The following is a 113442-nucleotide window of genomic DNA, read 5'->3' on the forward strand; positions in this document are numbered from 1 at the left end:
TACGAATCACGCCTGAAGGGAAAGCTGCACGTTATCAGCAGGCGTTACACTCAGCGCATTGAGCGACATAACCTGAATCTGAGACAACATCTGGCAAGGCTGGGACGGAAGTCACTGTCGTTCTCGAAATCGGTGAAGCTGCATGACAAGGTCATCGGGCATTATCTGAACATAAAACACTATCAGTAAGTTAGGAGCATTACCAGGCTGCGCTTCTAAATATTGCAGTGAGGGCAAAGGCTACACTTTTAGCCGGAATACATCAGCATTTAAGCTGACGACTTTAAAAAAATATTATGAAAGCAGCAACCTGCATCTGTCGCTATGAAACCAGCACTTTCACATTGAGCAGTGAAGCCTGTTAGGTTCGCAGAATATGCCGCGTAAGGGCGGACACCAGTTTTATGATTCAGCAGGTTGCTGGTTTCATGGCGTGTTGCAGTGAGCTAACGAAAAAGCCGCGTAATCCTTTACGCGGCCAATCGGTATTTTCATTTTATTTTTTTATCGGACATACACTCACATACCTGGGTCAGCACAAATACTCCTGCATCATTCAGGTATAGCTTATGTTGTATCAAACAGCCATATGCCTGACCGGGCGAACGCAGCTTTTGAATTCCACGACCGGCTTATTTTCTTTTGAAATTTTAGCTGCGATATTGACTGCACGCCTTACCTTTGTAGCAGGCTTTGCTTTAACTTCGGGCTTTGCCACGCAGTGCGGGCAGGGCTTTACCCCTTTAAAATTGGCTGCTGCCACTGTTCTGGCCTGATTCAGCGAGTAGCAGCTTCCGATAAAGACACGGGCCGCCTGATCGGGCAGGTGTGCGCAGTCAGCACGGTGAAGCAGTAGGCCTTCAGGATTGTTATCGCTTACGTAATATTTTAAAGCCGTATACATGGTAAATCCTTTGCTGTTTATCATCTGATGTTAAATGATATTGATTATTATTAAGTTCACCTGATGGGATTTCATGTGTCACAAAAGTTCCGGTGACAAAAACAGTTACGGAATATTCTTATAAGCGGATTAACACAAATAACGTGATCCTTATCAACTACTATTTTTAGGACAAATTTAATTTTTGGCCTGCAATTAACTTATTGAAGTTAATTTTCTAGATTAAAAAACTTTCAAGCATATGATTTATATGTACTCTTCGCTTTTAATAATTTTATGGGTAGTTCAGACCATATGATCAAAAAAGCATTTCAGTACCATGGCACTCATTTAAAAATTTTGATAAATCACAGTAAGAAATTAACGTGTTCAAATAAAATGAATTAAAGTTATCTGGTACTTCAGTTTTTTGGAAAAAAATTAACAGATGTTTTAGGCCGCATACCGCACACGGTAGGAACAGAAACTCAGTCCGGACTATTGGGCAGCTTTTTCGATACATCTGCTATCAGCGTGTCAGACAGAGCCCGGGCTTTTATGCTGCCCCCAGTCAGGCTGAGCCACTTCCGGTTGGAATCACCACTTTCCTGCACCATCAGCCTGAGACCGTTTAGGCGAATACAGGACGCACGGAAGCTATTGGGATAGATATCGTCTGATCGCTCATAAATTATGTGCAGGATCGTTCGCTGCGGCACCGTCTGGCGCCGATTAAGGGAAAACTGATACAGAATGAGCAAGGTCTGTTTCTGAACAACTGACAAGCGCATACTTGCCTCAGCGCGGCGCGTGCTGCCGGTAATGCACCTGCACGGCATAAAGATGTACAAATTGCCCTCACGTGGCGGGCGTAAAGCAGACTTGTATGATTAAGCGATAAGGACAGGTATTTTCACTATGAGCGTGCCCTTCTCAATCATTTCCTGCAGCAGCGTATCGCGCCAGACTTTCCAATCCAGAGAACGGTGGCAAACGTTTAATCCTGCAGATTAAGATGAACTGTCTGGCCGGTTGCTTCAACACGGGTTTTGATAAAGTACAGGACGGCGCTCTGATCACACGTAAGATTGTCCTTATGGGCGCTGGCAGGCATATGGCCAACATAATCGGTAGTCGCCTGCTTTTATTGCACCTTTGATTCGCTGACGCAGTTTGCGTATCTTGAGACTGCATTTGCCTTTGCCAGCTTCAAGTGGGAACTCCCGATCTTCTTCGGAAATAAACGTAGAAATCGGTTTGCCCTTACTGACTGCACTTCAGCCATACAATTAAGCTAGGTCTACTTCGTTTTCGTGGCTTCGATAAGGCATCGTACAGGTATGTTTTGAACGCCAATTCATTCTAAAAGTAAATAAATTGCTGTTTAAGCACATTCACAATATTTTTAGATTTGGGGTCTCATCACATAGCTAGTCTTTGTAATTCTGCTGCAATCATCGCCCTATCAGCTTCTCCCGTAGCTGCGCTGACGGTCAACTCTTCCAGAGCATTACCTTCCGGGTTCAAATCTATACCGTTACGGCGCAGGAAAAGCATCATTGCGAAAAATGCGGTTCGCTTATTATAGTCAGCGAACACATGGCCACGCGCTACGGCTTCAAGATGCGCTGCTGCAATGTGCCATACGTCAGGCAGTTCGCCATATAGGTAGAGTGTGGTAACACGGTCTATCACTGCTTTAGCTTTACTGCGGTCTGCTATACCAGGTAATCCCGGCGCAGTGCTTTCCAGCCTGTCATGAAGCATGATCAGTTCGTCTGCTGTGACAGAACGGTATTCTAACTCCAGCTTCATCGGTCGGCTAAAGCCTTAAACGTATTGGCATGGCGATCCAGAATGTAGTCCATATCCTTTTCAAGCTGGATGCGCTTTAACGACTCAAACTCGCTCTTAGATAGCATTACAACGCTTTCTTTGCCACCATTGCGGGTAACTTCGATTGGCTCAACCAGTGCCGCATCGAGCGTAGCAGCCCAAGTATCGCGTGCTGCCCTGCTGTTAACTGTATTCATGATGACCTCTTAAATATGGTACTCATTTGTGTACGCAAATTATGGTACGCATTTGCGTACGCACTCGCAAATGTTATCAGCAAAATATTGCTGGTTTCATGGCAACGTTAGTCTATTCATGGTAGCCCACTAAGTTAGCAGGCAAATGTTCGTCTATTCATGGTAAACAGGCTCAATCTGTACATATTGCGAACACATTTGGTGGCTGCGCCTTCCTCCACCATGAAATGTAGTGGTCAACTAAAACTGGCCACCGATTTAGAGTTTTCCAGTATCGCTTTTCCGATTCGTTTGAGGGCAACCCACCGTTTTAATCATGCGGCCTTAGCGAGCTGTAATACCCGACGATATAGTCTGTGATCGCATGAGCAGCTTCGCTAAAGTTTATATAACCTGTCACTGGCACCCACTCGTTTTTCAGACTCCGGAAGAAGCGTTCCATCGGGCTGTTGTCCCAACAGTTTCCACGTCGGCTCATACTTTGCCTGATCCGGCAACGCCACAGTAGTTGCCGGAACTGCCTGCTTGTATAGTAGCTACCCTGGTCACTGTGGAACATCACTCCGGCTGGTTTACCGCGAGCTTCCCACGCCATTTCCAGCGCTTTGATGGTCAGTTTGCTGTCCGGTGAGAATGACATTGCCCAACCTACCGGTTTCCTTGCGAACAGATCGAGAACAACAGCAAGGTAAGCCCAACGCTTGCCTGTCCAGATATACGTCACATCGCCGCACCACACCTGATTCGGTTCTGTCACTGCGAACTGTCGCTCAAGGCGATTCGGGATAACGATGTGTTCAGGACCACCACGTTTATATCGGTGGGTAGGCTGCTGACAACTCACCAGACCCAGTTCTTTCATGAGCCTTCCGGCAAGCCAGCGTCCCATTTTGAAGCCTCTCAGGGTTGCCATAATCGCGATACTTCTTGCGCCAGCAGAACCATGGCTGATGTTATGCAGCTCCAGAACCTGACTGCGTAACACAGCTCGCCTGCCGTCTGGCTTTTCGGGGCTTTTTTCCCAGTATTTGTAGCTGCTGCGATGAACCCCGAACACGTGGCAAAGTGTGACCACAGGATACTGCGCTCTGAGTTTCCCGATTAACGAGAACTGTTCAGGGAGTCTGACATCAAGAGCGCGGTAGCCTTTTTTAATATGTCGTTTTCCATTTCAATGCGTTGTAGCTTTTTCTTCAGCTCACGTATTTCAATCTGTTCCGGGGTTACAGGGGAAACTTTAGGTATTTTGCCCTGTCGTTCATCCCGCAACTGCTTTACCCATCGCGTCATGGTAGAAAGACCCACATCCATAGCACTGGCCGCAGCTGCAACGGTGTAGTTCTGATCAAGGACCAGTTGAGCGGATTCGCGTTTAAACTCTGCGCTGAAATTTCTTTTTTTCATTGAGGCACCTGTAATGTTCTGAGGTGAGCATATCACCTCTGTTCAGGTGGCCAAATTCAGTAAACCACTACAAGAATTAATATTGGTTAAGTTCAGGCAGCGATGGATATAGGGGGCGGTGATATTCTGCTGCTGGCTCTGCGATAATAAAGACGCGTTACGGATAACGATATGACGAACAGGGAAGCACGGACCGGATGTGCCTGACTCCCCGGCTGGGGCGGCCAGAGGCGACACCGCGTTCCACAGCGCATCGCGCTGATGCTGATCCTGCTGTAAACGTTGCTGCTGCTGATTCTGGATATAATCACGGTCGCCCGGATTCAACGGTGCCGCTGCTGCTGAAGCAGTTAATAAGCTGACGCTCAGCGCCAGTACCATCCCTGTATGTGCCATTATAAAGACTTAAGTTAAAGTGATTGTCTGTTTCCTGTCAGTTTGCCTGCACAGAATATCACCTTAACAATCAGAAAGTTCCTGATGGCGCTATAAAACGAGAATGCAATCGTAATATTACTTAAAGCATCGTTCCGGGCTGGCCTAACTCAAATATAAAGAGAGATATTTGCGAGTGCTGATGCAATCGGGAGTATTTTCCAGATATATCGTCTTTTTCTCATTAGCGTTTGCACTGTGATTAAACGTAAACCCGCTCTGATTGGTTAATAAAACCGTATCAGGAGCCCGCTTAAAGAGAGCAGATATAGCTTATTTTTCCCGGTGCAAGGTGGAATGCGTAATTACCATTGCAAATCTAATGCTATCGCATTCTCTCACTGGCAGGATGATACACATCGCTGCGTTCGCGCTTTCCGACTGCGATGATCAGCTGATCGTCGATCACCTGATAAACCAGCCGGAACCCCGACGTTTGCAGTTTGATTTTATCCCGCGCAGTCTGGCAGATGCGATATGGGGGTTATCGCAACACTTCTTCAGCTTTTTCGCAAACTGTTGCCTCTGCTCCGATCACAAGCGCCGCTATGCGTGACGCAGCCGGAGTGTGGCCGGCAGCACTCTGCGGTTACTGGCAGGCTCATCGCCAGCAATCAGCGCGCTCAGCAACGCAAAGCACTCCTGCGCCAGTCGCGGTACATCCTGTTCGACGGTATCAATCGCTACCGACAGTGAATCATAGAGATAGTGGTCATCAAAACTGGCGATGCGGATGTTGCTGTTGAGCAGATGATGCTGGCTCATGTAACGCAGCACCCCTTCCATCAAGCCGCAGGCGGCGGTGAAGATCGCCTGTGGCGGACGACCGAGTCGGGCGCAGAGCGCGGCAAACATCTCATAACCGCTGCTGGGGTGATAGTTACCATGAATAATCCACTCCGGTCGGGGCGTGACGCCCGCCAGCTCCAGCCCCTGCAGAAAGCCGGCAAGGCGATCGCGCGTCGGAGAGAGGCGTGCCTGACCGCCAAGGAAATAGATCTCTTCCGGATTAGCGCGCGCCAGTTGCGCCACTAATTCGGCAGTAGGCGTAACCGCATCCGTGATCACCAGCGGCAGCTGCGTATCATTCATATAGCGGTCAAACAGTACGACCGGCAGCTGTTCGCTGAGTTTTACATAGTCGCTGTCGCCGGACATGCTGGAGGCGACAATCAGCCCGTCCACCTGGCGGGCGACCAGGTTATCCACGACAACCCGCTCCTGGCCGGCATTTTCATCCGTACAGGAGATCAGCAGCTGTAGTCCCGCTTCGCGGCAAAGGTTTTCCAGTGCGTCTGAGAATACGGCAAAACCGTGATTGGTGATCTCCGGCACCACCAGACCCAGCGTATGGCTGCGATTATCGCGCAACAGACGCGCATGAATACTGGCTTGATAATGATGCTCACGGGCCAGGGAGAGCACGCGCTCGCGCGTCTCTTTGGCGACGCGCAGCTCTTTACCCCGGCCGTTCAGCACCAGGCTGGCGGTCGCTTTCGAGACGCCAGCCAGCGCGGCGATATCGGTAATGGTTACGCGTTTGGTTTTTCTCACGTCATGGCATCAGTCAGGGAAACAATAACTTATTGTACCACGCAGCGTCGCAGCGGCCAGTAGCGCGCGGTAACTTCTGTGTCCCCGATCAGCCTGAGTTGCGCCTCCGCTGCTGGAAAATAGCGGCTGCTCATCACGCCCTCGCCTTCGTTGATAAAAATCTCTACGCTGGAGTGGTCGCATAAAATCTGCAGCTGCGTCACTGCTCCCTGCCAGTAGCGATAGTGCCACTCCCCGTTCGACAGGCTGCGACGCGCAAGACGCAGTCCGCTGCTATGCCACTCCAGCAGCAGCGTGTTGGCAAAATCAAGCGTGATACCGCCCGTACCGGTCAGCTCCAGCTCAAGCCGTCGCGCGGCAATAAAGGGGGCATCTGCAGCCAGACCCTGAAAAGCGTGCTCCTCACCGCGCAGCGCCTGCAGCTCAGCTACCGGCCGCTGGTAGAGTTTGCCGTCACGCGTTCCCAGCTCACGGATACAGGTCATCTGGTGGATCCAGCCGCGGGCGATAGTAGGCTGATATCTCTCTTCACCGTCCGGCACCCCCATCCATGCTACCAGCAGGCGACGGCCATCGGCGGTCAGTGTGGTCTGCGGTGCGTAGAACTCAAAGCCGGCATCCAGCTCATGAAAGTCGCCGTGCGTAAAGCGGGCGGTGTCATAGTCCAGATCGCCTGCCAGCCATGCACTGGGATGCGCATTGAGAAAACGCTGTTCTTCAGGCGTGATCCCCTGCGGACAGCAGATAAGAAACGTACTGTCGCCCAGCGTGAAGAGATCGGGGCACTCCCACATATATCCTGCCGCACCCAGCCCGTTAAGGCCGCTGCCGGCAATCTCCCCGAGCCTGTGCCACGTGTGCATATCGTCAGAGCGCAGCAGCAGAACTTTGCCCTGCAGCGCATTGTCCTGTGCCCCCAGCACCATGTACCAGCTCTCACCATGCCGCCACACTTTTGGATCGCGGACGTGTCCGGTATACCCTTCAGGCAGCGCAATAACGGGTCCCAGCTTATCGAAACCTCCTGCTTCATTCTGTACCGCCAGGCACTGCCACGCGGTACGGCTGCCATCGTCAAACTTCACATTACCGGTGTAAACCAGCGTGAGCGCACCGTGATTGTCCACGGCGCTGCCGGAGTAGCAGCCGCTGCGGTCATACTCTTCATCCGGCATCAGCGCGATCGGCTCATGCTGCCACTGCAGCAGGTCCGCTGAACTCCAGTGCCCCCAGCATTTATGCTGATGCTGGCAGCTCAGCGGGTTCCATTGGTAGAAGAGGTGATAGCGTCCGTTAATGTGGATAAAGCCGTTAGGGTCGTTCAGCAAACCCGTTACAGGCGCAAGATGCCAGCCGGGATAGTGCGCATCGTTTAGCGCGCGCGGCTGACCGCGCATGACCGCCTGCAGGATAGCGGGGAACAGGTTTAATGAGGCCATTATTCTGCGTCCGTTTTGTATTTAAGCAGGTAAGAGATAACAAAGGCTGCGCTGAAAGCGATCACCATACCAATGGCGTAATTGAGCAGCGAGCTGGCCTGCACAATCGCCATGCCCGGAATACCGGTCAGGCCTACAGCCGTCATATAAACATGCACCGAGACAACCCATGCACCTCCCAGCGCACCGCCAATCAGCCCCGCTACGAAAGGTTTCATAAAGCGCAGGTTGATACCAAAAATGGCTGCTTCGGTAATCCCCAGCAGCGCCGAGAAGCCGGAGGGAAGCGCGATAGCTTTAATCTTAATATCTTTTGATTTTAACCATACCGCCAGGCACGCCCCGCCCTGTGCGACGTTAGCCATCGCCCAGATCGGCAGCAGGAAATTCACGCCGATAGACGGGTTGCCCAGCAGCCCCGCTTCAATAGCGTGAAAGCTGTGGTGTACGCCGGTGATCACAATGACAGAGTAGAGACCACCAAACAGTAATCCCGCCAGCCAGCCGGCGTGGGCGATCAGCGTGCTCAGGACAAAGGAGATCCCGTCACCCAGCGCGCGCCCGGCCGGACCGATAATCAGCAGCGCTACAAAACCGGAGATAATCACCGTCAGGAATGGCGTCAGGATCAGATCCAGCGCGTCGGGGATCACCCGGCGTAGCTGTTTCTCCAGTACGCTCATGAACCATACCGCCAGCAGTACCGGGAACACCGTGCCCTGATAGCCAATCATCGCGACTTCGATACCAAAGAAGTTCATGGTATGGAAACCAGCCGCCACGCCCCAGGCGTTGGTCAGCGCCGGATGCGTCAGGATCCCGCCCAGCGTCGCCCCGAGAAACGGATTGCCGCCAAACTCACGTGCGGCAGTGAATCCGATCAGGATTGGCAGAATGATGAATGCCGCTGAGCTGCACATATCCAGCATGATATAGAGTGCATTTTCCGGATTAACCCAGCCGTAGGTTTTCACCATGCCGAGCAGCCCCATCAGCAGACCTGAGGCGACAATGGCCGGAATAATCGGAACAAAAATATTCGACAGCAGACGCGCAATACGCTGAAAAGGATTGAGTTTACGTGCAGCGATATCTGCTGCTTCTGACTTACTGGTTTCGCTGATGCCGGCTTCGCGGATAAAGGCAGCATACACCTTATTCACCACGCCGGTGCCAAAAATGACCTGCAGCTGTCCGGCATTGCGGAAGCACCCTTTTACGCCATCGAGTTTACCGATCGCGGCGGTATCTGCTTTGGCATCATCCACCAGTACCAGACGCAGACGGGTAGCGCAGTGCGCCGCGCTGGCAATATTTTCCCGGCCTCCCAGCAGCGGCAGCAGCGCGCGGGAGATCTGTACAACATCCATAGTAACCTCTGTTTTTCGTTGTTATGCCTGCCAGAATGTGGCCCCCGCAGGGGCCGGAGAATCAGAACCAGGTTTCCATCTGCACGCCAAAGTTCCACTCGCCGCCAGATTTAAAGCCGCTGCTGCCAAAGGCGTCATCGCCCGCATAGTTATCCAGACGGTGATCCCAGTCCATCCAGCTGGCAAACAGACGGATTTCAGGGCGCTTGAGGAAGTCGCCGACGTCGCTGGCTTTCAGCGTCGGCGCTACGGTGAGCTTGTAAAAATTGCCACTCACGGCATTGCGGCTGTTGTAGCCTTCAGGCCGCAGATCCATGTACTGATATGAGCCTTCATACTGCATCTCAAAGTTCTGCGTGAATTCCTGAATCAGGCGCAGGTTCGCGGTCGCCCATTCATAGCTGTCGCCTTTGACGTAGCGATCTTTGCTGCTCTGTGCCAGCAGTGCTGGCGCAATATGCCAGCCGCCGCCCAGCGGCGTAATGCCGTAGCTTGCGAGGCGCCAGGTATCGGCTTCCGGCAGCAGCGCACCGTCAGATCCCAGCGTTTTCACTTCCGCGCCCAGACCGTGGCCGTAGAGCAGGGCCGTTTTAGCCGCGCCTTCGCGCAGGCCGTAGAAAGTATCGTTATGGATGCCCGCTAATACGTGCACGCCGGTGTTAGCCGCGTCGCTTTTCACGCGATTTCCTTCGATATCGGTGCGCTGGTCATTATCTTTAGCGCGCATGCCGCTGAGCATCAGCTGCAGCGGTCCGGTGAAGTTATTCAGTGAAAGAATGTAGTTCTGCGCGGTGTTTTCATTATTTTCGATATCACCAAAGGTACGTCCGTAAAGTGACAGGTTACTGCGTGTGGTTTCGCCCCACTTCATGTCGTAGATCCCGGCACCGGTACCCGCAAGAAACACGACGTCGGAGTCGATCCAGTGAATATCAAAGTTGTCGCGATCGAAGCGTTTACCCGCCCAGACGGTAGAGTCTTTGAAAGCGCCGGAGAAAGTGGGCAGCTGCCCCAGCTCAACAAATGCCTGACGCAGGTTGAGATCGCTGCTGGCCGCTGTCCAGTCATTGTAAGTACGCTGCCCGTCCGCCAGCATCGCTTTAAAGCGGGTGGTGGCTCCGTTTGCCAGCGTCTCTTTGTGCTCCAGATTCAGTTCAACATAGGTGTCAGGCTCGTTGCCCAGCCGGCCCACATGTCCTCCGGTCTCGCCAGCCGGCGTAACGGTCGGACCACCCTGCGTTTTGGCCGCTGAACTGTTCATCAGCAGGCCGGAGCGGGCATAACCATGAAACTCAAATCCGCTATCCTCGCTGCCTGTCGTCGCGGGTGCGGCTTTTGCCGTACGCTGTTCAACCCGGGCAATCGCCGTCTGATTTTTCTGCTGGGCGGTGGCCAGCATTTGTGCCTGTTTTTCTGCTGCTTTTGCGCGGGTTTCTGCAAGGTCAGCACGCTGTTCTGCCGCCGCGAGACGTTTTTCCATTGCTGCAAGACGCGCTTCAATACTGCTCATATCGGTGGCGGAACACGCTGTTCCTGAACTTAATAAGGCGCTGAGGGTAAGGGCGAGGATGCTTTTTTTCATGGTATGGCGTCCCTGAGAGGTAGCTATTATCAGATATTGTTTTTTGCTAAACCGATTTAGTAGCTGAATCCTGATGAACTTTGTTACTGTGCGCAACTGATTTTGCTAAACCGTTTTAAGTGATGTGAAGTACATCGCAAAATAGTGCAGGAAAACGCAAAGGGACGTCTCAGGTGGGTAATACATGGGGGAGAGAGAAGCAGGAGAAAGAGGGAAAAAAGAGCAGAGCCAGGCTCTGCTCCATGCGGTTACTCTTTAGCAATCGGCGCCTGATCTACGGTGACTTTTTCATCGCCCTGAATCTGCCCGATACGCTGTTCCGTTTTGCTGACGGCGTCAGCATCTTTCAGCAGCGTGTAAGTCAGCTCAAACGTGGTGCTCTGGCCCGGCTGTAGCTGCTTAACCCTGCCCTGCTCTTTTTCAATGGTGACCGGATAGGCATAGCTGGTACCGGGTTCAATACCGGTAACGTAGCCCTGTTTAAGCGTGTCGGTGTTTTTCCACATGGTCAGCACCGGCAGCTGGCGGGTATCAAACTCGATTGATGCCCCTTTATCGCCTTTGCTGTTAACCACCGCCGCCAGCGTTTTTCCGTTGCTGTCCGCTTTCGGCACCAGGTTAAATACCATCTCATCAAAATCTCTGGCAGGCGCATCATAGACGTTCCAGCTATTCAGCCCTTTCTGCGCGTAATCGTTAAAAGGCGAGACAGATTTCAGCGGTGCGATAAAGCGGGCATCTTTCTCCAGAATCGGCGTGCCGAAATTGCTGTGATAGATGATCTGATAATCCTGCGGATAATCGCCGTGGTTGGTTAACACATCATGCAGTGTGAAGGCATCTGTACCCGGCACGTAACGGAGCTCTGTCCAGGTGGCGAGGTTCGATTTTTTGAACGTATGCTCTTTCAGCAGGCCGCGAATGCGGATTTCATGCGGGGCTTTATCATCCACGGTGACTTCAACCTGCGAAGCGGGTGTGTTGCCCGCTTTACCGTGCAGCGTATAGATGCGGCCATCTTTAGTGACCGGATGCCCGGTCCACTCATAGCCGCAGCGCACCATCATTTCATTAAAGCCATCAAGCCAGCCGAGACCGTTGCGGCTCTCCAGATTGATATAGGCCGGGTTGACCACTTCATCTACCGGCGAATCCCAGCCCAGACGCACGCCGTGTCCCCTGACGTACAGTAAATCCATCCCGCGCGTCGGGCTGAGCGCGATGGTCAGGCCCTCCGGACTGGTAATCGTAATGACTTTCGAACCTTCCTGTTTGCCGCCATGCAGCACTTTTTGTTCGATGCTGAACGGCTGGCCGCCCAGCTTCAGCGTTTTGCTGTCGATGTGCCAGTTTCCCTTCTCTGTACTTGCTTCAGCATCCGTCAGCACCCATGTCTGTGCTGCTGCCTGAACGCTGATCCCCGCCATGACCACACCGGCCAATAATGCTAATTTCATAATGATGCATCCTTTGCTGAATTGATTTAGCTAATGTCAGCTAAGCGTACAAACATGAGGAAAATGAAACCGTGAGGTGCTTCACTTCGGTCGGTTATACCGTCAGTAATCTCTGTAAATTTGGGTTAGATCACATTTTTAGAGGTTAAGACGGCGTTTTTAGACGCACAGAGAGAGAAATCAAGCTGAAATGGTGGTGTTTGGTTTAATCGTTTCAGCTTTAAAGGGGTAGGATAAATAAACGCGTGCTGCCTGATGCTCAGTTGCGAAAACAGCCGGGTTGCGGAATGGTGTCGTTTAAGAGGGTTTGAAGTCTGATGGAACGAAATAGTTTTAGCAACAACTCCGTCAGCATCCTGTCAGGCCGGTTATCACATCCGGTAAGCAGCGTTGCAACCACCACGACAACCACGTCTTTACTGAGGAATTTTAACTTCTTTCTCAGCAACGAAATTAAAGCGGGCCAGGGCATGCTCCCCGCCCGGCAGTTTCCGGGTTTCCATCAGCGAAATGCCCAGCATATCCTGCAGAGCGAGGAACACCGAAGAGGCAAGCGGATGGTACTCCAGCCTAACGTTCAGCCCGGTAACCGGGCTGTTGTTCTCATCCACGAACTGAAGCTCAAGCCAGTGCTTCCGCTGTTCGCCGCGACACTGAACGGTTTTGTATGTGCCTCTGAGACTTGTGACCAGAGTATTGTCACCGATGATTTCCACGCCAATTCCTTTTGAGCAGTAAGGTTAACCAGCGCGCATCATACCCTGGATAGTTTCCCTGCTAAATTATTAAGCTGAAAAACGGACCTGAAAATCGCGGATTCAGGGCGGGTATGCTTACCCATGAACTGTTAGCTATGAAAATATGAAGGCGGGTATTTATGGAGCTAATGCGACGGGTGTAAACTCACCTAAATCACCTTTTAGCGGCTTCACTGACTGGCGCGGATCTACCGAAGCAGCAATGCGTATGTTCATAAAATCCACTATCCGTCGCGCATTTTGCTTATCCATTTTACGCAACACTTTCAGTGCACGGTCAGAGTAATTAATCGTCCAGACCAAGTGACTTCCTCACGTCTTCGGACGAATGCATGGATTCCTCTCCACGCCTGATGCGCTCAACTGTTTCCGCTGCTAAGTAATAATCCTCAAGATCTTCAAGATGCGTAAGGATAGCTTCGCGTGCATAGAACGTCTTTGTTCTACCGGTTTTTTTCGCCAGCGAGTCCAGACGGGACTCAATATCATCAGATAAACGGATAGCAAGCATAACGGCCCCTGAATTTAAGTGCTGTACATGGATAGCAAAAATCATAACCCTGTCAGGATGAAAAAAAACCAATCACTGGTTGAAACAACAGCATTAAACATGACATGTCCCTGCTATGCTTTTCCTCGCTGTAATCTTACATCCTGCTTACCGGCCGGCCTGCTGCTCCCGGCACGGTGCTAATGGCCTTCAAGCCCCCTTTAATCAGGCAAGCTGCTGCTGCAGCTGATCAAGATAAGGCAGCGCGGTCATTGCGCCTTTCGCCGTGGTTGCCAGCCCGCCGCAGATCTGCGCGCGCTCCAGACACTCTCTGAGCTGCACGTCATCCTGCGGCAAACCCTGTCCGGCTAAATGCCACAGCAGCCCGGCAACAAAAGCGTCTCCGGCGCCGGTCGTATCCACACTGACAACCGGGCGCGTCGGATAGTGCTGCAGCGTGCCACGGGACCATGCCTGCACGCCCTGGCGGCCCTGGGTAACCAGAATAAGCCTGATAGCATATTGCTCAGCCAGCTGCTGCATACCTGCCGCGATATCGCTGGTGTTACAGATAAAGGTCAGCTCTTCTTCTGAAAGCTTTACTACGTCAGCAAGAGCCAGCGCACGGGCAAGCGCGTCGCGCAGCTCCGCTTCATCTGCCCATAAATCGTGCCGGATGTTGGGGTCAAAACTCACAAAGCCGCCCGATTCATGCAGTTGCTGCATCGCCGTCAGCGTGGTGTTTCGTGAGGGATCTCTGAGCAGTGCAATCGAACAGCAGTGCAGCCATTCGCCCGCCCGGAAAGCTGGCAGCTCGTGCGTTTCGATAAACAGATCTGCTGAAGGACGCACCATAAAAGTAAAGTTGCGCTCACCGTCTGCGTCCAGCGCCACCACGACAACCGAGGTGCGCTGCGTGTTATCTGGCTGCATAAACTCGGTGTTTACCTGCTCGGCATTAAGCGTATCAATCAGGAACGTGCCAAAGGGATCGCCGCCTACTTTACCAATAAAGCCGCTGTTGCCCTGAAGCCTGGCGATACCCACCGCCACATTGGCGGGCGCACCGCCGGGACACTGAATCAATCTGTTATCACACTCCGGCAGCAGATCCACAACTGCATCGCCCAGACACCATACCCGTTTGACCATTTCACTTCTCCTGATCGCAAGCTAAATCGGTTTAGCAATAACATATTATTATGCACAAACGGAGGGGGTTAGAAAGGTTCAGGCCACTTTTTTGCGAAAGTGTGCGGGTGATACCAGATTTTATGGGTGCAGAAGTTGATGGGCAGAGTGTTCAGAGGGTGGCTGAAGGCTAGCCGACAGGTACAATCCGGCAGCCAGCCGGGCTGTAAAACTTTATCAGGCTGCAGTCAGCAATGTGCGATCGGGGCCGCTTAGCATCACCGGTTTATCGTTGCGCAGTTTTTCACGATAGTTCCACTGCATCAGCTGCGAGATCCCTGCTCCACACCACATCATATGGTGATCGTGCCGATAAATTGAGGTGGCCGGCAACCCGGTCACGTTCTCGGAAATCTCGACCCGGCAGCCCTGCCCGGTCAGGCGAATAGCTTCCAGCCAGATTTCGGTTGCGTCTGTCACGCTGATAGCTTCCAGAAAAACAGGGACAGTTTTACGACGCTCCGATGCACGCATGATACAGCGTGCGTGAAAAACCACGGCATCATGAAAGCGTGATTGCTTTATAACCGAATCTGCGCTGTTATCACTGCGCAGCAGCAGGTTCAGCGGCTTCAGATAAGCGTTAACAAAATCATCACCGCTGTAGTCGCTGCCCATCTGTCGCATGCGCGCCTGCAGCGCTAAATCCGAGCTGTCGCGCAGCTGGTCCGTCATCTCTTCCTGCCGGCATTGCCAGCGATTTTGCGGCAGCGGTGACCTGCCCTGCAGAAAGGCGTAAATTTCAGGCAGCGTGCTGCCGGTAGCCGTCAGGTCCAGCACGCTATAGATACGCGTTAGCTGTCCGCTGGTGTATTCACCATTATGCTGTGGCTGGGTAATCAGGCCTGCGCGCTTCCAGTTGCGTAAGGTGGCGGGTAAAAGGCCGGTGAGGTCGCAGATGGCCTCGACAGAATATAAACTCATTACAGGTCCCCCGATATCGGGTGTGGGTCAGCAGCTCAGAACGCTGCCGACGAACCCCTATTGTGCGCTTAGTTATCCGCAATTGATACCGTATTGACATTGATTTGCATAAAACTTGCAGCGTTCTGACTGTAAACCGCAGCGGCAGGAAAAACGCTCTGCCGTACCTTATCGCAGAATACGTTTTTGCTTTGCTGCATCCAGCCAGTCACGAAACTCCACCAGCAGCCAGTCGTAAAGCTGCTCATCGCTGATATTTCTGACATCATCAACCGGAAAAAAATGTGTATTGTCGATCAGGCGATCGGTAAAGGTATCCAGACGCTCCAGCACGCCATAATTATTGCCGCCCAGGCCTAAGAATTTATAAAAAACTGGCAGTGTGGCGGACTCTCTGAGTTTCTCTTTGATAAGGCGTGTTTTATTGATGCCGCCATCGGTAATAAAGACCACATACACCGGTAGTGTGGCGTCGCGATAGGTATTGTTAATCGCTTCCAGTACCGGTGGCTCATTGTTCGTGCCGCCCAGACCCGGCAGGATTTCCCACATCGTCCGCCTGCCGTCGTTGCGAATACGATCGATGTAACCCTCAAGGTTATCCAGTGACACATCCTCGTACTGACGAAATTTTTCGCCAAACGCCCAGACCGGCATGCTGCCGTCATCATCAAACTGCACGGCCAGCGCCGCTACCCGCTCCAGCACCTTCTGCACATTACCGCGCTTAAACTGTGCCGTCATGGAGCCTGACGCATCCAGCACAAAGGCGACCTGCGCTTTAACTTCTGAGAGCCGGTGTTTCTCCAGACTGACGCGGATTGGTTTTGCCAGGCTGACCAGTTGCGGCAGTTTTTCAAGCTTCTTCTCCAGGCTAACCGCGGGTACTGATGCGATCACAGGTTCTGCTACATCCACGCCAAAATGCAGCGCCAGCGGATGAAGGCCTCCATCAAATCCCTGCCCGACCGCTCGCAGTTTCCACTGTTCGTTATGACGATAGAGATGGCAGACAATCAGGGCTTTCTCGCGTCGATCGCCGGGTGCGATATCGTAGCGATGTTCACCACACTGCAGAGTAAGCTGCTGTAAACCCCCTACTGTATCGCTGCCATCGATAACCAGCGTAACAGCAATACGCATGACGGCAGCGGGTAGCGCGTGAAGCTGAATCTGAAAACGCGCCTCTCCGGCATGGCTGTGCATGACAATACTGCGGTTTTCGTTATGCGGCTGGTTGAAAAAAATCATCGACGAATCACCGAGGACTTTTTCATTTGCGCCGAGCAAAAACGCTGAAGCATCAATGTCGCTGCTGAATCCAGGCCTGGTTTTCCAGGTCAGGCAGAGTTCAGGACACGTGCTATTAAGAGCAATATTCTGTCCGGTGGTCAGTTCCATATTTCACTCCCTGTGGGTGGTTAACAGACAAAAAAAAGCCCCTTCACGGGGAAGAGGCTCTTTTGCAGCAGTCCGTTACACGGATACGCCGTGCTGAGCTGCCAGCGCTTTCAGGCCGCCGGCAAAGCCCTGGCCCACCGCTTTAAATTTCCACTCACCGTTGTGACGATAGAGCTCGCCGAAGACCATGGCCGTTTCGGTGCTGGCATCTTCTGACAGATCGTAACGGGCGATTTCGCTGTTGTTGTCTTCGTTAACAATACGGATGTAGGCATTAGAGACCATACCGAAGTTCTGCTTACGCGCTTCCGCATCGTAGATGGTTACCGCAAAAACGGCTTTCTGCACGTCGGCGGGCACGGTAGCCAGCGAAATTTTTACCTGCTCATCGTCACCCTCGCCTTCACCGGTGCGGTTGTCGCCCTGATGCGCGACAGAGCCGTCCGGGCTGGTGGCGTTGTTGAAGAACACGAAGTGCTGATCGGATAACACTTTGCCATCTGCGCCGACCAGAAAGACCGATGCATCCAGGTCAAACGCCTGACCATCGGTGACGCGTGAGTCCCAGCCCAGACCAGCAATCGCTTTGGTCATGGTTGGGGCTTCTTTGGACAGGTTTACGTTACCGCCTTTTGTCAGATTAACTGCCATGGTGAAATCCTCTTTGCTTGTGGCTGATGCCCGGCCAGACCGGGCAGATAATGGGTATGTGACTGCGGATCAGGACGCGTTGATACCATACTGCGCGCAGACTGAGGCCAGGCCGCCTGCATAGCCCTGACCAACGGCGCGGAATTTCCACTCGCCCGCGTGGCGATAGAGCTCGCCAAACAGCATTGCGGTTTCCGTGCTGGCATCTTCAGACAGATCGTAACGCGCGGCTTCCACGTTGCTGTCGTTGTTGACCAGACGGATAAAGGCGTTTGCCACCTGCCCGAATGACTGGCGGCGGGTTGCGGCATCATGAATGGTGACCACAAAAACAATTTTGGTCACGTCCTGCGGTACGCGGTCCAGTTCAACGATCAGCGATTCGTCATCCCCGTCACCTTCACCGGTACGGTTGTCACCGGTATGGGTCACGGAACCATCAGCCGATTTCAGATTGTTGTAAAAAATGAAGTCGTGATCGCCACGCACCTTGCCTGCATCGGTGAGCAGAAAAGCGGAGGCGTCAAGGTCAAAATCCTGACCGTCAGTGGAGCGGGTATCCCAGCCCAGACCAATTTTCACATTTTTCAGTGAAGGGTCGACTTTTGCCAGGGAGACGTTGCCGCCTTTAGAGAGAGTCACTGCCATGTTATTTTCCTCACGTCGTGCATACGCTGTATGCGGTATTCAATAGCGCGGCCGGGCCGCGCCCTGACTTACTCTGCCTGCTCTTCTTTTTTACCCGGGAACAGCAGGCTCGCGATAATCCCCAGTGCCAGCACGCCCAGTACGACATAGAGGCTGGTGGTTGCGCCGATAGCGTAACCGTGATGGAAGAAGTGCTCGGTCGCGTTCAGGCCCAGCTTGAAGGCGATAAAGAACAGCAGCACGATCACCGCTTTTTCCAGATGCACCAGATACTGCTTCAGTCCTTCCAGCACGAAATAGAGTGTACGCAGACCAAGGATAGCGAACATCATGGCGCTGTACACAATCAGCGGCTCGCGGCTGACCGCGATCACGGCCGGCACCGAGTCGAACGCAAACATCACATCTGAAAGTTCAACCACAGCTAAACAGAGCAGCATCGGCGTAGCGTAGCGGGCCGCTTTGCTCACGCGACCTACCTGCACATCCGCGTTCTCCGGCTTAGCGAGTTCAGCATCGACCTCTTTCTGGCTCAGCACAAAGGCGCTGCCTTTGAGTTTTGGCCAGATTGGATAGAAACGTTTGACCATGCGGTAAGCAAAGTGCTGTGAGTAATCTTCGATCTCATCATCGTCATCGCCGCTTTTCAGCATCATCACAGCCGTCCAGCCTACGATAACGGCAAATACCACTTCCACCCACGGACCGAGCGCCAGCAGGCCTGTACCGATGGCAACAAAAACGCCGCGGAACACGATGGCACCGATAATGCCCCAGTAGAGCACGCGGTGACGGTAGTTATTAGGAATGGCAAACCAGGAGAAGATCGCCATCATGACAAACAGGTTGTCTACCGACAGGACTTTTTCCAGCGCATAGCCGGTCACAAACAGGCTGGCCACTTCCGCGCCGTGATGGACATACAGGAAGCCTGCAAAGGCCAGCGCCATCAGGATCCAGAATACTGACCAGCCCGCCGCGCTTTTCAGCGAAATAGGTTTGTCATGCCGGTGCATGAACAGGTCGATAAAAATAGCTCCGACAGAGAGCAGTAAAAACACCGCTACCGTTTCAATCGGAAACCCGATATGGGTCGATTCCATCTATTAGCTCCAGAAAAGTCAGTAACGGTTACAGGCCAAATTCAGCGGGCTGAAAGCCCAGCGCCTGAATAATTTCGCGGGCGTTAGCCTGCTCAGTGGCGTCAAAGTCACCGTCGCTTTTGGCCACGGCAATACCCACCCGGACCGCAAGCTGCGCCTGTTCCGGTTTATTTTTTAAGGCGAGGATATATTTCATTGTTTCACCCTTGCCCACTTCCATATCGAAAGAGAATGAGGTCACCAGCTTTTCAAAAAACTGGATCACCTCATTGGTGTCGAAAATACTCAGCTCCGGCGACGCCCGCAGGAACCCCATCATTTTCTGCTTCTCTTCGCTGCTGACGCCGTCGCTGGCAACAGCAATACGGGCACAGACGGCCACGGTGCCTTCGAGAAAGGCGCGGTTTTTGTAGCGGCTTACCTGTTTTGTCAGCTCGTCGCGGCCGGCGTTAAATTTGTCTTTAAGAGAGTTAAAAAAGCTCATAATTACTCCTGATTACTTGGAACCGGCGCGCCAGTTAAAGCCCCAGCCAAACGCCTGATCGAGTTCCTGATGGCCGCTGAAATAGCGGTTGATACGCTCTACGCGGATTGCGCCGTTGTCGTTAATCAGACGGGCAATCGCACACATGTTTTGCCGGTTGTTGCCTTCAGTAAGCGCGGTTTCCACCGGCGGCTGTCCCGGAACCTGAATGGTCACCATGCCGTCAGTGTTTTCCCAGCTCGGCACACCTTCATAGATAAAGGTAAAGATCAGGACTTCTTTGATCTGCTTCCATTCGCTGCCGTTGATATGGATCCACTCACCGTCGCTGACGGCGCCGGTACGGTCATCGCCCTTCAGCTCAACGAAGGGTTCGCTGCGGAAGCTGCCAAATTTGTTGCCCAGCGCCTGTACGATAGTGCGATAGCCATCTTTCAGCTCCACAAACGCAGCCAGATCAAGGTCAACACCTTTGTTATTGTTAAAGATGCCCTTCAGGAAACCGCCGCCGCTGTTGCCGGCAGCGCGCTGGTTCCAGTTCAGGTTGACGCGGATCTGACCATAGTCATCCTTTTTCGTCAGGCTGATGGAGGGCTTCTCTTTTGTCAGACTGACTTTGCTCAGATTTACGACGGGCTGTGGTGCTGGTGCCGGAGCCGGTGCGGGCGCAGCGCTGCTCTCATCCACTTCTATACCAAAGTGTTCAGCCAGCGGCTGCAGGCCGCCGTTAAAGCCCTGAGAGACAAAGCGGAACTTCCATTCGCCGTTACGACGATAAAGCTCGCCCAGGATCAGCGCAGCCTCACTGCGTCCGGTGGTATCAACATCACACTGCACCAGCACGCTTCCGCCGGCTTCGACCTGAATGGCGAGACGCGCCAGTGACGCAACGGTTTTGCCGGCATCACAGGTGGCGGTAAAGGCTATTTTCTGCACATCGCTTTTCAGCGTTGCCAGATTAACGGTAAACATGGTTTCGTTGCCGGACGCGGAAAGACGCACTGTACTGTCATCATTTTCGCGCTGGCCATAAAACACCATGTCCGAATCGCCGCGCACTTTGCCGTTGTCATAGAGACGAAACGCTGAGATATCGACCGGTACGCCAGAGGAGACACGCACCACCAGCGATTGATTAGGTACGGGGGCATTGCCCCCTGGCGTCAGGTTCATCAGTAGAGTACCGCCTGAATATCGGGGATCATGTCCTGAATGGTGCGGGCACGCGAAGCGTTGCCGTGCGCAGTAAAGTTCCACTCGCCGCCGCTGCGGCGCAGTGAAGCTATTACGACCGCCGTATGCGAGCCCTGCTCGGTCAGGGTAAATTTCGCCAGCTCTTTGCCCTGCTGATCAACAACGCGACAGAAGGCATTCGCTACATCGTTGAAGGTTTGCCCGGTAAAGCTGTTTACCGTCAGCACCAGGCTTTCAATGCTGGCTGGCAGACGCGACAGATCGGCTTTGATCACCTCATCATCGCCGTCGCCTTCGCCAGTACGGTTATCGCCGCTGTGGACTATTGAACCATCATTTGAACGAAGCTGGCGGAACCAGACGGTGTCCACCACGCCACCGTGCGCGTCAAGCAGCACGCAGCTGGCATCAAGATCAATGCTATCGCCCCCGCCGAGAAGTTTGCCAAAGAGTCCTTTCTTTTTGGCAGGATCCCAGCCGAGTCCGAACTGAATTTGAGAAATCGCACTGCTGGATTTCGCCAGCGAAATTGTCTGATTCTTACTTAAAGATACCATCACTTCTCCTTAATGAGTGGTTAGCTGCTGCAGTAAAAACGCCGATCAATTTAACAGCTCAGCAATCATAACATGAGTTTTATCCTGCGCAAGAAAACAATCATCATATGATTACTTTCAGTTGTGAATGTAATGTTTTATAAAGAATTATCTATTTTTATTGGTAAGGCGGTAACTGTCATTAATCTGTAAATGAAGCGAGGTGCTTTATTAGTTTATTCAATCATAATATGATTGCCTGAATGTTCTGGCGTTCACCTGACGGCGCCAGCAGGCCCTGCGCTGCAAAAATAAGGAATACAACACGATGAGTCAGCCGGATGCTATCTGGTTTATGGAAGGGGTTTCTTCCCAAAAAGATATTCTTGCGCTGGTGGCGCAGGCGCGACGTGCGGGCCGGCATGATTTCGTGCTGATTGCCTCTCACCGCTCCTCCCGCCCGGAAATTCTGGCGGAAGCAGATGTTGCTTATCTGGAACCTGAGGATGACGGTGCCCTATTCGCTTTTATCCGGCATGTCTGTCAGCAGCACCGGGTACGTGCCATCCACGCCGGCAAACGCGGAGCGTTGCTGGAGCAGCAGCGAACGGCTATTGAAGCGCTGGGTGTCAGGCTGGTAACAGGCGCTCGCGAGCGCGCCACCTTTACGCTCGCTGATAACAAAACCCGTTTTAGCGCGGAGATGAGCGCGCACGGTCTGCCTGCCGTACCTTCAATTGAAGTGCGCACGCCGGATGAGGTAGCGGCTGCGATAGCGCAGGTTGAGGCGCAGGGCCATCGACCCTGTATCAAACCGGTGCACGGCATCTATGGCATGGGGTTCTGGGTGCTGCGACGCGATGCGCATACCCTGAGCTTTTTTAACAACCCGGACAGCCGCCAGATCCATCCTGACGTGCTTATTGAGAGCCTGCGTCGTGCACAGCAGGCCGGTGAGTCGCTGCCGCTGCAGATTGTCATGCCCTGGCTTGCAGGTCCGGAACGCTCGGTAGATATGCTGGTGGAGAATGGCCGGGTCATTGCAGCCGTCGCCCGGCGCAAAGAGGGCTCAGTACAGGTTTTTGAACAGGAGACGCCCGCCTGGCGCCTGGCAGTTGCCTGTGCAGAGACGCTGCATGTGGATGGCCTGATTAATGTCCAGGCCCGCAACGATGCTGAAGGGCATCCGGTGCTGCTGGAGGCTAACCTGCGTCCTTCTGGCGGTATCGGTTATACCGCGTTCAGCGGGATTAACCTGCCCGGCCTGTTTGCACTGCGTCAGCTGGAACTGATTTCCGCAGCGGACGCCATTGCGCAGCGTGCCGCGTTTAATCCGGTGCAGGTCATCCCGACCAATGCCGTTCAGCCTCTGCCACAGTGTGACCCTGTCACATGGTCTGCCAGCCCGGATGAGGAGTGCCGCTGATGACCGCTGCCTTACAGATCTATCAGCGCGAGCTGCCTGGCGGCACGCTGCGTGTAGAAACGACGAGCGAGACGCCACTGGAGACGCTGTTTGATATTGCCGCACGCCGCAATCCCAAACGGGCATTCCTTTTTGTCAGCAAAATACTGGGACGTCATATCCCGGTCAGTCCGGCCATCATGCGCGCCAGTTATGAGACGCTGGCAGCAAAACTGCCACATGACCTTCCGGGGCCGGTGCTGTTTATCGGTATGGCCGAAACCGCCGTGGGTCTCGCCGCTGGCGTATTCCGCGCGGCCAGAGAGCAGATCGCTGAGCCGGTGTTCCTCACCAGCACCCGTCATCCGGTAGAAGGTGATTTGCTGTGTGAATTTAAAGAGGATCACAGTCACGCCACCGATCACCTTATCTATCTTCCGGCTGACGCTACGCTGCGCCGCCGTGCGCTGCAGGCGCGTACGCTGGTACTGATTGATGATGAAGCGACCACGGGCAATACGTTTCTGAATCTGCTGCAGGCGCTGCGCGAAGCGGGTCTGCAGGCGGTGACGCGTGTGGTCACCGTCACGCTCACCGACTGGAGCGGTGATGCCGTGCGTCATCACTGTCCGCTGCCGGTGGAGCCGGTTTCACTGGTTGCGGGCCGGTGGCACTGGACCCCACGCGCAGGGGCACCGGTACCGGTAATGCCTGCGGTAAACATGACGGCGCAGGGCGCAGTGGCCCTCTCCGCCCGTCAGGACTGGGGACGGCTGGGGATGGCGGACGCTCACTGCCGCTTTGCAGACGATATGCACTCTGAGCCGGGCGAACGTATTCTGGTACTGGGATCGGGAGAATTTATCTGGCCACCTTTTCTGCTGGCAGAGCGTCTGGAGCAGCAGGGTGCCTGCGTGCGCTTTGGTTCACTGACGCGCTCGCCGATCTCAGAAGGTCTGGCGATTAGCTCCATACTCGCTTTCAGCGATAACTACGGTCTTGGCATGCCAAATTTTGTCTATAACGTGGCGCATCAGCAGTTTGATCGGGTGATTATCTGTGTTGAAACGCCCGCGGAGGCTGTCTGTCCCACCCTGCTGGCAGGATTACAGCAGACGGCCCCCCGCATTGAGGTGATCGCTTATGAATAAGCCGGTTGTGCTGTGCGATCTGGATGACACGCTGTTCCAGACGAAAAGAAAAATGCTGACCGAAACCCTGCAGACCCCGGTTGAAGTGGGCGCCTACGATCGCGAGCTGCAGCCGCGCAGCTTTATGTCACAGGAGCAGTCGATGCTGGTCTCCTGGCTGCTGCAGAGCGCAGAGCTGATCCCGGTGACCGCGCGCGGTACGGAAGAGACGGCGCGCGTGGCGCTGCCTTTTACATCCTGGAAAGTCATGACGCACGGCGCGGTTATTGCGTCACCTGACGGCAGCCTTAACCGCGCCTGGCAGGATCGTATTACCAGCGAGCTGTCAGCCATGCGGGCACAGCTGGTTAGCTATCGCCAGCAGCTGAGCGATGCGCTGGATCGCGCTGGCCTTAATGCCTGGTGCCGCATGAACTACGAGTATGATGGTGTCCCGATCTATTTTGTGATGAAACATCGCGACAGCACGCAGATTGCCGAACTCTATGCGTTCAATGCGCAGATGCAGCAGCAGCTCGATACGCGGGGCTTTTATATCCATGCCAATGGCAACAATATCGCCTGGATCCCTGACTGCATTCAGAAGGGGCATGCGGTGGCGTGGCTGTTGCAGCAGCTGCGCGACACGCGTGGCCCATTCCCGGTAATGGGGCTGGGCGATAGCCTCAGCGATTTCAGCTTTATGCAGCACTGTGACTGGTTTGGCATGCCCGCCCGCAGCCAGTTTACTGACGCCATCCGCCGCCATATTTTTGACAAGGCCGACGCCCATGAAAAACCTTGAATTACAGCAGCTGCATGGCACCTATCTGCCCTCGGACGTGCAGTTTTTGCTGAATCCGGTTCAGCTTGAGATGACGCCGGTCGATGAGAAAGAGCGCCTGATCCAGTCCGGCCAGAAGCACTATTCCGAGATGCTGAGCCAGGAGCCGGCGCCGTCTGCGGCGCATCTGGAGATATTTAACTGCGCGCTGGAGATGGGCAGCGCCCGGCTTGCACGTGACGTTGTGACGCTGGCTAAAGGGCTGATAGCTCAGGCCGCCGGGCAACCTGTGATTCTGGTTAGCCTGGTACGGGCCGGCGTGCCACCTGGCGTGATGCTGCAGCGCGCGCTGCGCGATATGGGCGTGGTATCGTATCACTACGGTATCAGCATTATCCGCGATCGCGGCATTGATGAAACTGCGCTGAGCCTGATTGAGGCGAAGCACGGCACAGAGGGCATCGTATTTGTGGATGGCTGGACCGGTAAGGGTGCCATCACCGGCCAGCTGATTGAGAGCCTGCGCGACCGGCCCGGCTACCCGCCGTTGCCGCGACTGGCGGTGCTGGCCGATCCGGCGGGCTGCGCCTGGCTTGCCGCCTCCGATGACGACTGGCTGATCCCGTTTGGCATTATGGGCGCGCCGGTTTCCGGCATGGTGTCACGTTCCCTGTGGAGCGCCTCTGGCCTGCACGGCTGCGTGCTGTGCGATCATCTGCTGGCGTATGACTGCAGTTTGCGCATGGTGGACACTGTAGACCGGTTCCGGCAGCAGCTGGATACGGCACAGATTGCTGCAGCGGTGCCTTACGCCACCCACCTTCGCAACCAGCAGGCGATTGCTCAGGCAGTGATTAACCAGCTGGCGGCGCAGTATCATATTCTTAACCGCAACCGTATCAAACCCGGCATTGCCGAAGCCACGCGCGCGGTGCTGCGCCGCGTGCCCGATCACGTCCTGGTCCGCAGTAAAACCGATCCGGATGTCGCCCTGCTGATGCATCTGGCCGCGCAAAAAGATATTCAGGTAAAAGAGATGGGCGATACGTTGGGGCAGTATCGTGCCGTAACCATTATCAGGAAGGTGTCGTGATATGAGCCTGCCACTCTCCCCCTGGATGCTGGGTGCCACGCTCTATATGCCTGCCACCCGCGGCGATCTGGCTGACGTGATCCTGCATGGAAAGATCCCCCAGCTGCGTTCGCTGGTGATCTGCCTGGAGGACGCCGTCAGCGAGCGGGATGTGACTCTGGCGCGGGATAACCTGCAGACTTTACTGCGCCAGCTTCAGCAGCAAACCCCCACGCATACCCCGCCGCTGGTGTTTATCCGGCCGCGCGATGAAGCCATGGCTGCCGCATTGCTGCACGATAGCGAATTGTCTGGTATCGACGGGTTTGTTTTACCGAAGTTTAATCAGGCTAACGTACTCTCCTGGTGGCGTCTGCTGGCGCCAACGTCGCTGCTGCTGATGCCGACGCTGGAAACGCGCGATGTTTTTGACAGTACCGCGATGCAACAGCTGGCAAGCCTGCTGGAACAGCACCCGTGCCGCGAGCGTATCCTGGCTCTGCGCATTGGCGGCAACGACCTGATGTCGGTTCTGGGACTGCGGCGCTCGCGCCACCTTACGCTCTATGAGGGGCCGCTGGGTTACGTGGTGAAAATGCTGGTGGCGACCTTTGCGTCGCGCGGGTTTGCGCTAACGGCCCCGGTGTGTGAACGCATCGAAGATGTGGCGCTGCTGGAGCGTGAGCTGGCGCTGGATGTGGCGCACGGGCTGGTCGGGAAAACGGCTATCCATCCGGCGCAGCTGGAGATCATTCAGCGCGGTCTGATGGCGGAGCAGAGCGACTACGAAGATGCGCTGCGCATCATGAATTCAGAACAGGCAGTATTTAAATCGCAGGGCGCAATGTGCGAACCTGCCACGCATCGCAACTGGGCTGCTGCTATGCTGGAGCGGTCTGCACACTGCGGTATTGTCAGCGCGTATACCGGCGCGGTTTACGCCCAGCGTCAGTGATCGCTATCTTTACTCTTTTAACGGTGTGCTATGCCTCTGAGCGCAAAACAGTACAGACAGTATCAGCTGGTCGCCTTGCTGAGCACGGGTAAACCCGTAGAAAAGGCGCTTTTACTGCAGCAAATGGCGTGCTCTGAACCGACGTTTGTGCGCGATTTACGTGAAATCCGCACCAGCTATCAGGCAGAGATCAGGTTTAATAAATCCGCCGGTAACTATCAGATGACCGGCGCCGGATCGCTGACGCCTAAAATCGTTAAAATGATGCGTGAAAGTCTCGCGTTACATGACAGCGCGGGTGCAGGACAGAATCTCTCTGCGTCAGTGATACTCGACAAAGAGGCCAAAAAGTCGGTTTCTCTCTCCCTGCGCCTGTCGGTATTACGTAAAATTCAGCTTTACGCTAACCGCCATAATCTTAATCGCAGTCAGGTGATTGAGTGGCTGGTTGAACAGAATCTGGGTAAGGGAGGCAAGAAGTCTTAACGCACGGGAATCAGGCCATTTGCTGAACAGTCCGGCGTTTATCAGCCGGCCTGAATCAGCCTGAAAACAGGAAAAAGCGAACAGCAAGTTACCCGCCAGATTGATAACCACTTCTGAACAGATTGTGGCTGATGTATGATGCCTGCCTGATTTCTGCCGCCTGCTCAGAACCCGACTCTATGCGAAAAAACTCACTTAACGCTTCAGGCTCTTCACTGCTAAAAACTTCGCTGGGAAAAAGCATGATGCTGTTTCTGGTATTGATTAGCCTGTTTGTGGTGGCAATCAACGCCTGGTCGCTGTGGAACTCCTGGCAGCAGATCATAAGTGAGAAGAAAGATGATGCGCGCAATCTCTCTGTATCGCTGGCCAAACATGCTGAAGATTCGTTTCTGCAGGTTGAGATCACCTTAGCTGATGCGGTCAGGCAGTTGCGTCAGCGCGGCAATGAGTACGCGGCGACGCCGGCGTTTTTGCACCAGCTCAAAGAGCAGCAGAGTAAACTGCCGCAGCTGCATGGCCTGTTTGTCTATGATACTGACGGACACTGGATCGCCTCATCCGGTAACTTTGTGCCGACCAATGCCAGCAATGCCGATCGCGCCTACTTTTTATGGCACCGCAATCACAATGACACCAATCTGCTTATCAGCCGCGTTATCCGCAGCCGCTCTACCGGCGATCTGGTTATCCCGGTTTCAGTACGCCTGAACGACAGTCAGGGGAACTTTGCCGGTGTGGCGCTCGCCACGGTGCGCGTGGACTATTTCCGCCAGTATTACAGCTACTATGCGCTGGGCGATAAAGATACGCTGGGCCTCATTCTTGCTGACGCATCGGCCCTCTATATTCGCCCTTTCCCGGACGCCTATATTGGCAGAATGCTCTCCGCCAGCCCGCTGTTTAAAACTGAACTCAAATCTGCGTCCAGCGGCAACGCGACCTGGCGCTCCTCTCTTGATGGCATCGTGCGCGTTTACGGCTATGCGCGTCTGGAGCGCTATCCGCTGATTGTTACCGCCGGGTATGACCTTGCCGCAATCCGCAAAGCGTGGCTTACCGGTAACCTGATTAATCTGCTGCTCAACCTGACGCTTCTGTTTGCCATTGCCGGCATGGGGCTTCTGGTGCTTCGCCAGGTAGGAACTAACGTCAGAAATCAGATTGAGCTGACCTTTGTGCGGGATGAACTTACCAGCATTAACCATACGCTGCAGTCGCTGGCACTGGTGGATGGTCTGACCGGGCTGGCCAACCGGCGACAGTTTGACGCCCTGCTCGACCAGGTGCTGCTGAAGTCATATAAAAGCGGCGATCCGGTGGCGCTGATCATGATCGATGTCGACTGTTTCAAGCATTATAACGATACTTACGGTCACGTTGCCGGCGATGAATGCCTGCAGGATGTGGCGCAGGCCCTGAAGAGCTGCGTGCATTATCATGGCGACGTTGTGGCGCGCTACGGTGGCGAAGAGTTCGCCATCATTCTGCCGAACACCGACTTTTCAGAAGCGCAAATTGTCGCCGGACAGGCGGTTAAGGCCGTAAGAGAGCTGGGGATTGCCCATGAGAGCAGCCTGGTCGCCGCAGGCGTGGTAACCGTGAGCGCAGGCTACTATTCACTGGTCTCTGCCGGGGAAGCGTCAGAAGCGGAACAGCTCAGACGCGAAGCGGACCAGGCGCTTTACCAGGCGAAACGCAGCGGCCGCGATCGGGCGTGCGGGCCGGTCTGACAGCGCTGAGCCAGGTAAAGAACCGTCAGATTCTGGCAAGTGGTTAATGCTCAGTCCAGACTTAGCCTGTTATTGCCAAAAAGGGGCCGGCTTATGCCTTCTGCATCGCGATTACGCTTCACCCTCAACGTTGTGCTGTTTACCCTGGCGCTGAACGGTGCGGCGCAGGCTGCCCGCCAGCCAGAACCGCTGTTTCAGACGCTGCAGCCAGCGCAGAATTCGCTGGAGAATTATCGCTGGCATAAGCGGCTGCTTGTGATCTTCGCCCCTTCTGACCGCGATACGGATTTCATACGGCAAATGGCGCTGTTGCAACAGCAGCAGGATGCGCTCAGGGAGCGTGATATCGTGGTGCTGAGCGATGTCCGCCCGGCGGACGGCGGCGCGCTGCGTGCGCAGCTTAATCCTGCCGGATTTGAAATTGTGCTGGTGGGTAAAGATGGTGGCATGAAACTGCGCGAGACCCGGCCGGTAAGCGCGGAGGCCCTGCTCTCACTGATTGACCGTATGCCGATGCGTCAGGCAGGCCAGAATTAGCGTAATAAAAAAGCGGGGCACTCAGGCCCCGCTCTGTTTACCGCTGCATATGCAGGATCACTCTTCCGGAAGGGCGTAAACCACAACCTGATCGCCGACCTGATCTTTCAGAATCGTATTACCACCCGCCACAAAGGCGACATACTGACGCCCTTTATACTCATAGACAGACGGGTTAGCAACGGCAGGTGCTTCTACCTGATCGGCCCACAGCTCTTCACCTGTGTCCACGGAGTAGGCGCGGACTTTGGCATCCATTGAGGCACCGATAAAGATCACGCCGCCTGCGGTGACTGCCGGACCACCAATCGTCGGTGAGCCCCAGCTTTCCGGCATAAAGAAGCCGTACTGCTGCGAAGCACCGACCGGACGACGCCACTTCACGTCACCGGTATGCATATCGATCGCCACGATTTCGCCAAACGGCGGCTGCCAGCACGGCATGCCCAGCCAGTTGTTTGCGACCATCAGACGCAGACCATACGGGGCACCTTCCTGAGGTGCAAAACCGCTTTCATTGCCCGAGCCGTTATCCGCTTTCTCATAATCTTCACGGCTGTAGAGCTTGATATACTGCACAATGTGCGAGGTGTTGACGATAGCGATCTGCTTCTGCGGATCGAACGCCACGCCACCCCACTGTACGCCGCCAGCGCTGTCAGGATAGGTCAGCACACCTTCGCCTTTGGTTGTAGGCGGCGAATACATGCCATCGTAGCTCAGCTTGTCCCACAGGCGGGAACACTGACCTGCTCCTACGATGTCAGCCAGCTTCCAGATAGCCGGCTTTTTCGACTGATCCAGCAGCGGAGCGGGTTTGGTCGGGAAAGGCTGCGTAGGGGCCAGTTTTTCACCCTGTACTGAACCATCGCCCTGCGGCACCGGGCGCTCTTCAATTGGCCAGACATCTTCACCGGTCAGGCGATTTACCACAAACAGGAAGCCCTGCTTGGTGGCCTGAACCAGCGCCGGGATCTGCTTACCATTTACGGTAATGTCCATCAGCGTCGGCGCAGAGTTGATATCGTAATCCCACACATCGTGATGCACCCACTGGCGCGACCAGACAACTTTACCGGTTTTGATATCCAGCGCGGTCGTTGAGGTACTCAGCGGAATAGACTCCGTGCGGTTGCCGCCCCAGTAGTTAGGCGATGGGGATGAAACAGGCAGATAGACCAGACCGTTGGCCTCATCTGCTGACATGTGAGTCCAGACGTTGGCGGTACCGGTGCGGGCGCGAACGTTTTCCGGAATCGCTTCAAAGGTCCATTCCAGCTTGCCGGTCTGGGCGTTTACGGTAAAGACCGTGCCTGGAGGGGCTTCTGCATATGCCCAGTCTTTACCTGCCCAGCCAATCATTAAATGATCGCCCACAACCGTAGGCGGCTGCAGAATAGAGAGCGGATACTTCGCGTTAACGGTATTCCACTGATCAATGTCTAACACGCCTTTATTGGCAAAGTTTTCGCACGGTTTGCCGGAGTCGGCATCCAGCGCCCAGAGCTTAGCGTCAACGGTGCCCATATAAACAATCTTCTGACACGCTTCGCCTGCTACCGGATTTTTAGCCTGCCAGTATGACACGCCGCGGTTTTTCAGGACCGGTTGCGTCAGTGCTTTACGCGGTGATTTGGTATCGTAATGCCACTTCTCTTTACCGGTACCCGGATCGAGCGCAATTAACCGATCGAACGGCGTGCCGACGTAAATAGTCTCATTGGCAAAAATTGGCGTAGCGGACCAGACCGTGGCAGGCGTATCCCCTTTTCCGTCTGAGACATCACCGGTATGAAACTCCCAGATCTTCTTCAGTTTGCTGACGTTTTCCGTCGTGATCTGCTTCAGCGGGCTATATTTCTGTGCGTTCAGCTGACCGTGAAAGCTGTCCCAGGTTGCGCCTGCCGGCACCAGTGGTGTAGCCGGGTTAGCAGCGGATTCCACTTTCTGTCCATCAAGCTTGCCGGTGGATGCATCATCGGTGGTTTTTGTGGTTCCCGCTTCCTGCTGATCGGCAGCATCCACATCCAGTTTTTGACGCGCGCCCATCGACGCTTCGGTGGCTTTATCTTCTGCGTGCAGTGAAAATGAACTCACCAGCAGCGCAAGTGCCGTCATACTGACTTTCATCAGCGGCGAATAATTAGTGTTTTGCACAGGTGACTCCTCAGACTCTGACGCGTTGGGCATGGCGCCCTGTTTGTTTACTCAGCGCGATAAGCCCAATCAGGCCGACCACCATGGCTGCAGTAATGATGTACTGGTGCAGCAGCGCAGCGGAGAAGCCGATACCAAACAGCACCGCCAGCGTCACAACGATCCAGAAAACGCGCGCGCCGCCGGTGCTGCCGCGCAACAGCAGAGTCAGCAGCGCCAGTACCACGCTGGCAATAGCCACACCGAGTGCACCGATGGTGCCGGTTACGCCGGTCAGCGGCGTGAGCCAGGCCCAGAGCGCTACGCCAAAGCCAATAACGGCTGCGATGAGCAGCAATATGCTGCCCAGCCGTGAAGATTGAGAATGCAACATAGCAGGAGATCCCCCTGTTGAAAGACGTCATGTAAACCCACAGGCCGTGCGCAACGCTGAGCACAATAGCCTGCAAAAAAAGATAGCGCCGCTGCCGGATCGGGAGCCAGCAGCTGGTTTATCTAACGCAGTGAGTATAGATGAAGGAAAATAAAGTGCTCAGGTAAACAGGAGATAAATTAGCGCTGAGGCTTAGCTTAATTAATGCAAGATACACCATGCAGGATATTTTATTTTTTTTCTTACAAGCTGCGCGCCCTTAATTGCCCTGATTTGATTCAGGAGTAAATAAAGATAACCGGCCTGAAATTATGGCATGATAGCAGTCATTGTTTTTTATTAAATGGCTAACAGCATTGCTGTCGTGCATATCATAAGCTGTTGCTTATGGGGCAGCGTCAGGCACGCAATGACAGGTGCTATTTCCGCAGAAAAGGCTCTAAATTAGCGGCGTTAAATGATTGCAGGAGTATTTGGTGGCGGCTAAGGAAAAAGACAGATCGTCGATGTTTAAATAACTTTATTCCATAAAACACCTAAAATCAAAGACATAAATTTAACTTCATCTGAATGTTACTTGTTATTATTTGTCATGTAATGAGTTCACAACAATTTTATATCTTTACGCTTTATTTAATAACATATCACATAATATATGCGCGGTTTCACTTATTAAATATATTTATTCTAAATATCAGGGCTGGTGATAGCTATGCCTGCAGATGAAAAAATATTATTTATAAATTAATTATAATGTAAAGCATGAGCATAAAAATCTTTGTCAGAGATTTTATATGCTCATATCGTATGGCATTATTTTGGAAATTTATAGCCTGCCGGACGAGTTGTATCCGCTCTGGAGCGGTTCAGAAAAGCCCTGATTCTGCATTTATCCGCCGCTTCCGGTTTCACTTTCACAGGCACGGTACAGACGTGAAGCCTGTCGCGGCTATCTATCCTGACTTCAAACAGCATGCGATCGTTGTCGGGCACAGGCAAATAGATCACCCGTTCCTGCATTAACTTTGCCTTCAGTTCAGGGGTTAAATAGCCTGAATGCATCAGGGAATTGGCAAAAGACTCAAGTAACTCACCGCCATTAAATGCCGGTTCAGCCATAACAGACTCCTTCTTATCGCATCGGTGATTGTTTTTTCACTACGCCCTGAAGCACGTCGACAGGATAATTGTCAACGCAAAACAGAAGTGTCGCCTTCGGTGCGAAACAGAGATTTCATGCTTTGATTCAGAGAATGCGTTTGACCGCCTCGCTATATACTTCCGAGCGTTCTCTTTTCCCAACAGAAATCACGAAGACAACAACTTTCTCGTCTATAACCTGGTATACAAGGCGATAGCCTGAAGACCGGAGCTTAATCTTGTAACAGTCAGGCATACCACGGAGCTTGTTCGCTTCAATCTGGGGTGACTCAAGTACTTCAGCCAACTTCTTTTTCAACTGTTCACGTACCGTCGAGCCCAGCTTTCGCCATTCCTTTAGTGCCCGCTCGTCAAAATCCAGTAAATACGCCATCAGAGCTCATCCAGCGTCACGCGTACTGGCTTAGGATTGCGAAGACGCTCTTTCACTATCTCCACGAGTTCAGCGTCTTCATCACTAAGGAGTGTCTGTTTGAACGGCAAACGTTCATTTTCAGCGATATATTCAAGCATGAGGCGAAGCGCTTCAGAGGGAGTAATACCCATTTTTTCAAGCGCGGCGTAAGAACGCGCTTTAAGTTCATCGTCAATACGCAGGTTTATGCTACCCATGTCTTACATCTCTTGTAATTACAAATGTCATTACAATTATTGCACTACAACATGCTTAGGGCAAGTCACGATGGACGTCAGAAAAGTAGCTGTAAGAACGCTGATCACAATCCGCTTTGTGCCAGAAGCGGACATTGTCAGTTCAACTGGTGCGAAGAGAGGGCTCTTCGAATACCTAAAATAACCTTAGTAAAAACAGTAACTGTCTCTTTGATCATGAGAAATTCCCCAGAAAATCGCCAGGGAACATTACAGCTTAGCGTTAACATCGACAGGATAAATATAGCGTATAACCGTCACGTTTTTTGATTGGGTTTCCTGATGCATGATCCCGGACAAATTAAATCTGCATATCGGCGCAACAGAGATGTTTTTATAAATTCATATAATACCCATTATATGAGGTTATCTTCTTTGTGCCGTTCACGTTAAGATAAGCGTCAAAAGATACATTCGATTGGGTTCTGTGAATTCGTCCCGATCGGTCAAAATTCAGGCGTCGCTACGTCGATTCTGCAGGTTATCGGGAGGTAATCCCCTGCAAAAATCGCGTAGCGTTGCCGTTAATCTGAGCAGAAAGAGTGATTATGAGTGAAATCATCCCGGCTGCAGGCTTCATTACTGCGGCCGATGACGACATAACGCAGCGGCTGAAAGAGTTTGTCAGCGATAAAGATGCTTTTTCTGACAACACGTGGCGTCAGCTGCTGAGCGTGATGCGCAGCTGCAGCCGCTGGGCCAGTGAGCATGGCCGCTCATTTTTACCCATGTCTCCTGCCTGCCTCCGGGATTATCTGCTCTGGCTGCAGAGCAGCGGCAGAGCCTCTTCCACTATAGCAACGCACGCGGCGCTGATCTCAATGTTACACCGTAACGCGGGTCTGATGCCGCCTAATAGCGCCCCGCAGGTGTTTCGTGCCATTAAAAAGATCAACCGTACTGCGGTGATTCAGGGGGAGCGCGCGGGTCAGGCGGTACCGTTTCGCATAACAGATTTGCTGACGCTGGACAGACTCTGGTCAGGTTCAGAGCGTCTTCAGCAGGTGCGCGATCTCGCTTTTTTGCACGTTGCTTACGCCACGCTGCTGCGTATCAGTGAAGTGGGCCGGTTACGCGTCAGAGATATTACGCGCGCGGCTGACGGACGCATTATCCTTGATGTGGGCTGGACCAAAACTATTGTGATGACCGGCGGCCTGATTAAAGCACTGGGGGAGCTCTCTTCAGAACGGCTTACGACGTGGCTGCAACTCTCCGGCTTAATTAATGAGCCAGATGCTTATCTTTTCGGCCCGGTTCATCGTACTAACCGCGCCGCAGTCGCGAGTGCAAAGCCGCTGTCAACGCGCGCGCTGGAGGATATATTTGTTCGCGCCTGGCAGCAGGCGGGGCCGGGCAACGACGCCGCCCCCAATAAAAATCGCTATCGCGGCTGGAGTGGTCACAGTACCCGCGTCGGGGCCGCTATCGATATGGCGGCGAAAAAATACAGTACGGCGCAGATCATGCAGGAAGGAACGTGGAAAAAGCCGGAAACGGTCATGCGCTATATTCGTCACATCGATGCACATGACGGCGCGATGGTTAATTTTATGGATAACCACTTTTCACAATAAGACTTTCAGCGCTATGGCTGACTACACTTGCAGAGCCACTATCAGGACACTATAAAACGGAGAGAACGTGATGAAAAAGTTCATACTTGGTGCGCTGTTGATGCTGCCTGCCGCTGGCATAATGGCAGCAGAGTGCGACAAGGCTGAAACACAGATGGAAATGAATGAGTGTGCGGCAAATGCGTACAATGTCGCTGATAAAGCGCTGAACAGCAGCTATCGCCAGATACTGAAGCGGATGAGCGGCGATCAAAAAACGCTGCTTCAGACTGCGCAGCGGCGCTGGATCGCCTGGCGCGATGCCGACTGCGATTTTATGACCTCCTCCACGCGCGGCGGCTCAATTCATCCGATGCTGATATCGCAATGTCTGCAGAACAAAACGGAGCAGCGAACCAAAGAGTTGCAGTCGCTGCTTAACTGCGAAGAGGGCGATCTCAGCTGCCCGCGTTAAGAAATAGTTACTTACGGTTGAAAACCGATTCCGCCTGAAGTTCTGGTCTGTTATGCCGATAATGTAGCAACAGGCATATGACGCTATACATCTCCTGTTTGCTGCTATCGGCAGCGTACTGACAAAAAAATTGCCTGACTGAGTTAATTAGCTCAGTCAGCTATGCAGGACCTTTCTTCCGGCGACAGGCTATCTGTCTGACTGAACGTGTCCCCACTCTGCTGTGTCAAGCCGGCCACAGCATTCACAACAGGGGATCGCCATTGCAACCCACACCTGACGCCGAAGCGGCGCGCCTTGAGGCGCTGGCACAGTATCAGCTGATGAATACGCCACCTTCTGACGCGCTGGACCGCCTTACCATGCTGGCAGCGCGGCTGTTTCGCGTACCGGTGGCATTTATTTCGCTGATTGACAGTGACCGGCAGTTTTTTAAATCGCGTCATGGACTCTCAATCTGCGAAACCTCACGCAGCGTCGCGTTTTGTCATTTTACCCTTGAACAGGACGATGTACTCTGCGTGCCGGACACCCGTCTGGATGCGCGTTTCAGCCAGAATCCGCTGGTGCTGGGGTATCCCCATATTCGCTTCTATGCCGGTATTCCGCTCACTACCCCGGATGACCACCGCATTGGCACCGTCTGCCTGATCGATACGCAGCCGCGCGCCGCGCTGAATGCTACCGATCGCCGGCATCTGTCCGCTATCGCCTCGCTGGTTATGGACCAGCTGGAGGTGCATCGTCTGGAGCTGCTGCGGCACAGCAGTCAGCAGCGGCTGGAGGCGATCTCTTCAACCTCCTCTGATGCCATTATCTGCACCGATATCCGGCAGGGTGTCATATTCTGGAACCCTGCCGCGACCCGGCTGTTTGGCTACAGTGCGCAGGAGATGCTGGGTGAATATGTCGCGGATCTGGTGTCAGAACGCTCGCAGACCGCCTATCGTCAGGAGCTGGCGCGCATGATGGCCGATCGGTCAGCTATCTCACAGCCGCGCCGGGTGCAAATCTGGGCAAGGCGACGCAGCGGGCAGGCGTTTCCGGCAGAGGTCTCGTTCTCTGGCTGGCAGGAAGATCAGGAGCGCCTGGTTGGCATGATCATCCGCGATGTCACCGAACGTCATGAAAGTGAAGCGCGGCTGTGTGAACTCGCGTCACTCGATATGCTCACGCGGCTGGCCAGCCGCAGTGCATTTATGGATCAGCTGGAGCAGCTGACGCGGGCGGACGTTCCGTTCACGCTGCTGATGGTCGACCTCGATGGCTTTAAAGAGGTCAACGATATGCTGGGGCATGCGGCGGGCGATGCGCTGCTGTGTCACGTCGCCGGACAAATCCGCACGGTCTGCGCTCAGGCAATCATGGCTGCCCGGCTTGGCGGGGATGAGTTCGTGATTCTGCTGCCTGGAGATAGCCAGGCCGCGCAGCAGATCGCACAACAGCTGGTAGAGGCGGTGCAGAGTCCCTTCAGTTATCAGGAGACGCCGGTCGTGGTGGGTGCCAGTCTGGGTATCGCTTCCTGGCCGCAGCATGGTCGCGATGCCTCAGCGATGATGTCTGCTGCCGATCTCGCACTCTATCAGGCAAAAGCAGCCGGTAAAGGCTGCAGCGTAGAGTTCGTCCCCGCGTTTCTGGAGGCGGAGCAGCAGCGACGTCGCTTTGAGCGCGAGCTGGAAGTCGCCGTGCGGCAGCACCAGTTTGTGCTCTATTATCAGCCACAGTTTGATGCAACAAGCCATGCGCTTACGGGCTGTGAAGCACTGCTGCGCTGGCAGCATCCGACGCGCGGCCTGCTGCTGCCTGAGGCATTTATTGGCATGCTGATGAAAAGTTCGCTCTCAATAACGCTGGGTGAATGGGTGCTGCGCAGCGCGCTGCAGCAGGTCATCCTGTGGCGGCAGCGGCATCCGGCGCTGCGCGTCAGCATTAACCTGTTTCCCCGCCAGCTGGATGATATCCGGCTGGACAAACTGCTGCGGGAACTCACCGGCAGCGACGCCGGTTTTGTCGATCTGGAAGTGGATGAGTCAATGCTGACAGCGCTGGTACAGGAAGTGCCGGCGCGCCTGAACGCAATCAGACAAACCGGCGCCAGTTTTATTATCGATCACTATGGCCGCGCGCTGGGTGCCATCAGTTTGCTGCAGCATGAATTTGTCAACGGCCTGAAGCTGGATAAGTCACTGACGGCGCAGCTGACTGAAAACAGCCGTATCCGCATGATGTTCGGGGCGCTGGCGGCGCTGGGGAAGAGTCTGCAGCTCAGGGTGCTGGCTGAAGGAGTAGAAAACAGCGCGCAGCGAATGCTGGTGAATCAGGCTGAATGCAATACGATTCAGGGGCATGCCCTGGGCGAACCGCTGAGTCCGGACGCCTTTCAGCAGCTGCTGCCCGGCAGCGCGGAGGCTCTGTGCTAATTGATTCTGCGGATGATGAGAGTCTGCACCGTCGTGCCCTGCAGGCGCTGCGCGAACCGGATGAGTGTCGTGACGAAGTACTGGGTAAATTTGCCCGGCTGGCCAGCCAGGTGCTGGGGATCCCGGGATGTTTTGTTTCAGTACTGGATGAGCGTGACCAGTATATCCGTGCGGCGCGCAATTTTACGCTGAAGCAGACCACCCGCGAAGAGTCGCTCTGCCGCTATGTGGTTGATGATGACAGCCCGATGGTCATCCCGGATACCTGGCTTGACGCCCGCTTTGTCACGCATCGTTTTGTCACCGGCTCGCCCTGGATCCGCTTTTACGCGGGCGTGCCGCTGAAAAACCGCGAAGGGGTTATCTTTGGTACCCTCTGCGTCACCGATGTTGAGCCGCACCCCTTCGGTACGGAGCAGCTGGAGACGCTGCGGCTGCTGGCAAATCTGGTGATCTCCTTCCTGGAAGCGTGGCACGCAGCGGGCTTTACCGACCCGGTTACCGGCCTGCCAAACCGGCAGCGGCTGATCCGCGATCTGCAGCATCTTGCCACGTCTGGCGATATCACGCCCCGGCGTCTGGTGCTGATTGAGTGTGTCGATATGCCGCGCGCCTGGGAGCTGGCGCGCTCAATGGGCGTCGGCCCGGTGGAAAGCCTGCTGAAAGATGTTGCCACGCTGCTGCCGCTGCGCCTGCGCCCGTCGCTGGGCGAACTGCTTTATACGGTTGCAACCGGACGTTTCGCGCTGCTCACCCGCACCAGCAGCCGCCTGAGCGCGGAGTGGATTGCCGGGCGGATGGAAGGAATAAGCGCTGATTTAGGCGAAGGGCTTTCCGTTGCGCTGACCACCCATACCGGTCAGGCAGATTTTACCGCTGGCTGCTTTAGCGGCAGTGAAATTCTGCGCCGTGCGGTCAGCGCGCTGCATGAAGCTATCGGACGTAACCTGCCTTCCGTAGCCTACAGCGCATCGGCAGAGGTGCAGCACAGCCGTGATTATACCCTGATGCATGAGTTCGCCGCCGCGCTGCGCAGCGAAGGCGGACTTTATCTGGTTTATCAGCCAAAAATATGTCTGCAAACCGGCGCGCCGATTGGTCTGGAGGCGCTGATCCGCTGGCGTCATCCGGTTCATGGCGAGCTCTCTCCGGTGGCATTCGTCCCGCTGGCGGAGCAGACCGAGCTGCTGCAGGCGATGACCACGTGGGTCATTGATCAGACAATTGCGCGCATGGCGCGACTGCGCAATCACTGTACGCAGCTGCCCGTTACGGTTAATGTCAGCCTCAACGATTTTGCGCGTGAAGAGTTTGCCGCCATGCTGGAGGAGCAGATGCAGCGCCACCGCCTGCCGACTTCTCTGCTGGGTATTGAGTGTCTGGAAACCGAACGCATTATCGAAAGCCCGATGGCAATGGCCGGGCTGATGCGGCTGAAACAGCGCGGCTTTGGTATTTCGCTGGATGATTTTGGCACCGGCTACAGCAATATCAGTTATCTGCGGCGTATGCCGCTGGATGTCATCAAGCTCGATCGCTCTCTGATCAGCGATCTCTCTTCTGATATGGCATCGCGTATCATCGCCCGCAGCATCATCAGCATGCTGAAAGAGCTGGACTATGTAGTACTGGCAGAAGGTGTCGAGAATGCGGAAACCGTCGATACCCTGACGGAGTATGGCTGCGATCAGGCGCAGGGATACTTTTACGCCAGGCCCATGGCCGATCGGGAACTGGATGCGTGGCTGCTGTGGAAGCTACGTGAACAGTGTCGCTGAGTGAGCCGCGCATAGAAGGGAGCGCCGCGCCGTCAGTGCCGCACGGCGCGACGCCTCTCAGGTCTTAACTGAACACCATCCCGCCATCAATCAGCAGCGACTGCCCGGTCATATAATCTGAGTCGGGGCCAGCCAGGAACGCCACGCAGGCGGCAACATCTTCCGGTTCTGACAGGCGCCCAAGCGTGATGCGTTTGGCAAATTCCTGTGTGCCATACCCCTCCGGCTGGCCTGCCGCTGCGGAAATTTGCCGATCGATAGCTTCCCACATCGGCGTTTTCACAATTCCCGGACAGAATGCGTTTACCGTAATGCCTGCCGGTGCGAGGTCGCGCGCGGCGGTTTGAGTCAGGCCGCGCACGGCAAATTTACTGGAGCTGTAGACCGCCAGCTCCGGATTACCGGTGTGTCCCGCCTGCGAGCAGGCGTTGATAATTTTGCCGCCGTGCCCCTCTGCCGCAAAGGCCTGGACCGCCGCCTGAATGCCCCAGATCACCCCTTTCACATTGATGTCATAAACCTTATCCACCACCTCTTCGGTGATCTCCGCAATCGGCGTGGAGGGAGCAACCCCGGCGTTGTTCACAATGACATCAAATCCGCCAAGCGCCTGACGTGCCTCCTCTGTTGCGCGAAAGACCTGGTCGCGCTTTGCCACGTCAGCCTGCAGCGCGATAGCCCTGCCGCCAGCGCTGACAATCTGGTCAGCCACCTGCTGCGCGGTGTGCGCATTGTAATCGCTGACCGCTACGGCAAACCCGTCCTGTGCCAGCCGCCGCGCAATCGCCGCGCCAATGCCCTGACCGGCCCCGGTCACAAATGCCACTCTGGTTTTCATCGTATTCTCCTTTTCAGGTTATTAAAGCAGCTGGCTGAGGTGCAGCTGACCCATCAGTAGCGGGTTATCGCTGTAGTCAACCGGAATGGCGACCACGGCCGGACCGTTCACGTCCATGGCCCGGCGCAGCACTGGCTCCAGCTCTGCTGCGCTGTTAACGGAGAAGCCGGCAGCGCCAAACGCCTCAGCGTAGGCTTTGAAATCTACCGGGCCGAAGTTCACCCCGGAAACGCGCTGATATTTTTTCTCCTCCTGAATGGCCACCATGTTGTAGGCGTTATCCACCCAGATAATGTGCAGGATATTGGCGTTAAGCCGCACCGCCGTCTCAAGCTCCATGCTGGATTGCAGGAAGCCGCCATCGCCGGAGACCGATACCACTTTACGGGCAGGATCAACCAGCCAGGCCCCAATCGCCCACGGCAGCGCAACGCCCATAGTCTGCTGGCCGTTAGAAATCATGATTTGCCGTGCGCGGAAACTGTAGAGATAGCGGGCGATCCAGATATGAAAGCTGCCCATATCCACTGTCAGACTGACATCGCTGTTAATGATGTCCTGCATTGCACGCACGATACGCAGCGGATGCAGCGCAAACTGGTCGAGGCTTGCGCCCTGCAATGCCAGCAGCTGCCGCTGATGCTGCCGATCATCAAGAATGGCTGCTGCAGCGGTGCTGAGCTGTAGCGGCGAGTCAATACGTGCCGCAATGTTGCGTACGGTTTGTGCAATGTCCCCTACCAGCTCCGCATCGGGCAGGTAGCGGTTATCGGTCTCGGCGGGCAGCACATCGATATGCACCAGGAGCGCGTTGCCGCGGTTCCACATCGCCGGCTCATACTCTACCGGGCTGTAGCCGATGGTGATGATCAGGTCAGCCTGCTGCAGCAGACGATCGCCCGCCTGATTATTAAACAGGCCGATTCGCCCGGCAAAGCGCGAGAAATGTTCCTGCCGTACCGCGCCCGCCGCCTGATAGGTACTGGTCACCGGAATATGGCTTCTGCTCAGCAGCTCATGGATGGCCGCGCTGTTCTCCGGCTGACTCGCCATCAGTCCCAGCAGGATCACCGGATTTTTTGCGCGGGCAATTTCGCGGCTTACCGCATCCACCAGCGAGTCTGGCGCGGCGCCCAGCGTAACGCGTGCCTTATGCTGCAGCAGGCTGCCGGTCACCGGCTGATCGACGATATCCTGCGGCAGGCTAAGGAACGCCCCGCCGCCGCGCCCGTTTTCCGCGTGACGAAACGCGTTAGACACGCATTCTGCCAGGGCAGACGCGTCGGTGACTTCGACGGCAAATCGGGTGACCGGGCGAAATATCGATACCGTATCCATGCTCTGGTGAACCTGTTTTGCGCTGTCCGACCGTTTTACCGCGCCGCCAATCGCCACCACCGGATCGCCCTCACTGGTGGCGGTTGCCATACCGGTTACCAGGTTGGAACAGCCAGGCCCGGAGGTGACCAGCGCGACGCCTGCGTTGCCGGTGAGCCGCCCGACCGCTGCAGCCATGAAAGCGGCATTTGCCTCATGACGCACCGGGATCAGTTCAATGCGCGAATCCACCAGCGAATCGAATACCTTGTCGATTTTCGCACCGGGAATGCCAAACACATGCTTTACGCCCTGGGTTTCCAGCTGCGCAACGACCAGATCTGCCCCGCTGCGCCAGCTCGTTTGGGTTTTAATTTCTTTCATCATTACCTCGGTTATTAACTTTCAACGGAGCGGATAGCTTCATCCAGGTTGTCAGGGGTCAGATTGGCCTGCAGAAAGTCGCGATCCTGCGGTAAGTCGATCACCAGTTTGCTGATTGCGCCAAAGGTCAGCGTGCCCTGCGCCAGCACATAGTCGAGAATGTGGCCACCGCCCTGCCGGTCATCGGTAATAAAATGCTCGTGATAGCCCGCGACATTGATGCCCTGCATATATTGCGGCGTGCGAAAACCGATCAGTTCGCCGGTGCGCTGACGAAAATCAAACGTGGGCTGGTTGCCCAGTACGTCAGGCATTGAACGATAGGGGCGGCACTGGCAGGGCACGGTGCGCGTCTGCACCGAGACAAAGTCGCCGCTGATACGCAGCGCGCAAAAATGATTATCCGAGGTAATCACGCTATCGATGACGCGGTGTACCTCTTCACGACTGCTTTTTTCGCTGAAATGGTGCTGGTGTTCCGGGGTGAAAAAGGTCATGACCGCAAACGGGGATTGCTGATCCGGATGGGCCGGACGGGCGCTGCCGTCAGCACGTAGCTGCCAGACCTGGCGATCAAAGGCGATCAGTTCGCCATCAAGCTGATTAAAGGTGCCGAGACCAAAATCGCCCTTCTCCAGCAGCCGGGCAACGGTTGTCGTACCGTCATAGACGCCGTGCAGCAGTGCGCTCATCAGCGAGGTCTGATAGATAACCTTTTCTGCTGATTGACTGGCCAGCTGATCAGCGGTTTTCCTGAGCTGTTCTTCACATGAACAAGCAGATACAAAATCATACATTTACTGCCTCGCAAACTGATAGTTAAGCCGTGTTAATATCAGAATGAGCCAGCCTGCTCACAGAATCCAATAGCGAAAGCTGCCAGCTTTGAGACGTTTTTGATATGGAACTGCGCCATCTGCGTTATTTTGTTGCCGTTGCCGAAACGCTGCACTTTACCCGTGCAGCTGAGATGCTCGGTATTTCTCAGCCACCGCTAAGTCAGCAGATCCAGCGTCTGGAGCATGAGATAGGGACGCCGCTGCTAAAACGCCTCACGCGCGGCGTTGAGCTGACGGAAGCGGGACGCGCATTTTTGCCTGATGCGCTGCAGATTGTGCAGCTGGCAGACCACGCGCTGGAGAAAGCGCGCGGCGTGGCGCGGGGAATGAGCGGTCAGATGTCGCTGGGTTTTGCCAGCTCCGTTGCGTTTGGTTCGCCGGTGTTTGAACTTATCGGGCGCTTCAGGGCGCGCTATCCGGCGATGGAGCTTATCACCCGCGAAGAGAATATGGCGCTGCTGATGCAGGATCTGCGTGACGGCCTGCTGGATGCCGCGTTTATCCGTCTGCCGTGCGAAAGCAGCAAAGCTTTCAATCTGCGGGTTATCGCGACTGAACGTATGATGATTGCGCTGCCGGCCGGGCATGCGCTGAGCCAGCAGGCAAGCCTGGCGCTGACGCAGCTGGCGGAAGAGACGCTGATTATGTTTCCACGCGAGGTGGCGCCCAGCCTCTATGAGCTGATTGTCAGTACCTGCCTGCGCGCCGGCTTTTGCGCCAGTCGCTTTCAGCAGGCCCCGCAGATCGCCTCTTCGCTGGGCATGGTCGCGGCCGGCAGCGGCATTGCGCTGGTGCCCGCTTCACTCTGCTGTATCAGCAATCCGCAGCTGCGGTTTTGCGAGATTGAGAACAATACGCTGTTTACGGATATCGCGTTTGCCTGGCGGCGTAATCACCCCAGCAGAAGCGTGCTGCATCTGCTGAGCCTGGTCAGCGAAGGGTAACGGATCAGATCTGCCCGCTGTTTACCCGGCGTCCGATATCCTTCAGCTGAGAATATTTTTCCAGCAGCTGAGGGGCGTCATCAAGGCTCATGGCAAACATCCACATATAGGTCATAACAGAGTAGACGTGCCCCGCCTCTACGCCGCCTCTCAGGCTCATCACCAGGATGGTGCTGCCAAACAGCAGCGCGGCTACGCTGCCGATGGCCAGATAGCCGAACGCTTCGCGATCGGAGAGGCAGATCCGCAGCCGGGCCAGGACGCGATAGTGCCGTACCAGCGGTGAGGCGGGCGCGTGACTCACCATATCGACCTCTTTTTCCAGCCGGTTATTCAGGCGCAGAAACAGCTGCTCATTCTTACGTGTGAATCCTTTCAGAAACAGCGCAAAAAACAGCAGAATGCCGAGGCACGCCACGCCTGACCAGAACTCAATCAGCAGCAGCATACCCGCCGCACCAGCAATGGAGGCTACTGAGGTGATCAGCACCGGCAGATGCTTTTCAAAAAAGTCGACAAACTCACGTGACAGCGTCACCCGGGCGGCCACCATGGAAGCGCGATTGTTTTCACGACGCTGAGCGAGGATCACCGGTACGGCCATTTCTGCATAAATGCGGGCAAAGGTACGGGTATCAATGCTGCGTCGTGCGGCACCAATCAGCCACATAACCAGCACCATCACGGCATAAAGCACCGCATGCAGCGCGTTACCCGCCAGAATGGCGTTGACGGCAAAACCCGCCAGCAACGGGTAAAGCAGATAGAGTGCGTTTTCGGCGACCACCAGCCCGAGCGTGATAATCAGTTTTTTACTATGGCGCATTCCCAAAATTTTAAGCATGGCGGCCGCGCCTGTCGGAGCCAGCTGAGGATGTTTTGCACTGAGGGTTTTCATAGATTCATCTGCGGTTATTAAATATTTGAGCGGCTGCTCAAATTGGAAGTGAGTCTATTTGAGCAGTTGCTCAAAGTCAATCTGCTGTCAGGCTGAAACCGGAAGAATCGGGCGCAGCCAGTCATGCGCCCGGGGAAGACAGATTAACGTTCGGCCGAAAGCTTTTGCAGCACGTTCAGTTCGTCAACGGCGGCCTGCATCGCATCCATACCGGCCGTCATCGTGCGCAGGCTTTGCAGATGTTGTGAAATGTCAGCCCGCTCACTGCGCGTCTGCTGGCTCATGGCTGCGATAGCATCCGCCGCGTGCAGGCTGCGATCGGCCAGCTTTTATCCAGCGGCGTAAAATTCTGGCTTTTGAACGGCGCAAATGATTTACCGGCCGCCATGCGGCAGAACACCACCACCGCTTTCCCCTGCAGCACCCGTCCACCCGCACCTATCCACGTACCATCAAACGTCACGCGCCCGCCTGCAGAGCCACCGATGGCCAGACAGGGAAAGCGGCCGCTGTTATACCAGGCCTGCATAAAAAAGCCTTCTGAGGCAGATAAGCCGTCGCAGTAGATCATGGCAAAGGTGCGATCGGCAGAGAGCGGCATACGCAGCTGAAGGGCGGCCAGGTCGCGCTGGATGGCGCTGATACGGTCGGTAACGCTGTGCGTATCTTCCAGATGCAAATCGACGATATGCGTTTCATGTTCAGCGACCAGTGAATCAGGCAGCCAGAGCCAGCTGCCCTCCTGCCCGGCACAATCTTCAGCAATTGCTGTTATAGACCACACCAATGGTTAAACGCGGCAATCTCTGGCATATCTGCTACCATGCGCCCTGTATTGTGGCCGGAATGCAAAAGCGCAGATGAAGAAAAATACCGACGAGTTAAAGCACCGTATTCTTGATACCGCTGTGGCGCTGTTTATTGAAAAAGGCATTGCCGGCGTCACGACCCGTGACGTCACCGGGCAACTTGGCCTGTCGCGCAGCCATATCTATCACTACTTCAGCAACTGGCAGGCGCTCTCGCTGGCGGCGCTTGAGCGGTTTATGGCGCAGGAGATCGCACAGTTCACGCGCGAAGCTGAAGAACTGGCGCCGGAGCAGCAGCTTCTGCGGCTGGCAGAGATCTACCTGCCCGATAGTGTGGATGCAACGTGGAAGCTTTACGATTCACTCTGGCAGATGGCGGCGAACAATGACGCCTGGGCCGCACTCGCTGAAAAGAATATCGCCAGCTGGAGCGCACTGATTGACGGCATGATTCAGCAGGGAGTGGAGCAGCAGCGCTTTCACACCGCTGATGCAGCCCGGGTGACCCGCCAGCTCAGCGCTATGCTCAATGGTTACGCTGAGGTGCTGAGCGTTGCTCCTTCAGCAGAGAAGCACCAGCAGGCGATGAGGGATATCACCGCGTTCATCCGGCTGGCGCTGCAGCCGGCCTCAGGGGGCCAGCGCTAACGCCAGCGCTGCTTCACAGTGGATCAGCGTGGTATCAAAGACGGGAACTGACACATTACGCGGATTAAGCAGCATCCCGACCTCGGTACAGCCGAGGATCATGCAATCCGCGCCCTGCGCGACCAGCCGTTCAGCCACCTGCTCAAACGCCTCGCGGCTGGCTGTAGTGGTGATATCTTTGCACAGCTCATCATAAATAATGTGGTGCACGCTGGCGCGATCGCCGCTATCCGGGATAAGCGGCTGCAGTCCGGCCGCTTCCAGCCGCTGACGGTAGAACTGCTGCTCCATGGTAAAGGCGGTGGCGATCAGGCCCGGCGCGCGCAGTCCCGACGCCACGATGCGCTCAGCGGTAGCATCGGCGATATGCAGTAGCGGAACAGCGACATCTTTCATCATGACGTCAGCCAATTTGTGCATGGTATTAGTGGCCAGCACGATAAAATCTGCGCCGCCGCGTGCCAGCGCGTGCGCCTCTGCGTTGAGGATCTCCCCGGCCGCCGCCCACTGCCCGCTCGCCTGCAGCTGCTCAATGCGCGCAAAGTCGAGCGATCTAATCAGCAGCTCCGGTGAGTGCAGGCCGCCCAGCTGCTGGCGCGTCAGCTCGCATAGCTGACGATAGTAGGTTTGCGTTGAGGCGGCAGACATTCCGCCCAAAATACCAATGGTTTTCATTGTTTGTGATTTTCCTTCTCTGGGCTGCCGGACAGCTATGCACGCTGCGTATATATCGACTATGGTGTTTTATCGCACACTCAAAGCGACGATGTCATTCGCAGGCTCACTTTTTCCAGGATCATAAGCGCTATCCGCCTGTGCTGCGGCAAGCCTCCTGATGCCGTCTGAGGTGCGCCTGACGATCGGTCTATAACCACAGAGAATACGATGTCCAAAACACAATGGTTACTGCGCCAGCTGACTAAACAGCTCTGGTTTCGCAGCTCGCTGTTTGCGGTACTGGCGGTGATCACCGCGCTGGTGGCTATCGCGGTGAAACCGTTTATTCCTGCCTCCGTATCGGGTCTGATTGGCAGTGAGGCCGTGGATGAGATTCTGGCTATCCTCGCCTCCAGTATGCTGGCAGTCACAACGTTTTCGCTGAATATCATGGTGACAGCCTATAACTCCGCGAGCAGCAGCGTGACGCCGCGTGCCACCAGTCTGCTGATGGAAGATCGCACCACGCAGAATGTGCTGGCGACGTTCATCGGCTCGTTTCTCTACAGCCTGGTGGGGATCATCGCGCTGGGTATGGGCGCATACGGCACACAGGGGCGGGTGGTGCTGTTCTTTGTGACGCTGCTGGTGATCGCCATGATTGTGATCACCCTGCTGCGCTGGATCCAGCATCTCGCTAATTTTGGCAGCCTGGGCGAAACCTCTCAGCGCGTTGAGCAGGCAACCCGCGCGGCGCTGACTGAACGATTACAGAACCCCAGCATGGGTGGCTCAGCCTGGCAGGGTGAGCTGCCCGCAGCGGCACTGCCCCATCCGCTTCTGCCGGAAGCTATTGGATACCTGCAGCATATCGATTTGCAACGGCTCAGCGACTGGGCTGAACAGCAGCAGGTGCGCCTCTATCTGGCGGCTCAGCCCGGCAGCTTTGTTCATCCGGGATCGCCCCTGCTGTGGTGCACCCAGCCGATATCTGCAGAAGATCAGGATCATCTGCAGAGTGCATTTACCTCTGGTGAGCAGCGCTCTTATGAGCAGGACCCGCGATTTGGCCTCTGCGTGCTCGCTGAAATCGCCTCACGCGCACTTTCGCCAGCCGTTAACGATCCCGGCACTGCCATAGATATTATTGGCCGTGCTGTCAGGCTATTCGGCCATCCTGTTCCTCCGGCTTCTGATGAAGTCGCCTGGCCGCGCCTGTTTATCCGGCCCGCCCAAATCAGCGATATGTTTGATGATGTGTTCACCGCTGTCGGGCGCGATGGCGCAGGACTGGCTGAGGTACAAATTCGTCTGCAGAAATCGCTTCAGGCACTGGCGCTGATCGCGCCGCACCGTTACGCCGCTGATGCACAGCGCCATTCCAGGCTTGCACTGGCACGTGCAAATAGGGTCATGAGCTGTGAAGCAGATAAAATCGCCGTGGAGCGTGCAGCCATCTGGGCGAGTTCGGGAAAAACCTGATGTGATCAGCCTGGTTTTTAAACACCTGCTGGCGTATCGCTTTTACTCTTCCATACTGATTGTTACATTTGGTCTTCATTCACGTTATGCAGGATACTTATGCCAACATCAGAAACGGACATCCAAAAAAAGCGAAGCCACATCAACCCGCCGGTCTTTTTCACTTCAGCCGCCCTGATTTTTATCCTGGTCGCCTTTGCCGCGCTCTTTCCTGAACAGGCGGATACCCAGCTCACCGCCCTGCAGACGTCGCTGTTTGCTAATGCCAGCTGGTTTTATATTCTCGCCGTTGCGCTGATTTTGCTGACCGTGATCTACCTGGGGGTATCGCGCTATGGTGATATTAAACTCGGGCCCGATCACGCCGAACCTGACTTCAGTTATCACTCCTGGTTTGCCATGTTGTTTTCTGCCGGTATGGGGATAGGGCTGATGTTTTTCGGCGTAGCTGAGCCGGTGATGCACTACATGGCACCGCCGTCAGGCGAGCCGGAAACCGTCAATGCGGCGCGGGAAGCGTTGCGTATCACATTTTTCCACTGGGGCCTGCACGCCTGGTCGATATATGCGATTGTGGCGCTGATCCTGGCGTTCTTTAGCTATCGTCATGGATTACCGCTGACGCTGCGCTCAGCGCTCTATCCGATTATCGGTGACCGCATTTATGGCTGGATGGGGCATGCCGTAGATATTTTTGCGGTGATTGGTACGGTGCTGGGTGTGGCCACCTCACTGGGCTACGGCGTGCTGCAGGTTAACGCCGGCCTTAATCATCTGTTTGGTTTACCGGTCAGCGCCACCATGCAGGTGATTCTGATTGTAGTAATTACTGCACTGGCGACACTGTCCGTTGTCTCCGGGCTGGACAAAGGTATCCGTATTTTATCGGAAATAAACCTCGGTCTGGCGGTGCTGCTGCTGATCCTGGTCGGCACGCTGGGGCCAACGGTGCTGCTGCTGAAGTCATTTGTGGAGAATACGGGCGGCTATCTTTCCGAACTGGTAACGAAAACGTTCAATCTGTATGCCTATGAGCCTAAATCGAGTAAGTGGCTGGGCGGCTGGACGCTGTTCTACTGGGGCTGGTGGCTGGCCTGGTCACCCTTTGTCGGCATGTTCATTGCCCGCGTATCTCGCGGTCGTACCATCCGTGAATTTGTCACCGGCGTACTGTTTGTGCCGGCGGGCTTTACGCTGCTCTGGATGACCTTCTTTGGTAACAGCGCAATCTGGATGATTATGCAGCAGGGCGCCACCGATCTGGCGCAGATAGTGATGAGCGATCAAACGCTCGCGCTATTTAATTTTCTGGAGCATTTTCCATTCAGTTTTGCCCTCTCCTGCATTGCCGTCGCCATGGTAGTGGTCTTTTTTGTCACGTCCGCTGACTCCGGGGCGATGGTTGTCGATACGCTTGCTTCAGGGGGCATCGATCAAACGCCAGTCTGGCAGCGTATTTTCTGGTCCGCGCTGATGGGCGTCGTGGCCATCACCTTACTGTTAGCTGGCGGCATGAAAGCGCTGCAGGTTGTGACCATCGCCAGCGCCCTGCCGTTTGCCATCATCCTGCTGATGTCGATGTATGGGTTGCTTAAAGCGCTTCGCATTGATGCCTGGAAGCGAGAGAGCAAACAGATTGCCACCATCGCGCCCACGGCTGCACGTAACCCGATCCCGTGGCAGCGTCGTTTACGTAATATCGCCTATTTCCCGAAACGCTCGCAGGTAAAGCGCTTTATGACTGAGGTGATCTACCCGGCGATGGAGATGGTCGAGCAGGAGCTGGCAAAGCAAAACACCCCGTCGCATACCCGGGCCGATGAAGACGATCGCGTGCGATTTGAGGTGGATCTGGGACAGGAGCTTAACTTCGTTTACGAAGTTCGCGCGCGCCCCTATCTGCAGCCCGCTTTTGCGCTGGCGGGTATGTCAGCCAGCGACAAGGCAGAAGAGCAGAAATATTACCGTGCGGTGGTCTATCTCAAAGAGGGCGGCCAGGATTATGATGTGATGGGCTGGAATCAGGAGCAGATCATCAACGATATCCTCGACCAGTATGAGAAGCACCTGCACTTCCTGCACATTGTGCGTTAATGACGGCAATAAAAAAGAGGAGCCTGGCTCCTCTTTTTTATTGCTCTGGTGATGTGAATAACCCGAAAATGGCTGGCGTTAATGAATTGATGCCATCCTGTCAGAACCACCTGCTATGACTGTCACTCTCAATACCTGAAAGGAATCAATATGACTGAGATAAATGCACTTAAAGCGAAATACCCGCAGGCGCTGAGCTGGACGTTTGGTGATTCCCCTGCCCTGGCAGATACCCTGGCGAAACTGATTACAGAGGGCAGGAAAACCGCTACCTGCAGTTCGCTGGCTGCTTTTCAGGATGATGCTGAAGCACCATCTGTCGGCCGCTACAGCATCGTCCTCGACAGCCGCAATCAACCGGTTTGCGTAGTCCGCATCGTCAGTCTGCAGCTGATACGCTTCTGCGACGTCACCGAAGCGTTTGCCCGTAAAGAGGGTGAAGGCGATCTGAGCCTCCGCTACTGGCGTCAGGAGCATCAGCGTTTCTTTGAAAGCAGTGGCGTTTTTGATGAACGTATGGAGCTGGTGGCTGAAGAGTTTGAGCTGATTGAGGTAGTCGCCTGTCAGGCCAGCATTGAGCGTACCTGAATCTCTATTTTCTCCGCATAATCCATCTCCAGCATCAATCAGCAGGGATTATTCAACCTTTCCGGCCCCCTGCGTATCCAGTAGCGCGTAGCCCTGGTTCTGCAGCACGGTCATCGTGGTCAGCGCTGAGGGGGTAGTGATAACGGATGAAGCGACCCAGCGCGGATCGTAATGATGCCACGCCAGCGCCTGACTGCACAGCGTCACTTTTACGCCCGCATCGTTCAGCGCTTTTATCAGCTGCAGGTTAGGATTAGCCGCGCCGAACAGCTTCCGGTAGTGCTGCTCATCCAGCATGGCGGGCGTGGCGCCGCCGTTAACTGCCACCACGGCGTCCAGCTGATTAGCCGGCACGCCGGAACGACCGTAAAGATTGATGACGCGCGCCACTTCATTCAGGCCGGGATTAATATCCGCGGCATTGCTGGCCGCCTCGCTCACTTTAAAAACCAGCCTGTAGTGTTGCGTCCTGTCGGGCTGAAAAGCCGCGTCAGGGGTGTCATAAAGCTTACCGTAGCCGGCAACGAGTGGCGTCCCGGGCGTATCCGCATGCACTCCCTGCGTTGCGTAAAGAGAGGCGAGAACAATAAGCGAACAGAAAGAGAAATATCGGGTCATGTGCGTTCCGCATTAGCAAATGGCGGGGTCAGCATAAATTAAAAAACGCCGCTGCAAAGCGGCTGGCCTGTTTTTAAGAGTAATGCACATCCCGTGCCGGTCCTGCTGTTGCAACAGCAAAAAGTGCGGTGGCCGCTGAATATTCGCGCGCTTTTCCATTCCCGCTCCATAATTCTTTTGACTATAAACGGAGCCCGGCGATGAAAAATCCAACCCTGTTACAGGCATTTCACTGGTATTACCCCGAAGGCGGCCAGCTCTGGCCTGAGCTGGCCGAACGGGCAGCGCATATGAGCGAATCGGGTATCAATATGATCTGGCTGCCACCAGCCTACAAAGGTGCTTCAGGCGGCAGTTCAGTCGGTTATGACACTTACGACCTGTTTGACCTGGGTGAGTTTGATCAGAAAGGCACCGTTGCCACTAAATATGGCGACAAAGCGCAGCTCCATGCGGCGATTGATACGCTCCATCAGCATCAGATTGCGGTGCTGATGGATGTGGTGGTTAACCACAAAATGGGCGCCGATGAGAAAGAACGCATTCTGGTTAACAGGGTCGACGAGCAGGATCGCTCACAAATCCACGAAGAGGTGGTGGAGTGTGATGCCTGGACGCGCTACACCTTCCCGGTTCGTGCCGGAAAGTATTCAAAGTTTATCTGGGACTACAAGTGCTTCAGCGGCGTTGATCATATCGAAAACCCCGATGAAGATGGCGTGTTTAAGATTGTGAACGACTATACCGGCGAGGGCTGGAACGATCAGGTTGATAATGAACTGGGTAACTTTGATTATCTGATGGGGTCCAATATCGATTTCCGCAACCGCTCGGCGACGGAAGAGATCAAATACTGGGCGCGCTGGATGATGGAAACCACCCAGTGCGACGGATTCCGCCTGGATGCGGTTAAACATATTCCGGCCTGGTTCTACAAAGAGTGGATTGACCATGTACAGGAGGTCTCTGAAAAGCCGCTGTTTATCGTGGCGGAGTACTGGTCGTTTGAGCTGGATAAACTGCAGCAGTATATCAATCAGGTTGAGGGCAAAACGCTGCTGTTCGATGCGCCACTGCATATGAAGTTTCATGAAGCCTCTAAGCAGGGCAGCAGTTACGACATGAGCCAGATTTTCTCCGGTACGCTGGTAGAAGCCGATCCGTTCCACGCCGTCACTATCGTTGCTAACCACGATACACAGCCGCTGCAGGCGCTTGAAGCGCCGGTAGAGGCCTGGTTCAAGCCGCTCGCCTATGCGCTGATTTTGCTGCGTGAAAATGGTGTGCCGTGCGTGTTCTATCCGGATCTCTACGGCGCCAGCTATGAGGACACCGGCAGCGATGGCGAAACGCATCACGTTGAGATGCCGGTGATCGACAAGCTCGATCGGCTGATGATTGCGCGCCAGCGTTTTGCACACGGGGTGCAGACGCTGTGGTTTGATCACCCTAACTGCATCGCGTTCAGCCGCAGCGGCACGGAAGATGAGCCAGGCTGCGTGGTTGTGATGTCTAACGGCGACAGCGGAGAGAAAACGCTGACGCTGGGAGAAAACTACGCCGGCAAAAACTGGCGCGATTTCCTTGGCAATCGCGACGAGACGATCACCACTAACGAACAGGGTGAAGCGGTATTCACCTGCAACGGCGGCAGCGTCAGCGTCTGGGTTATTGAGTGATATCCGTGCGGGCTGCGCCTCTGGCAGCCCGCACGTTGTGCTCTGCAGCAATGGGTTTTATGCAAAAAAGGTACGCAGACAATAATGAAAGAGAGCACCCTGCTGGTATTTGATGTTAATGAAACGCTGCTCGATCTGACCTATCTGGATGATTTTTTTCTGGACACGTTTGGCGATACGCAGGTAATGCGTCAGTGGTTTGCAGAACAGATCCTCTACTCCCAGACGCTCACCTTAAGCGGTCGCTATGTGCCATTTGGTGAACTGGCGGTTGCCGTGTTGAAAATGGTAGCCACCATCCGCAATACAGCGCTCACTTCAGCACAGATAACGCGGTTTCAGGAGGAGATGGCGGCATTACCCGCTCATCCTGATGCGCTGCCCGCGCTGGAAAAACTTCGTACTGCAGGTTTTGAAATGGTGACGTTCACGAACTCATCGGCAGAAGCGGGCAAAAAAGTGCTGGCGCAATCCGGACTGGCACCATTTTTTTCACAGCAGTTCTCCGTTGAGCCGAGCGGCTGTTTCAAACCTGCCGCTGCCGCTTATCAGAGTGTCAGTCAGGCGCTGGATCAGCCTCCTGCTGCTCTCAGAATGATAGCCACGCACGCCTGGGATATTATTGGCGCTATGGCCTGTGGCTGGAAAGGCGCCCTGCTTACCCGCTCCGGTAACGCGCCGCTGTTGCTGGGCGAACAGCCTGATATCTGCGGTGATGATTTACAGGCAATAGCAGAACAGATCATTGCAGTGGATAGACAAGCGTAAAACGGCGATGATGATTATCGAAACTTATCAAAAGCGTATCCAGAGTTTAAAGCTCGCCTGCCTGAGAGGCAGAAAGGCCGTGGCTCTGATTAAGGATTAAAACCGGCGCTAAATATTTTATCCTTGCGCTGTCAGGCTGCCGTTTGTCCTATTTCATCCCGTACTGCCGAAATTTTAGTTACAGCACTCTTTTACCTGTTCAACTCATTCCGGCCCTGCGGGCCGGGCGCGGCGGCGGGTCAGGAGGGGCAACCTTGTTTCAGATCTGCGCCTGAGGTTGAAAAGGTCAGAGAGGGGCAATGTGCGACAGACCAGCACCGGTTAGTGTTTCGTGTTAAGGGATGCTGTAACTATTCAGGGCATATATTCAGAGTTATTCAGTTGCGATTTGCCGCCGGCCGGAATGCACCAGCGGCATCCGTGATTACATAATACCTGCCACGGATTTCGCCAGCTGCGCTTCCAGCACCGGCTTCGCTTCTTCAAACTTGAGATTGACCTTGTTGGCGTTGGACACCACGCGCGTCTGATACTTCATGCGGTTGCCCTCTTCGCTGCTGGTCTGCAGCTTGATGCCAGAGGTGCCCTGACGCAGCGCGGCAATGTTGTCAGTGGTCACAGCGTTTTTACTGCGTTCGGAGATCTGCAGATCGGTCACCATGGTGAAGTTAACATCTTCAATCAGCGCATCGGCTGCCATTCCTGCCAGGCCTGCGGCCAGACCGACGCCAAGCATCGCACCACCCGAGTTACCGTTATAGGCCGTAATGCCGGCACCCAGCGCTGCACCGGTAACCGCGCCTTCATAGCCGGTCGCCAGGAAGCCTTGCGACTGGCGCAGATCCATTTTTTCCGCTTTCAGCACGTTAGCCTGAATCCAGTAGAACGCGGTATCGGGCGAGGATGTGACAGTATACCCTTTAGCCTGCAGGTCCTGCGCCAGCAGCGACTGCAGATCGCTCATATCTTTGTCAGAGGTATTACGCACCTGCAGATAGACCGTTTTCTGACTGGAAGGCTCAAGCCATACCGTCTGGCTCATCTGCGTTTTAACTTCAAGATTGCGCTTTTTGATGGCGGTAGTCATGGCGCTGCAGCCGGAAAGAACGATGCAGGAGGCGACGACGGCCGCCACCAGGGGTTTACGATGGTTCATTTACTGCTCCCTGAGAAGAATTAACTGCGGCGCACTCTTGCCCGCAGCACACCTGTAAAACAGGCGCAAACGTACCGGTTTGCGCTAAGGTGGCAGGGAGGAATATCGGCAAAGCGTAAGATAAATTTACGCTTTGAAGAAAATAAATTTGTCAAAAAGGCACCACTATTTCTAATGCATTGAAATAGTAGCTTTTTATAGATGAATTTTCAGATGTGCTCTTTTAATCATTAATAGTGAAGCAGTGTTCACAAAAGGTTCTGTATTGTGGTCTGAGAGATTGCCAGCCCCTTAAAAAGAGCCGGCACGGGGCGCTTATGCCAGATGGAAAGTGGAAACTGAACGGGTCAGATACTGTACCTGCTCTTCAAGCGATGCTGACGCAGCCGCTGACTCCTGTACCAGTGCAGCGTTCTGCTGCGTGACAGAGTCCATTTCAGTCACCGCTTTCTCAATCTGACCGATGCCGCGACTCTGTTCACCTGACGCCACGGAAATATGCTCCATCAAAAGGTTAACGCGGCTTACCGACGCGATGATAGCGCTCATCGCCTCCCCGGTGCGGCTGACCTGCTCCGAGCCGGTGTGGATAATCGCTACCGACTCTGCAATCAGCGTCTCTATCTCTTTGGCTGCCAGCGCGCTGCGCTGTGCCAGATTGCGGACCTCTCCGGCAACCACTGCAAACCCCCTGCCCTGCTCACCCGCTCGCGCTGCTTCCACAGCGGCGTTCAGCGCAAGGATGTTGGTCTGAAACGCGATCCCGTTGATCACCGAGATGATCTCTTCGATTTTTTTCGAGCTGGCGTTGATCAGGTCCATCGACACAATCACCTCACGCGAGACTTTTTCACCTGTTTCCGCATTTTGCACCGCCTCGCCTGTCAGGCGGCAGGCTTCAAAGACGTTGTCAGTGTTCTGCTTCACCGTAGCACCCAGCTGTTCCATGCTGGCCGCGGTTTCCGTCAGCGCCGCAGCCTGCTGCTCAGTGCGCGAGGCCAGGTCAACGTTTCCGGCTGCGATTTCGCCCGAGGCGGTGGAGACCGAATGCGCGGAGTCACGTACCTGCATAATGATTTGTGTCAGGGCGAGACGCATCGCTTCCAGCGAGCCCATCAGACTCTGAATTTCACTGCGCGACGCGCCCTTTGCCGGAACAGGGCGGTTAAGCTCGCCGGCGGCGATCAAATCGCAATGCTGTTTTGCCATGCTGAGCGGCAGCAGCACAAAGCGATGCATCAGCAGTGAAATCACAACAATGATGCCGACAAACAGCGCACCAAACAGCACCAGCAGCATCAGGCCGGAGTGAAAGTGACGTTGTGCGTCATCATTGAGCTGGCGTGCATAAGCTTCATGCTGCGCCAGTACCTTATCGAGGATAATTTCATACTGGCGATCGAGACGGACGACGGTCGGGATTTGCGCTTTAAAGCGTGCCTGATCGTGCGCTTCAGCGGCCGCCACCAGCGGCCGGATCCCTTCATCGCGATAGCTGAGATAAGCCTGCCGGTAAGCTTCTGCTTCTGCTGCCTCACCGGCCAGACGCGGGGCATCCATATAGGCCTGAAATGCCGCGTCTGCTTTGACAGCCACCGCTTTAACACTCTCAAGTGACGCTGCTGATGCGGTATCGTCCCCCTCGCTCGCTTTCATATATTCCATCACCCTGACGCGCAGCGTACGGCTGTGGTTGATAGGATCGATAACGGAGAGCACTACGCGGATCTCTTTGTTAACGGCGGTCAGCGAGGCGTTACTGCGCACCAGCAGCCAGCTGCTGATGGCCACGCTGGCCAGAAACAGTACCAGCATCGTGAGGAACACCAGCAGTGAGGATTTTTTCAGCGACATAATTAACTTCCGGTTGAAGGTGGAGAGTTAGTTATATCGGCCCGGCGACGCAACTCATTAGCCGTGAAAGTGTCGCAATCGACTGATTGCGACAGCGTAATTGGTAAGTGCTTAACCGTTATCGCGAAAGCCAGGATAGAGACTCATCCCGCCATCAATAAACAGCGTGGTGCCATGCACGTAGTCGGATAAATCGCTGGCCAGCCATATCACCGCATTACCCACATCTTCCGGATCGCCTACCCGGCCATAGGGAATGAGCTGCAGCAGCTTTTTCTCCGCGTCGCCCTCCGTGGCTTCGGTATTGATTGGGGTTCTGATGGCCCCCGGCGCAATCGAATTAATGCGAATGCGCTCCTCACCCACCTCCTGCGCCAGGCTACGCATCAGCAGATCGACACCCCCTTTAGAGGCGGCATAGTTGATATGGCCAGCCCAAGGGATGAGCTGATGAACCGAACTCATATGAATGATTTTTCCGGCAGCGCGGCTCACGTCCAGACGTTTCTCCTGCTGGCGAAACTGACGCAGCGCTGCCCGGGCACAGAGAAACTGACCGGTGAGATTAACCTGGATAACTTTGTTCCACTCCTCCAGCGTCATCTCGCTGGCTGGCGCATCGCGCTGCAGTCCGGAGTTCGCGACCAGGATATCCAGCCGCCCAAAATGGTTGATGGTTTCAGCAAACAGCGCCTCTACGGCTTTTTCATCAGAGACATCACCCCCTACCGCCACCGCCTTACCGCCGCGCTGCCGGATCGCTTCTGCCAGCGCCTCGGCAGGCTCCTGCTGGCTGTTATAGTTGACTACCACCGCTGCACCCGCCGCAGCCAGCGCTTCGGCGCAGGCGTAGCCAAGCCCTGAACTGGCGCCGGTAACCAGCGCAACCTGTTTCTCCAGTGATATCTGCATGCTGTTAATTCCCGTTATGAACAGAGAGGAGGCTGGCAGCGCGTGCCGCCAGCGGCTACAGGAAATCATAGTCGGCGCAGCAGAATTGGTCGCGTCACGGTTCGCCTAAATATTTCATTCTGTAAATTACTGGAAATCTGCGGATTAATAACCAGACTTAAGCAGTCCGGCAGCAGAACTGCTGCATTTACATTCACAGAACGGAGGCAATATGGTAAGCAAATCAGAAATCCTGGATCACGCACAGGTTGTTGACGTCAACGGTGAGCACGTGGGCATTGTCGATCACTTCGAAGGCGAAGATAAAATCAAACTGGCGAAAAGCGATCCGGAAGCGGGCGGTAAGCACCACATCATCCCATTCAGCTGGGTTAAAGAAGTTGATGATAATAAAGTCATTCTTTCCAAATCAAAGGATGACGTTGAAGCCGAGTGGCAGAGCGCATAATCTGTTGTCGGACCGCAGCAGCCCTGCTGCGGTCTGGTTTTTACACGTGTGAAGAGCCCAATACCGGCTGATTCAAAAAGCATTGCTTCTGATACGAAAAGAACTCACGATCCAATCGATAATATCCTTCGACTCTCCTGACAGAATCCTCTCCCGCTACTCCGGCCTCTGAAAAGTCCAATGGCAGAATCCGACTTTTCATTTAATAGATCTGCTGCTTTTACGCTTCACAACATCCTGCTGTGTGCATCACAACGTAACGCAGGCTTTGGTTTCCGCCACGCTTCTGGCTATGATGACATCCAGTCACGACGTAGGTAGAGCCGTAAAGCGTCAGAGCAACACAGGAGGCAGCGATGCTTAGCGACGAACGCCTGCAATATATAGCAGGTAACCCTGATAATAATTCCCCAGAAGCCGTTGAAATGGCGCGCGAAATATTGCGTTATCGCCGCGCACTGGCAGAGCCCTATGCCATTATCGAGCCTTTGGGTATGCAATATCTGGGGGATGGTAACGGCGCCATGGTATTTCCGCCCCGTTATCGTGAAAGAAACGATATCAATCTTTATCGTCTTGATGAAAATGAGATGGCTGACTGAGCCTGACAACGCCTCAATGCCCTGTGATAGACTCGCCGGGAAACCTGCAGCCGGACCGCGTAATGAAAAGTGACCTAGAAGAAAAACTGGCAGAAATAATTATCGGCGAAACAGTAACGGAGCTGCTTGATGCTGGCACTACTATATCCCTGCAAATGCTGCTGGATCGGCTGTATGACAAAGTCAGCAGCAACGCTGATGAAACCTATCTGCGCGCAGCATTACATGTTATTGACGGCATCAGACGCGAAATGCAGTTAACAACAGCTGTTGAGGCTGATAGCGCTGCATCTCACACGGCAGAAGATAACGTGCATTAAGGCAGCGGGCCTTAGCTGCAAAAACTCACATCGGAATTATCCTTTTGTCTCATCTGCTCCAGGCAGATCGCGTAATCCGTGCCAGGCTTATTTAACGTTAAAGCCGTTACTGATAGGGAGAGAATGATGATGAAGGTGTGGATTGCTATTACGTTGATCGCTGCAGCGAGCTGCTCAGTATGGGCTTCAAAGGGTGGTTTTGAGACCTCAGCAGCCATTCCTGCCGCACAGAGCGTGCAGCAGGAATAAAAATCTTAAATACCTTCGTCGTCCGGTGTGCGTCCGACCACTATCTCCAGCGCATTACGCAGTACATCAAGGTGTACAATGTCTGATGTGCTTTCCAGCTCGGCGATAAGATACAGGATAATGGTTTTGCTGGTGACGCGTTTGCCGTGCACAACAATATCGCGGATGACCGCATCCAGCACGGCTGTTTCAGCAGCCAGCTTCTCGCCAGCGTGACGAAAATGGTGAATGATGTCGGCTTCGGTCGTTTGGGTGTGCTGCATTTCTTGCTGCATAGTCTTTCCGTTTAATTCCGCACCAGCGGCTGAGTTACCAGGCTAACTGCCTGAAATAAAGACGGCCATCCGCAGATGGCCGCATCCTGCGGGCTTATTGCCACACTTCGCTTGCGCGAATATATCTCTTAATGCTTTTTACTGCCTGCCTGAACCGACTGTAGCGCCATCACCGGCATATCCTGAGTCTGCCGCGCGCGCGGAAACTCTTTTGCTACTTCATCCAGTGCACACTGCAGTGCCGCCAGCCGTTCAGGATGTGACTCCAGCGCTGCCATTCGCTTCAGAGTAGCAACCAGAGCGGTTGAATTGATACGGCCGGCATCACCGAGCAGTAATGTTACTGCTTCGCCGATAACGATATCAGTCAGTCTTTCCAGGTTACTTCGTTGCATACCCGCTTCTTATATTTGCGTGCCTGCTCCGGCAGTGATATCTGGCTGCCAGTCCGGACAGCCCTGAAAGTGCTGCAGGATAAACTGAACACGCGGTTGAAGGCGTCTCAGCGATCAAACAGCAGCCCGATAAGCGCCTGGTAGTGACGCTCTTCTTCCACACTCGCTGCGACCTCCAGACGACGTAAGAGCTTTGAACAGATCGCTTTGCGATTAAGATTTTTACCCGCACGCAGGATTTCTACCACAATCTGGCCCAACGTTTCCTGCTGTCCCGGTACGGAAACCTTGCTGAAGTAATGGGCAATATCATTTGCTGTAGTTGGATAGTTCGCAATGTCCTGGCGCATGGGGAACCTCTGTAATGGTTGAAATATACTCATCGCTCAATGAGCGTAAAGTTATACAACATTGATAAACTTGTACAGCGATTGTGTATATCCCCTGGCTTGATTTTTTTGCAAAAAATGCTAAGCACTATTTATCATGGGGTTATAAATGAAAATAAGGATAAGTAAGTTGTACAGCTATATCAGCAGCTTCGATAAAAAAGCAGTAACTGATGCAGAAAGCTTGTAGGCAATGCTTTGTCTTCAGAAAGAGGATGCTATCCCTGCATGAATTGTTAATCATCAGAAAAATAAATTGTATAGGTGACTGTAACTTATAGATATTTATTAGATCCAGACCAGTCTGCGGCCGCTCTTACAAATCAACGCTGTACACATCGCTACGCATCGTTTACTTTGCGCACGACCCCTCTATTAACTTTCAGGTATTTCAATGCGCCAGGACGGACTGCCTTCTGAAAATACAATCGGGCTGACTGGCTACTTCAGCAGGGTAACGCACCCCTGCCAGATTGAAATGCTGGGCAGGATCACTGTCGAAATCCTTCGTCAGGAGCGACGTCTTACCCGAACTGCAGTGTGCCTTAAATTGATCGGCTGGCTGGACAGCACCGAGAATGCCGCAGAGGCTGCGCATCTGCGCGAGCTGCTCGCTATGCTGTTTGGCCGTTAATAACATTAATCATGCTGCCAGCCCGCTTTTGCGGGCTGTTTTGTATTCACTTTTTTCCGCCTGCCCTTTGTTAACGGGATAAAAAAGTCATTCACTCCGCTGAATGCCTCCTGGGGTTGCCATACACTTGTGAGTAGGTAGACTAGTCTACCTACTCACAACGCCATTGGGGCTGACAATGACGCAACAGTCTGCTGATTCAGAAACGGCTTATGAAAAGCTACTCAACGCCGCACGCATTCTTTTTTACAACCACGGAATAGGCGGCACAGGCATTGATGCGATTGTGAAACGGGCTGGCGTCGCAAAGAAAAGCCTGTACAACAACTTTGCCTCTAAAGATGAACTGGTAGCGGCTTATCTCAGGGTGCGGCATGAAGAGTGGCTGGCGCTGTATGAAAAGCGGCGTCAGATCGCTACGACGCCCCGGGAGCGGGTTCTGGCCGTCTTTAAAGCGTATGAAGATCACGCTGAGTATGCTTATGAACACGGCTTTCGCGGCTGCGGGCTGCTGAATGCCGCTGCAGAGTTGCCTGCCGGAGCACCGGGACGCCAGGCTGTACGTGAACACAAAGAGGAAGTTGAAGCGATTCTGGCTTCGCATCTGGCTGAGCTGATACACGGAGAGGAAAAAAATGCCGGCCTGGTGGCAAAGCATTTCGCCTTCCTGCTGGAAGGCAGCATCTCCCGGGCAGGCCTGGAAGGGAGCAGTCACTGTGTGGCACAGGCCCGCGCGATGGCTGAACAGATGATGGAGGCGTGCTGATGCTTTCATCGGGACAACGGCTGGGCGGCATAACGGGCGTGCTGGTGGCCGCCATCCTCTGGGGTACCACCGGCACGGCGGCTACCTTCGCCCCTGAGCTGAGTCCGCTGGCGATTGGGGCCGTAGCGATGGGCATCGGCGGTTTATTACAGGGGCTTATTGCGGCTGGCACACTTCTTCGTCAGCGCCGGCTTATTGCCGCACAGTGGCACTTTCTGGTCACCGGCGCGCTCGCGGTTGCCGTGTATCCCCTTGCCTTCTATGCCTCAATGCGTTATGCCGGCGTCACAACTGGCACGGTGATTTCGATTGGTTCGGCTCCGCTTCTTTCAGCTCTGATTGAGTATCGCTTCGACGGCGGGCGCCTGACAAAGCAGTGGCTGTGCGGCGCAGTGCCGGGGATCGCCGGAATGATACTGCTCTGCCTGGCGCAGAGCAGCGGAGAGGCTGAGGCTGCCGGCAACGAACACGCCCTGAGCGGTATCGCTCTGGGTCTGCTGGCAGGGTTTACCTACGCGTTCTATTCGTGGTCGGCGCGACGCCTGATGCAGGCGGGTGTGGCATCCGGCGCGGCCATGGGAGCAACGTTTGGTGCGGGCGGCATCCTGCTGATGCCCGTACTGTTTATGACGGGTGCTCCGCTACTGGCGAGCTGGAACACTGCGGCTGTCGGGATCTACATGGCCCTGATCCCGATGTTTGTCGGCTATCTCTGCTACGGCTATGGCCTGGCGCGTATCCCCGCCAGCATGGCCACCACCATCACCCTGCTCGAACCGGTGATTGCGGCGTTGCTGGCGGTTCTGCTGGTGGGTGAAAGGCTGCCCTTTGCCGGCTGGGCAGGTGTCAGTCTGATCGTCGTCTGCCTCGGCATTATTACCGCGCCGGCAAAGAAGCATTTGCTCAAAGATCCCCGTTTATTAAGTTAATAACAACTGGTACAGGTATCAAGGCGAGAATGAACTATCGCCTTGATAAATTCAATTTCGCTAACATAAAGGGGGAAATTTCATAATGGCAATGGCAGCACTTAAAACATTATAATTAGATATGATGCCGCCACCAATCATAAATAAATTTAAACCACCTTCAAATTAACACGTGAGTTAATAAAACATCCTTTTACCTACGCACTTCTATGATTGAATTCATAATTAATAACTCCATTTTAAAGGTAATTTCTGCCACCCCCTTAGCTTTACAGAATTTCAATAAGTTAAAATAAAAACCATAATAAACATAAAGCCAAATAAAATATATAACAACAAAACTAACCAAGCGCTTTATTGATCTTCATGTTTATTATTAACACCATTGAAATTAGTAAGAAATTAAAAAAACCAAACCACTTTATAATAATGCATATAGGAACAAGGCTTGGATATTAGGATTCAGCACATTGAAAATAAATAAAAAATAAAAAAACCTATAACTGATGGGACGAATAAAAAAATCAAAAAAATATCAAGAACAGCAAGATGTTGACAAAAAAACAAAAAACCCAACCCCCTAATAATTCAAACTTATCGGCGAGAAAAAAATTAAGCCATTTGATAACACCCTAATTGATTAGAGATCGAAAATATTAAAAACACCATTAAGCATCGGGAAATATTAATATATTGGCGCTACATCTTAGACTTACCAGCATAAAAAAATTAGCTCCTGCACAATACCGGTTTATTTTAGTAACCTAATTTTTAATAACGCTAGGAAATAACTTGTAAACAGCTTCAAATGAATAGGATCCACGGCAGCCATGGCAGCCTCCTCAACAGGTTGTAATGGTTAGCTGGTTGTAGAGGGGTTCAGCCTGTGCAATCAGCGACTAAGTACTTCAGTTTGAGTTATGTCTTCGCTATTACTCTCCTCACGGTCGTGGTAAATTTTTAGGTAACGGACGGACTGCATCGTCCATCCTGCTCTGATATTCAGTATGACTTGCTTCCGCCCTGACGTCCTGACCGCTCAGATGACGCTCAGTTGCGCGCACGTTTGCCATGTGCTGCTGATCGCTGACGCTGAAAGAATGTTCGTCCCGTTTCGTGACGTTTCTCACCGCGCCGGCATAAAGCACGCGGTTAACGGCAGCCGGGTCCCCCTGTAAAACAGTATTCTCACCGCTGCGCCAGGCAATCAGTTCGGCAGCCAGATCGTTGTTATGACGGTCAGACGCTGCGTCAGCGGCTGCGTAAACCTCAACCCTGTTGCCAAAGTCGGTTACTGCAGGTTTACCGTCGCGCAGATAGGTCACCGTACCGTCTCGTAATAACGCTGTGTCATGCGCGCTGGATTTGAATGTCGGTACGTCTTCAGCCGGCCCGAAATGAATAACAGCGTTTGGCTCCGGCCAGGCAGATTGACGTTTCGACGCTGCACGCTTTTCACGATAGGCCCATCCGCGCATCTGACTGATTGCGGCGACGTCGCCGTTAAGCGCTTCCTGTTCAACCCACGACTTCCAGGTCAGGTGACGCGCCTGTCCGGTTTCTTTCAGCGTCTGCCGCTCTTCACGCAGCTGCAGTCTCAGCTTTGCTGCTGCCTTCATCTTCTCAAACTCAGCAACCCGATACATCAGCCTGCGCATCAGCGGATCCCGGACGGCCTGACGCACGTTCGCCTTCGTAGCCACGCAGTGAGCGGATATCTGCCGGAAGCGTTCGCCCGCGCGCAGGTCAGGTCTTTCCCAGCCGGCGCGATAAGCATCATAGCGCGTGCGCAGGATGTCGCGGGCAACGGCTCTCGCTTCGCGACGTTCACGGCGGGCCTCTCCGTCACGGACGTGCAGCTGCGGCAGATAAAACTTATCAACCATGAGCATGCCGGCCTCATGATTTTCCGGGTCGGATGCGGGCGGTGCGGGCAGGAAACTGCCGTGCTTTGCTTCCATCGCCTGCAGACCGATAGCCGGATGAATGTCTGATGCTTTCACGCTGATGCTGTCAGGATTGAGCAGATCGAAAACGGCGAGGCCGCCGTTCTGTTCCCGCACGCCAAGCCCGCGTGTATACATGACGTTGTGAAGCAGCGGCCAGCTGAGACTGCCCTCTTCGGACAGGTCGCTGATCATCTGACGCGTCTCGCGAACGGCGTAGCCGTGAAGGCTTTCCTTATCGGAAAAGATTTCTCTTTTAGCTGCGCCGCGCGGCGCTGAAGGCAGCGCACGACGCGTGCGGTACAGGCTGCCGTCCCCGCTCATTTCCCAGCTGCCGTTGTCCACGTTGAAGCCTAAATCGCGCTCCAGCACGCGGCAGGCTTTCTGCAGCGTGTCTGCATCGTTCCACATATTCTGTGCGCGGAACGTGACCGGATGAACGCGGTTAGCGGACACGTGACAGTGAACGTTATCGGTATCTTTATGAATCGCGGCAACGTACTGATGATCTGCCATCCCCAGCTGCGCCATGCTGTAGCGCACTGAGGTAAAGACGGCGTCAGGAGAAGGATTTTCGTCGCTCTGCCACGAGAGAATAAAGTGATAAACCGCATCCTTACAGTGGCGGTTCTGCATCGCGGTCATGTTCATTTCTGACGCTGCGGCTTCAAGCGAAAAGCAGTTGGTTTCGCACAACACTTCACCTGAAAGCACGCGCTGAATGCCCTCAGGTGAAATGCTGATAATTTCAGAAGCAGGCGATATGTTCTTACGGCCCACGTAGTCAACAAGCTGGCTAAAGCCCGGAGTCGCCGTAGAACCGGCATTCGGGGTATGCGCAGGCTCAGGCTGCACCTGTTCAGCATTTTTGTTTTCTTCGCGCGTGCTGACGTATTCAACTAGCTTTCTGAAGCTGGTCTTTTTGTCGCGACGTTTTGGCGGGATGATGACGTTCATCAGTCCTTGATTTCCTCTGCCGGAACCGGCGCCATGTCCAGCGCATTGATGGCGTGAGTGATGCTGGTCAGTACGCCGGAAAACTGCTGGCTGAGTTCGGTTGTCATGTTGTCCTTCATCTGGGTATAGAGGTGCTTTTGCAGACCACCCAGGCGGAGAAGTTCGTTCATCATCCGGATATCCGTACGCACCATAATGCGGCGGCTCAGAGCGGTGCGCCGCAGGTACTCAGACGTTGTAAGTCCGGCAGCGACAGCCTTTGCCTTAATAGCTTCAGCCTCAGCTTCCGTACAGCGAAGCTGAATGAGTGTGTTCTTCTGACGCTTCTCACTTTTCGACATAACTCAACCTTGGCACATTACCCGGGTCTCGGGGCGGAGCCCTGAGCAGGTCGTTTTGGCGATACCGTCTGCGTGCAGGCGGTAATGACAAAACATTTCCTGCCCCGTGTTTTAATATCAAGTTAAGGATTTTACCACTTCATTGCAGACTGCGCTATGAAGTGGTATTTGGTTAGGTGTTTTATCATCGCCAACCGAGCCTTGCGGAGCTTAAAACCAGATTTATTCGGATTATAACTTAATCAGGTTCGATGGGGTAAATACACTGATGGCAGTAAAGAGCTACACGCTTAGTAAGGTGTATGCGCATCTTGAAAATTTTGGAATTTATAATGTTACATTTAGAAATTTTGAAGAGATCACTATGGATAAAAAGAAGCATCAGGATAAGCGGGGGCTGGTAAGATCTTCAGGTGATGTTAAAGCAGCAGCCGCTGACACCAACCGACAGAGGTAATAGTGACTGACCTGCCCCCAATATTAGATACAACCTTCAGTTAGTAATGTCGGTTTGTTTACCTTCACATTCTCCATTTCGCCACCGTGCTGCAAACTCTGATGGCGTCTGATAATTCAGTGCTGAATGTGGACGACATTCGCTATAATCCTGACGCCATTCGCTGATGGTTTTCCTGGCATGGCTGACGTCGCTGAACCAGTGTTCATTCAGGCATTCATCGCGAAAGCGTCCGTTAAAACTCTCAATAAATCCGTTCTGTGTCGGCTTGCCGGGCTGGATAAGTCGCAGCTCCACTCCATGCTCAAAGGCCCACTGATAGAGCGCGCAGCAGGTAAACTCCGGGCCCTGATCGGTTCTTATCGTAGCCGGATAGCCGCGAAACAGCGCAATGCTGTCCAGAATACGCGTGACCTGCACGCCTGAAATCCCGAAGGCAACAGTGACCGTCAGGCATTCCTTTGTGAAGTCATCGACGCAGGTAAGGCACTTGATCCTGCGACCAGTAGCCAGCGCATCCATGACGAAATCCATCGACCAGGTCATGTTGGGCGCCGCCGGGCGGAGCAGCGGCAGACGTTCTGTTGCAAGCCCTTTACGACGACGTCTGCGTTTAACGCCCAGTCCGTTCAGATGATAAAGGCGGTACACGCGCTTGTGATTAACCAGAAGCCCTTCTCGGCGCAGTAACTGCCATATGCGGCGGTAGCCAAAACGCCTGCGCTCCAGTGCCAGTTCAGTAATGCGCCCTGATAAATGCGCATCAGCCGCCGGGCGCTGAGCCTCATAGCGGCAGGTCGACAGAGACAAACCTGTAAGCCTGCAGGCACGACGTTGCGACAGACCGGTCGCATCACACATAAACTCAACGGCTTCCCGCTTCTGGTCTGTCGTCAGTACTTTCGCCCCAGAGCCACCTGAAGTGCCTCCTTATCCAGCATGGCTTCGGCAAGCAGCTTCTTGAGGCGCGCGTTCTCCTCTTCAAGAGATTTAAGCCGCTTCACCTCAGGAACTTCCATACCACCAAACTTCTTGCGCCAGGTGTAAAAGGTGGCGTCGGAAATGGCGTGCTTGCGGCAGAGCTCACGGGCAGAAACGCCGGCTTCCGCTTCGCGAAGAATACTGATGATCTGTTCGTCGGAAAAACGCTTCTTCATGGGGATGTCCTCATGTGGCTTATGAAGACGTTACTAACATCGGGGTGTGTTATTCAACGGGGAGCAGGTCAATGGGGCAAAAATGAGTACGTGGATTGCTTTTAGTCTGATTGTGGGTATCGGTTCTACCCTTATTCTGGATCTGTGGGTAACCCTGGTTAAAAAAGTAGCGGGAGTCCCACCAACGGACTGGGGCATGGTTGGCCGCTGGCTTACAGAGATTCTGCGGGGGAACATTGTTCTCGATAACCGTACTACCAGAGCACCCGGAACGATTGAAAAAATGACAAGATGGATTTTCCATTACCTCATCGGTATTGCTTATGCACTGCTGTTGTTAGTTTTCTGGGGTACCCGCTTTGCTTTGCAACCGAGCCTTCTCCCTGTCTTCATCATTGGCGTTGTTGTCAGCACTTTTGCAGGCTTAGCTTTGCTGATGCCTGCCATGGGTGGCGGTTTTTTTGGGAGAAAATTACCGAATCAGATCTTAATGATTATCTACATCATCGTCGCCCATATTGCCTTTGCCATTGGCCAGTATGGATTTGCGCAACTTTATTCAATCAATTAAACGCTAAACGAATCACTTGAATCAATAATCTGCCTAATTGCTGAGGCTGGTATTAGACCGTCAAAGCTTGTTCTGACACAGTTAAAGCAAGCTCTTAACCTGAATTTCTCTTTACTCCGGCAACTTATTTAAAGTATTTATTTTGCTCATCAGAGCCATCCGGGGAGCAGTACCCTTGGGGGCTCTCGAAAGCTCATAAGTTGGACATTCAGCTAACCACATACTATTTCCGCTGTCCGGGAGAGGCAACGCTTCTGAGTTTTTTCAGAAGCCGCTCGACTGCTTCAATGTCATTATCTACCGCTGCTAGTTCATCCTCGGTTAAGGGAATTTCTTGCATAAGCTTTATTAAGTTTTGGCGGCCTTCCAGATACTGAGCTTCCGATGAGGATTTTGGTATGTAAAAAGAGCATTTTGCACAGGCCATGCGATGTGGACATTGATCAAAAAAATCATAAGTACAGAAACCATGCCCGAGATCATAATAGCGCCACGGCTTTCCCTCTGCTGCCTGACCTGATGCGACTATGTTCTGATCGATGAGTAACGAAACCACGCGACGATTACGTTCAAAATACCCCGCTTTATCGAATGAAGCGGCAAGCCTCGTTGGCGTAATATCGACATAATGTCGGGTGGATTCCGGTGAAGAATGCCCCAGCCATTTCTGCAGTTCGAAAATATCAAGCGGTTCCCGGGCATTATAAAGCTGGCTGGCGATAGTCGCTCTTGCTCGATGACTGGTGATCCTGCCTCTGGCATCATGCTCAGGAATGCCCGCTTTTTTACACAGCAACGGAACGAGAGAATTATTGATGTAGCTTCCATGCACCCGTTTTCCCCGATGCATAAAAAGAAAATGAACACTCTCGCCGGTCTTTGGATCTTCCTGAAGCGCCTGCGGGCTACGAACCAGTTCCCAGCGTTCAATATAATCTCCAACAATGGAGTCAACCGGTTTTGTAAATGCTGCATAAGTCTTACTGACCGGGACATCCATCAGGCAAATACGTTGTCCGTCATTTTCTTCTGAGGCCTGCCAGCGGATACAGCCGCACCGCATGCGCAGAATTTCATCACGTCTGAGACCACCAAATAACCAGAGCACACTTAATGCCCTGACCATCTCAAGCGGATAAAAATAGGGATACCCGACGCAGCCTGGCAGGTCTGTCTCCTGCAGGTTTTGTCCGGCGTGAATTAATTTACACCAGAGCTCATCACTCACAATGCGAGGGTCAGGCCCAATCTGCGTGCTAAGACTCCGCGGAGACCTGAGGATTCTTTCAGGGCTGAATTTGACCGGCATCCATCCCCATTCCTGGAGGTCATGAAAAAAAGTATGTACGTGTCTGATTAGCCCTGCTCTCGCAGACGGTTTCATCATACTACCTCGACGCTCACGGTACATTCCTCCTGGGTTCGACCATTCACCAACTTTCATTTTGCATGCTGCCGTCACCCATGCCATGGCAGTCTCCCGTGTCCAGTTGACTGGTGACACGCACTCCGGATGACAATCCGCCAGCCAGCGACCACACTTAAGCAACACATACCAGCAAGCTTCAATACTGGAGGGACGCTGCACAGAGGTAGCACGCCAGCGTTCACACCAGGAAAGCCATTCAGCGGGCACATCGGTCACAGCATTGTATTCCCGGGGCGGCCGGCGACGTTGCGACACCCGATAATCGAAACCTTCATTGAAAATCCCTGATGACGCTAGTATACGCGACAACGTAGCAGCAGACTTGCGGAGGTAAGCCGGCCCTGCAGAAGCTATATATTGCAACGTGTCGACATTGACGCGCTCTGGCTGTGGTTCCCGCTGAAGCAGCATTGCCATGCACAAGGCATTCCTGATGCCGTTATTTCTCCCATCGCCAGGAACATATCCCACTGCAGTCATCATTTCGCTAAGTCTGAAGACTGCAGCATCCGTATGCTGACGCCCAAAAACTTTGAGACAGAGCCGATACTGATAAAAAACACCGCAGGATTCCAGACGATCAAAACCACACAGCAACCACGCCAGTGCCATCACGTATTGCCGGCAATTACCACTGGCTCCAAACCTTTGGTGAAAATCACCTTCTGTGCTGCAGATGACTTCGGACCACTCTGACTGTGTCCAGGCCCAGTATGTTTTTCGGAGACGTTGCATCTTTACGGTTATATCGTGAAGGGATGAATTGTATGGAGCCCTGGCCGCATGCATCCTTACCAGTGTGTCGCGTAGCGGTAAGAGAAGACGAGACAGTTGTTTTAATATCTCAGGCGGCCAGTTTTTTCCACCCTGCCGGAAATGCTAATCAGCGTGTCCAGCGCTTCAAGCTCGCCCACAGCAAAATCAGGTCGCGTATCCCAAAGCGGATCGGGAAGGCTGAACTGTATTGCAGGACAGGGCGCGGTCTGTTCAGATTGCATCATGGTGAAGAATCCTGGAGGTGCAACAGAGTAAGGCGGTGAGTATACAAAGACTCCACTGTACAGTTGAACCGACGGCTCAGATCGCGTGCGCTGAGATGAATGTACAGCAGTGTTGACTGGATGCGACGGTGCCCGGCAAATGCGGCAATTTCGTGGATATCCCACCCCGTGCGGGCCAGTTCCGTCAGGCAGAGATGCCGAAAGGTATGTGTACTGATGAGTGGCAGCCCGGCTTGCAGCGCCAGGCTGCGTACCACTTTTGACCAGGTCCAGCCGCTGATGGGCTCCGTCCGGTTACGCGGCGAGTGCGACAGAAAAAGCGGGCCTCGGGATGCACTGAGCTGACGCCGCTCAGCCAACCAGGCCATGTAAAGCTCACCGGTCACCGGGGAATAAGGCACCACCCGGCCAGATCGGTTTTTGGTATGCTCTGCCCGAACAGAGAGCAACCGTCGGGATGGATCGATATCACCAGTAGTCACTGAACAGAGTTCTTCCCGGCGTAATCCACAGTCGTACGCCAGTGCCAGCATAAAACGGGTTCTGATGTCAGCCTGCGCAGCTACAGTCAGAAAATGCAGCCAGTCTTCATCAGCAGGAATCCACGGCAGTCGCCGCTGTACAGGAACTATGCCCGGTTTTCCCTTCCCGTTATTTTTCCAGATCCCCCTTCTGACTGGATTTTTTCCCGTAGCCCCTCTTCACAAAGCCAGTCGCTGTAGAGTCTCACCACCGTCAACCGGTGACGGATAGTCGCAGCTGAGAGGTGACGGCCAGCATGCAGGCTGCGGATATACAGTGCAACAGTATCATGCCCGGCGCCGGTTGCCGTCAGGCCACAAGCGTGGCAAAAGCTCAGCCAGTCATTGACCACACGGGCATAAGCGTCAACGGTATTTGGAGCTCGCAACAGGTCTTCCTGGAGGTTTATCCAGCGGCATGCCGAAGCATCTCCGGCCAGTAAAGGCAAAGCGTCTGTCAGCTTCTTTTGCACGGCGTGACCCTCTGAGAATCGTTTGTATGAAATATAGTCATTTCCAAATAACATAGATGCAAAGGTACTTGGCATTAAAATGGGAACCCCCTGGTTTCAGATAAAGAATCAGCCTTATCCAGAAAAAGTGTTCATTTTCAGTTCGAACTACGGGCTTTAGTAAGTTAATTGGAATGCAACATCGACTGGCTAATCTTTGAGCAGCAATGCTGCTATCAGAGGTAAACACCATGATGATTCCACCAAATGAGGACGTTCTGGTACTGGCGGAGCGCTGGCTAAAACTGCTGTCCGACCTGGGCCGGGCTCAGGCCACACTCTCCGCCTACCGCAGTGCCCTCAGCCATTATTTTGCGTTCTGCAGCCATAACAGCATTGAACCTGAAAAGGCCCGGTTTGAAGACCTGGCCGTCTACATCCGCCCTCAGTTACCCGGCATGCCTTTTCCCGCGGCCAGCGCCACGCTCCAGCTGCGCCTTTCTGCGATCCGTCTCTGGTATGACTTTCTGGTTTATCAGGATATATGCAGTCTCAATCCATTACCCCGTGCGGGTTTGCCGGGGAGTGCTTATACGGGACGTGGTCTGGTTCCCCGTATCACACGTCTGCCCGTTATTCCTGATGATGAGCAATGGCTGAGATTTCTTAAACATGTTTCAACTGCCTCCCTGCGTGATCGGCTGATGCTCGCGCTTGCCTATTTTGGTGCACTCCGCCGTGCAGAGGTGACAGCCCTGGCGCTTGAGGATATCGACCCTGCTCATCGTCTGATTCGTGTCCGCGCCGAAACGACGAAAAACAGGCGGGAAAGGATAGTCTGCTACAGTCCCGCCGTAACACAGGTGCTGGCAAATCATTTCCGGCAGTTACGGCTCGCGGGTTACCGTGGAGGTGCATTGTTTCGCTCGTCTTCTGATCGTAACCACGGTGCCCCCCTGTCTTTCTGGAACTGGAGTAAAACTGTCCGGAAATGGGCTCTTGATGCAGGCCTTCCACAAATCACCACACATACCTTCCGCCATCTTCGCCTGACGCACCTGGCACGCTCTGGATGGAAACTCCATGAACTAGCCACATACGCAGGACACCGCGATCCGCGTACTACCCAGATTTACATCCATCTTTCAGGTTCTGATTTAGCTGGCCGGATGGCCGCTGCAGTAGCTGAAATTGATCGAAAAGTTGTCGGCCTTATTTTTCAGACGGAGATTCGCTGATGAAAGAAGAAGTAATCATTTGTACTTACAGCCCCTTTGAACGTACAAATTATCAGCTGAATGATGTGCTCACTGATGAAGAACGGGCAGCGCTAAGTACAGGCTATCGCAGATCAGACGCTCTCAACCAGCCGGGTTCTTTGTCATTGTTACTGATGCCTTTGCAGGATATTGCCACTCGCAGTGGAACCAGTGACAGGCTGATTAGAATCATAATTCTTTCAGTTCTGGCAGAAACACACCGGACAGGGAAACCCTGCTGGCAGTGGCCGCAGGAAAAATGGATTTCTCTGTTACAGCAGAATGAATCAGGCAGGCCGCTGCTTGCCGCTTTTGCCTTTCATCTTGGCCCATTTTCTTCTCCGTTCAGTTTGCCGCATCAGGGCGCGCCATCGCTGTATGCCCGAGCCATTTTTGGACAGAACATTTTTAGTCAGGAGCTCAGCCGTCTGACTGAAGTTCTGGTTTCTCTTGGGTATAAAAGTCAGAACCAGAAAAATGCTCTGTCAGCCATACTCGGCGTACTGATGCTGATGAATAACAATCCTCAACTTGAAAGCTTTACGATCGATCTGCTGTGGCGGGCGCAGAATTATCACGACCGGGGAATAGCAAAAACAGCTGGCAGGGTTTCACACGCACTTGCCGCAATGGGCATCATAAAAAATTCTGTGCGTATGCGGAATTATAAAGAATGGCATGAAAAATCCACGCAAGGTATCGCGGCAGACTGGGTCAGGTGGTGCCGGAAATGGAGGGATACGTCAGTGCTTCGCCCCCGATCACGGGAGAACCAGTACAGTTTTATTCTCCGCTGTGGGCTGTGGCTTGCCCGGCAATATCCGGATATTCACGAACCGGCCGACTGGACAATGGAAACCTGTGCCAGCTTTATTGCGGCAGTTGGACGAATGAAGGTGGGCGAGCTGTCACTGGGCACCGGAGGAGGTGCCCGGCAATCTGCCCGGATAGGTGAGCCCTTGCTGCCGAATTCCCGTAGCGGATTTGTGTATGCGGTTCGCCGTTTCATGATCGATTATGAAAACTGGGGCTGGGGGCGACTGAAATTCAGTCCGGCACGACATCTCTCTACGCCTGGCACTCCACTGTTCCGTCAGAGTGTAAATCCCCGCGTCATTGATGATCCGGTCTGGCTGAAGCTGATCTGGGCAAGCCTCAATCTGCGCCATGAAGATCTCCTGAGTGACATTCACTATCCTCTGTCCATGCTGCAGGCGATGGCCGTTATCTGGACACATGCCGGGCTGCGCCAGAACGAGTTAATGCGTCTTACTGCTGGCTGCATCACTCTGCAGGCGGATGATATCAGGCAGGAGGATGGTAACATCATTTTGGCAGGAACGCTTTGCTACCTCAGCGTACCGGCAGGAAAAACGTCTAAAGCCTTTGTAAAACCTATCTCTGCCGTCGTGAAAAAGTACGTTGATATCTGGCTCAGCGAACGTCCACAGGAACAGGCAGCTCTTACGGATGAGCGTACCGGTGAAAAAGTCCGCTTCCTGTTTCAGTTTCGGGGCAAACCTGTCGGCAGGGATGTCATAAACCGGACTGTCATCCCGGTTCTCTGTGCCAGAGCGGGTGTGCCTGTGGAAGACAGCCGGGGCCCAATTACCAGCCATCGGGGGCGCGCTTCAGCAGTTACAGCCCTGGCCAGTGTTCCGCAGGGCATGTCTTTGTATGAGCTGATGCAGTGGTCAGGTCATTCTACGCCTCAGTCCACCATGCATTATATTCGTATACGTCCTACCCAGCTGGCTGTGTCTTTTGTGAAGGCGGACCGGGTGGCGCATATGATGAGCGTGCTAATCGATCATGATCTGGAAGCTGTCAGCCTGACCGGACCGGCAACCTATTACGATTTAGGGGATTCTTTCTGTACGAACCCATTCTGGAGCAGTTGCCCTCACCGTATGGCCTGTATCGGGTGCGATTTTAACCTTCCTAAAGAAAGCGCCAGAGGCCTGTTGCTGGAAAGTAAGGCTTCAGTGAAGCGTTATCTGGAGGAAGTTCCGCTGACAGCTGACGAGCAAGAAATTGTCGTTAACGATATGGAAAAACTGGATTATGCATTGAAAAAACAGTAAAGCACCCTGTTTCGCCCCGGAGAACCATTTCGCCTGAAAAATGAATGCTGGACCCGGGGCGAAGGTTCAGACAGGTTATATTACTTTCTCATGAAAGATTCCCAGAGGTCCTCCGCCAGAAACCTGCTTTACGTTAACAGACCCCAAAGCGGAAGAGGATTATTTTTTCAGCCACGTTTCCATATGCTCAATTTCACCTTTTTGCGCTTTGATAATGTCCTCTGCCATCTTCTTCATTTCCGGATCTTTCCCGTATTTCAGTTCCGTTTCGGCCATGGCAATAGCCCCTTTGTGGTGCTCAATCATGCCCGAGGCAAACGCTCTGTCAGCGTCCTGCTCCTTCATGGCATTCATCATGCCGCTGTGCATCTTTTGCATACCAGACATGTACTCTTTTGAAGCCGGAGACATATTCATATCCTGGGACATCTTTGAGTCCGGCTGCTGAGCTATAACGGCAGCCGGCAGAACAAAAATCAGTGAAGCAAAAACAAAATGCGTTTTTTTCATAACGTCACTCCTTCATGTATTGGATTCAGACTTCAGATTTTCCCGATATCCTTTAATGTGCCGGGAAACCTATTACTGATACTAAGGCAGTACAAGACCATGAAAATTGCCGACCTGCTGGTAAAACGTTAAGACACCTCCCGGGGAGCCGGTATCATGGCCGTGAACGTAATTACATTATTGTTCATGGAAACCTGCAGATCGCCCTCATGAGCCAGTAAAACAGAACGGGTGATGGACAACCCCAGCCCGGCACCGTCCGTATTATGCTGACGGGAAGCGTCGCCCCGGTAAAAGCGGTCAAAAAGCCGGTTCAGACTATCCCGGTTGATATTTTCTGTGGGGTTAGAGACATGTATAAAAACCCTGCCGGCGTGGTGTTCAGCCAGCACATTAATGGCTGATCCGGGTAATGAATATTTTATGGCGTTAGTTATCAGATTACTCATTGCACGACGCAGCATCAGGCGATCGCCTCTGACAACTGCCTCCCCCTGCAGAGAAAGCGTTTTGCCGCTGTCACCGGCAAGCGGTTCAAAAAAATCGAGGAGCTCTTCCAGCTCTGCGTTTAACGAAACGTCCTGTTTCTCCAGAGGCATCAGCCCGTTTTCAGATTTAGCCAGGAAAAGCATATCACTGCTCATTCTGGCGAGCCGGCTCAGCTCTTCCAGATTTGAAAAAAGCACCTCACGGTAACTTTCGGCATCACGTTCACGTGACAGCGCAACCTGAGTCTGCATCATTAGATTACTGACAGGGGTACGCAGTTCATGCGCGATATCCGAAGAGAACTCAGACAGACGACTAAATGAATCTTCCAGCCGTTCAAGCATGCTGTTAAATTCAGCTACTGTTACCTTCAGTTCGGCTGGCAGATTATGGCCAGGGAGACGTTTGCTCAGGCTGTTAATCGTAATCGCCGAGGCAAGCCGGTTTATTTCATTCAGAGGCCTGAGTCCCATCCGGGTGACGAGCCATCCCAGAAAAACGGAGATAAATATCAGAGCGACATTAAACCAGACCAGCCATCTTTTAAGCTGACCGATAAACTCATCATGAAGGCTGGTATCATAGGCTGCCGTAATCAGTACATCGTTTAGTTTACCTGCGCTCTTCGCATTAATTTTTCTGACCATAACGTTATAACGCCTGCTGTCTTCCTCCACCGTCTGCATAATACCCGGACGGGTAGCTTCGCCGCTAAACCGCTCATAAGGCACCAAAAAACCGGGAGATGAATAGTCGGCCAGCATCTGGTTATCAGTTGTTTTAACGGAAAGATAAAGTCCGCTGTGACCAACCATGGCATCCGAAAGCTTTCGTGCAAGCGATGCGCTGTCGAGCTTTCCGGCGTGCACCTCACCCTCAAGAAGCTCTGTGGCAAGCTCAAGCTTTCCGGTCAGCAATGTGGCATCCTGATGACGAAAATAACTGCTGAGGGCGGCTACAAGCAGCACACTCGAAAGAAGCCAGACGGACATCATCACGCCGGCAAAAATTATGCTCAGTCGTGATGTCAGAGACCAGTTACGCTTCACTCTTCCCGTATCTCCAGCACATATCCGATACCCCGTACCGTGTGAATAAGCTTTGGTGTAAAGTCATCATCCACCTTACTGCGAAGTCGTCTGACGGCCACATCAATCACATTGGTATCGCTTTCAAAATTGATATTCCAGACCAGAGATGAAAGCAGGCTCCTTGGCAGCACCTCTCCGGTCCGCTGTAACAGCAGCTCAAGCAGCACAAATTCTTTAGCAGACAAATGTATCTTTTTGCCGGAACGGCTCACACTCCGGCGGGTGACATCCATAACCAAATCAGCAATGCGGTGCGTACCGGACGTTTGCGTACGGTTGCGTCTGAGCAGGGTGCGGATACGCGCCAGTAGCTCGGCAAAATCAAAGGGTTTGAGCAGATAGTCATCCGCGCCAAGATCGAGACCTTTAATCTTTTCACTGACGTTATCCCGGGCAGTCAGAAACAGCACGGGCTCTTCGTGCCGGGCCATACGCATCTGCTGAAGAATATCCCAGCCGTCCATTGAGGGCAGCATTACATCCAGAATAATGAGATCATAATGCTGTCGCAGGATATGCTCCAGTCCCTGACGCCCGTCGTTTACAAGGGTTACATCATATCCCGCTTCCAGAAGCCCCTGTCTCAGGTAGGTACCGGTTTTCAGTTCATCCTCAACGATCAGCATAGTGGTCATGGGCAGCTTTCCTGCAGGCTACGGTTAGTCGTTATTCCATACCGGTACCCGGCGACAGCGTGCCCAGCCAGGCGACGGTTGCCAGTATCAGTACCGAAACAGTAAATTCCGTGATAATGCTTTTACGCATCAGGTAAATACCCATCTTATATTGGCCCTGACGCAGGGCCGTTTCCAGTCGCGGTGTAAGCCGGAAGCGATTGGCGGCGGCCAGCAGCAGCATCAGAAAAAACAGAGCAGTTTTTATCAGCAGCAGCAGACCATAGTCACTGCCCGGCAGGGTACTCAGAGGCTTTTCAACCATAAATACGAAGTTAACCACGGCGGTGATGACAATGCTCAGCACAATGATCGTGCCGGCCCGGGCAAAACCCGACAGCGCTGCGGCCAGCTGGCTGGCATAGACAGCCTTTTCAGCCTTTTTGATGCATAAGAGCAGAGTAAAAGCCGCCAGTGCACCGATCCAGGCCCCGGCCGCAGTCAGATGAATAATATCGCTCAGAAGATGAAGATAGTAGCTGATGCCGTCATTCATTGCTGCATGTCCGCCCCATGCCAGTGTAGCAAGTGCTATACCGCCGGACAGGGTAAGCACATAACGTGACAGCCCTACATGCCTGAGCCGGAGGCCAAGTCCGATAAACGCCATGACCAGCGCAGCGAAGCGGATAACCCAGCTCATGCCCACAGCAGTTTCCCCGACAACCATCTCCATAATATGCAGAGTCAGTTCGCCGGGATCACTGACGCCACTCATGGCCTGAGCGACAAGCAGCATATTTGCAAGGGACAAAACCATGCCAGCAGAGATAAGCGTAAAAAAGAACGACCAGACACTGAATAACGATACCGATTTCTTCAATACTCCCTTTACCCCATAAATTTCGAATAAAGGCAGGCCAAAAAGAAGCATAAGATCAAGGTAAAGAAAAAAACGGATGATAATAAAAGTCTGATCGTTCATGGTATTACTTCACGCTAAAACTGTAGTTGCCGGTGCGGGGATGAGTATCAGAAGATACCGCCCGCCACTCCACTTTATAGGTTCCTGCAGGCAGAGTTTTTGCCGGTGTGATAACCATCGTTTTCGGATCGCTGCCCGCTGAGACTTTCGCCGCAACGGGCATTGGCGCATGAGAAGACATGCCCGGCATGGCGGTCATTACAAGACGTGCGCCGGAAAATTTCGTTACCAGATTTTCGGTGAAATGCAGTTCCAGTTTAGACGGTGCCGTTATCTGAGACTTATCAGCAGGGACAGCAGACGCAAGTTCCGGATGCGCCTGTGCAGCGAAAGTCGCGACAGAAGCAACTAAAGCAAAGAAATATTTGGCAGATGAATGTTTCATAATAATACCTGTTTTGTTTGAATTAACTGCATCAGAACCACATGCGAGCCCCGAGGAGGAAGCGCACTTCATTATCTTTTTCACCTTCACGGGCAGCCATATCAGCAGTATTGCCATAGAACTGGCTCCACGAAATTCCCACGTAAGGTGCAAATTCTCTTTTCACTTCATAGCGAAGGCGAAGAGCAAGTTCGGTACTGGAAAGGCCTTTACCGGTTTCCCGTGCTTCATCATCTTTCCCGTAAATATTTGCCTCAAAGGAAGGCTGCAGGATCAGGCGATTGGTCAGCAACACATCGTATTCGGCTTCCAGCCTGAGCGCAGTCCGTCCCTGCTCGCCGGCAAACGCAGTCAGCTCGCTTTCAAAGTTGTACAACGCCATGCCCTGAAAACCAGCAGCCAGCCAGGTTTGCGGTTTTCCGGGCCTGAAATCCTGCCGGGCACCGGCAACCACGTCCCACCAGGGTGTCAGAGCATGTCCCCATAAAGCCTGAACTTCTGCGGATTCGGCTTTACCTCGGGTGGTTTCACCTTCGCTACGTAACCAGAGTCGATTGATATCCCCGCCAGCCCAGCCGCTTACATCCCAGCTGAAGCCACCCGGATTGTTGTTTTTTTGCCATTCCAGCTGATCGGCAAGCACAAAGTAATTTATGCTGTTGTCATGAACCTTATGCCCATGTACGTCCGGGAATGCTGCCTTACGGTCCGCCTCCGTAACCGGCGGAATGAGTGTACGGCTTTCTGCTGGCGCCGCGGGCTGCATGGATTCCATACCCTCCATACCGGATGCCCCATGCATCATTCCTTCCATTGACGCATGATCCATTCCCTGCATAGCAGAATGGTCCATGCCTGACATATCATGCTGTTGTATATTGTCAGATGATCCCGTAGGTGCTGCAAACGCGGGCATCACTATCGCTCCGGCAAACGCAGTGCAGGCCAGCAATCCTGCAGCGGAACGTGAAAAATACTTTGTCATATCATTCCATCCTGAAACTGACATTATCGCTACCTCACTCTGTAACCCGGACTTCACGAAACATGCCGGTTTCCATATGGAAAAGAAGATGACAGTGATAAGCCCACCGCCCGAGTGCATCGGCAGTCACCCGATAGCTTCGGCGGGTGCCCGGAGGCATATCGATAGTGTGTTTGCGTACCAGGAAATTACCGTCCTCATCCTCCAGATCGCTCCACATACCATGCAGGTGAATGGGGTGCGTCATCATCGTGTCGTTAACCAGCACCACACGCACGCGTTCTCCATATCGCAGCGTAACCGGTTCTGAATCGGAGAATTTAATACCGTTGAATGACCAGGCGAATTTTTCCATATGTCCGGTGAGATGTAGCTCGATGGTACGCGACGGCTCACGCCCGTCCGGATCTTCGAATGTGCTTTTCAGATCGGCATACGTAAGGACTTTTCTGCCGTTATTACGTAAACCAATGCCCGGGTCACTTAATTTAGGCGCCGGCATCATGGCCTGCATATCAACCAGTGGATTGTCTGTTTCAGATGCAGGATGTTTCTGCATGTCCCCCATGCCACTCATACTGCCGTGATCCATCCCGGCCATGGCGCTATGGTCCATTTCCGGCATACTTTCTGCTGCTCCGGATACAGCTGAGCCATCCATAGCCTGCATAGCATTACCATCCATGCCTGTCATGGTGTCGTTATTCATGCTCTGCATCTGGCTGTGATCCATATCGCCCATGCTGCCGTGATCCATCCCGCCCATCCCCATATCGTCCATAGTTAGCCAGGGGCGTGGATCCGGATCTGGTACCGGAGCATAAAGCCCTTTACGGACAGCCAGCGTGCCGCGAGCGTAGCCGCTTCTGTCCATAGACTGCGCGAAAATAGTGTAGGCATCTTCAGCCGGCTCCACGATTACATCGTAAGTTTCGGCCACAGCGATGCGAAACTCGTCAACAGCAACAGGCTTGACATACTGACCATCAGCCGCCACGACCGTCATTTTCAGCCCTGGAATGCGCACATCAAAGTAGGTCATGGCGGAACCGTTAATGAAACGCAGGCGTACCTTCTCGCCTTTACGGAACAGCCCTGTCCAGTTTTTTCCAGGCCCCTGTCCGTTCATGAGATAGGTATATGTGGCACCACTGACGTCTGCCAGATCCGTCGGATTCATCTTCATTTCTGCCCACATTTTCCGATCGGACAAGGTACTGCCGAGACCTTTTTCCCTGGCGTCACGGAAAAAGTCAGAAACGGTAGGTTTCGCAAAGTTGTAATAATCGGACTGCTTTTTCAGTTTAGCGAGAATGTCTGATGCTTTTTCATCAGACCAGTCGGTAAGCATGACTATGTGTTCGCTGTCCCAGACAAACGGTTCTGGTTCAGCAGCATCAATAATAATCGGGCCATAAACACCGTCCTGCTCCTGCAGGCCGGAATGGCTGTGATACCAGTATGTACCGTTCTGCTTTAGCTTAAAGGAGTAAACATAGGTATCGTCCGGCTCAATACCATGAAAACTCAGTCCCGGTACGCCATCCATATTCGCTGGCAGAAGAATGCCATGCCAGTGAATTGATGTCGGTTCAGAAAGGCGATTTTTAACTCTTAATGTAACGGTATCGCCTTCTTTCCAGCGCAACAGAGGGCCTGGCAGGCCGGCATTAATGGTTTTTGCATACCGGGTTTTACCGGTGATATTAAGCGGCGTCTCGCCAATAAACAGATCAAAGTCTGTGCCGGTAAGTGTGCGGGACTGCATCAGGCTTACCGCCGAGAATGCATCGAATGTTCGCAGGCCCAGTCCGCCCACAATGCCAGTGGCAGTGATCCCTTTAATGAAATTACGTCGTGAACTTTTAAGCTGCATGACTGAACTCCGGCAATTTCCTGTTATCCCGGGAGAATGGCTCTCTCCGCATCGGAAGCACAAGCCGTGCTTACCGTTCAGGATGAAAAATTTTTTGTTACCGGAAAGCTACCACAGCTACAGACTTTGTGTGATTACAATTGTGTAATGTTGGAACGCACTGTTTATAAATTACATTTCTGTCATTTTTCGCCGTAACGTTTTTTCTTCTGTACGATGAACATCACTAAGGCCACAGGTAAACCCGGCTGGTAATTGTTTATTCTTCTTTTACATTCAACGTTAAGGACTGCCACCATGAAAAAAGTAATGCTTATCCCTCTTATGATCCTGATTTCCGCTTCGTCCGCATGGGCACAGCAGCATCCTGAAACAGCACCAGATAACACTGATAACCGTGTTTCTGTCTCTTTGATGAATGAGCATGAACGTGCCATTCTTGCGCATGAGAGCATGGATAATGCAAACTCAGCTGCGCATCAGAGCATTATCGATATGCACCGTAAAATGATGCTGGAAGAGAAATAACGGATAGTATGTAGACAGAAAATTCGCCCGGAGTTTTCTATTCTTCTTTGCCACTGCATCCGGGATGTGTTGTGTATTACCCTCATCATTAATGTATTTCCGGTAAATCTTCTTTCAGGCTGATTTCAGCCGGCCCGCTGACTGTGGCGGGCTACATTTTTATATTTTAAACATTCTTTTTACCGCAGACCCCGGTTTACTCAACGAGCAGTAAGGTGTAACTGTATTTACCTTTTTTACCCGGTTCAAGTGTTGTCTGCCAGCTAACCGCCCTGAACCTGCACTGCAATCTGCGATTTATCTTCAGGTTATGCCTGAACGGCCTCATGCTGAAACGATAGAAAGCATCGAAATGAAAATACAGCCGCTTACAGAATGTCATCAGAACCAATAAATTTTGAAGGTCATTTTTTTACGTTTAATGTCGTATACGCCGCTGTCATGCATAATGAAAAACTCTAAACCGTTCAGGAAAGCGCATTATTGCTTCGCCCGTAAGTATTTAAAAAATTGACAAAGAAATTGATTAACGTGCTTTGGCAGCACTCGAAAAAACAAGCAGAATTAAGCAAGCCATTTATTTAGAAATAACACATTGCGTCATGTAAAAATACTAACATGGTTGAAATGGCTTCGACAGAATTCCTCAGCATTAGTTCGAATCGATAAAGTCTTCAATTGCATCAGGAAAATAAAAAATAAAATTAAATATCATAAAAAGATGCTGTTCGTTTATAAGTGTTGCAAAAAAGCCCCGAACAGGGGCTGATTTGAATAAATGGTTCGTATCTGTAAGGTACGAATTTCTGCATCTGAATAAAATATTAAGGACTGATATAGCAACCCGCTTCCGTCAGTTTTACTTCATGCCGCGATGTATTGCAGCCATTGACTGGTGTGCTTCTGACTGGCCGTTACTCATATTTTCGTGGACAACGGCGGCCCTTTCATGTTCATCCATTTCTGCAAAAGATGGCGCGGTACTTGATTTCATGCCGGCCATCTCATCAGACATCTTCTGATGGTTCTTCGCCATTTTCTGATGGGCATCAGAAGCACCATTTTTCATGGAATTATGAACAATAAGGGCCTGTTCTTGCTGATCCATACTCTTCATTTGTGATACTTCCCCCCTGACAGATTCAGGAACGAATGAAGACGGTTATTGGTGCGCTGCCGCCTGGGCATTATTAACATGCTCATGAATGTTAATGTTTCCATCCGCCCAGGCTGAAGGAATTAAGCTAAGACCGACAAAGGAAGCGAAGATTAAAATTTTCATAATAAGGTCCCCATTGACAATGAAATAAATAACGGACTGTCAATGATGTCATCAACTAAAGAACTCACAAGCCAGACTGATTTCATCTTAAAAAAGATAATATACGTAACTCAGTGCCTGTATTCCGCTGATATTGATCCATAAAGACTGTTCTGCCTGCTTATTGAGGACGATTCTACCTGCTTAATTCTGTTGAAGGCATGACAACTTAATGACATCTCTGTAATATATTTATTATTCATCGAAAAAACTGGAGAAATTCGGGACACTATGCAGCCATTCTGGGTAATAGCAATATGAATCGTGTCGAAACCGTATCTGATTCGACCCACAGTTTCCCGTGATGAGCGTTTACGATTGACTTTACAATCGCCAGACCAATCCCACTGCCTTCTCCCTTTCTTTGCCGCGATGGATCGACGCGATAAAACCGATCAAACAAACGTGGCAGGTGTTCTGCAGGTATCGGTTTCCCTGGATTTTCAACTATAAGCTGAACACTATTCTCATTCCCCGCAATGGTTACAGTCACTGTCTTCCCTAACTGCGTATAACGCAGAGCGTTAGACAGAAGATTATTTAATGCCCTTCGGTACATAAGTGGGTCTCCTTTAATAAGGCAGCACGACCCGTTTAACTGCAGAGAAACATTGAGTTCTTCTGCCCAGGCTTCGAAAAAATCAAACACCTTGACCACTTCTGTGCGGAGATCAAACATTATCCGTTCGGGGATCAACTGATTATTATCAGCCTGTGCCAGAAAAAGCATGTCGCTGACCATTTTTGTCATTCTGTTATACTCTTCCAGGCTGGAATACAACACATCTTCCAGCTCTTTCTGCGTTCTGTGCTGACTTAGCGCGATTTCAGTCTGTGTAACCAGATTGGTTATGGGCGTTCTGATTTCATGGGCGATATCAGCAGAGAAATTTGCCTGTCGCGTAAATACATCCTCAATCTTTTCAATCATATGGTTAAACGATATCACCAGTTGCTCCAGCTCGATGGGAACTTTGGACGGTTCCAGTCTCACATCCAGGTTCTCCGAGGTAATATTTTTAATGGCCTTGCTGACGTTGCGGAGAGGAAGATGTCCCTGGCGAACCGCTATGCGGATAATGCAAATAATCAACAGGCTGATTACGAAGGCAATGGCAATTAAATTCTTTTTTAGTGCTTCCAGGTAATGAAGATGAAAATCAATCGAGAGCCCAATTATCATCTGATACGTCTGTGGTTTTCCGTTAAGCGTTGCTTTGCCTGAAGATGCAACGATTCTGTAAGTCTGCATTTTCATGTCAGAGCCGTTGCGCATAAGTAAAGCTGGCTCTTTCACTGTCCAGAGGAATATTTCCCTGGCCCGACTATGCGCGGTAAAGTTTGATGCATTGACCGCAGAGCGTAACGTCGCCCCTTGTGGTGAGCTGAACAACACGTCGCCCCCATCAGTCAAAATAAGAACAGCGACGTTGCGGTAATCTGAGATGGATTCTTTGATTTTACTTATTTTTTTTTGGTCCGGAGCTACAGGTGTCTGCAGTATTCTGTTCATCGTGAGACTGATTTGTTTCAGATCCCGGACATCCTGCTCTGCAAAGTGTTTTTCAACGGAATGCAGCATAAACCAGGTAAAAGCAAAAAACGCAATTATGGTGGACAGGCTGATAAAGAAGGTCAGTCTCAGTGCGAGAGAGTAAGGGCGCCCTGAGAAATTAAAACGCATCCGGAACCTCCAGGATATATCCCACGCCGCGGACCGTCTGGATCAGCTTAGGCTCATAATCGTTGTCTACCTTTGCCCTGAGGCGTTTTACTGCCACATCTATAGCATTAGTATCGCTGTCAAAGTTCATATCCCAGACCTGCGATGCAATCAGCGAACGGGGCAGCACCTCTCCCTGATGACGAATGAAGAATTCCAGCAGGGAGAACTCCTTACTCGTCAGCAAAATACGTTTCCCTGCGCGGCTAACCTTCCTTGAAACGAGGTCTACCATCAGATCAGCCACCTTAAACTGGCTTTCCGTGATGACTGTGTTACCCCGTCGTAAAAGTGTCCTGACCCGGGCAAGAAGCTCAGCAAACGCAAATGGTTTGATCAGGTAATCGTCCGCGCCCAGCTCAAGTCCTTTAACCCGGTGCTCAATGGTGCCGAGAGCCGTAAGCAGCAAAACAGGCATACCTTTACCTGCGGCACGAAGCATACGAATAATATCCCAGCCGTTTACATCCGGGAGCATGATATCCAGAATCAGTAAATCATATTCGGCTGTTATGGCGAGATGATATCCGGTCAGACCATTATCAGCGAGATCAACTAAAAATCCCGCCTCAGTAAGCCCTTTACTGAGGTACTCTCCAGTTTTTACTTCATCTTCAACGATCAGTATTTTCATCTTGCTCCCCTAGCTGACTACTCATGCCATTCATTCTATTTAGCCTAAGCATGTAATCAACGACTTACGTTAAAAATGACAGCATTGTCATTATTCAGTCACCTGGCAAACAGAGAGCATTCTGTAAAATCCCCCTATCAATACTCTGGACTTCATTTGAACCATTTACCAGGCCTGCCTGGAAGAGAAGCGTTATGTTCAAATTAAAACTATTAAGCATCAGCATGATTTTTATACTGACAGGCTGCGTTTCACTGGCACCTGAGTATCAGCGGCCGGCAGCGCCAGTACCACAGCAGTTTTCTCTGTCACGCAACAGCCTGACGCCAGCGGTAAATGGCTATCAGGATACGGGCTGGCGTAATTTTTTTGTCGATCCCCATGTTACCCTGCTGATCGGTGAAGCCCTGACAAACAACCGTGATTTGAGAATGGCCGCCCTGAAGGTTGAAGAGGCCCGGGCCCAGTTCAACGTCACGGATGCAGATCGTAATCCCCAGTTGAATGCCTCATCCGGGATCACCTACCGCGGTAGTCTGAAAGGTGACAAGCCGACCGCACAGGAGTACGACGCGGGTCTGGAGCTCAGCTATGAGCTCGATTTTTTCGGCAAGCTTAAGAACATGAGTGAAGCTGACCGCCAGAACTATTTTGCCAGCGAAGAAGCCCGTCGTGCCGTACACATCCTGCTGGTATCGAACGTTTCACAGAGCTATTTCAGCCAGCAACTGGCGTCCGAACAACTCCGTATTGCGCGAGAAACGCTGAAAAATTATCAACAGTCTTATGCTTTCGTTGAACAACAGCTGGTGACCGGGAGTGCGAACGTTCTGGCGCTTGAACAGGCCAGGGGACAAATCGAAAGTACCCGCGCTGAGATAGCCAAACGAGAAGGCGATCTGGCGCAGGCAAACAATGCCCTGCAACTGCTGCTGGGAACCTACCACGCACTTCCGTCAGAAAAAACGATGAAAGGTGGTGAGATCGCACCAGTAAAACTGCCACCAAACCTGTCGTCACAAATTTTGCTGCAGCGCCCGGATATCATGGAAGCGGAATACCAGCTCAAAGCGGCTGATGCCAATATTGGCGCAGCGCGAGCGGCCTTTTTCCCATCCATTAGCCTGACCAGTAGTCTTTCCGCAAGCAGTACAGAGCTGTCCAGCCTCTTTACGTCAGGAAGCGGAATGTGGAATTTTATTCCCAAAATTGAAATTCCTGTTTTTAATGCCGGCAGGAACAAAGCCAATCTGAAACTGGCTGAAATTCGCCAGCAACAGTCGATGGTTAACTACGAACAAAAAATTCAGTCCGCCTTTAAGGATGTATCCGATACGCTTGCGCTGCGGGACAGCCTTAGCCAGCAACTTGAGGCACAGCAGCGTTATCTCAATTCACTGCAGATAACCCTCCAGCGTGCCAGAGGATTATATTCAAGTGGTGCTGTCAGCTACATTGAAGTGCTGGATGCAGAACGCTCCCTGTTCACGACACAGCAAACCATTCTCGATCTTACATATTCCCATCAGGTTAACGAAATCAATCTGTTCACCGCACTGGGTGGCGGTTGGGTAGAGTAAATTTAATTCATTAATCAGGAAATAAAAAATGCGTAATTCACTTAAAGCCGTTTTATTGGGCACCTTCTCTGTCATGATTTCTGCCGGTCTTCATGCTGAAACACATCACCATGGTGATATGAATGCTGCCAGTGATGCTTCGACACAGCAAATTATTTATGGCAACGGTGTCGTTAAAGTCATTGATATAAAAAGTAAAAAAATTACCATTTCGCACGGAGCTATCCCTGCGGTGGGCTGGCCTGCAATGACCATGCGCTTCACCTTTGTGAATGTAGACGACACCATTAATGCCCTGAAAACCGGTAACCACGTTGATTTCTCGTTTATTCAGCAGGGCAATATCGCCTTACTCAAAAGCATTAACGTTACCCAATCCTGACTGACAGCCCGGAGCGAATATATCCAGTGGGCCTGAACACTTATAAAGATATTTCTGTGAATTAATGATCAGGCGCATATGCCAGGTGTTTTGATTTTTCAGCGAGAAATTGTATGGCTTCTTTAAAGATAAAATATGCTGCAATAATTATCAGCAGCCTGATAGCAGGGGGGCTGATATCGGTTACTGCCTTGCAGTATGTAAACCCGGAACAAAAAACAGTACAAACGGAACTAAAGACACCGGAGCGAAAGATACTTTTCTGGTATGACCCGATGAAACCGGATACGAAATTTGATAAACCCGGAAAATCACCCTTTATGGACATGGACCTGGTGCCAAAATATGCAGATGAAAGCGGCGAGAAAATCAGCGATGGGATCCGTATTCATCCAACGCTGGTTCAGAACCTGGGATTAAAAACGCAAAAAGTCACACGCGGAATGCTGAATTATTCTCAGACAATACCGGCCAATGTTATTTACAACGAGTATCAGTTTGTCATTGTGCAGGCGCGCTCTGACGGTTTCGTCGAAAAAGTGTATCCCCTGACGATTGGCGATCATGTGAAGGAAGGTACACCGCTTATCGATATTACCATTCCGGAATGGGTGGAAGCACAAAGTGAGTTTCTACTGTTATCTGGCACCGGAGGGACACCAACGCAAATTAAAGGTGTGCTTGAACGACTTCGTCTGGCCGGAATGCCGGAAAAGGATATCCAGAAACTGCGGTCAACCCGGAGTATTCAGACCCGGTTTACCATTAAGGCACCGATAGATGGTGTCATTACGGCGTTTGACCTGCGCACTGGTATGAATATCTCAAAAGATAAAGTGGTGGCACAGATTCAGGGGATGGATCCGGTCTGGATCAGTGCGGCAGTACCCGAATCCATCGCCTATCTCCTGAAAGACACCTCTCAATTTGAAATTTCAGTACCGGCCTATCCGGATAAATTGTTCCATGTAGAAAAATGGAACATTCTTCCCAGCGTCGATCAAACCACCCGGACCCTGCAGGTACGTCTGCAGGTATCAAACAAGGACGAACGTCTTAAACCGGGCATGAATGCCTATCTGAAACTGAATACCCGGAGCCAGGAAATGTTGCTGATCCCGTCGCAGGCCGTTATTGACACCGGTAAAGAACAGCGCGTGATCACTGTCGATGCAGAAGGTCGGTTTGTGCCAAAAAGGGTCCACGTTCTCCACGAATCTCAGCAACAGTCCGGTATCGGCACCGGCCTCAATGAAGGCGATATGGTGGTAGTCAGCGGCATGTTCCTGATTGACTCCGAAGCCAACATTACGGGCGCACTGGAACGTATGCGTCATCCGGAAACAACGGACGGCACAATGTCGCCAATGTCCGCTCCGTCTGCAAATACACATTCCGGTCATTGAGGAGACGATGATGATTGAATGGATTATACGGCGATCGGTTGCCAACCGTTTCCTCGTTATGATGGCCGCTCTGTTTCTTAGTGTCTGGGGCACCTGGACTATCATCAACACCCCTGTGGATGCGCTACCCGATCTGTCCGATGTACAGGTAATTATCAAGACCAGCTATCCTGGTCAGGCTCCGCAGATTGTTGAAAACCAGGTTACATATCCGCTCACGACCACCATGCTGTCGGTACCCGGTGCCAAGACCGTGCGCGGTTTTTCCCAGTTCGGCGATTCCTACGTGTATGTCATTTTTGAGGACGGGACCGATCTGTACTGGGCCCGCTCGCGTGTGCTCGAATACCTTAATCAGGTTCAGGGAAAACTGCCTTCCGGTGTAAGCTCGGAAATCGGGCCTGATGCCACAGGTGTGGGCTGGATATTTGAATATGCTCTGGTTGATCACAGCGGAAAACACGACCTTTCCGAACTGCGCTCTCTGCAGGACTGGTTCCTGAAATTTGAACTGAAAACTATCCCTAACGTCGCGGAAGTTGCATCAGTAGGCGGCGTGGTCAAGCAGTACCAAATCCAGGTTAACCCGGAGAAACTGGCCCAGTACGGCATCAGCCTGCCAGAAGTAAAACAGGCCCTTGAGTCATCTAATCAGGAAGCCGGTGGCTCATCCGTTGAAATCGCCGAAGCGGAGTACATGGTCCGGGCCAGCGGTTACCTCCAGTCCATAGACGATTTCAATAACATCGTCCTGAAAACCGGAGAAAACGGTGTACCGATTTATCTGCGGGACGTGGCCCGCGTGCAGACCGGGCCTGAAATGCGGCGTGGTATAGCAGAACTTAACGGTCAGGGAGAAGTCGCCGGCGGCGTCGTGATCCTGCGGTCGGGTAAAAATGCGCGCGACGTTATCACGGCAGTGAAAGATAAACTGGAGACCCTGAAGGCAAGTTTGCCTGAAGGCGTTGAGATTGTGACTACCTACGATCGCAGCCAGTTAATTGACCGGGCCATTGACAACCTCAGCTACAAACTCCTGGAAGAGTTTATCGTGGTGGCCATCGTCTGCGCCCTGTTCCTGTGGCATGTTCGTTCGGCCCTGGTGGCGATTATTTCTCTGCCTCTTGGTCTGTGTATCGCCTTTATTGTCATGCATTTCCAGGGGCTGAACGCCAATATAATGTCGCTGGGAGGGATCGCCATTGCCGTAGGGGCGATGGTGGATGCCGCCATCGTGATGATTGAAAATGCGCATAAATGGCTGGAAGAGTGGGATCATCAGCATCCGGGTGAGCAGATTGATAACGCAACCCGCTGGAAGGTTATCACCGATGCCTCCGTTGAAGTGGGACCCGCGCTGTTTATCAGTCTGTTGATCATTACCCTGTCCTTTATTCCTATTTTTACCCTGGAAGGACAGGAAGGTCGTCTGTTTGGTCCGCTGGCCTTTACGAAAACCTACTCCATGGCGGGCGCGGCCGCGCTGGCCATCATCGTCATTCCGATTCTGATGGGATTCTGGATCCGCGGGAAAATTCCTGCCGAGACCAGCAATCCCCTGAACCGGCTGCTGATCAAAGCGTATCATCCTTTGTTGCTGCGGGTACTTCACTGGCCAAAAATAACCCTGCTGGTTGCGACCTTATCCATCTTCACGGTTATCTGGCCCCTGAGTCAGGTAGGCGGCGAGTTTCTGCCGAAGATAAATGAGGGCGACCTGTTGTATATGCCCTCAACATTGCCGGGCGTGTCGCCGGCAGCGGCCGCTGCGCTCTTACAGACCACGGATAAGCTCATTAAAACCGTACCTGAAGTAGCTTCTGTTTTTGGCAAGACCGGGAAGGCCGAGACCGCGACGGATTCCGCGCCGCTCGAAATGATGGAAACCACGATCCAGCTTAAACCAGAGGATCAGTGGCGGCCCGGCATGACGATTGACAAGATTATTGACGAACTCGATAAAACGGTCCGTTTACCCGGTCTGGCTAACCTCTGGGTGCCCCCCATCCGTAACCGTATTGATATGCTCTCAACCGGGATAAAAAGTCCGATAGGTATCAAGGTGTCAGGTACTGTTCTGTCCGATATCGATGCAACGGCGCAGAGCATTGAGGCGGTAGCCAAAACCGTGCCGGGCGTGATATCGGCTCTGGCCGAGCGACTGGAGGGCGGGCGCTACATTGACATCGATATTAACCGTGAAAAAGCCTCCCGCTACGGGATGACGGTGGGTGATGTCCAGCTGTTTGTCTCCTCAGCCATCGGCGGCGCGACGGTGGGGGAAACGGTTGAGGGCGTGGCCCGGTATCCGATTAATATCCGTTACCCGCAGGATTACCGGAGCAGTCCACAAGCTCTGAGGGAAATGCCCATCCTGACACCCATGAAACAGCAGATCACGCTGGGTGACGTTGCCGATATTAACGTTGTATCCGGACCTACCATGCTGAAAACGGAAAACGCGCGACCGGCCAGCTGGATTTATGTTGATGCCCGCGGCAGGGACATGGTGTCGGTGGTCAACGATATCAGGACGGCTATCAGCGAAAAAGTGAAACTGAGACCGGGGACCAGCGTGTCATTCTCCGGTCAGTTTGAATTACTGGAGCATGCCAACAAGAAACTGAAACTGATGGTTCCGATGACGGTGGTGATCATTTTCATCCTGTTGTATCTGGCATTCCGTCGTGTGGATGAGGCCTTGCTGATCCTGATGAGTCTGCCGTTCGCGCTGGTCGGGGGAATATGGTTCCTCTACTGGCAGGGCTTCCACATGTCTGTGGCGACCGGAACCGGGTTTATCGCCCTGGCCGGGGTGGCGGCAGAATTTGGTGTGGTCATGCTGATGTATCTGCGTCATGCCATTGAAGCACACCCGGAATTGTCCCACCGGGAGACGTTCACACCTGAAGGCCTTGATGAAGCTCTTTATCATGGAGCAGTATTACGTGTCCGGCCAAAAGCCATGACTGTAGCGGTGATCATTGCGGGCCTGCTACCCATTCTGTGGGGAACCGGAGCAGGCTCAGAAGTCATGAGTCGGATTGCGGCCCCCATGATTGGAGGGATGATAACAGCTCCGCTTCTTTCACTGTTCATTATTCCTGCTGCCTACAAATTAATCTGGCTGCGCAGGCATAAAACAGACGTATCATGACATTCTAAGGCCCTCTGTCGGAGAGAGCCTTTATATCAGGATGGGTATCGAAACTGCACTACGTCTATTATGAAAAGTGCTGTGTCAGTGATGCTGTCACTCAGTTTTCCAGAGCCGGCATTGGCAACAAAACGCAGAAGATATAAGCCAACGGCTTCTCCTGACACTGCCCATCATAATCTGATAGGCAGCAACCGCTGCTTATTACGTAACAGGCGCAGACCATTTGCCACGACAAGCAGGCTTGCACCCACATCCGCGAATACCGCCATCCACATGGTGCCCATACCTGCAATGGTCAGGGCCAGAAACACTGCCTTGATCCCAATAGCCATAACGATATTCTGAACCAGAACGTTATACGTCTGGCGGGAGAGTCGGACAAAAGCCGGGATTTTACGCAAATCGTCATCCATGAGGGCCACATCGGCAGTCTCGATGGCGGTATCCGTGCCCATTGCGCCCATGGCAAAGCCGATATCGGCGCGGGCCAGCGCCGGTGCATCATTGATGCCGTCGCCTACCATGCCGGTCGTGCCCTGCGCCGTAAACGTTTCTACAGCACGCAGTTTATCTTCCGGCAGCTGATCCCCCCGCGCCTCATCGATACCAACCTGACCGGCAATGGCCTGCGCAGTGTGCGCATTGTCTCCGGTCAGCATGAGCGTTTTGACACCCAGACTATGCAACTGACTTATCGCCTCGCGGCTGCTTTCCTTCACCGTATCAGCCACCGCAAACAGCCCAAGCACCTGATGAGTGTCACAGAGCATGATGACCGTTTTACCCCCGGTCTCCAGTTCCGTTAGTGCAGCCCTGACCGCTTCCGGGCAGCGCACCGTTTCTTCAGCCAGCCTCAGATTGCCCAGACTGTAGGTTTGACCGTTGATGACGCCACGCACGCCGCGGCCTGGCAGAGCCTCAAAGTTTTCCACTTCATAACGCTGAATGCTATCTGATGCCGCCGATACAGCCTGCGAAACCGGATGATCGGAGTAACCTGCCAGGCTCACAGCCAGCCTGCGCCCCTCGTCTTCTGCCACCCCGGTATAGATAATCGCATCCGTCTGTACCGGCTTACCGTGCGTCAGGGTGCCGGTCTTGTCGAGCGCCAGCCACTTCAGCTTTCGACCCTCTTCAAGATAAACGCCGCCCTTGATCAATATCCCCCGGCGGGCTGCTGCCGTCAGGCCGCTGACAAGGGTCACTGGCGTGGAAATGACCAGCGCACAGGGGCAGGCGATAACCAGCATCACCAGCGCCTTGTATATCCACGCCTGCCAGCTTTCACCTGCAATCAGCGGCGGGAGAACGGCAACTGCGACGGCAATAGCAAACACCACAGGGGTATAAATTTGCGCAAAGCGATCAACAAAGCGCTGCGTAGGGGCTTTTGCCCCCTGCGCTTCCTCCACGGCATGAATGATACGCGCAAGCGTGGTATTTCCGGCAGCCGCCGTTACCCGGTACTCAAAGCCACCGGATCCGTTGACCGTCCCGGCGAAGACCGGGTCGCCTTCCCCTTTATCCACCGGCAGGCTTTCGCCGGTAATAGGTGCCTGATTAATGGCGGTCCTTCCCCGAACCACCGTGCCGTCGAGGGCGATACGCTCGCCCGGTTTTACCCTGACCACGCTGTTAAGGGATACAGACACGGCCTCAGTTTCTTTCCAGGAGCCGTCCGGCTGCTGAATTGTGGCCGTTTCAGGCGTCAGTTTCATCAGAGAGCCGATGGCATTGCGGGCGCGATCAAGAGACTTTGCTTCAATCAGTTCCGCAATCGTGAACAGGACCATTACCATGGCGGCTTCAGGCCACTGTCCGAGCGCCAGCGCCCCGGTGACGGCAATACTCATCAGGGCGTTGATGTTCAGGTTGCCGTTGCGAAGAGCAATCCAGCCTTTTTTGTACGTGGACAGGCCACAGGCCGCAACGGCAGCAAGAGCAAGAGCCGCTTCCAGCCATTCCGGCATGCCCGCCCAATGCATGGCTTCGGCGGCGCTTGCCGCCACACCGGCAAGCGCGAGCGGCCACCAGGGTTTTTTCTTTTCCTCAGTGACCACGTGCCGGCCATTACTGTCAGGAAGTTCAGGTTCAAAGCCCAGCGAACGAATGGCGGCCAGAACTGGCTCCAGCGCATCCGGTGCGTGAACCACCGTCAGTACGCGCTGCATAAGATTGAAATCCAGTTCCTTGACGGCTGACATGCCATCCAGCTTTTTACGAATCATGCCCTCTTCAACAGGGCAGTCCATCTGCATGATCCTGATACTGGTACGCACCCCGTCAGCGGTCAACTGCTGCGTCTGCAGCTCACCGAATGTGACAGGGGCAGGTGCGCAGCAGGAACCGCCGGTACTTTCCGCCTCACGGCCTGTACAACAGTTGCCTTCAGGCTGCATTGCTTTATCAATCGGTTCCGGGTCAAAACCCAGCGAGCGCACCGCCTGCAGAACCGGTTCCAGCGCCTGCGGCGTATGGGTCACGGTAAGCACCCTCTGTATAAGATTGAATTCGAGATTGCTGACGGAAGATAATTTTGCCAGTTTTTTTCGGAGGAGCGCCTCCTCCGTCGGGCAGTCCATCTGCATGATGCGCAGACGCGTCTGAACGTCATCGTTGCGGGGATGCTCTGCAACCAGTTCGGACACCTGGCTCAGGCCGTCCGTTGAGCAGCAGCTCCCGGTGCTGCAACAAGCCGGTGTGGTCTCAGTCGTTTTTGGTGGCATCTTCTCGGAAGCCTCAGTCGGGGCAGTTGCGGTATTTTTAACAGACGCCTCCTCTACGGTTGCGGCTGATCCACATTTTTTATTACTGCAGCAGTCACTCATTTTTTTATCCCGTTCATAACGTATACTGGCATTAAAGACCCTGATGTAACTACAGGGTCAAGCTCAGAAGAGGTGTGATATGAAAATTGGTGAACTGGCCCGCCAGGCGGGATGTCCTGTAGAGACGGTACGTTATTATGAGCGAGAGGGGCTTTTGCAGGCCGCATTGCGGGACCAGACTAATAACTACCGCCATTACGACAGCGCACATCTCGAAAGGCTTATGTTTATCCGGCGCTGCCGGGCGCTCGATATGACCCATGAAGAAATCCGGGTGTTGCTGCAGGCGCGCAGCCAGCCTGACGCAGACTGCGGTACGGTTAATGCCCTGATAAATGAACATCTGAACCACGTTCAGGCCCGTATTCGTGAACTGAATATGCTGGAAAAACAACTTTTTGAGCTCCAAAGCCACTGCAATGCCAACCGGGCAACACGGGACTGCGGAATTCTGCGCGAACTGGAGCAGACAGAAGAGTCTGAGGATATCGTGCCGGTTATCACTGCAGGTCATCTGGCCGGAAGCCACTCTTACTGATGCTGCTTTCTGCTGTAAGTAGAACTGTTCACTAAAGAAACAGGCTTTTTTGTGATGTGACTTCGTCTTGCCCGTCTATTAAGGCAGCTGAAAGTGTGCTGCCGTTAAAATCTGTGTGACATCGTTTAACCGCTATTCCCTCATTAAGCTGTACAGAAAAGCCTGTAATCACGTCACAACATATATGAATTTATCAATATAAAATTGACCTTTCGTCTGCAGAAGACGAGACTTGTTGCTGTCCGCCACGAAGGAGAAATTATGCCGTCACTTTTGCCCCTGCAACTTTTTAAGAATCTTTCTGACGAAACCCGGCTCAGCCTAGTGCTGTTGTTGCGCGAAAAAGGGGAGCTCTGCGTCTGCGAGCTTGTATCTATCCTGAAAGAAACACAGCCAAAAATATCGCGGCACCTGGCCCTGCTCAGAGAGAGTGGACTGCTTATCGACAGGCGCGACGGCAAGTGGATCCATTACCGGTTATCGCCACACATGCCTGCGTGGGCAGCAGCGGTCATTGAGCAGGCATATCTGTGTCAGCGGGATGAAATTCTTCATCTCAGTCAGCAGGCTGAGCGTGATAACGCAACCACCAACGGCAAAGCTGTCTGCATGTAAAAATTTTATCTAAACACATTCGATTAAACGAATATATTTACAGGGTACACTTAGCAGCCCGCTTTAACGGGCAGGTATAATTAAGAAGGAGAGAGTATGTTTCTGGCGGGTGCGATTTTTATCCTGACCCTGATACTGGTGATCTGGCAGCCGAAAGGGCTCAGCATTGGCTGGAGTGCCGTTATCGGCGCCGCACTGGCGCTGCTGACCGGCGTGGTAAACATCGGGGACATTCCTGTGGTCTGGCAGATTGTCTGGAACGCCACGGCCACGTTTATTGCGGTCATCATTATCAGCCTGCTGCTTGATGAGTCCGGCTTTTTTGAGTGGGCCGCGCTGCACGTTTCACGCTGGGGCGGCGGCAGGGGCCGGTTGCTGTTCACGTATATCGTTCTGCTGGGTGCGGCGGTAGCCGCCCTGTTCGCCAATGACGGGGCAGCGCTTATTCTGACGCCGATCGTTATCGCCATGCTGCTGGCGCTGGGCTTCAGCCCGGGCGCCACGCTGGCGTTTGTGATGGCGGCAGGCTTCATCGCTGATACCTCCAGCCTGCCGCTCATCGTGTCGAACCTGGTGAACATTGTCACGGCAGACTTCTTTAAACTGGGTTTCAGCGAGTATGCCTCGGTGATGGTGCCGGTGAATATCGCGTCCGTGGCCGCCACGCTGGTGATGCTGCACCTGTTTTTCCGCAGGGACATCCCGGCCACTTACGACCTGGCGAAGCTGAAGGCGCCGCGTGAGGCCATTCGCGATGCGCGTACCTTTAAAACCGGCTGGATTGTTCTCATCCTGCTGCTGATCGGCTTCTTTGCCCTCGAACCACTCGGCGTACCGGTCAGCCTTGTGGCCGCGGTGGCGGCGTTTATTCTCTGGCTGGTAGCCCGGAAAGGCAATGTGATTGATACCGGAAAGGTACTGAAAGGTGCGCCCTGGCAGATCGTTATCTTCTCGCTGGGCATGTACCTGGTGGTATACGGACTACGCAATGCCGGGCTGACTGATTACCTTTCTGCCGCCCTAAACCGGTTTGCAGAGCATGGCGTCTGGGGCGCAACGCTCGGCACCGGCTTTCTGACGGCGGCGCTTTCATCAGTCATGAACAACATGCCTACCGTGCTGGTTGGCGCGCTCTCCATTGACGGCAGCACCGCGCAGGGCGTGGTGAAGGAGGCGATGATTTACGCCAACATCATCGGCTGCGACCTCGGTCCGAAAATCACCCCCATCGGCAGCCTTGCTACCCTGCTGTGGCTGCACGTCCTGGCACAGAAAAACATTACCGTCAGCTGGGGCTACTACTTCCGTGTGGGCATCGTGATGACCCTGCCGGTGCTGTTTGTGACGCTGGCCGCACTGGCCCTGCGCCTGTCTGTTTAACCTAAACCCCGGCGCTGCGCCTGTGCAGCGCCTTTACGGAGTACCGCTTATGACTGACATTACCATTTACCACAATCCGGCCTGCGGGACGTCCCGCAATACCCTGGCACTTATCCGCAACAGCGGCACCGAGCCCACGGTGATTCTGTATCTGGAAACTCCGCCGGCGCGTGATGAGCTGAAAAAGCTTATTGCGGATATGGAGATCAGCGTGCGCGCCCTGCTGCGTAAAAATACCGAACCTTACGAGCAGCTCGGCCTGGCAGAGGACCGGTTCAGCGATAACGAACTGCTCGATGCCATGCTGGCTCATCCGATCCTCATTAATCGACCGGTTGTGGTTACGCCGCTCGGAACGAAGCTGTGTCGCCCCTCAGAAATGGTTCTGGACATACTGCCGGACCCGCAGAAGGGAGCGTTTACCAAAGAGGACGGCGAAGCCGTCATTGATGAGCACGGAAACCGCGTCAGCCACTGATGTTTCACCAGGCTGCGGGCATAGCAAATTTGAAAAAGCCGGCAGATGCCGGCTTTTTTATATGCTGCGCTGGTTTACACGCTCAGAGAGCTGCGCGGCACTCTCTTTCCTTTCGCTGTAGCGGTCGGTGAGATAACCACTGCGACCGCGCGTCAGCAGAGTGAACTTCATCAGTTCCTCCATGACGTCCACTATGCGGTCATAATACGGAGAAGGCTTCATGCGGCCGGCCTCATCAAACTCGGCCCAAGCTTTTGCCACGGATGACTGGTTCGGGATAGTGATCATCCGCATCCAGCGCCCGAGAATACGCATCTGATTTACGGCGTTGAACGACTGTGAGCCGCCGCTGACCTGCATTACCGCAAGGGTTTTCCCCTGCGAGGGCCGGACCGCCCCGGACGTCAGCGGAATCCAGTCAATCTGCGTCTTCATGATGCCGGTCATGGCACCGTGACGCTCAGGGGAGCACCAGACCATCCCTTCTGACCAGAGTACCAGCTCGCGCAGCTCTGCGACCTTCGGATGCGTCTCAGGTGCATCATCCGGCAGCGGCAGGCCAGACGGATTGAATATCTTCACCTCCGCGCCCATGGCCGTCAGCAGCCGGGCGGCCTCTTCCGTGGTGAGTCGGCTGTAAGAGCGCTCCCGCAGCGAGCCGTAGAGCATCAGTATGCGGGGCGGATGCGCCACCTCTTCGACTTTTAATTTTTCTTCCGTCAGCGGTGCATCCAGGTGCGTCGGATCGATATTGTTCAGGGCATCATTGAAGTTATTCACAATAGAGTCTCTTTATGAGTAATCGTAGCCGACAGGCTGCAGCAGCAGCCAGCGGCGCAGCACTCTTCCGTCAGAAAGGCCATCAGCTGCTCAAGCTGCGCATAGCAGGGCCTGCAGAACAGGGTACGGCTCTGCCGTTCCTGGCTTATGAGGCCAGCTGACATCAGCGCAGAAAGGTGATGACTTAGCGTGGAGGCCGGAATAGCCAGTCTTTTCTGGATGTCACCCACAGGCAGTCCTTCAGGCCCGACTTTCACCAGTTCACGGTAAATTCCCAGTCGCGTCACGTGTCCCAGTTCCCTGAGAGCAGCCGCAGCATTTTGTATGTCCACATCATCACCAAATCTACATTTCCAGAATAATGGAAATATAATTTAAAGCGGACGGAATGGTCAAGCCTCTTCCCGCCATAAAAGTGCTGCGCTCAAAAAGAAAGCCTTTTATACCCTGTTGATCCGGCTGCAGTGGCAGAGCATATAAAAAGGCCATGGCTCAGCATTTCGGTAAAATTCCAGCACTCTGACAACAGCTTTAGCCATAACCGTTTCGCTTCCTCTTGCCAGAAATTCCAGGCTCAATAATACTGTTCATATAACCAGTATAATTTAAAGGAGGATTTTTATGCGCTTTACATTTTTTTCCCTAATCCGTACACAGCAGCACGTCCGGGACGCCGCGTTATGAAAGCGGTCAGTTACGCTCAGGGCCTGACGCTGTTATGGCCGCCGATTTTTACCCCAACGGTAAAGGTGCCGCTGTACGCAGATCCCTGCTCAGCTGGCTTTCCCTCCCCTGCTCAGGATTATGTAGAGAAAGAGCTGGACCTGAATGAGCTTTGTATTCGCAGACGGGCGTCCACATTCTTCGTACGGGCCAGTGGCAACAGCATGCAGGAGCTGGGGCTTTATGACGGTGATGTTATGGTGGTCGATCGCGCGGAGCCACCCACGCACGGCGACATCGTCATTGCCGAGGTTGGCGGTGAGTTCACAGTTAAGCGCCTGCAGCTGCTCCCGAGGGTGGCACTGCTGCCCATGAACCCTGCTTACGCCGCCATCTATCCGGAAGAGCTGCAGCTGCTCGGCGTTGTCACCTGGTTCTTTAACAGTACCCGGGCCCGTCGGAGATAATTATGCCCATGTTCGGACTGGCTGACGTCAACTCTTTCTATGCCAGCTGTGAGACGCTTTTCCGCCCGGACCTGCGTGGCAGGCCGGTAGTCGTGCTCAGTAACAACGATGGCTGCGTTATTGCGCGCTCTGCTGGCGCAAAAGCTCTGGGTATAAAAATGGGTGCACCGTGGTTCCAGATAAAAACGCAGGACTATCCGGAAAAGATACACGTGTTCAGCTCAAACTATGCGCTGTAGTAAGTTAAGTGGAATGCAACATTGATCGTATAGACTTTGAACAGCAACGCTGACCTCAGAGGTAAACGCAATGACGACTCCACTAAACAACAGTGCCATTTTACTGGCGGAACGCTGGCTGAAGCTGCTGTCCGACCTGGGGCGGGCACCCGCCACCCTGACCGCCTAACGCGCAGCCCTCTGTCATTATTTTGCGTTCTGCAGCCGGAACAGGATTGAACCTGAAAAGGTCAGGTTTGATGACATGGCTGCCTACATCCGTCCTCAGTTACCCGGTATGCCTTTCCCGGCCGCAAGCGCCACGCTCCAGCTGCGCCTGTCGGCTGTCCGTCTCTGGTACGACTTCCTGATGTATCTTGACCTGTGTAAGGTAAATCCGCTGCCCCGTTCCGGCACGCCGGGCATGCTGTGTTCCGCACGGGGGCTGGTTCCCCGTATCGTAAAGCTGCCGCGTATTCCTGACGATGCACAGTGGCAGCTTTTTCAGGCTCATGCCGCGGATTCTCCGCTTCGTGACCGGCTGATGCTGGCGTTAACCTACTGCGGTGCGCTGCGACGATCGGAAGTCACCGCGCTGAGTACTGATGACCTTGACTTTGCCCACCGCCTCATCCGCGTCCGGGCTGAAACCACCAAGAACCGTCATGAACGGATCGTCTGTTACAGTCCCGCCCTGACGCCGGTGCTGGCGGCTCATCTTTTACAGATGAAGCGGTCGGGGATGGTAAAAAGAGCCCTGTTCCGCTCTGAGTCCGATCGTAATCAGGGGGCACCGCTCTCTTACTGGAGCTGGAGCAAAACGGTACGGAAATGGGCGCTTGAGTCAGGGCTGCCCGACATTTCAACCCATACTTTCCGTCACCTGCGGTTGACGCATCTGGCCCGTGCGGGCTGGAAACTGCACGAACTTGCCACCTACGCAGGTCACCGTGATCCGCGCACCACTCAGATTTATATTCACCTTTCCGGCAGGGATCTTGCCGCCCGGATGGCAGGCGCGATTGAAACGGCAGATATCAGGATGGCGAACCTCATTTTCGGCTTGGAGGAATAAGAATGTTACCCTCGCAACTACCTGAGAATGTGTGGGCTCCCTTCGACCTCTCCGCTTACAGGCTTGATGCTTTACTGACTGAGCCTGAAAAGGCCGCACTGGCCACCTCTCACAGCCGGGGCAGGCTGCTGCGGATGAAACCTGCTCCTGAGTTTATCAGGCCGCTGAAAGACATCGCAGCAGAAAGCGGATGCAGCCGCGAGGTTGCTGACCTGATAATACTGGACCTCCTGCGTGAGATGCACCTTTCGGGTATACCGTACTGGCGATGGCCGCAGGAACGCTGGCAGACATTCAGCCGGACGGACGGAAAAGGACGGCCGCTGATGGCCGCCTTTGCATGGCATTTCGCCGGACGGTATGATCCCCTCAGCCTGCCAGACATCAGAAAACCTGCCCTGTATACCTGTGCCATTTTTGGTCAGGCTATTTACTTCCGGGAGCTTCACCGCCTGACTGAAACCCTGAAATCGCTGGGCTATGCTGCGGGTAGTCAGGTCACGCATCTGTCGGGCATACTGGCCACGCTGATGGTCATGAACAGAGATCCCCGTCTTGAAACCTTTACGCCTGAACTGCTGTGGGAAGCCCAGAACAACACAGATAGCGGGACATCCCGGTACATTGGCCGGATTTCACACGGCCTTGCTGCGCTGGGCATCTTCAGCGCCCCGATGAGGATGCGTAATTATACCCGATGGTATGAAAAACCCGTAGACGGGATCGATCCGGCCTGGGTCAGGTGGTGCCGGCGCTGGCGGGAAACGTCTGTGCTGAGGCCTCGCACCCGTGAAGGCCAGTACAGCTTTATACTGCGCTGCGGCCTCTGGCTGGCAAAGGCGCATCCGGAGGTGCGTGAACCGTCAGACTGGAGCATGGAAATCTGCGCCAGCTTTATCGCTGCGGTCGGCCGAATGAACGTGGATGAGCTACAGTTGGGCACGGAAAGGGGCACCCGAAAATCGGTGCGATCCGGTGAGCCTATGATGCCGCATTCAAGGGCGCATTTTATCTACTCACTGCGCCGTTTTATGGTCGACTACGAAAACTGGGGCTGGGGTCGCCTGCGCTTCAGCCCTGCCCGTCATCTTTCCACACCGGATACCACCCTGTTTCGGCGCGACGTCAATCCCCGTGTTATCGACGATCCGGTCTGGCTCAAGCTCATCTGGGCCAGCCTCAATCTGCGTCAGGAAGACCTGCTTACTGAAATACATTATCCGCTGGCCATGCTGCAGGCGATGGCCGTCATCTGGACCCATGCGGGGCTGAGGAAAAATGAGCTGCTCCGCCTGACTACCGGTTGCATCGCGCCGCAGGCAGATGAAATAACGAAAGATGACGGCAGCGTCATCCCGGCCGGAACCCTTTGTTACCTTCATGTCCCCGCCGGAAAAACATCAAAAGCCTTTGTTAAACCCGTGGCGACAGTGGTAAAAAAATATGTCGACATCTGGCTGGCCGAACGCCCGGCAGAACAGGCCATGCTGGCTGATGAGCGGACCGGTGAGAAGGTCCGGCTGCTGTTTCAGTACCGGGGGAAGCCTGCCGGCAGCGCTATCCTCAACCGCACGGTGATACCGATGCTCTGCGCAAGAGCGGGCGTTCCTTCTGAAGACAGCGGCGGAGTGATAACCAGCCATCGGGGACGCGCCTCAGCCGTGACCGCACTGGCCAGCGTACCGCAGGGCATGTCACTGTATGAACTGATGCAGTGGGCTGGTCACTCAACGCCCCAGTCCACCATGCATTATCTCCGTATCCGCCCGACACAGCTGGCCGCCTCGTTTGTAAAAGCAGACAGAGTCGCGCACATGATCAGCGTACTGATTGATCGCGACCCTGACGCCGCCAGCCTGACCGGACCTGCAACGTATTATGATTTAGGTGATTCATACTGCACAAATCCGTTCTGGAGCAGCTGCCCGCACCGGATGGCCTGCATCGGCTGCGATTTTAACCTGCTGAAGGACAGCGCGCGCGGGCTTATTCTGGAGAGTAAAGCATCCATCCGGCGTTACCTCGAAGAGGTCCCGCTCACTCCCGATGAGAAAGCCGTACTGGAGCAGGATGCTGAAAAGGTTGAGCAGGCTCTTACAAAATTGGGCCCAAAATCCTGAGTGCTCAAATGCTTTCAATGTCCGGTCTGAGGGTGTCAGTTCAGAGTCAGTACAGACGACCGAACGTCGTATTTGATATGAATCTGATTATAGCGGGCGTTATGACGTAACTGATGGAACAGCAGATGAGAAAACAGAAGCGGTGTATGGGGTATGTGGCTGTCGTGGTCGATGACTACGATCGTGCAATTGAGTATTACACCGATAAGCTGGGCTTTACCCTGATTGAGGACACGCCGCAGCCGGGTAAGCGCTGGGTCGTGGTGACGCCGGACCCTGACAGCGACTGTGCTATTCTTCTTGCCCGCGCGTCGAACGACCGGCAGGAAGGCTTTATCGGCAACCAGTGCGGCGGACGGGTTTTTCTGTTCCTGCAGACCGATGACTTCTGGCGCGACTACAATGCTATGAAGGCAAAAGGCGTCCACTTCTGTCAGGAGCCGCGCGAGGAAGAATACGGAATGGTTGTCGTGTTTGAGGACATCTATGGCAATCGCTGGGACCTTTACCAGAACAGGCAGACCTGAAACTCTGTCACGACAGTGTCCCGGATTTAGGGGAAGCCTTACAGGCGTAAACCCTGTCGGATCAGGCCCGCAGAGAGCGCTTCTGAACAATATACTGAACTGTCTGACCTCAGTGCAGCGGTCGCTGCACTGAGGTCTCCCCTGGATAGAGGCCGTACGGTCCGGGTTAACCACACAGCGTCATGATATAAAATCCGGCCGCCGTCATGGCCAGCGAACCCAGCACGTGTATCAGCACCGAGGCGGCTGCCCAGGCATAGCTGCCTGACTGCAGCAGGGCAAAAACCTCAGCTGAGAATGTGGAGAAGGTCGTCATTCCGCCACACAGCCCGGTGGTAATGAGCAGCCGCCAGGCCGGATCGAGGCCGGGATGGCGCAGAAAATACGCCAGCGCCGCCCCGATGATAAATCCACCCAGCAGGTTGACCAGCAGCGTCCCCGGCGGCAGGTCCGGAAAAAGCGCGTTCAGGCGCGCGCCCAGCTGCCAGCGGATAACACACCCTAAAGCACCGCCGGTGATGACGGCAAAAAGCTGATTCACGTTCACTCCTTTTTTTTAATATTCAGAACATAACGGCACACGACCTTTGCGGCCGTATCCATTTCATATACAACCGGCACGCCGGTCGGGATGTGCAGCTGTGCCACGCTGTCGTGGGGCATGCCGTTCAGAAAGGCGGTCAGGGCGCGCAGCGTGTTGCCGTGCGCCACAATCAGAACGGTACTTCCGCAGCGCAGCTGTGGCACCACAACGTGGTGCCAGTATGGCATGACGCGACGCAGCGTCATTTCCAGGCTTTCCGTTGCAGGCAGGTCGGCCAGCGCAACGCGGCGGTAGCGCAGATCCCGACGCAGCTGCGCCGGAGCCTCCGCGTCTGCGGGCGGAATGCCGCTGAAGCTTTTGCGCCATAGCCGGACGGTCTCTTCCCCCATCATCCGGGCAGCGTCGTCCTTGTTCAGCCCCTGCAGCGCACCGTAGTGGCGCTCGTTCAGTCGCCAGCTCTTTTCCACGGGCGTCCAGCTTCGGTCAAGACGGTCCAGCACCCGCCAGACCGTGTGAACGCAGCGTGTCATCACCGAGGTGAAGACACGGTCGGGCATAAGGCCCGCTGCCCGCAGCGCGTCACCGGCCCGGTCGGCCTCCTGCCGCCCCCTGACCGTCAGCGGCACGTCCGTCCAGCCGGTAAAACGGTTTTCCCGGTTCCACTGGCTTTCGCCGTGCCGCAGGAGGATCAGCGTTGCAGGGGCCACAGGCATTCCTTCTTTGCCGGACGGGGACCGTCCGGCGGATGTGTTACGTGCGGCGCACAAACGCATGAAGCCCCGCGTAGTGCGCGTCCTCACCCAGCGCCTGCTCAATGCGCATCAGCTGGTTGTACTTTTCCACGCGTTCGCCGCGGCACGGCGCGCCGGTTTTCAGGTGTCCCGCGCGCAGGGCCACCGTCAGGTCGGCAAGGAACGTGTCCGTGGTTTCCCCGCTGCGGTGAGACATGAACGCACCCCAGCCGTGCCGCTGGCAGAGAGCCACGGCGTCCAGCGTTTCGCTGAGCGAGCCTATCTGATTGAGCTTGATCAGCGCGGCGCTGGCGAGGTTTTCGTCAATGCCGCGCTGGATGTACTTCACGTTGGTTACAAACAGGTCGTCACCAACCAGCTCGGCCCTGCCCGCAAGCTGCTGGTGCAGATGCTTCCAGCCCGCCCAGTCGTCCTCGGCCAGGCCGTCTTCCAGCAGGATGACCGGAAACTGGTCCATCAGCTCGCCGTAGTATGCCGTCATTTCCGCCGCGCTCAGCGCGCTGCCCTCGGTGCGCAGATGATACTGACCGTCAGCGAAAAACTCACTTGAGGCAGGGTCCATGCAGATGCTGATGTCCTCTCCGGGCCTGTATCCCGCCTTCTCAATCGCCTGTACGATAAACGCCAGCGGGTCACGGTTCGACGACACGGCGGGCGCAAAACCGCCTTCGTCGCCCACTGCCGCTGAGAGTTTTTTGTCCAGCAGGATCTGGCGCAGCGCCTGGTAGACCTCGCTGCCCTGACGCACGGCCTCGCGCAGCGTGGGTGCCCCGTGTGGCGCTATCATGAACTCCTGGAAGTCCGCGCCCTGACCGCGGGCGTGCACGCCGCCGTTGATGATGTTCATGCACGGCACGGGCAGCAGATTCGCCTGCAGGCCCCCCAGGTAGCGCCACAGCGGCTCGTGCGAGGCCTGTGCCGCCAGCCGGGCCACCGCCAGCGATACGCCCAGAATGGCATTGGCACCCAGGCGACTCTTGTTCTCCGTGCCGTCCAGCATCAGCATGATGTTGTCCAGCTGCCGCTGCTCGCGCACGTCCAGGCCGCGCACGGCTTCGCAGATTTCCGTATTAACCGCCCTGACGGCATCCAGCACGCCTTTGCCGCCAAAACGTTGTGCGTCACCGTCGCGGCGCTCTGCGGCCTCGCGCGACCCGGTGCTGGCCCCGGAAGGCACCGAGGCGCGTGCCATCATCCCGTCCGGGGTCCGGGCCTCAACTTCAACGGTGGGGTTGCCGCGAGAGTCAAGAATTTCCCGGGCGGTCACGTTATCCAGTGTAAAGTGCATAGCGTTTCTCCCGGTTTAGTCATTCAGGTGAGTAATAAGCACATCCACCGTGAGGTGGTTGATGTATTCCGCCGAGCGGGACGTCAGCATTCCCATAAAGCGGTTGCGGTGCCCGGCAAGCACGAGGTCCACGCCCAGCTCATTGATGCACTTCTCCACGTCCTCAAAGCGGCGCATGGTCACCAGCTCCCGCGTGTCTACCGCCTCAGGCACGGAGGCCGCCAGCTCGCTCATAAACGCTTTGGCTTTCAGCACCTCTTCCGACACGACGTCGTCCATCAGGCTGTCGGACACGTAGTTCATTTCCCGGTAGTCGTCGCTGATGTGGGCCAGGGTGATTTTCATGCCGAGCGGCTGCGCCAGCGCGACCGCCCGTTTCAGCAGGAGGGTGCCGTCGTCTTTGTCGTTCACAAGTATCAGTGCGTGGGTGTAGCAGGTCATAATGAACTCCCGTTCTGGTTAAGGCGGGACTCAAGCCACGGCAGAAGCTGTTTTTTGCGGCTGAGCATGCCCGGTACGGAGCAGGAGGCCGCGTTAACGCTCTCCCGCCCGGCGAAGTAAAGCGTTGAAAACCCGGCGCGAATGTCGGTCAACATCAGCACCGTCAGCCCGGCACCCGACTGGTCCGCCAGATACGCCAGGGCAGCGAGCAGGTCGTCCATCACGGGGGCAACCTGTGTCGGTGAGCTGACCTCAATCTGGGCAATGCGCACGTCGGTGCCGGCAATGACGAAGGCCTTGAGGTCCCTGCCCAGCAGCTGCTGGGCGCTGAGGCCGCTGACGTCCGTTTTGGCGGTGAGGAGGTCACGGGCGAAGGCTCTGCGGTTTACGCCGGACAGCACGCCCAGTTCGGTCGCCGAACGGATATCGTCTTCGGTGGTGGTCGGCGAGCGAAGATTCACGGTGTCACTCAGGAGTGCGCCCAGCAGAAGCACGGCGAGCGTCGGGGGCAGCGTGCGGCGCGCTTCAGCGTCCATCAGCAGCCAGAGCAGCGTGGCGCTGCTGCCAACCGGGCGGATATGCACCTCCGGCGGCAGTTGCGTTATCAGCCCGCCCAGCCGGTGGTGGTCAGTGATGCCCACGACGTTGCTCCGGAGCAGGTCGTCAGGCCCCTGCGCCGGCTCGGTGAAATCGACCAGCCACACCCGTTCATCCTGCAGCGGAATAGCGAGCAGCGGCGGCAGCGTAAGACCGGCGGTGTCAAAGATAAAGCGGGTTTCCCGGTTAGCCTCGCCGAGACGCCATGCGCGGGCGTCCATGCCGCGCCCGGTCAGCCAGTGAGCGGTGACGACCGCCGTGCAGATGGCGTCGCTGTCAGGATTGATGTGGCCAAAAACGTGTATCAAGGGTCTCTCCCCGTAAAGGGAAGTACGCAGGCCGGGAGGAAAGTAAGGACGGCCTGACGCACCTCCTGAAAATCAAGAGTCACATCAGGCGTCATCAGCTCCGGAACGGAGCGGTTGGGAAAGGTGGAACGCCATCACCCTGTACTCTGAGTATAGAGCCAGACGGAAAGCCTGTCAGTATTATTCTGCTGGCACCCTCAGCCCGCCAGCGCAGCGCGTGCTTCGCGGAGCACCCGGCGGATGTTTTCCGGCACCGCCGGGCTTGTGCAAAGTGAAAGCGGACTGGGGTGAGGCATCTTCAGCACCGTGACGCCGGGGCACTGATGACTGACCGTCCCGCGGGCCTGAGCCGCTACGGCACCGGCCAGCACCACCACGCGCAGCGCGGGCAGATACGCCAGCACGTCCTCAAGCCAGGCGCAGCCGCTGCGGATGTCCGCCGCTGAGGGCCGTTTCTGCGGCCCGTCGCTGACCCAGGGCACCGTATTCCACAGCACGCTGTCCCGGCGCGCAATACCGGCTTCCGCCAGAAACCGCCCCAGGTTCTGCTGGGCCGGCCCCGGGTTATCCCGCGACACAAACCGGGGTGACGGGCTGCTGCGCGCCGGCGACTGCAGCAGGACGAGCAGTCCGGCCCCGGTCCCGCCGTCGGCCGGATCAAACCACGGCAGCTCCACGCCGTGCTGACGCAGCCCGCTGACCCAGCGATTCAGCGCGGCCACGTGCGGCGCGGTGACTGCCGCGAGGCGTTCCTCGCGTAAAAACGGGTCCAGCAGCGACGTGCAGGTTTCACTCACGGCTTCCGGTCCAGGCCTGCCAGACAGGGGGAAACAAACAGTTTCCCGCTCCATGCCCCGCGCACCGTCTTCACCGCGACCAGCAGCCACATGGCGGCCAGCATGACGACAAGAAGCGCACCGAAGCCTTTAAAGAACGCCAGGTCAACGAGGGTGGACAGCTTCAGCGTGGCGACCGTGTACACGCCCAGCGGGAAGGTAAAGCCCCACCATCCCAGATTGAACGGAATGCCTTCACGGAAGTATCGCACGGTTATCAGCGTGGCCAGCAGCATCCACCACAGGCCGCAGCCCCAGAAGAGAATGCCGGCAACGAACCCCACGCCCTGCGCGATATGACCGATTTCCGGCATGCCCGCCGCGGCAAACACCCCGGGCGCATCTCCGCCGATGACCAGCATCCCCAGCGAGCCGGTACCAATCGGCCCCAGTGCCAGCCAGCTTGAGGCCGCCATGCTTTCGTGTGGTAGCTTGTGCAGCGCCATACGCAGCAGCAGGATGGCGAGGATGCTCAGCGCCACCGGCACCGAGTACGCCCACAGCACGTAGCTGGTAATAATGATGCCGAGCTGCGCGTGGGGGTCGGCAATGTGCGGTGCCAGCAGGCCGCCACTGACTGCCGCAACCTCGGCGGCCACGACCGGCAGTAACCAGACGGCGGTCATCTGGTCAATGCTGTGCTGCTGCCGGGTAAACATCATGTAGGGAATACACACGCCACACAGCAGCGACATCGCCACGTCCAGCCACCACAGGGCGTGCGCTACGGGAATGACGTCAGCCCCCCACCGGGGGAGGCCAAACGCCAGCAGCCCGTTGATGATGGTGGCCATGCCCATCGGGATGGTGCCGAAGAACATGGACACCGTTGAATGGCCAAAGATGCGCTTTGCCTCACCGAAGTACATCACCCAGCGGGCCAGATACATCACGGCAAAGACGCTGAACAGGAAGATGTTAAACATCCAGAGTCCCTCGGCGACGAGGCGTAATCCCGGAACCGGCCAGGGGAACTGCGCCAGAGACAGAGACAGGATACCGGTCCCCATGGTCGCGGCGAACCAGTTAGGCGTGAACTGACGTATGGCCTCTTTCGGGCTGCTCAGCGCGCTCAGCGGGCGCGCTCCGTTATGCAGGGTAAATATTTTATCGTTCATGCCGTAATCTCCTGAGTAGACAGAAAGAGTATAGGCACGTCGGGTTAAATCTTTAAAACAGGTTATTCAGTTAAAATAAACCAGTAAAAGTGGTTAGACTCTCCCACTCCGGGAAGGACCGTCACACCGCCGGAGTGAGGGAAGGACTGAATCAGGCCTGCGGCGGGCTTTTAATCGTGGCCGTGACGCGGTTCTGTTTCAGGTCAACGACCGCAATGCTGAGGTCTTTATTCAGCACCCACGCGCGGGCACCGTCTTTGCTGAAAACGATGGCCTGACGGGGCGCATCCAGTCCGGTAACGGTGGAGACCACCTTACCGGCGGCGGTATCAATAACGGAGAGGCTGTTGTCGCCCAGGTTGCCGCTGTAAACATAGCGGTTATCCGGCGTCAGGGCGGCACCGTAAGGATCCTGCCCCACGGGAATGGTTGCCGTAATGGCGAGCTTCTGCGTGTCAACCACGGCGATGGTGTTGCTGCCGCTGTTAGCCGCGTACAGTGTGCGGCCGTCGGCGCTGACTGAAATGGCGCGCAGCTTGCTGAAGCCTGTTATCTCGCCGCGAATCTCGCCCGTTACGGCGTCAACCAGGGTAATTTTATCGCCCTTAAAGTTAGTGACGTAGACGGTTTTGCCGTCCGGGCTGATTTTTATGCCCTGACGGGGCTGGGCAAAACCCGTCACGACCGCAACGGGCCGGTTGTGCGTCAGGTCATACACCGAGAGCGTGCTGGCGGCCTCGTTATTCACATACAGGCGCTGACCGTCACGGCTGATAGCTGTGCCGAATGCCCCGGGCCCCAGCGGCAGCGAGGTCTCCACATCAAGCGTCCCGGTGCTGATTTTTCTGACCACGCCGAGGCTGCTGTCTGAAAGATATACGGCCTTCCCGTCGGGGGAGAAAAGCGCATTGCGGGGCGTGACGTATCCCTTCAGCACCTTTCTGACTTTCCCGGCAGCCAGGTCGTAGACCACCACCTCAGAGCGCTCACTGTAGGACGCCACCGCCGTTTTCTCATCGGGACTGACAGCAAGGGAATTGTTGTGGATATCGCCGTCAAACGTCCAGCGTTCCTCTGCGGCACCGGCGAGGGTGCTGATAAGAAGAAACGCCACCGCGGTCAGTCCCGGGATCCTGTATTTTTTTATCATCATTTTTCCTGCATTGGGGTGGGTAAGGGATAAGACTCATTGCCCGATTGAGGGCTTCAGAGTAAGCGTGGCAGATTAAATCCTGGCGGGCAAATCGATTTTCCGACTATGTCTTACCACCCTCAACCTTCCCCCCTGTCAGTAAGCATACTGAGGTAGTTCAAGGCTGAATAATTCCTGTTCAGAAAATAAACTTCAGAGGAATGGTAACTGATTTTTTTTGTTTAAATTGCATTCCACATAAATCACAGCCTGAGCCAGAGAGTAATGACCGCGCTTGAGGAGATAACGCCACGCGTCGAGCAGTACAGCATTGATGAAATGTTCCTGGATATTACCGGTATTAACGGCTGTGAGGACTTCGAAGCTTTTGGTCGTCGCCTGCGCGCGCATGTATTTACCACAACGGGTCTTACCGTCGGTGTCGGCATGGGGCCCACTAAAACGCTGGCAAAATCGGCCCAGTGGGCGAGTAAGGAGTGGAAGCAGTTTCGCGGCGTGCTGGCGCTGACGCCGGGTAATCTGAAACGTACCGAAACTCTGCTAGCTAACCAGCCCGTTGAGGAAATATGGGGTGTGGGACGGCGTATCGGTAAGCGACTCAGCCTGATGGGCATCGAAACCGCCCTGCAGCTGTCACGCGCGCGTCCAAAGTTCATTCGCGATAACTTTTCCGTGGTACTGGAACGCACCGTACGCGAGCTGAACGGTGAGTCATGTATTCCGCTGGAAGAACTGCCGCCGGCAAAACAGCAGATAGTCTGCAGTCGCAGCTTCGGGGAGCGCATTACAACAAAAACAGCCATGCAGCAGGCGCTGTGTCAGTACGCTGCACGCGCAGCGGAAAAGCTGCGAGGGGAACGTCAGTACTGCCGCAACATCGGCGTGTTTATCCGGACGTCGCCACACGCCAGCGGTGAGGTGTTTTACGGAAACAGCGCCGGAGAGAAGCTGACACTACCAACACAGGATACGCGGGACATCATTGAGTCTGCGATGCGGTCGCTCGATTGTATCTGGCTTGAGGGGCGCAGATACATGAAAGCAGGCATCATGCTTGATAACTTTACGCCGAACGGCGTAAGCCAGCTAAATCTGTTTGACGATAATCGGCCACGGGCTAAAAGCGCACAGCTGATGAAGGTACTGGACGGCATTAATCAGTCAGGACTG

Annotated in this window: 106 protein-coding genes, 8 pseudogenes and 1 riboswitch (1 of these 115 only partly in view); of the genes and pseudogenes, 45 read left to right on the forward strand and 69 right to left on the reverse strand. The window is 54.0% G+C overall.

Annotated elements, in window-relative coordinates:
* Positions 1-189 (forward strand): IS1 family transposase (locus tag FS690_RS14930; RefSeq protein WP_222126077.1); only part of this gene is annotated, 189 nt, incomplete at its 5' end.
* Between the two features lie 388 nt (positions 190-577).
* On the opposite strand, the gene FS690_RS18385 is transcribed toward FS690_RS14930, so the two are convergent.
* The 22 genes and pseudogenes from FS690_RS18385 to FS690_RS15045 form a co-directional block, all read right to left on the reverse strand.
* Positions 578-904 carry a hypothetical protein gene (locus FS690_RS18385; RefSeq protein WP_065648040.1) on the reverse strand — a complete coding sequence of 109 codons (327 nt, stop codon included), beginning with the start codon at positions 902-904 and terminating at the stop codon, positions 578-580.
* Between the two features lie 1401 nt (positions 905-2305).
* On the reverse strand, positions 2306-2698 hold the full coding sequence (locus FS690_RS14940; protein WP_145339849.1) for a type II toxin-antitoxin system death-on-curing family toxin: 393 nt from the start codon (positions 2696-2698) through the stop codon (positions 2306-2308).
* Positions 2695-2916, reverse strand: coding sequence for a type II toxin-antitoxin system Phd/YefM family antitoxin (locus FS690_RS14945; RefSeq protein ID WP_065648037.1), 222 nt, complete (start codon positions 2914-2916; stop codon positions 2695-2697). The genes FS690_RS14940 and FS690_RS14945 overlap by 4 nt, the downstream gene beginning before the upstream one ends.
* A gap of 236 nt (positions 2917-3152) precedes the next feature.
* A pseudogene (locus tag FS690_RS14950) lies at positions 3153-4320 on the reverse strand (IS3 family transposase).
* A 42-nt stretch (positions 4321-4362) separates the two neighbouring features.
* The gene (locus FS690_RS14955) at positions 4363-4716 is read right to left on the reverse strand and encodes a POTRA domain-containing protein (protein WP_255471503.1); all 354 of its coding nucleotides are present in this window, start codon (positions 4714-4716) and stop codon (positions 4363-4365) included.
* A 364-nt stretch (positions 4717-5080) separates the two neighbouring features.
* Positions 5081-5280 (reverse strand): annotated as a pseudogene (locus FS690_RS14960) (type II toxin-antitoxin system RelE/ParE family toxin); the annotation flags it as partial.
* 21 nt (positions 5281-5301) lie between these two features.
* Entirely contained in the window at positions 5302-6309 is a 1008-nt protein-coding gene (locus tag FS690_RS14965) for a substrate-binding domain-containing protein (protein WP_065648032.1), read from the reverse strand.
* Between the two features lie 29 nt (positions 6310-6338).
* Positions 6339-7748: a sucrose-6-phosphate hydrolase gene (locus FS690_RS14970; RefSeq protein ID WP_065648031.1), complete on the reverse strand. Its 1410-nt coding sequence runs from the start codon at positions 7746-7748 to the stop codon at positions 6339-6341.
* The gene (locus tag FS690_RS14975) at positions 7748-9118 is read right to left on the reverse strand and encodes a sucrose-specific PTS transporter subunit IIBC (protein WP_065648030.1); all 1371 of its coding nucleotides are present in this window, start codon (positions 9116-9118) and stop codon (positions 7748-7750) included. The genes FS690_RS14970 and FS690_RS14975 overlap by 1 nt, the downstream gene beginning before the upstream one ends.
* A 61-nt stretch (positions 9119-9179) precedes the next feature.
* On the reverse strand, positions 9180-10700 hold the full coding sequence (locus FS690_RS14980; protein WP_145339851.1) for a carbohydrate porin: 1521 nt from the start codon (positions 10698-10700) through the stop codon (positions 9180-9182).
* Between the two features lie 248 nt (positions 10701-10948).
* Complete coding sequence (locus FS690_RS14985; protein ID WP_065648028.1) at positions 10949-12157, reverse strand: aldose 1-epimerase family protein; 1209 nt, start codon at positions 12155-12157, stop codon at positions 10949-10951.
* A gap of 416 nt (positions 12158-12573) precedes the next feature.
* Positions 12574-12873 (reverse strand): hypothetical protein, encoded by a 300-nt coding sequence (locus FS690_RS18545; protein ID WP_065648027.1) that lies wholly within the window; start codon positions 12871-12873, stop codon positions 12574-12576.
* A gap of 328 nt (positions 12874-13201) precedes the next feature.
* The gene (locus FS690_RS15000; protein WP_065648026.1) at positions 13202-13426 is read right to left on the reverse strand and encodes a DUF6290 family protein; all 225 of its coding nucleotides are present in this window, start codon (positions 13424-13426) and stop codon (positions 13202-13204) included.
* A gap of 204 nt (positions 13427-13630) precedes the next feature.
* Positions 13631-14557: an aminoimidazole riboside kinase gene (locus FS690_RS15005; protein WP_065648025.1), complete on the reverse strand. Its 927-nt coding sequence runs from the start codon at positions 14555-14557 to the stop codon at positions 13631-13633.
* A 216-nt stretch (positions 14558-14773) separates the two neighbouring features.
* The gene (locus FS690_RS15010) at positions 14774-15520 is read right to left on the reverse strand and encodes a MerR family transcriptional regulator (RefSeq protein ID WP_065648024.1); all 747 of its coding nucleotides are present in this window, start codon (positions 15518-15520) and stop codon (positions 14774-14776) included.
* A gap of 168 nt (positions 15521-15688) precedes the next feature.
* Entirely contained in the window at positions 15689-16921 is a 1233-nt protein-coding gene (locus FS690_RS15015; RefSeq protein ID WP_145339852.1) for a VWA domain-containing protein, read from the reverse strand.
* A gap of 75 nt (positions 16922-16996) precedes the next feature.
* On the reverse strand, positions 16997-17572 hold the full coding sequence (locus FS690_RS15020; RefSeq protein WP_040113372.1) for a TerD family protein: 576 nt from the start codon (positions 17570-17572) through the stop codon (positions 16997-16999).
* Positions 17573-17641: 69 nt separating this feature from the next.
* Positions 17642-18220: a TerD family protein gene (locus FS690_RS15025; RefSeq protein ID WP_040113371.1), complete on the reverse strand. Its 579-nt coding sequence runs from the start codon at positions 18218-18220 to the stop codon at positions 17642-17644.
* Positions 18221-18288: 68 nt separating this feature from the next.
* Positions 18289-19323: a TerC/Alx family metal homeostasis membrane protein gene (locus FS690_RS15030; protein ID WP_065648022.1), complete on the reverse strand. Its 1035-nt coding sequence runs from the start codon at positions 19321-19323 to the stop codon at positions 18289-18291.
* A gap of 28 nt (positions 19324-19351) precedes the next feature.
* Complete coding sequence (locus tag FS690_RS15035; RefSeq protein ID WP_065648021.1) at positions 19352-19807, reverse strand: tellurite resistance TerB family protein; 456 nt, start codon at positions 19805-19807, stop codon at positions 19352-19354.
* Between the two features lie 12 nt (positions 19808-19819).
* Positions 19820-20980, reverse strand: coding sequence for a TerD family protein (locus tag FS690_RS15040; RefSeq protein ID WP_065648020.1), 1161 nt, complete (start codon positions 20978-20980; stop codon positions 19820-19822).
* Positions 20980-21558, reverse strand: a complete 579-nt coding sequence (locus FS690_RS15045) for a TerD family protein (RefSeq protein ID WP_094111573.1) — start codon at positions 21556-21558, stop codon at positions 20980-20982. Before FS690_RS15045 ends, FS690_RS15040 begins: the two co-directional genes overlap by 1 nt.
* A 307-nt stretch (positions 21559-21865) precedes the next feature.
* Here FS690_RS15045 and FS690_RS15050 point away from each other — a divergent pair, with 307 nt between their 5' ends.
* The 8 genes from FS690_RS15050 (at position 21866) to FS690_RS15085 (ending at position 29639) form a co-directional block, all read left to right on the forward strand.
* Positions 21866-22963, forward strand: coding sequence for an ATP-grasp domain-containing protein (locus tag FS690_RS15050; RefSeq protein WP_145339853.1), 1098 nt, complete (start codon positions 21866-21868; stop codon positions 22961-22963).
* On the forward strand, positions 22960-24093 hold the full coding sequence (locus FS690_RS15055) for a phosphoribosyltransferase domain-containing protein (protein WP_370512312.1): 1134 nt from the start codon (positions 22960-22962) through the stop codon (positions 24091-24093). Before FS690_RS15050 ends, FS690_RS15055 begins: the two co-directional genes overlap by 4 nt.
* Positions 24086-24877 carry a hypothetical protein gene (locus FS690_RS15060; RefSeq protein WP_094111571.1) on the forward strand — a complete coding sequence of 264 codons (792 nt, stop codon included), beginning with the start codon at positions 24086-24088 and terminating at the stop codon, positions 24875-24877. Before FS690_RS15055 ends, FS690_RS15060 begins: the two co-directional genes overlap by 8 nt.
* A complete protein-coding gene (locus tag FS690_RS15065; protein WP_145339855.1) occupies positions 24864-25949 on the forward strand; it encodes a cysteine protease StiP family protein in 1086 nt (361 codons plus the stop codon). Before FS690_RS15060 ends, FS690_RS15065 begins: the two co-directional genes overlap by 14 nt.
* A gap of 1 nt (position 25950) precedes the next feature.
* Complete coding sequence (locus FS690_RS15070) at positions 25951-26883, forward strand: HpcH/HpaI aldolase/citrate lyase family protein (RefSeq protein WP_065648015.1); 933 nt, start codon at positions 25951-25953, stop codon at positions 26881-26883.
* A gap of 30 nt (positions 26884-26913) precedes the next feature.
* Positions 26914-27369, forward strand: coding sequence for a hypothetical protein (locus FS690_RS15075; RefSeq protein WP_065648014.1), 456 nt, complete (start codon positions 26914-26916; stop codon positions 27367-27369).
* A gap of 179 nt (positions 27370-27548) precedes the next feature.
* Positions 27549-29102 carry a sensor domain-containing diguanylate cyclase gene (locus FS690_RS15080; RefSeq protein ID WP_255471504.1) on the forward strand — a complete coding sequence of 518 codons (1554 nt, stop codon included), beginning with the start codon at positions 27549-27551 and terminating at the stop codon, positions 29100-29102.
* A 93-nt stretch (positions 29103-29195) separates the two neighbouring features.
* Positions 29196-29639 (forward strand): DUF4174 domain-containing protein, encoded by a 444-nt coding sequence (locus FS690_RS15085; protein WP_104085941.1) that lies wholly within the window; start codon positions 29196-29198, stop codon positions 29637-29639.
* 57 nt (positions 29640-29696) lie between these two features.
* On the opposite strand, the gene FS690_RS15090 is transcribed toward FS690_RS15085, so the two are convergent.
* The 5 genes from FS690_RS15090 to relB all read right to left on the reverse strand — a co-directional run bounded on the left by FS690_RS15090 (position 29697) and on the right by relB (position 33942).
* Positions 29697-31757, reverse strand: coding sequence for a pyrroloquinoline quinone-dependent dehydrogenase (locus tag FS690_RS15090; RefSeq protein ID WP_370512313.1), 2061 nt, complete (start codon positions 31755-31757; stop codon positions 29697-29699).
* A 49-nt stretch (positions 31758-31806) separates the two neighbouring features.
* Positions 31807-32169: a hypothetical protein gene (locus FS690_RS15095; protein WP_065648011.1), complete on the reverse strand. Its 363-nt coding sequence runs from the start codon at positions 32167-32169 to the stop codon at positions 31807-31809.
* Between the two features lie 813 nt (positions 32170-32982).
* Entirely contained in the window at positions 32983-33288 is a 306-nt protein-coding gene (locus tag FS690_RS15100; protein WP_065648010.1) for a hypothetical protein, read from the reverse strand.
* Positions 33289-33415: 127 nt separating this feature from the next.
* Positions 33416-33703, reverse strand: a complete 288-nt coding sequence (relE, locus tag FS690_RS15105; RefSeq protein WP_145339857.1) for a type II toxin-antitoxin system mRNA interferase RelE — start codon at positions 33701-33703, stop codon at positions 33416-33418.
* Positions 33703-33942 carry a type II toxin-antitoxin system antitoxin RelB gene (gene relB, locus FS690_RS15110; protein WP_065648009.1) on the reverse strand — a complete coding sequence of 80 codons (240 nt, stop codon included), beginning with the start codon at positions 33940-33942 and terminating at the stop codon, positions 33703-33705. The genes relE and relB overlap by 1 nt, the downstream gene beginning before the upstream one ends.
* A 587-nt stretch (positions 33943-34529) precedes the next feature.
* Here relB and FS690_RS15115 point away from each other — a divergent pair.
* The 4 genes from FS690_RS15115 to FS690_RS15130 all read left to right on the forward strand — a co-directional run bounded on the left by FS690_RS15115 (position 34530) and on the right by FS690_RS15130 (position 40210).
* Positions 34530-35558: a tyrosine-type recombinase/integrase gene (locus FS690_RS15115; protein WP_094111569.1), complete on the forward strand. Its 1029-nt coding sequence runs from the start codon at positions 34530-34532 to the stop codon at positions 35556-35558.
* A 70-nt stretch (positions 35559-35628) separates the two neighbouring features.
* Positions 35629-36012, forward strand: a complete 384-nt coding sequence (locus tag FS690_RS15120) for a lysozyme inhibitor LprI family protein (RefSeq protein ID WP_145339858.1) — start codon at positions 35629-35631, stop codon at positions 36010-36012.
* A 323-nt stretch (positions 36013-36335) separates the two neighbouring features.
* Complete coding sequence (locus FS690_RS15125) at positions 36336-38432, forward strand: bifunctional diguanylate cyclase/phosphodiesterase (RefSeq protein ID WP_145339880.1); 2097 nt, start codon at positions 36336-36338, stop codon at positions 38430-38432.
* Entirely contained in the window at positions 38426-40210 is a 1785-nt protein-coding gene (locus tag FS690_RS15130; protein ID WP_244555227.1) for an EAL domain-containing protein, read from the forward strand. The genes FS690_RS15125 and FS690_RS15130 overlap by 7 nt, the downstream gene beginning before the upstream one ends.
* 64 nt (positions 40211-40274) lie before the next feature.
* Here FS690_RS15130 and FS690_RS15135 read toward each other — a convergent pair whose 3' ends face one another.
* The 3 genes from FS690_RS15135 to budA are packed head-to-tail and all read right to left on the reverse strand — an operon-like array spanning position 40275 to position 43546.
* A complete protein-coding gene (locus FS690_RS15135) occupies positions 40275-41048 on the reverse strand; it encodes a (S)-acetoin forming diacetyl reductase (RefSeq protein WP_145339859.1) in 774 nt (257 codons plus the stop codon).
* Positions 41049-41069: 21 nt separating this feature from the next.
* Positions 41070-42749, reverse strand: coding sequence for an acetolactate synthase AlsS (alsS, locus tag FS690_RS15140; protein WP_145339881.1), 1680 nt, complete (start codon positions 42747-42749; stop codon positions 41070-41072).
* A 14-nt stretch (positions 42750-42763) separates the two neighbouring features.
* Positions 42764-43546 (reverse strand): acetolactate decarboxylase, encoded by a 783-nt coding sequence (gene budA / locus FS690_RS15145; RefSeq protein WP_145339860.1) that lies wholly within the window; start codon positions 43544-43546, stop codon positions 42764-42766.
* Between the two features lie 104 nt (positions 43547-43650).
* Between budA and FS690_RS15150 the strand changes: the two genes are divergently transcribed.
* Entirely contained in the window at positions 43651-44532 is an 882-nt protein-coding gene (locus FS690_RS15150) for a LysR family transcriptional regulator (RefSeq protein ID WP_145339861.1), read from the forward strand.
* A gap of 4 nt (positions 44533-44536) precedes the next feature.
* On the opposite strand, the gene FS690_RS15155 is transcribed toward FS690_RS15150, so the two are convergent.
* From FS690_RS15155 to FS690_RS15160, 3 genes and pseudogenes are all read right to left on the reverse strand, one after another.
* On the reverse strand, positions 44537-45376 hold the full coding sequence (locus FS690_RS15155) for an ABC transporter six-transmembrane domain-containing protein (RefSeq protein ID WP_370512311.1): 840 nt from the start codon (positions 45374-45376) through the stop codon (positions 44537-44539).
* 197 nt (positions 45377-45573) lie between these two features.
* The gene (locus FS690_RS18390) at positions 45574-45714 is read right to left on the reverse strand and encodes a hypothetical protein (protein WP_158086444.1); all 141 of its coding nucleotides are present in this window, start codon (positions 45712-45714) and stop codon (positions 45574-45576) included.
* A pseudogene (locus tag FS690_RS15160) lies at positions 45711-46187 on the reverse strand (FIST N-terminal domain-containing protein); the annotation flags it as partial. The pseudogene FS690_RS15160 and the gene FS690_RS18390, both read right to left, overlap by 4 nt.
* Positions 46188-46290: 103 nt before the next feature.
* On the opposite strand from FS690_RS15160, the gene FS690_RS15165 reads away from it, so the two are divergent.
* The gene (locus tag FS690_RS15165; RefSeq protein WP_145339863.1) at positions 46291-46887 is read left to right on the forward strand and encodes a TetR/AcrR family transcriptional regulator; all 597 of its coding nucleotides are present in this window, start codon (positions 46291-46293) and stop codon (positions 46885-46887) included.
* Here the strand turns inward: FS690_RS15165 and FS690_RS15170 are convergent.
* Positions 46870-47562 carry an aspartate/glutamate racemase family protein gene (locus FS690_RS15170; protein WP_145339864.1) on the reverse strand — a complete coding sequence of 231 codons (693 nt, stop codon included), beginning with the start codon at positions 47560-47562 and terminating at the stop codon, positions 46870-46872. The genes FS690_RS15165 and FS690_RS15170 overlap by 18 nt on opposite strands.
* A gap of 210 nt (positions 47563-47772) precedes the next feature.
* On the opposite strand from FS690_RS15170, the gene FS690_RS15175 reads away from it, so the two are divergent.
* From FS690_RS15175 to FS690_RS15185, 3 genes are all read left to right on the forward strand, one after another.
* Positions 47773-49026, forward strand: coding sequence for a DUF2254 domain-containing protein (locus FS690_RS15175; protein WP_145339865.1), 1254 nt, complete (start codon positions 47773-47775; stop codon positions 49024-49026).
* Between the two features lie 99 nt (positions 49027-49125).
* The gene (locus FS690_RS15180) at positions 49126-51120 is read left to right on the forward strand and encodes a choline BCCT transporter BetT (protein ID WP_145339866.1); all 1995 of its coding nucleotides are present in this window, start codon (positions 49126-49128) and stop codon (positions 51118-51120) included.
* Between the two features lie 150 nt (positions 51121-51270).
* Entirely contained in the window at positions 51271-51708 is a 438-nt protein-coding gene (locus FS690_RS15185) for an ASCH domain-containing protein (protein ID WP_145339867.1), read from the forward strand.
* Positions 51709-51756: 48 nt separating this feature from the next.
* On the opposite strand, the gene FS690_RS15190 is transcribed toward FS690_RS15185, so the two are convergent.
* Positions 51757-52326 carry a DsrE family protein gene (locus FS690_RS15190; RefSeq protein ID WP_145339868.1) on the reverse strand — a complete coding sequence of 190 codons (570 nt, stop codon included), beginning with the start codon at positions 52324-52326 and terminating at the stop codon, positions 51757-51759.
* 200 nt (positions 52327-52526) lie between these two features.
* On the opposite strand from FS690_RS15190, the gene amyA reads away from it, so the two are divergent.
* Both amyA and FS690_RS15200 read left to right on the forward strand, forming a co-directional pair.
* Entirely contained in the window at positions 52527-54005 is a 1479-nt protein-coding gene (gene amyA, locus FS690_RS15195; protein WP_145339869.1) for an alpha-amylase, read from the forward strand.
* 84 nt (positions 54006-54089) lie between these two features.
* Positions 54090-54773: a haloacid dehalogenase type II gene (locus FS690_RS15200; protein WP_145339870.1), complete on the forward strand. Its 684-nt coding sequence runs from the start codon at positions 54090-54092 to the stop codon at positions 54771-54773.
* A 424-nt stretch (positions 54774-55197) separates the two neighbouring features.
* Here the strand turns inward: FS690_RS15200 and traT are convergent, their stop codons facing one another.
* The 3 genes from traT to FS690_RS15215 all read right to left on the reverse strand — a co-directional run bounded on the left by traT (position 55198) and on the right by FS690_RS15215 (position 58695).
* Positions 55198-55929, reverse strand: coding sequence for a complement resistance protein TraT (gene traT, locus FS690_RS15205; RefSeq protein WP_065647990.1), 732 nt, complete (start codon positions 55927-55929; stop codon positions 55198-55200).
* 315 nt (positions 55930-56244) lie between these two features.
* On the reverse strand, positions 56245-57783 hold the full coding sequence (locus FS690_RS15210) for a methyl-accepting chemotaxis protein (RefSeq protein ID WP_065647989.1): 1539 nt from the start codon (positions 57781-57783) through the stop codon (positions 56245-56247).
* A 111-nt stretch (positions 57784-57894) separates the two neighbouring features.
* Entirely contained in the window at positions 57895-58695 is an 801-nt protein-coding gene (locus tag FS690_RS15215; RefSeq protein ID WP_065647988.1) for a glucose 1-dehydrogenase, read from the reverse strand.
* Between the two features lie 211 nt (positions 58696-58906).
* On the opposite strand from FS690_RS15215, the gene FS690_RS15220 reads away from it, so the two are divergent.
* From FS690_RS15220 to FS690_RS15230, 3 genes are all read left to right on the forward strand, one after another.
* Positions 58907-59143 carry a DUF2171 domain-containing protein gene (locus tag FS690_RS15220; protein WP_065647987.1) on the forward strand — a complete coding sequence of 79 codons (237 nt, stop codon included), beginning with the start codon at positions 58907-58909 and terminating at the stop codon, positions 59141-59143.
* 356 nt (positions 59144-59499) lie between these two features.
* Positions 59500-59745 (forward strand): hypothetical protein, encoded by a 246-nt coding sequence (locus FS690_RS15225; protein ID WP_040113408.1) that lies wholly within the window; start codon positions 59500-59502, stop codon positions 59743-59745.
* A gap of 62 nt (positions 59746-59807) precedes the next feature.
* Positions 59808-60065: a hypothetical protein gene (locus FS690_RS15230; RefSeq protein WP_065647986.1), complete on the forward strand. Its 258-nt coding sequence runs from the start codon at positions 59808-59810 to the stop codon at positions 60063-60065.
* Positions 60066-60319: 254 nt separating this feature from the next.
* Here the strand turns inward: FS690_RS15230 and FS690_RS15235 are convergent, their stop codons facing one another.
* The 3 genes from FS690_RS15235 to ycgZ all read right to left on the reverse strand — a co-directional run bounded on the left by FS690_RS15235 (position 60320) and on the right by ycgZ (position 61334).
* Positions 60320-60577 carry a biofilm/acid-resistance regulator YmgB/AriR gene (locus FS690_RS15235; RefSeq protein WP_065648047.1) on the reverse strand — a complete coding sequence of 86 codons (258 nt, stop codon included), beginning with the start codon at positions 60575-60577 and terminating at the stop codon, positions 60320-60322.
* A gap of 140 nt (positions 60578-60717) precedes the next feature.
* Positions 60718-60984 carry a hypothetical protein gene (locus FS690_RS15240; RefSeq protein ID WP_065647985.1) on the reverse strand — a complete coding sequence of 89 codons (267 nt, stop codon included), beginning with the start codon at positions 60982-60984 and terminating at the stop codon, positions 60718-60720.
* Positions 60985-61091: 107 nt separating this feature from the next.
* On the reverse strand, positions 61092-61334 hold the full coding sequence (gene ycgZ / locus FS690_RS15245) for a regulatory protein YcgZ (protein ID WP_065647984.1): 243 nt from the start codon (positions 61332-61334) through the stop codon (positions 61092-61094).
* A gap of 433 nt (positions 61335-61767) precedes the next feature.
* On the opposite strand from ycgZ, the gene FS690_RS15250 reads away from it, so the two are divergent.
* From FS690_RS15250 to FS690_RS15260, 3 genes are all read left to right on the forward strand, one after another.
* Positions 61768-62007, forward strand: a complete 240-nt coding sequence (locus FS690_RS15250) for a biofilm development regulator YmgB/AriR family protein (protein ID WP_065647983.1) — start codon at positions 61768-61770, stop codon at positions 62005-62007.
* 178 nt (positions 62008-62185) lie between these two features.
* On the forward strand, positions 62186-62773 hold the full coding sequence (locus FS690_RS15255) for a TetR/AcrR family transcriptional regulator (protein ID WP_065647982.1): 588 nt from the start codon (positions 62186-62188) through the stop codon (positions 62771-62773).
* Positions 62773-63702 (forward strand): DMT family transporter, encoded by a 930-nt coding sequence (locus tag FS690_RS15260; RefSeq protein ID WP_084798743.1) that lies wholly within the window; start codon positions 62773-62775, stop codon positions 63700-63702. Before FS690_RS15255 ends, FS690_RS15260 begins: the two co-directional genes overlap by 1 nt.
* A gap of 941 nt (positions 63703-64643) precedes the next feature.
* Here FS690_RS15260 and traI read toward each other — a convergent pair.
* The 3 genes from traI to FS690_RS15275 form a co-directional block, all read right to left on the reverse strand.
* Positions 64644-66605, reverse strand: a complete 1962-nt coding sequence (gene traI, locus FS690_RS15265; protein ID WP_065647981.1) for a TraI/MobA(P) family conjugative relaxase — start codon at positions 66603-66605, stop codon at positions 64644-64646.
* Positions 66605-66946 carry a plasmid mobilization protein MobA gene (gene mobA, locus FS690_RS15270; RefSeq protein WP_065647980.1) on the reverse strand — a complete coding sequence of 114 codons (342 nt, stop codon included), beginning with the start codon at positions 66944-66946 and terminating at the stop codon, positions 66605-66607. The genes traI and mobA overlap by 1 nt, the downstream gene beginning before the upstream one ends.
* 493 nt (positions 66947-67439) lie before the next feature.
* Positions 67440-68560, reverse strand: a protein-coding gene (locus FS690_RS15275; RefSeq protein WP_139074165.1) for an IS3 family transposase whose coding sequence is annotated in 2 segments (ribosomal slippage) — positions 67440-68302 and positions 68302-68560 — 1122 coding nt in all. Because the reading frame shifts where the segments join, the coding sequence is not laid out codon by codon here.
* 82 nt (positions 68561-68642) lie between these two features.
* On the opposite strand from FS690_RS15275, the gene FS690_RS15280 reads away from it, so the two are divergent.
* Positions 68643-69131 (forward strand): DUF2938 family protein, encoded by a 489-nt coding sequence (locus FS690_RS15280; RefSeq protein WP_065647978.1) that lies wholly within the window; start codon positions 68643-68645, stop codon positions 69129-69131.
* A gap of 223 nt (positions 69132-69354) precedes the next feature.
* Here the strand turns inward: FS690_RS15280 and FS690_RS15285 are convergent, their stop codons facing one another.
* The 4 genes from FS690_RS15285 to FS690_RS18565 all read right to left on the reverse strand — a co-directional run bounded on the left by FS690_RS15285 (position 69355) and on the right by FS690_RS18565 (position 72630).
* A complete protein-coding gene (locus tag FS690_RS15285) occupies positions 69355-71172 on the reverse strand; it encodes a tyrosine-type recombinase/integrase (protein WP_240484880.1) in 1818 nt (605 codons plus the stop codon).
* A 224-nt stretch (positions 71173-71396) separates the two neighbouring features.
* Complete coding sequence (locus FS690_RS18555; protein ID WP_233207452.1) at positions 71397-71561, reverse strand: hypothetical protein; 165 nt, start codon at positions 71559-71561, stop codon at positions 71397-71399.
* Complete coding sequence (locus FS690_RS18560; protein ID WP_233207451.1) at positions 71558-72094, reverse strand: site-specific integrase; 537 nt, start codon at positions 72092-72094, stop codon at positions 71558-71560. The genes FS690_RS18555 and FS690_RS18560 overlap by 4 nt, the downstream gene beginning before the upstream one ends.
* 95 nt (positions 72095-72189) lie before the next feature.
* Positions 72190-72630, reverse strand: coding sequence for a site-specific integrase (locus FS690_RS18565; RefSeq protein ID WP_346733074.1), 441 nt, complete (start codon positions 72628-72630; stop codon positions 72190-72192).
* Here FS690_RS18565 and FS690_RS18570 point away from each other — a divergent pair.
* From FS690_RS18570 to FS690_RS15310, 3 genes and pseudogenes are all read left to right on the forward strand, one after another.
* Positions 72629-72712, forward strand: a pseudogene (locus FS690_RS18570) (hypothetical protein); the annotation flags it as partial. The gene FS690_RS18565 and the pseudogene FS690_RS18570 overlap by 2 nt on opposite strands.
* A 73-nt stretch (positions 72713-72785) precedes the next feature.
* Positions 72786-73772 (forward strand): tyrosine-type recombinase/integrase, encoded by a 987-nt coding sequence (locus FS690_RS15305; protein ID WP_065648044.1) that lies wholly within the window; start codon positions 72786-72788, stop codon positions 73770-73772.
* Positions 73772-75877 (forward strand): tyrosine-type recombinase/integrase, encoded by a 2106-nt coding sequence (locus FS690_RS15310; RefSeq protein ID WP_065647977.1) that lies wholly within the window; start codon positions 73772-73774, stop codon positions 75875-75877. The genes FS690_RS15305 and FS690_RS15310 overlap by 1 nt, the downstream gene beginning before the upstream one ends.
* Before the next feature lie 159 nt (positions 75878-76036).
* Here FS690_RS15310 and FS690_RS15315 read toward each other — a convergent pair whose 3' ends face one another.
* The 7 genes from FS690_RS15315 to FS690_RS15345 all read right to left on the reverse strand — a co-directional run bounded on the left by FS690_RS15315 (position 76037) and on the right by FS690_RS15345 (position 82812).
* Complete coding sequence (locus FS690_RS15315; protein WP_065647976.1) at positions 76037-76387, reverse strand: DUF305 domain-containing protein; 351 nt, start codon at positions 76385-76387, stop codon at positions 76037-76039.
* 128 nt (positions 76388-76515) lie between these two features.
* Positions 76516-77925 (reverse strand): heavy metal sensor histidine kinase, encoded by a 1410-nt coding sequence (locus tag FS690_RS15320; protein WP_065647975.1) that lies wholly within the window; start codon positions 77923-77925, stop codon positions 76516-76518.
* Positions 77922-78602 carry a heavy metal response regulator transcription factor gene (locus tag FS690_RS15325; protein WP_065647974.1) on the reverse strand — a complete coding sequence of 227 codons (681 nt, stop codon included), beginning with the start codon at positions 78600-78602 and terminating at the stop codon, positions 77922-77924. Before FS690_RS15325 ends, FS690_RS15320 begins: the two co-directional genes overlap by 4 nt.
* A gap of 31 nt (positions 78603-78633) precedes the next feature.
* Positions 78634-79566: a copper homeostasis membrane protein CopD gene (gene copD, locus FS690_RS15330; RefSeq protein WP_065647973.1), complete on the reverse strand. Its 933-nt coding sequence runs from the start codon at positions 79564-79566 to the stop codon at positions 78634-78636.
* A gap of 4 nt (positions 79567-79570) precedes the next feature.
* Positions 79571-79951 carry a copper homeostasis periplasmic binding protein CopC gene (gene copC, locus FS690_RS15335; RefSeq protein WP_065647972.1) on the reverse strand — a complete coding sequence of 127 codons (381 nt, stop codon included), beginning with the start codon at positions 79949-79951 and terminating at the stop codon, positions 79571-79573.
* Positions 79952-79982: 31 nt separating this feature from the next.
* On the reverse strand, positions 79983-80867 hold the full coding sequence (locus tag FS690_RS15340; protein ID WP_113655716.1) for a copper resistance protein B: 885 nt from the start codon (positions 80865-80867) through the stop codon (positions 79983-79985).
* Positions 80868-80970: 103 nt separating this feature from the next.
* On the reverse strand, positions 80971-82812 hold the full coding sequence (locus FS690_RS15345) for a copper resistance system multicopper oxidase (RefSeq protein WP_065647970.1): 1842 nt from the start codon (positions 82810-82812) through the stop codon (positions 80971-80973).
* Positions 82813-83109: 297 nt separating this feature from the next.
* Between FS690_RS15345 and FS690_RS15350 the strand changes: the two genes are divergently transcribed.
* Complete coding sequence (locus tag FS690_RS15350) at positions 83110-83340, forward strand: hypothetical protein (protein WP_065647969.1); 231 nt, start codon at positions 83110-83112, stop codon at positions 83338-83340.
* A gap of 859 nt (positions 83341-84199) precedes the next feature.
* Here FS690_RS15350 and FS690_RS15355 read toward each other — a convergent pair.
* The 3 genes and pseudogenes from FS690_RS15355 to FS690_RS15365 form a co-directional block, all read right to left on the reverse strand.
* A pseudogene (locus FS690_RS15355) lies at positions 84200-84622 on the reverse strand (copper-binding protein).
* A 268-nt stretch (positions 84623-84890) separates the two neighbouring features.
* Positions 84891-86345 (reverse strand): Cu(+)/Ag(+) sensor histidine kinase, encoded by a 1455-nt coding sequence (locus FS690_RS15360; protein ID WP_065647968.1) that lies wholly within the window; start codon positions 86343-86345, stop codon positions 84891-84893.
* The gene (locus tag FS690_RS15365) at positions 86335-87018 is read right to left on the reverse strand and encodes a copper/silver response regulator transcription factor (protein WP_065647967.1); all 684 of its coding nucleotides are present in this window, start codon (positions 87016-87018) and stop codon (positions 86335-86337) included. Before FS690_RS15365 ends, FS690_RS15360 begins: the two co-directional genes overlap by 11 nt.
* Positions 87019-87212: 194 nt before the next feature.
* Here FS690_RS15365 and FS690_RS15370 point away from each other — a divergent pair, with 194 nt between their 5' ends.
* From FS690_RS15370 to silA, 4 genes are all read left to right on the forward strand, one after another.
* Positions 87213-88598, forward strand: coding sequence for an efflux transporter outer membrane subunit (locus FS690_RS15370; protein WP_065647966.1), 1386 nt, complete (start codon positions 87213-87215; stop codon positions 88596-88598).
* A 28-nt stretch (positions 88599-88626) separates the two neighbouring features.
* Positions 88627-88980: a cation efflux system protein CusF gene (gene cusF, locus FS690_RS15375; protein WP_065647965.1), complete on the forward strand. Its 354-nt coding sequence runs from the start codon at positions 88627-88629 to the stop codon at positions 88978-88980.
* Between the two features lie 113 nt (positions 88981-89093).
* The gene (locus FS690_RS15380; RefSeq protein ID WP_065647964.1) at positions 89094-90386 is read left to right on the forward strand and encodes an efflux RND transporter periplasmic adaptor subunit; all 1293 of its coding nucleotides are present in this window, start codon (positions 89094-89096) and stop codon (positions 90384-90386) included.
* A gap of 10 nt (positions 90387-90396) precedes the next feature.
* Positions 90397-93543 (forward strand): Cu(+)/Ag(+) efflux RND transporter permease subunit SilA, encoded by a 3147-nt coding sequence (silA, locus tag FS690_RS15385; RefSeq protein ID WP_065647963.1) that lies wholly within the window; start codon positions 90397-90399, stop codon positions 93541-93543.
* Between the two features lie 173 nt (positions 93544-93716).
* Here silA and FS690_RS15390 read toward each other — a convergent pair whose 3' ends face one another.
* Positions 93717-96134 (reverse strand): heavy metal translocating P-type ATPase, encoded by a 2418-nt coding sequence (locus tag FS690_RS15390; RefSeq protein WP_370512314.1) that lies wholly within the window; start codon positions 96132-96134, stop codon positions 93717-93719.
* Positions 96135-96453: 319 nt separating this feature from the next.
* Here FS690_RS15390 and cadR point away from each other — a divergent pair, with 319 nt between their 5' ends.
* From cadR to arsC, 4 genes are all read left to right on the forward strand, one after another.
* Positions 96454-96912: a Cd(II)/Pb(II)-responsive transcriptional regulator gene (gene cadR, locus FS690_RS15395; RefSeq protein WP_065647961.1), complete on the forward strand. Its 459-nt coding sequence runs from the start codon at positions 96454-96456 to the stop codon at positions 96910-96912.
* Positions 96913-97173: 261 nt separating this feature from the next.
* A complete protein-coding gene (locus FS690_RS15400) occupies positions 97174-97527 on the forward strand; it encodes a metalloregulator ArsR/SmtB family transcription factor (protein WP_006785991.1) in 354 nt (117 codons plus the stop codon).
* 96 nt (positions 97528-97623) lie between these two features.
* Positions 97624-98907, forward strand: coding sequence for an arsenic transporter (locus tag FS690_RS15405; protein WP_065647960.1), 1284 nt, complete (start codon positions 97624-97626; stop codon positions 98905-98907).
* 49 nt (positions 98908-98956) lie between these two features.
* Entirely contained in the window at positions 98957-99385 is a 429-nt protein-coding gene (gene arsC, locus FS690_RS15410) for a glutaredoxin-dependent arsenate reductase (RefSeq protein ID WP_065647959.1), read from the forward strand.
* 57 nt (positions 99386-99442) lie between these two features.
* Here the strand turns inward: arsC and arsH are convergent, their stop codons facing one another.
* Together arsH and FS690_RS15420 are read right to left on the reverse strand one after the other, a co-directional pair.
* Entirely contained in the window at positions 99443-100135 is a 693-nt protein-coding gene (gene arsH / locus FS690_RS15415; RefSeq protein ID WP_162287177.1) for an arsenical resistance protein ArsH, read from the reverse strand.
* Positions 100136-100161: 26 nt separating this feature from the next.
* The gene (locus FS690_RS15420; RefSeq protein WP_075050709.1) at positions 100162-100497 is read right to left on the reverse strand and encodes a helix-turn-helix transcriptional regulator; all 336 of its coding nucleotides are present in this window, start codon (positions 100495-100497) and stop codon (positions 100162-100164) included.
* A 348-nt stretch (positions 100498-100845) separates the two neighbouring features.
* Here FS690_RS15420 and umuD point away from each other — a divergent pair, with 348 nt between their 5' ends.
* The 5 genes and pseudogenes from umuD (at position 100846) to FS690_RS15445 (ending at position 105235) form a co-directional block, all read left to right on the forward strand.
* Complete coding sequence (gene umuD / locus FS690_RS15425; RefSeq protein WP_075050708.1) at positions 100846-101295, forward strand: translesion error-prone DNA polymerase V autoproteolytic subunit; 450 nt, start codon at positions 100846-100848, stop codon at positions 101293-101295.
* Positions 101296-101303: 8 nt separating this feature from the next.
* Positions 101304-101531, forward strand: a pseudogene (locus FS690_RS15430) (DNA polymerase V subunit UmuC); the annotation flags it as partial.
* A 73-nt stretch (positions 101532-101604) separates the two neighbouring features.
* A pseudogene (locus tag FS690_RS15435) lies at positions 101605-102588 on the forward strand (tyrosine-type recombinase/integrase).
* A gap of 2 nt (positions 102589-102590) precedes the next feature.
* Positions 102591-104708 carry a tyrosine-type recombinase/integrase gene (locus FS690_RS15440; RefSeq protein ID WP_047714191.1) on the forward strand — a complete coding sequence of 706 codons (2118 nt, stop codon included), beginning with the start codon at positions 102591-102593 and terminating at the stop codon, positions 104706-104708.
* 125 nt (positions 104709-104833) lie between these two features.
* Positions 104834-105235, forward strand: coding sequence for a VOC family protein (locus tag FS690_RS15445; protein WP_014606795.1), 402 nt, complete (start codon positions 104834-104836; stop codon positions 105233-105235).
* 166 nt (positions 105236-105401) lie between these two features.
* Here FS690_RS15445 and crcB read toward each other — a convergent pair whose 3' ends face one another.
* The 8 genes from crcB to FS690_RS15485 form a co-directional block, all read right to left on the reverse strand.
* Positions 105402-105776 (reverse strand): fluoride efflux transporter CrcB, encoded by a 375-nt coding sequence (crcB, locus tag FS690_RS15450; RefSeq protein WP_010260804.1) that lies wholly within the window; start codon positions 105774-105776, stop codon positions 105402-105404.
* 2 nt (positions 105777-105778) lie between these two features.
* Positions 105779-106486: a 2,3-diphosphoglycerate-dependent phosphoglycerate mutase gene (locus tag FS690_RS15455; protein WP_145339871.1), complete on the reverse strand. Its 708-nt coding sequence runs from the start codon at positions 106484-106486 to the stop codon at positions 105779-105781.
* 43 nt (positions 106487-106529) lie between these two features.
* Positions 106530-107819 (reverse strand): phosphopyruvate hydratase, encoded by a 1290-nt coding sequence (gene eno / locus FS690_RS15460; protein WP_014606792.1) that lies wholly within the window; start codon positions 107817-107819, stop codon positions 106530-106532.
* Between the two features lie 15 nt (positions 107820-107834).
* Complete coding sequence (locus FS690_RS15465) at positions 107835-108260, reverse strand: universal stress protein (RefSeq protein WP_014606791.1); 426 nt, start codon at positions 108258-108260, stop codon at positions 107835-107837.
* The gene (locus tag FS690_RS15470; protein WP_014606790.1) at positions 108257-109165 is read right to left on the reverse strand and encodes a DHHA2 domain-containing protein; all 909 of its coding nucleotides are present in this window, start codon (positions 109163-109165) and stop codon (positions 108257-108259) included. Before FS690_RS15470 ends, FS690_RS15465 begins: the two co-directional genes overlap by 4 nt.
* Before the next feature lie 78 nt (positions 109166-109243).
* Positions 109244-109313, reverse strand: a riboswitch (Fluoride riboswitch).
* A gap of 49 nt (positions 109314-109362) precedes the next feature.
* Positions 109363-109962 carry a uracil-DNA glycosylase family protein gene (locus FS690_RS15475; RefSeq protein WP_014606789.1) on the reverse strand — a complete coding sequence of 200 codons (600 nt, stop codon included), beginning with the start codon at positions 109960-109962 and terminating at the stop codon, positions 109363-109365.
* Positions 109959-111119, reverse strand: coding sequence for a TDT family transporter (locus FS690_RS15480; RefSeq protein WP_014606788.1), 1161 nt, complete (start codon positions 111117-111119; stop codon positions 109959-109961). Before FS690_RS15480 ends, FS690_RS15475 begins: the two co-directional genes overlap by 4 nt.
* A gap of 151 nt (positions 111120-111270) precedes the next feature.
* On the reverse strand, positions 111271-112269 hold the full coding sequence (locus FS690_RS15485; protein ID WP_014606787.1) for a YncE family protein: 999 nt from the start codon (positions 112267-112269) through the stop codon (positions 111271-111273).
* 249 nt (positions 112270-112518) lie between these two features.
* On the opposite strand from FS690_RS15485, the pseudogene umuC reads away from it, so the two are divergent.
* Positions 112519-113442, forward strand: a pseudogene (gene umuC, locus FS690_RS15490) (translesion error-prone DNA polymerase V subunit UmuC); its annotated part runs 117 nt beyond the window's last position; the annotation flags it as partial.

Origin of the sequence: Pantoea sp. PSNIH1 (assembly GCF_007680655.1) — a bacterium.
In the GTDB taxonomy this organism is placed as follows: domain Bacteria; phylum Pseudomonadota; class Gammaproteobacteria; order Enterobacterales; family Enterobacteriaceae; genus Pantoea; species Pantoea eucrina.

What these genes read in the sequence shown, in the direction of transcription:
- FS690_RS18385 (WP_065648040.1), bottom strand. Translation starts at nt 904, where the DNA reads ATGTATACGGCTTTAAAATATTACGTAAGCGATAACAATCCTGAAGGC.
- FS690_RS14940 (WP_145339849.1), bottom strand. Translation starts at nt 2,698, where the DNA reads ATGAAGCTGGAGTTAGAATACCGTTCTGTCACAGCAGACGAACTGATC.
- FS690_RS14945 (WP_065648037.1), bottom strand. Translation starts at nt 2,916, where the DNA reads ATGAATACAGTTAACAGCAGGGCAGCACGCGATACTTGGGCTGCTACG.
- FS690_RS14955 (WP_255471503.1), bottom strand. Translation starts at nt 4,716, where the DNA reads ATGGCACATACAGGGATGGTACTGGCGCTGAGCGTCAGCTTATTAACT.
- FS690_RS14970 (WP_065648031.1), bottom strand. Translation starts at nt 7,748, where the DNA reads ATGGCCTCATTAAACCTGTTCCCCGCTATCCTGCAGGCGGTCATGCGC.
- FS690_RS14975 (WP_065648030.1), bottom strand. Translation starts at nt 9,118, where the DNA reads ATGGATGTTGTACAGATCTCCCGCGCGCTGCTGCCGCTGCTGGGAGGC.
- FS690_RS14980 (WP_145339851.1), bottom strand. Translation starts at nt 10,700, where the DNA reads ATGAAAAAAAGCATCCTCGCCCTTACCCTCAGCGCCTTATTAAGTTCA.
- FS690_RS14985 (WP_065648028.1), bottom strand. Translation starts at nt 12,157, where the DNA reads ATGAAATTAGCATTATTGGCCGGTGTGGTCATGGCGGGGATCAGCGTT.
- FS690_RS15000 (WP_065648026.1), bottom strand. Translation starts at nt 13,426, where the DNA reads ATGCTTGCTATCCGTTTATCTGATGATATTGAGTCCCGTCTGGACTCG.
- FS690_RS15005 (WP_065648025.1), bottom strand. Translation starts at nt 14,557, where the DNA reads ATGGTCAAACGGGTATGGTGTCTGGGCGATGCAGTTGTGGATCTGCTG.
- FS690_RS15010 (WP_065648024.1), bottom strand. Translation starts at nt 15,520, where the DNA reads ATGAGTTTATATTCTGTCGAGGCCATCTGCGACCTCACCGGCCTTTTA.
- FS690_RS15015 (WP_145339852.1), bottom strand. Translation starts at nt 16,921, where the DNA reads ATGGAACTGACCACCGGACAGAATATTGCTCTTAATAGCACGTGTCCT.
- FS690_RS15020 (WP_040113372.1), bottom strand. Translation starts at nt 17,572, where the DNA reads ATGGCAGTTAATCTGACAAAAGGCGGTAACGTAAACCTGTCCAAAGAA.
- FS690_RS15025 (WP_040113371.1), bottom strand. Translation starts at nt 18,220, where the DNA reads ATGGCAGTGACTCTCTCTAAAGGCGGCAACGTCTCCCTGGCAAAAGTC.
- FS690_RS15030 (WP_065648022.1), bottom strand. Translation starts at nt 19,323, where the DNA reads ATGGAATCGACCCATATCGGGTTTCCGATTGAAACGGTAGCGGTGTTT.
- FS690_RS15035 (WP_065648021.1), bottom strand. Translation starts at nt 19,807, where the DNA reads ATGAGCTTTTTTAACTCTCTTAAAGACAAATTTAACGCCGGCCGCGAC.
- FS690_RS15040 (WP_065648020.1), bottom strand. Translation starts at nt 20,980, where the DNA reads ATGAACCTGACGCCAGGGGGCAATGCCCCCGTACCTAATCAATCGCTG.
- FS690_RS15045 (WP_094111573.1), bottom strand. Translation starts at nt 21,558, where the DNA reads ATGGTATCTTTAAGTAAGAATCAGACAATTTCGCTGGCGAAATCCAGC.
- FS690_RS15050 (WP_145339853.1), top strand. Translation starts at nt 21,866, where the DNA reads ATGAGTCAGCCGGATGCTATCTGGTTTATGGAAGGGGTTTCTTCCCAA.
- FS690_RS15060 (WP_094111571.1), top strand. Translation starts at nt 24,086, where the DNA reads ATGAATAAGCCGGTTGTGCTGTGCGATCTGGATGACACGCTGTTCCAG.
- FS690_RS15065 (WP_145339855.1), top strand. Translation starts at nt 24,864, where the DNA reads ATGAAAAACCTTGAATTACAGCAGCTGCATGGCACCTATCTGCCCTCG.
- FS690_RS15070 (WP_065648015.1), top strand. Translation starts at nt 25,951, where the DNA reads ATGAGCCTGCCACTCTCCCCCTGGATGCTGGGTGCCACGCTCTATATG.
- FS690_RS15075 (WP_065648014.1), top strand. Translation starts at nt 26,914, where the DNA reads ATGCCTCTGAGCGCAAAACAGTACAGACAGTATCAGCTGGTCGCCTTG.
- FS690_RS15080 (WP_255471504.1), top strand. Translation starts at nt 27,549, where the DNA reads ATGCGAAAAAACTCACTTAACGCTTCAGGCTCTTCACTGCTAAAAACT.
- FS690_RS15085 (WP_104085941.1), top strand. Translation starts at nt 29,196, where the DNA reads ATGCCTTCTGCATCGCGATTACGCTTCACCCTCAACGTTGTGCTGTTT.
- FS690_RS15090 (WP_370512313.1), bottom strand. Translation starts at nt 31,757, where the DNA reads ATGACGGCACTTGCGCTGCTGGTGAGTTCATTTTCACTGCACGCAGAA.
- FS690_RS15095 (WP_065648011.1), bottom strand. Translation starts at nt 32,169, where the DNA reads ATGTTGCATTCTCAATCTTCACGGCTGGGCAGCATATTGCTGCTCATC.
- FS690_RS15100 (WP_065648010.1), bottom strand. Translation starts at nt 33,288, where the DNA reads ATGGCTGAACCGGCATTTAATGGCGGTGAGTTACTTGAGTCTTTTGCC.
- relE (WP_145339857.1), bottom strand. Translation starts at nt 33,703, where the DNA reads ATGGCGTATTTACTGGATTTTGACGAGCGGGCACTAAAGGAATGGCGA.
- relB (WP_065648009.1), bottom strand. Translation starts at nt 33,942, where the DNA reads ATGGGTAGCATAAACCTGCGTATTGACGATGAACTTAAAGCGCGTTCT.
- FS690_RS15115 (WP_094111569.1), top strand. Translation starts at nt 34,530, where the DNA reads ATGAGTGAAATCATCCCGGCTGCAGGCTTCATTACTGCGGCCGATGAC.
- FS690_RS15120 (WP_145339858.1), top strand. Translation starts at nt 35,629, where the DNA reads ATGAAAAAGTTCATACTTGGTGCGCTGTTGATGCTGCCTGCCGCTGGC.
- FS690_RS15125 (WP_145339880.1), top strand. Translation starts at nt 36,336, where the DNA reads ATGAATACGCCACCTTCTGACGCGCTGGACCGCCTTACCATGCTGGCA.
- FS690_RS15135 (WP_145339859.1), bottom strand. Translation starts at nt 41,048, where the DNA reads ATGAAAACCAGAGTGGCATTTGTGACCGGGGCCGGTCAGGGCATTGGC.
- alsS (WP_145339881.1), bottom strand. Translation starts at nt 42,749, where the DNA reads ATGAAAGAAATTAAAACCCAAACGAGCTGGCGCAGCGGGGCAGATCTG.
- budA (WP_145339860.1), bottom strand. Translation starts at nt 43,546, where the DNA reads ATGTATGATTTTGTATCTGCTTGTTCATGTGAAGAACAGCTCAGGAAA.
- FS690_RS15150 (WP_145339861.1), top strand. Translation starts at nt 43,651, where the DNA reads ATGGAACTGCGCCATCTGCGTTATTTTGTTGCCGTTGCCGAAACGCTG.
- FS690_RS15155 (WP_370512311.1), bottom strand. Translation starts at nt 45,376, where the DNA reads ATGCTTAAAATTTTGGGAATGCGCCATAGTAAAAAACTGATTATCACG.
- FS690_RS18390 (WP_158086444.1), bottom strand. Translation starts at nt 45,714, where the DNA reads ATGAGCCAGCAGACGCGCAGTGAGCGGGCTGACATTTCACAACATCTG.
- FS690_RS15165 (WP_145339863.1), top strand. Translation starts at nt 46,291, where the DNA reads ATGAAGAAAAATACCGACGAGTTAAAGCACCGTATTCTTGATACCGCT.
- FS690_RS15170 (WP_145339864.1), bottom strand. Translation starts at nt 47,562, where the DNA reads ATGAAAACCATTGGTATTTTGGGCGGAATGTCTGCCGCCTCAACGCAA.
- FS690_RS15175 (WP_145339865.1), top strand. Translation starts at nt 47,773, where the DNA reads ATGTCCAAAACACAATGGTTACTGCGCCAGCTGACTAAACAGCTCTGG.
- FS690_RS15180 (WP_145339866.1), top strand. Translation starts at nt 49,126, where the DNA reads ATGCCAACATCAGAAACGGACATCCAAAAAAAGCGAAGCCACATCAAC.
- FS690_RS15185 (WP_145339867.1), top strand. Translation starts at nt 51,271, where the DNA reads ATGACTGAGATAAATGCACTTAAAGCGAAATACCCGCAGGCGCTGAGC.
- FS690_RS15190 (WP_145339868.1), bottom strand. Translation starts at nt 52,326, where the DNA reads ATGACCCGATATTTCTCTTTCTGTTCGCTTATTGTTCTCGCCTCTCTT.
- amyA (WP_145339869.1), top strand. Translation starts at nt 52,527, where the DNA reads ATGAAAAATCCAACCCTGTTACAGGCATTTCACTGGTATTACCCCGAA.
- FS690_RS15200 (WP_145339870.1), top strand. Translation starts at nt 54,090, where the DNA reads ATGAAAGAGAGCACCCTGCTGGTATTTGATGTTAATGAAACGCTGCTC.
- traT (WP_065647990.1), bottom strand. Translation starts at nt 55,929, where the DNA reads ATGAACCATCGTAAACCCCTGGTGGCGGCCGTCGTCGCCTCCTGCATC.
- FS690_RS15210 (WP_065647989.1), bottom strand. Translation starts at nt 57,783, where the DNA reads ATGTCGCTGAAAAAATCCTCACTGCTGGTGTTCCTCACGATGCTGGTA.
- FS690_RS15215 (WP_065647988.1), bottom strand. Translation starts at nt 58,695, where the DNA reads ATGCAGATATCACTGGAGAAACAGGTTGCGCTGGTTACCGGCGCCAGT.
- FS690_RS15220 (WP_065647987.1), top strand. Translation starts at nt 58,907, where the DNA reads ATGGTAAGCAAATCAGAAATCCTGGATCACGCACAGGTTGTTGACGTC.
- FS690_RS15225 (WP_040113408.1), top strand. Translation starts at nt 59,500, where the DNA reads ATGCTTAGCGACGAACGCCTGCAATATATAGCAGGTAACCCTGATAAT.
- FS690_RS15230 (WP_065647986.1), top strand. Translation starts at nt 59,808, where the DNA reads ATGAAAAGTGACCTAGAAGAAAAACTGGCAGAAATAATTATCGGCGAA.
- FS690_RS15235 (WP_065648047.1), bottom strand. Translation starts at nt 60,577, where the DNA reads ATGCAGCACACCCAAACGACCGAAGCCGACATCATTCACCATTTTCGT.
- FS690_RS15240 (WP_065647985.1), bottom strand. Translation starts at nt 60,984, where the DNA reads ATGCAACGAAGTAACCTGGAAAGACTGACTGATATCGTTATCGGCGAA.
- ycgZ (WP_065647984.1), bottom strand. Translation starts at nt 61,334, where the DNA reads ATGCGCCAGGACATTGCGAACTATCCAACTACAGCAAATGATATTGCC.
- FS690_RS15250 (WP_065647983.1), top strand. Translation starts at nt 61,768, where the DNA reads ATGCGCCAGGACGGACTGCCTTCTGAAAATACAATCGGGCTGACTGGC.
- FS690_RS15255 (WP_065647982.1), top strand. Translation starts at nt 62,186, where the DNA reads ATGACGCAACAGTCTGCTGATTCAGAAACGGCTTATGAAAAGCTACTC.
- FS690_RS15260 (WP_084798743.1), top strand. Translation starts at nt 62,773, where the DNA reads ATGCTTTCATCGGGACAACGGCTGGGCGGCATAACGGGCGTGCTGGTG.
- traI (WP_065647981.1), bottom strand. Translation starts at nt 66,605, where the DNA reads ATGAACGTCATCATCCCGCCAAAACGTCGCGACAAAAAGACCAGCTTC.
- mobA (WP_065647980.1), bottom strand. Translation starts at nt 66,946, where the DNA reads ATGTCGAAAAGTGAGAAGCGTCAGAAGAACACACTCATTCAGCTTCGC.
- FS690_RS15280 (WP_065647978.1), top strand. Translation starts at nt 68,643, where the DNA reads ATGAGTACGTGGATTGCTTTTAGTCTGATTGTGGGTATCGGTTCTACC.
- FS690_RS15285 (WP_240484880.1), bottom strand. Translation starts at nt 71,172, where the DNA reads ATGGCACTGGCGTGGTTGCTGTGTGGTTTTGATCGTCTGGAATCCTGC.
- FS690_RS18555 (WP_233207452.1), bottom strand. Translation starts at nt 71,561, where the DNA reads ATGATGCAATCTGAACAGACCGCGCCCTGTCCTGCAATACAGTTCAGC.
- FS690_RS18560 (WP_233207451.1), bottom strand. Translation starts at nt 72,094, where the DNA reads ATGCTGGCACTGGCGTACGACTGTGGATTACGCCGGGAAGAACTCTGT.
- FS690_RS18565 (WP_346733074.1), bottom strand. Translation starts at nt 72,630, where the DNA reads ATGCCAAGTACCTTTGCATCTATGTTATTTGGAAATGACTATATTTCA.
- FS690_RS15305 (WP_065648044.1), top strand. Translation starts at nt 72,786, where the DNA reads ATGATGATTCCACCAAATGAGGACGTTCTGGTACTGGCGGAGCGCTGG.
- FS690_RS15310 (WP_065647977.1), top strand. Translation starts at nt 73,772, where the DNA reads ATGAAAGAAGAAGTAATCATTTGTACTTACAGCCCCTTTGAACGTACA.
- FS690_RS15315 (WP_065647976.1), bottom strand. Translation starts at nt 76,387, where the DNA reads ATGAAAAAAACGCATTTTGTTTTTGCTTCACTGATTTTTGTTCTGCCG.
- FS690_RS15325 (WP_065647974.1), bottom strand. Translation starts at nt 78,602, where the DNA reads ATGACCACTATGCTGATCGTTGAGGATGAACTGAAAACCGGTACCTAC.
- copD (WP_065647973.1), bottom strand. Translation starts at nt 79,566, where the DNA reads ATGAACGATCAGACTTTTATTATCATCCGTTTTTTTCTTTACCTTGAT.
- copC (WP_065647972.1), bottom strand. Translation starts at nt 79,951, where the DNA reads ATGAAACATTCATCTGCCAAATATTTCTTTGCTTTAGTTGCTTCTGTC.
- FS690_RS15340 (WP_113655716.1), bottom strand. Translation starts at nt 80,867, where the DNA reads ATGCCCGCGTTTGCAGCACCTACGGGATCATCTGACAATATACAACAG.
- FS690_RS15345 (WP_065647970.1), bottom strand. Translation starts at nt 82,812, where the DNA reads ATGCAGCTTAAAAGTTCACGACGTAATTTCATTAAAGGGATCACTGCC.
- FS690_RS15350 (WP_065647969.1), top strand. Translation starts at nt 83,110, where the DNA reads ATGAAAAAAGTAATGCTTATCCCTCTTATGATCCTGATTTCCGCTTCG.
- FS690_RS15360 (WP_065647968.1), bottom strand. Translation starts at nt 86,345, where the DNA reads ATGCGTTTTAATTTCTCAGGGCGCCCTTACTCTCTCGCACTGAGACTG.
- FS690_RS15365 (WP_065647967.1), bottom strand. Translation starts at nt 87,018, where the DNA reads ATGAAAATACTGATCGTTGAAGATGAAGTAAAAACTGGAGAGTACCTC.
- FS690_RS15370 (WP_065647966.1), top strand. Translation starts at nt 87,213, where the DNA reads ATGTTCAAATTAAAACTATTAAGCATCAGCATGATTTTTATACTGACA.
- cusF (WP_065647965.1), top strand. Translation starts at nt 88,627, where the DNA reads ATGCGTAATTCACTTAAAGCCGTTTTATTGGGCACCTTCTCTGTCATG.
- FS690_RS15380 (WP_065647964.1), top strand. Translation starts at nt 89,094, where the DNA reads ATGGCTTCTTTAAAGATAAAATATGCTGCAATAATTATCAGCAGCCTG.
- silA (WP_065647963.1), top strand. Translation starts at nt 90,397, where the DNA reads ATGATTGAATGGATTATACGGCGATCGGTTGCCAACCGTTTCCTCGTT.
- FS690_RS15390 (WP_370512314.1), bottom strand. Translation starts at nt 96,134, where the DNA reads ATGCAGATGGACTGCCCGACGGAGGAGGCGCTCCTCCGAAAAAAACTG.
- cadR (WP_065647961.1), top strand. Translation starts at nt 96,454, where the DNA reads ATGAAAATTGGTGAACTGGCCCGCCAGGCGGGATGTCCTGTAGAGACG.
- FS690_RS15400 (WP_006785991.1), top strand. Translation starts at nt 97,174, where the DNA reads ATGCCGTCACTTTTGCCCCTGCAACTTTTTAAGAATCTTTCTGACGAA.
- FS690_RS15405 (WP_065647960.1), top strand. Translation starts at nt 97,624, where the DNA reads ATGTTTCTGGCGGGTGCGATTTTTATCCTGACCCTGATACTGGTGATC.
- arsC (WP_065647959.1), top strand. Translation starts at nt 98,957, where the DNA reads ATGACTGACATTACCATTTACCACAATCCGGCCTGCGGGACGTCCCGC.
- umuD (WP_075050708.1), top strand. Translation starts at nt 100,846, where the DNA reads ATGAAAGCGGTCAGTTACGCTCAGGGCCTGACGCTGTTATGGCCGCCG.
- FS690_RS15440 (WP_047714191.1), top strand. Translation starts at nt 102,591, where the DNA reads ATGTTACCCTCGCAACTACCTGAGAATGTGTGGGCTCCCTTCGACCTC.
- FS690_RS15445 (WP_014606795.1), top strand. Translation starts at nt 104,834, where the DNA reads ATGAGAAAACAGAAGCGGTGTATGGGGTATGTGGCTGTCGTGGTCGAT.
- eno (WP_014606792.1), bottom strand. Translation starts at nt 107,819, where the DNA reads ATGCACTTTACACTGGATAACGTGACCGCCCGGGAAATTCTTGACTCT.
- FS690_RS15465 (WP_014606791.1), bottom strand. Translation starts at nt 108,260, where the DNA reads ATGACCTGCTACACCCACGCACTGATACTTGTGAACGACAAAGACGAC.
- FS690_RS15480 (WP_014606788.1), bottom strand. Translation starts at nt 111,119, where the DNA reads ATGAACGATAAAATATTTACCCTGCATAACGGAGCGCGCCCGCTGAGC.
- FS690_RS15485 (WP_014606787.1), bottom strand. Translation starts at nt 112,269, where the DNA reads ATGATAAAAAAATACAGGATCCCGGGACTGACCGCGGTGGCGTTTCTT.